The sequence below is a fragment of the Streptomyces javensis genome (genome assembly GCF_039525925.1).
GTDB lineage: Bacteria > Actinomycetota > Actinomycetes > Streptomycetales > Streptomycetaceae > Streptomyces > Streptomyces asiaticus.
On the sequence record NZ_BAAAIF010000002.1, the window covers coordinates 128,027 to 239,627 of the forward strand.

General features: G+C 70.7%; 106 protein-coding genes and 5 pseudogenes (1 of these 111 only partly in view). 45 read left to right on the top strand and 66 right to left on the bottom strand.

All coding sequences use genetic code 11. From position 1 onward, the window contains the following. Positions 1-171: 171 nt before the first annotated feature. Positions 172-813, bottom strand: a complete 642-nt coding sequence (locus ABD329_RS03215; RefSeq protein ID WP_198277498.1) for an MBL fold metallo-hydrolase — start codon at positions 811-813, stop codon at positions 172-174. A 106-nt stretch (positions 814-919) separates the two neighbouring features. On the opposite strand from ABD329_RS03215, the gene ABD329_RS03220 reads away from it, so the two are divergent. Together ABD329_RS03220 and ABD329_RS03225 are read left to right on the top strand one after the other, a co-directional pair. Beyond that, on the top strand, positions 920-1,345 hold the full coding sequence (locus ABD329_RS03220) for a MarR family winged helix-turn-helix transcriptional regulator (RefSeq protein WP_198277497.1): 426 nt from the start codon (positions 920-922) through the stop codon (positions 1,343-1,345). A 174-nt stretch (positions 1,346-1,519) separates the two neighbouring features. Next, positions 1,520-2,905: a 3-phosphoshikimate 1-carboxyvinyltransferase gene (locus tag ABD329_RS03225; RefSeq protein WP_198277496.1), complete on the top strand. Its 1,386-nt coding sequence runs from the start codon at positions 1,520-1,522 to the stop codon at positions 2,903-2,905. On the opposite strand, the gene ABD329_RS03230 is transcribed toward ABD329_RS03225, so the two are convergent. Beyond that, complete coding sequence (locus tag ABD329_RS03230; RefSeq protein ID WP_198277495.1) at positions 2,906-3,877, bottom strand: LysR family transcriptional regulator; 972 nt, start codon at positions 3,875-3,877, stop codon at positions 2,906-2,908. Between the two features lie 198 nt (positions 3,878-4,075). Here ABD329_RS03230 and ABD329_RS03235 point away from each other — a divergent pair, with 198 nt between their 5' ends. Further along, positions 4,076-4,297 (top strand): hypothetical protein, encoded by a 222-nt coding sequence (locus tag ABD329_RS03235; protein WP_344315920.1) that lies wholly within the window; start codon positions 4,076-4,078, stop codon positions 4,295-4,297. 258 nt (positions 4,298-4,555) lie between these two features. On the opposite strand, the gene ABD329_RS03240 is transcribed toward ABD329_RS03235, so the two are convergent. Then, positions 4,556-5,530: an endonuclease/exonuclease/phosphatase family protein gene (locus ABD329_RS03240; protein ID WP_425574279.1), complete on the bottom strand. Its 975-nt coding sequence runs from the start codon at positions 5,528-5,530 to the stop codon at positions 4,556-4,558. A gap of 208 nt (positions 5,531-5,738) precedes the next feature. Between ABD329_RS03240 and ABD329_RS03245 the strand changes: the two genes are divergently transcribed. Continuing rightward, positions 5,739-6,689, top strand: coding sequence for an aminoglycoside phosphotransferase (locus tag ABD329_RS03245; protein ID WP_198277492.1), 951 nt, complete (start codon positions 5,739-5,741; stop codon positions 6,687-6,689). Here ABD329_RS03245 and ABD329_RS03250 read toward each other — a convergent pair. The 5 genes from ABD329_RS03250 to ABD329_RS03270 form a co-directional block, all read right to left on the bottom strand. Then, positions 6,658-7,539, bottom strand: a complete 882-nt coding sequence (locus ABD329_RS03250) for a fructosamine kinase family protein (RefSeq protein WP_198277491.1) — start codon at positions 7,537-7,539, stop codon at positions 6,658-6,660. The genes ABD329_RS03245 and ABD329_RS03250 overlap by 32 nt on opposite strands. Next, positions 7,536-8,000 carry a low molecular weight protein-tyrosine-phosphatase gene (locus ABD329_RS03255; RefSeq protein WP_198277490.1) on the bottom strand — a complete coding sequence of 155 codons (465 nt, stop codon included), beginning with the start codon at positions 7,998-8,000 and terminating at the stop codon, positions 7,536-7,538. Before ABD329_RS03255 ends, ABD329_RS03250 begins: the two co-directional genes overlap by 4 nt. A gap of 66 nt (positions 8,001-8,066) precedes the next feature. Continuing rightward, complete coding sequence (locus tag ABD329_RS03260; protein WP_198277489.1) at positions 8,067-8,408, bottom strand: hypothetical protein; 342 nt, start codon at positions 8,406-8,408, stop codon at positions 8,067-8,069. Between the two features lie 87 nt (positions 8,409-8,495). Further along, the gene (locus ABD329_RS03265; RefSeq protein ID WP_198277488.1) at positions 8,496-9,683 is read right to left on the bottom strand and encodes a GDSL-type esterase/lipase family protein; all 1,188 of its coding nucleotides are present in this window, start codon (positions 9,681-9,683) and stop codon (positions 8,496-8,498) included. Positions 9,684-9,752: 69 nt separating this feature from the next. Continuing rightward, the gene (locus ABD329_RS03270) at positions 9,753-10,322 is read right to left on the bottom strand and encodes a TetR/AcrR family transcriptional regulator (protein ID WP_198277487.1); all 570 of its coding nucleotides are present in this window, start codon (positions 10,320-10,322) and stop codon (positions 9,753-9,755) included. A 71-nt stretch (positions 10,323-10,393) separates the two neighbouring features. Here ABD329_RS03270 and ABD329_RS03275 point away from each other — a divergent pair, with 71 nt between their 5' ends. Beyond that, positions 10,394-10,885: an FBP domain-containing protein gene (locus ABD329_RS03275; protein ID WP_198277486.1), complete on the top strand. Its 492-nt coding sequence runs from the start codon at positions 10,394-10,396 to the stop codon at positions 10,883-10,885. Positions 10,886-10,922: 37 nt separating this feature from the next. On the opposite strand, the pseudogene ABD329_RS03280 reads toward ABD329_RS03275, so the two are convergent. Further along, positions 10,923-11,395 (bottom strand): annotated as a pseudogene (locus tag ABD329_RS03280) (spore-associated protein A); the annotation flags it as partial. 378 nt (positions 11,396-11,773) lie between these two features. On the opposite strand from ABD329_RS03280, the gene ABD329_RS03285 reads away from it, so the two are divergent. The 4 genes from ABD329_RS03285 (at position 11,774) to ABD329_RS03300 (ending at position 15,641) form a co-directional block, all read left to right on the top strand. Beyond that, entirely contained in the window at positions 11,774-12,013 is a 240-nt protein-coding gene (locus tag ABD329_RS03285; protein WP_198277484.1) for a hypothetical protein, read from the top strand. 155 nt (positions 12,014-12,168) lie between these two features. After that, positions 12,169-14,379 (top strand): telomere-associated protein Tap, encoded by a 2,211-nt coding sequence (tap, locus tag ABD329_RS03290; protein ID WP_344315922.1) that lies wholly within the window; start codon positions 12,169-12,171, stop codon positions 14,377-14,379. Positions 14,380-14,387: 8 nt separating this feature from the next. Further along, complete coding sequence (gene tpg / locus ABD329_RS03295; protein ID WP_198275826.1) at positions 14,388-14,942, top strand: telomere-protecting terminal protein Tpg; 555 nt, start codon at positions 14,388-14,390, stop codon at positions 14,940-14,942. 45 nt (positions 14,943-14,987) lie between these two features. Next, on the top strand, positions 14,988-15,641 hold the full coding sequence (locus tag ABD329_RS03300; protein ID WP_198275825.1) for a class I SAM-dependent methyltransferase: 654 nt from the start codon (positions 14,988-14,990) through the stop codon (positions 15,639-15,641). 80 nt (positions 15,642-15,721) lie between these two features. Here the strand turns inward: ABD329_RS03300 and ABD329_RS03305 are convergent, their stop codons facing one another. Beyond that, complete coding sequence (locus ABD329_RS03305) at positions 15,722-16,609, bottom strand: NAD(P)-dependent oxidoreductase (RefSeq protein ID WP_198275824.1); 888 nt, start codon at positions 16,607-16,609, stop codon at positions 15,722-15,724. A gap of 56 nt (positions 16,610-16,665) precedes the next feature. On the opposite strand from ABD329_RS03305, the gene ABD329_RS03310 reads away from it, so the two are divergent. After that, positions 16,666-17,016 (top strand): winged helix-turn-helix transcriptional regulator, encoded by a 351-nt coding sequence (locus tag ABD329_RS03310; protein WP_138913065.1) that lies wholly within the window; start codon positions 16,666-16,668, stop codon positions 17,014-17,016. Positions 17,017-17,170: 154 nt separating this feature from the next. Here ABD329_RS03310 and ABD329_RS03315 read toward each other — a convergent pair whose 3' ends face one another. Next, positions 17,171-17,752 carry a TetR/AcrR family transcriptional regulator gene (locus tag ABD329_RS03315; protein WP_198275823.1) on the bottom strand — a complete coding sequence of 194 codons (582 nt, stop codon included), beginning with the start codon at positions 17,750-17,752 and terminating at the stop codon, positions 17,171-17,173. A gap of 80 nt (positions 17,753-17,832) precedes the next feature. On the opposite strand from ABD329_RS03315, the gene ABD329_RS03320 reads away from it, so the two are divergent. Together ABD329_RS03320 and ABD329_RS03325 are read left to right on the top strand one after the other, a co-directional pair. Then, on the top strand, positions 17,833-18,756 hold the full coding sequence (locus ABD329_RS03320) for an NADP-dependent oxidoreductase (protein WP_344315923.1): 924 nt from the start codon (positions 17,833-17,835) through the stop codon (positions 18,754-18,756). A gap of 150 nt (positions 18,757-18,906) precedes the next feature. Beyond that, complete coding sequence (locus ABD329_RS03325) at positions 18,907-21,255, top strand: MFS transporter (protein WP_309142644.1); 2,349 nt, start codon at positions 18,907-18,909, stop codon at positions 21,253-21,255. Positions 21,256-21,358: 103 nt separating this feature from the next. Here ABD329_RS03325 and ABD329_RS03330 read toward each other — a convergent pair whose 3' ends face one another. Next, positions 21,359-22,102: a class I SAM-dependent methyltransferase gene (locus ABD329_RS03330; protein WP_198275821.1), complete on the bottom strand. Its 744-nt coding sequence runs from the start codon at positions 22,100-22,102 to the stop codon at positions 21,359-21,361. Positions 22,103-22,289: 187 nt separating this feature from the next. Between ABD329_RS03330 and ABD329_RS03335 the strand changes: the two genes are divergently transcribed. After that, a complete protein-coding gene (locus ABD329_RS03335) occupies positions 22,290-22,496 on the top strand; it encodes a hypothetical protein (protein WP_198275820.1) in 207 nt (68 codons plus the stop codon). A 56-nt stretch (positions 22,497-22,552) separates the two neighbouring features. Here ABD329_RS03335 and ABD329_RS03340 read toward each other — a convergent pair whose 3' ends face one another. Further along, positions 22,553-23,557, bottom strand: coding sequence for an alpha/beta hydrolase (locus ABD329_RS03340; protein WP_246618261.1), 1,005 nt, complete (start codon positions 23,555-23,557; stop codon positions 22,553-22,555). A gap of 205 nt (positions 23,558-23,762) precedes the next feature. Between ABD329_RS03340 and ABD329_RS03345 the strand changes: the two genes are divergently transcribed. The 3 genes from ABD329_RS03345 (at position 23,763) to gap (ending at position 30,413) form a co-directional block, all read left to right on the top strand. Next, entirely contained in the window at positions 23,763-28,271 is a 4,509-nt protein-coding gene (locus ABD329_RS03345; RefSeq protein ID WP_309142643.1) for a phosphorylase family protein, read from the top strand. A 62-nt stretch (positions 28,272-28,333) separates the two neighbouring features. Further along, on the top strand, positions 28,334-29,281 hold the full coding sequence (locus ABD329_RS03350; RefSeq protein ID WP_198275818.1) for a GlxA family transcriptional regulator: 948 nt from the start codon (positions 28,334-28,336) through the stop codon (positions 29,279-29,281). 133 nt (positions 29,282-29,414) lie between these two features. Continuing rightward, the gene (gene gap / locus ABD329_RS03355; protein WP_198275817.1) at positions 29,415-30,413 is read left to right on the top strand and encodes a type I glyceraldehyde-3-phosphate dehydrogenase; all 999 of its coding nucleotides are present in this window, start codon (positions 29,415-29,417) and stop codon (positions 30,411-30,413) included. Positions 30,414-30,490: 77 nt separating this feature from the next. Here the strand turns inward: gap and ABD329_RS03360 are convergent, their stop codons facing one another. Then, positions 30,491-31,342 carry a helix-turn-helix transcriptional regulator gene (locus ABD329_RS03360; protein WP_198275816.1) on the bottom strand — a complete coding sequence of 284 codons (852 nt, stop codon included), beginning with the start codon at positions 31,340-31,342 and terminating at the stop codon, positions 30,491-30,493. Between the two features lie 152 nt (positions 31,343-31,494). Between ABD329_RS03360 and ABD329_RS03365 the strand changes: the two genes are divergently transcribed. The 6 genes from ABD329_RS03365 (at position 31,495) to ABD329_RS03390 (ending at position 40,195) form a co-directional block, all read left to right on the top strand. Continuing rightward, the gene (locus ABD329_RS03365; protein ID WP_198275815.1) at positions 31,495-32,262 is read left to right on the top strand and encodes an SDR family NAD(P)-dependent oxidoreductase; all 768 of its coding nucleotides are present in this window, start codon (positions 31,495-31,497) and stop codon (positions 32,260-32,262) included. A 308-nt stretch (positions 32,263-32,570) separates the two neighbouring features. Beyond that, positions 32,571-33,740 (top strand): ATP-grasp domain-containing protein, encoded by a 1,170-nt coding sequence (locus ABD329_RS03370; protein WP_198275814.1) that lies wholly within the window; start codon positions 32,571-32,573, stop codon positions 33,738-33,740. A 257-nt stretch (positions 33,741-33,997) separates the two neighbouring features. Beyond that, positions 33,998-36,736 (top strand): non-ribosomal peptide synthetase, encoded by a 2,739-nt coding sequence (locus ABD329_RS03375; RefSeq protein WP_198275813.1) that lies wholly within the window; start codon positions 33,998-34,000, stop codon positions 36,734-36,736. A gap of 44 nt (positions 36,737-36,780) precedes the next feature. Next, on the top strand, positions 36,781-37,737 hold the full coding sequence (locus tag ABD329_RS03380; protein ID WP_198275812.1) for an NAD-dependent epimerase/dehydratase family protein: 957 nt from the start codon (positions 36,781-36,783) through the stop codon (positions 37,735-37,737). A 22-nt stretch (positions 37,738-37,759) separates the two neighbouring features. Further along, positions 37,760-39,727, top strand: a complete 1,968-nt coding sequence (locus tag ABD329_RS03385; protein ID WP_198275811.1) for a pyridoxal phosphate-dependent aminotransferase — start codon at positions 37,760-37,762, stop codon at positions 39,725-39,727. A gap of 30 nt (positions 39,728-39,757) precedes the next feature. After that, complete coding sequence (locus ABD329_RS03390; protein ID WP_198275810.1) at positions 39,758-40,195, top strand: cupin domain-containing protein; 438 nt, start codon at positions 39,758-39,760, stop codon at positions 40,193-40,195. A gap of 43 nt (positions 40,196-40,238) precedes the next feature. On the opposite strand, the gene ABD329_RS03395 is transcribed toward ABD329_RS03390, so the two are convergent. Further along, positions 40,239-42,020 carry a carbamoyltransferase family protein gene (locus ABD329_RS03395; RefSeq protein WP_198275809.1) on the bottom strand — a complete coding sequence of 594 codons (1,782 nt, stop codon included), beginning with the start codon at positions 42,018-42,020 and terminating at the stop codon, positions 40,239-40,241. Between the two features lie 199 nt (positions 42,021-42,219). Between ABD329_RS03395 and ABD329_RS03400 the strand changes: the two genes are divergently transcribed. Continuing rightward, positions 42,220-42,795 (top strand): GNAT family N-acetyltransferase, encoded by a 576-nt coding sequence (locus tag ABD329_RS03400; RefSeq protein ID WP_198275808.1) that lies wholly within the window; start codon positions 42,220-42,222, stop codon positions 42,793-42,795. 795 nt (positions 42,796-43,590) lie between these two features. On the opposite strand, the gene ABD329_RS03405 is transcribed toward ABD329_RS03400, so the two are convergent. From ABD329_RS03405 to ABD329_RS03425, 5 genes and pseudogenes are all read right to left on the bottom strand, one after another. Then, positions 43,591-44,766, bottom strand: coding sequence for a serine hydrolase domain-containing protein (locus tag ABD329_RS03405; RefSeq protein WP_344315924.1), 1,176 nt, complete (start codon positions 44,764-44,766; stop codon positions 43,591-43,593). Between the two features lie 233 nt (positions 44,767-44,999). Further along, positions 45,000-46,037, bottom strand: a pseudogene (locus ABD329_RS03410) (glycoside hydrolase family 10 protein); the annotation flags it as partial. A gap of 195 nt (positions 46,038-46,232) precedes the next feature. Next, a complete protein-coding gene (locus tag ABD329_RS03415; RefSeq protein WP_198278809.1) occupies positions 46,233-46,712 on the bottom strand; it encodes a hypothetical protein in 480 nt (159 codons plus the stop codon). Continuing rightward, a complete protein-coding gene (locus ABD329_RS03420; RefSeq protein WP_198278808.1) occupies positions 46,709-47,899 on the bottom strand; it encodes an ATP-grasp domain-containing protein in 1,191 nt (396 codons plus the stop codon). The genes ABD329_RS03415 and ABD329_RS03420 overlap by 4 nt, the downstream gene beginning before the upstream one ends. Positions 47,900-48,085: 186 nt before the next feature. Next, positions 48,086-48,409: a hypothetical protein gene (locus tag ABD329_RS03425; protein WP_198278812.1), complete on the bottom strand. Its 324-nt coding sequence runs from the start codon at positions 48,407-48,409 to the stop codon at positions 48,086-48,088. Positions 48,410-48,452: 43 nt separating this feature from the next. Here ABD329_RS03425 and ABD329_RS03430 point away from each other — a divergent pair, with 43 nt between their 5' ends. From ABD329_RS03430 to ABD329_RS03440, 3 genes and pseudogenes are all read left to right on the top strand, one after another. Then, positions 48,453-48,785 (top strand): TetR family transcriptional regulator C-terminal domain-containing protein, encoded by a 333-nt coding sequence (locus ABD329_RS03430; protein WP_246618682.1) that lies wholly within the window; start codon positions 48,453-48,455, stop codon positions 48,783-48,785. Positions 48,786-48,866: 81 nt separating this feature from the next. After that, positions 48,867-49,088: pseudogene (locus tag ABD329_RS03435) on the top strand (PIG-L deacetylase family protein); the annotation flags it as partial. Between the two features lie 282 nt (positions 49,089-49,370). Beyond that, positions 49,371-49,877 (top strand): allene oxide cyclase barrel-like domain-containing protein, encoded by a 507-nt coding sequence (locus ABD329_RS03440; protein WP_198278807.1) that lies wholly within the window; start codon positions 49,371-49,373, stop codon positions 49,875-49,877. A gap of 283 nt (positions 49,878-50,160) precedes the next feature. On the opposite strand, the gene ABD329_RS03445 is transcribed toward ABD329_RS03440, so the two are convergent. Then, the gene (locus ABD329_RS03445; protein WP_198278806.1) at positions 50,161-51,834 is read right to left on the bottom strand and encodes an NAD-dependent malic enzyme; all 1,674 of its coding nucleotides are present in this window, start codon (positions 51,832-51,834) and stop codon (positions 50,161-50,163) included. A gap of 214 nt (positions 51,835-52,048) precedes the next feature. Between ABD329_RS03445 and ABD329_RS03450 the strand changes: the two genes are divergently transcribed. Then, entirely contained in the window at positions 52,049-52,777 is a 729-nt protein-coding gene (locus ABD329_RS03450; protein ID WP_198278805.1) for an SDR family oxidoreductase, read from the top strand. Here the strand turns inward: ABD329_RS03450 and ABD329_RS03455 are convergent. After that, on the bottom strand, positions 52,756-53,259 hold the full coding sequence (locus ABD329_RS03455; protein WP_198278804.1) for a MarR family winged helix-turn-helix transcriptional regulator: 504 nt from the start codon (positions 53,257-53,259) through the stop codon (positions 52,756-52,758). The two genes, ABD329_RS03450 and ABD329_RS03455, sit on opposite strands and share 22 nt — an antisense overlap. Before the next feature lie 103 nt (positions 53,260-53,362). Here ABD329_RS03455 and ABD329_RS03460 point away from each other — a divergent pair, with 103 nt between their 5' ends. The 3 genes from ABD329_RS03460 to ABD329_RS03470 all read left to right on the top strand — a co-directional run bounded on the left by ABD329_RS03460 (position 53,363) and on the right by ABD329_RS03470 (position 54,571). Then, positions 53,363-53,779, top strand: coding sequence for a nuclear transport factor 2 family protein (locus tag ABD329_RS03460; protein WP_198278803.1), 417 nt, complete (start codon positions 53,363-53,365; stop codon positions 53,777-53,779). Between the two features lie 220 nt (positions 53,780-53,999). Next, positions 54,000-54,284 carry a hypothetical protein gene (locus tag ABD329_RS03465; RefSeq protein ID WP_198278802.1) on the top strand — a complete coding sequence of 95 codons (285 nt, stop codon included), beginning with the start codon at positions 54,000-54,002 and terminating at the stop codon, positions 54,282-54,284. Beyond that, positions 54,281-54,571, top strand: coding sequence for a hypothetical protein (locus ABD329_RS03470; protein WP_198278801.1), 291 nt, complete (start codon positions 54,281-54,283; stop codon positions 54,569-54,571). The genes ABD329_RS03465 and ABD329_RS03470 overlap by 4 nt, the downstream gene beginning before the upstream one ends. A 60-nt stretch (positions 54,572-54,631) precedes the next feature. Here ABD329_RS03470 and ABD329_RS03475 read toward each other — a convergent pair whose 3' ends face one another. From ABD329_RS03475 to ABD329_RS03485, 3 genes are all read right to left on the bottom strand, one after another. Continuing rightward, positions 54,632-55,597, bottom strand: a complete 966-nt coding sequence (locus ABD329_RS03475) for an alpha/beta hydrolase family protein (RefSeq protein WP_198278800.1) — start codon at positions 55,595-55,597, stop codon at positions 54,632-54,634. Positions 55,598-55,767: 170 nt separating this feature from the next. Further along, complete coding sequence (locus ABD329_RS03480; protein WP_198278799.1) at positions 55,768-56,124, bottom strand: hypothetical protein; 357 nt, start codon at positions 56,122-56,124, stop codon at positions 55,768-55,770. 109 nt (positions 56,125-56,233) lie between these two features. Next, positions 56,234-56,818, bottom strand: a complete 585-nt coding sequence (locus tag ABD329_RS03485; RefSeq protein WP_198278798.1) for a GntR family transcriptional regulator — start codon at positions 56,816-56,818, stop codon at positions 56,234-56,236. 226 nt (positions 56,819-57,044) lie between these two features. Here ABD329_RS03485 and ABD329_RS03490 point away from each other — a divergent pair, with 226 nt between their 5' ends. Continuing rightward, on the top strand, positions 57,045-58,022 hold the full coding sequence (locus ABD329_RS03490; protein ID WP_198275000.1) for a formylglycine-generating enzyme family protein: 978 nt from the start codon (positions 57,045-57,047) through the stop codon (positions 58,020-58,022). A 114-nt stretch (positions 58,023-58,136) separates the two neighbouring features. Next, a complete protein-coding gene (locus ABD329_RS03495) occupies positions 58,137-60,404 on the top strand; it encodes an arylsulfatase (protein ID WP_198274999.1) in 2,268 nt (755 codons plus the stop codon). Positions 60,405-60,485: 81 nt separating this feature from the next. Here the strand turns inward: ABD329_RS03495 and ABD329_RS03500 are convergent, their stop codons facing one another. Genes ABD329_RS03500 through ABD329_RS03530 form a run of 7 tightly spaced genes read right to left on the bottom strand, consistent with a single transcriptional unit; the run spans position 60,486 to position 68,079 of the window. Next, positions 60,486-61,295, bottom strand: a complete 810-nt coding sequence (locus ABD329_RS03500; protein ID WP_425574277.1) for an SDR family NAD(P)-dependent oxidoreductase — start codon at positions 61,293-61,295, stop codon at positions 60,486-60,488. Next, the gene (locus tag ABD329_RS03505; RefSeq protein WP_198274998.1) at positions 61,292-62,800 is read right to left on the bottom strand and encodes an aldehyde dehydrogenase family protein; all 1,509 of its coding nucleotides are present in this window, start codon (positions 62,798-62,800) and stop codon (positions 61,292-61,294) included. Before ABD329_RS03505 ends, ABD329_RS03500 begins: the two co-directional genes overlap by 4 nt. A 5-nt stretch (positions 62,801-62,805) precedes the next feature. Further along, on the bottom strand, positions 62,806-63,678 hold the full coding sequence (locus ABD329_RS03510) for an ATP-binding cassette domain-containing protein (RefSeq protein ID WP_198274997.1): 873 nt from the start codon (positions 63,676-63,678) through the stop codon (positions 62,806-62,808). Next, on the bottom strand, positions 63,671-64,729 hold the full coding sequence (locus ABD329_RS03515; RefSeq protein ID WP_198274996.1) for an ABC transporter ATP-binding protein: 1,059 nt from the start codon (positions 64,727-64,729) through the stop codon (positions 63,671-63,673). The genes ABD329_RS03510 and ABD329_RS03515 overlap by 8 nt, the downstream gene beginning before the upstream one ends. After that, a complete protein-coding gene (locus ABD329_RS03520) occupies positions 64,726-65,604 on the bottom strand; it encodes an ABC transporter permease (protein ID WP_198274995.1) in 879 nt (292 codons plus the stop codon). Before ABD329_RS03520 ends, ABD329_RS03515 begins: the two co-directional genes overlap by 4 nt. Beyond that, positions 65,601-66,551: an ABC transporter permease gene (locus tag ABD329_RS03525; protein WP_198274994.1), complete on the bottom strand. Its 951-nt coding sequence runs from the start codon at positions 66,549-66,551 to the stop codon at positions 65,601-65,603. The genes ABD329_RS03520 and ABD329_RS03525 overlap by 4 nt, the downstream gene beginning before the upstream one ends. A 16-nt stretch (positions 66,552-66,567) precedes the next feature. Beyond that, complete coding sequence (locus ABD329_RS03530; RefSeq protein ID WP_198274993.1) at positions 66,568-68,079, bottom strand: ABC transporter substrate-binding protein; 1,512 nt, start codon at positions 68,077-68,079, stop codon at positions 66,568-66,570. A gap of 123 nt (positions 68,080-68,202) precedes the next feature. On the opposite strand from ABD329_RS03530, the gene ABD329_RS03535 reads away from it, so the two are divergent. Then, a complete protein-coding gene (locus ABD329_RS03535) occupies positions 68,203-69,663 on the top strand; it encodes an amidase (protein ID WP_198274992.1) in 1,461 nt (486 codons plus the stop codon). Continuing rightward, a complete protein-coding gene (locus tag ABD329_RS03540; RefSeq protein WP_198274991.1) occupies positions 69,660-70,427 on the top strand; it encodes a FadR/GntR family transcriptional regulator in 768 nt (255 codons plus the stop codon). Before ABD329_RS03535 ends, ABD329_RS03540 begins: the two co-directional genes overlap by 4 nt. A 34-nt stretch (positions 70,428-70,461) precedes the next feature. Here ABD329_RS03540 and ABD329_RS03545 read toward each other — a convergent pair whose 3' ends face one another. Beyond that, positions 70,462-71,181: an SDR family NAD(P)-dependent oxidoreductase gene (locus ABD329_RS03545; protein ID WP_198274990.1), complete on the bottom strand. Its 720-nt coding sequence runs from the start codon at positions 71,179-71,181 to the stop codon at positions 70,462-70,464. Continuing rightward, complete coding sequence (locus ABD329_RS03550) at positions 71,178-71,993, bottom strand: polysaccharide deacetylase family protein (protein ID WP_198274989.1); 816 nt, start codon at positions 71,991-71,993, stop codon at positions 71,178-71,180. The genes ABD329_RS03545 and ABD329_RS03550 overlap by 4 nt, the downstream gene beginning before the upstream one ends. Before the next feature lie 126 nt (positions 71,994-72,119). Between ABD329_RS03550 and ABD329_RS03555 the strand changes: the two genes are divergently transcribed. Beyond that, positions 72,120-72,881 (top strand): FadR/GntR family transcriptional regulator, encoded by a 762-nt coding sequence (locus ABD329_RS03555; protein ID WP_198274988.1) that lies wholly within the window; start codon positions 72,120-72,122, stop codon positions 72,879-72,881. A 7-nt stretch (positions 72,882-72,888) separates the two neighbouring features. Here the strand turns inward: ABD329_RS03555 and ABD329_RS03560 are convergent, their stop codons facing one another. From ABD329_RS03560 to ABD329_RS03575, 4 genes are all read right to left on the bottom strand, one after another. Further along, a complete protein-coding gene (locus tag ABD329_RS03560) occupies positions 72,889-74,307 on the bottom strand; it encodes an amidase (RefSeq protein ID WP_198274987.1) in 1,419 nt (472 codons plus the stop codon). Positions 74,308-74,348: 41 nt separating this feature from the next. Continuing rightward, entirely contained in the window at positions 74,349-75,119 is a 771-nt protein-coding gene (locus ABD329_RS03565; RefSeq protein WP_198274986.1) for an SDR family NAD(P)-dependent oxidoreductase, read from the bottom strand. Continuing rightward, entirely contained in the window at positions 75,116-76,438 is a 1,323-nt protein-coding gene (locus ABD329_RS03570; protein ID WP_198274985.1) for an MFS transporter, read from the bottom strand. Before ABD329_RS03570 ends, ABD329_RS03565 begins: the two co-directional genes overlap by 4 nt. 106 nt (positions 76,439-76,544) lie before the next feature. Continuing rightward, positions 76,545-77,006, bottom strand: a complete 462-nt coding sequence (locus ABD329_RS03575) for an Lrp/AsnC family transcriptional regulator (RefSeq protein WP_198274984.1) — start codon at positions 77,004-77,006, stop codon at positions 76,545-76,547. A gap of 179 nt (positions 77,007-77,185) precedes the next feature. Here ABD329_RS03575 and ABD329_RS03580 point away from each other — a divergent pair, with 179 nt between their 5' ends. Beyond that, positions 77,186-77,437, top strand: coding sequence for an ACT domain-containing protein (locus tag ABD329_RS03580; RefSeq protein ID WP_198274983.1), 252 nt, complete (start codon positions 77,186-77,188; stop codon positions 77,435-77,437). Between the two features lie 61 nt (positions 77,438-77,498). Then, positions 77,499-78,287: an ABC transporter permease gene (locus ABD329_RS03585; RefSeq protein WP_198274982.1), complete on the top strand. Its 789-nt coding sequence runs from the start codon at positions 77,499-77,501 to the stop codon at positions 78,285-78,287. Positions 78,288-78,294: 7 nt separating this feature from the next. On the opposite strand, the pseudogene ABD329_RS03590 reads toward ABD329_RS03585, so the two are convergent. Then, a pseudogene (locus ABD329_RS03590) lies at positions 78,295-78,426 on the bottom strand (transcriptional regulator); the annotation flags it as partial. On the opposite strand from ABD329_RS03590, the pseudogene ABD329_RS03595 reads away from it, so the two are divergent. Further along, positions 78,425-78,648: pseudogene (locus tag ABD329_RS03595) on the top strand (alpha/beta hydrolase); the annotation flags it as partial. The pseudogenes ABD329_RS03590 and ABD329_RS03595 overlap by 2 nt on opposite strands. Positions 78,649-78,858: 210 nt before the next feature. On the opposite strand, the gene ABD329_RS03600 reads toward ABD329_RS03595, so the two are convergent. From ABD329_RS03600 to ABD329_RS03640, 10 genes are all read right to left on the bottom strand, one after another. Continuing rightward, positions 78,859-79,761 (bottom strand): aminoglycoside phosphotransferase family protein, encoded by a 903-nt coding sequence (locus ABD329_RS03600; RefSeq protein WP_246618114.1) that lies wholly within the window; start codon positions 79,759-79,761, stop codon positions 78,859-78,861. A 93-nt stretch (positions 79,762-79,854) separates the two neighbouring features. Continuing rightward, positions 79,855-80,232 (bottom strand): cupin domain-containing protein, encoded by a 378-nt coding sequence (locus ABD329_RS03605; RefSeq protein ID WP_198274980.1) that lies wholly within the window; start codon positions 80,230-80,232, stop codon positions 79,855-79,857. 70 nt (positions 80,233-80,302) lie between these two features. Beyond that, positions 80,303-80,782 (bottom strand): S26 family signal peptidase, encoded by a 480-nt coding sequence (locus ABD329_RS03610; protein ID WP_198274979.1) that lies wholly within the window; start codon positions 80,780-80,782, stop codon positions 80,303-80,305. After that, positions 80,782-82,725 carry an ABC transporter ATP-binding protein gene (locus ABD329_RS03615; RefSeq protein WP_198274978.1) on the bottom strand — a complete coding sequence of 648 codons (1,944 nt, stop codon included), beginning with the start codon at positions 82,723-82,725 and terminating at the stop codon, positions 80,782-80,784. The genes ABD329_RS03610 and ABD329_RS03615 overlap by 1 nt, the downstream gene beginning before the upstream one ends. Further along, entirely contained in the window at positions 82,722-83,222 is a 501-nt protein-coding gene (locus ABD329_RS03620; RefSeq protein WP_425574280.1) for a TlpA disulfide reductase family protein, read from the bottom strand. The genes ABD329_RS03615 and ABD329_RS03620 overlap by 4 nt, the downstream gene beginning before the upstream one ends. After that, positions 83,104-83,952 carry a MauE/DoxX family redox-associated membrane protein gene (locus ABD329_RS48145; RefSeq protein WP_425574278.1) on the bottom strand — a complete coding sequence of 283 codons (849 nt, stop codon included), beginning with the start codon at positions 83,950-83,952 and terminating at the stop codon, positions 83,104-83,106. The genes ABD329_RS03620 and ABD329_RS48145 overlap by 119 nt, the downstream gene beginning before the upstream one ends. A 90-nt stretch (positions 83,953-84,042) precedes the next feature. Further along, positions 84,043-84,246 (bottom strand): hypothetical protein, encoded by a 204-nt coding sequence (locus tag ABD329_RS03625; RefSeq protein WP_198274976.1) that lies wholly within the window; start codon positions 84,244-84,246, stop codon positions 84,043-84,045. 164 nt (positions 84,247-84,410) lie between these two features. Continuing rightward, complete coding sequence (locus tag ABD329_RS03630) at positions 84,411-85,304, bottom strand: helix-turn-helix domain-containing protein (protein ID WP_198274975.1); 894 nt, start codon at positions 85,302-85,304, stop codon at positions 84,411-84,413. A 118-nt stretch (positions 85,305-85,422) separates the two neighbouring features. Next, positions 85,423-85,818, bottom strand: a complete 396-nt coding sequence (locus tag ABD329_RS03635; RefSeq protein WP_309142594.1) for a TetR-like C-terminal domain-containing protein — start codon at positions 85,816-85,818, stop codon at positions 85,423-85,425. A gap of 127 nt (positions 85,819-85,945) precedes the next feature. Next, entirely contained in the window at positions 85,946-86,884 is a 939-nt protein-coding gene (locus ABD329_RS03640; RefSeq protein WP_246618111.1) for a LysR family transcriptional regulator, read from the bottom strand. Between the two features lie 95 nt (positions 86,885-86,979). Here ABD329_RS03640 and ABD329_RS03645 point away from each other — a divergent pair, with 95 nt between their 5' ends. Then, complete coding sequence (locus ABD329_RS03645) at positions 86,980-87,807, top strand: oxidoreductase (RefSeq protein ID WP_198274973.1); 828 nt, start codon at positions 86,980-86,982, stop codon at positions 87,805-87,807. 16 nt (positions 87,808-87,823) lie between these two features. Here ABD329_RS03645 and ABD329_RS03650 read toward each other — a convergent pair whose 3' ends face one another. From ABD329_RS03650 to ABD329_RS03660, 3 genes are all read right to left on the bottom strand, one after another. Then, positions 87,824-90,112, bottom strand: coding sequence for a polyprenyl synthetase family protein (locus ABD329_RS03650; RefSeq protein ID WP_198274972.1), 2,289 nt, complete (start codon positions 90,110-90,112; stop codon positions 87,824-87,826). 228 nt (positions 90,113-90,340) lie between these two features. Next, positions 90,341-91,105: an alpha/beta fold hydrolase gene (locus tag ABD329_RS03655; RefSeq protein WP_198274971.1), complete on the bottom strand. Its 765-nt coding sequence runs from the start codon at positions 91,103-91,105 to the stop codon at positions 90,341-90,343. A gap of 206 nt (positions 91,106-91,311) precedes the next feature. Next, on the bottom strand, positions 91,312-93,480 hold the full coding sequence (locus ABD329_RS03660; protein WP_198274970.1) for an alpha-L-rhamnosidase C-terminal domain-containing protein: 2,169 nt from the start codon (positions 93,478-93,480) through the stop codon (positions 91,312-91,314). A 72-nt stretch (positions 93,481-93,552) separates the two neighbouring features. Between ABD329_RS03660 and ABD329_RS03665 the strand changes: the two genes are divergently transcribed. Beyond that, on the top strand, positions 93,553-94,455 hold the full coding sequence (locus tag ABD329_RS03665) for a TetR/AcrR family transcriptional regulator (RefSeq protein WP_198274969.1): 903 nt from the start codon (positions 93,553-93,555) through the stop codon (positions 94,453-94,455). Positions 94,456-94,567: 112 nt separating this feature from the next. Continuing rightward, positions 94,568-95,317, top strand: a complete 750-nt coding sequence (locus ABD329_RS03670; RefSeq protein ID WP_198275002.1) for a CPBP family intramembrane glutamic endopeptidase — start codon at positions 94,568-94,570, stop codon at positions 95,315-95,317. Positions 95,318-95,336: 19 nt separating this feature from the next. On the opposite strand, the gene ABD329_RS03675 is transcribed toward ABD329_RS03670, so the two are convergent. Continuing rightward, positions 95,337-96,506, bottom strand: coding sequence for a glycoside hydrolase family 113 protein (locus ABD329_RS03675; protein WP_198274968.1), 1,170 nt, complete (start codon positions 96,504-96,506; stop codon positions 95,337-95,339). 165 nt (positions 96,507-96,671) lie between these two features. On the opposite strand from ABD329_RS03675, the gene ABD329_RS03680 reads away from it, so the two are divergent. Both ABD329_RS03680 and ABD329_RS03685 read left to right on the top strand, forming a co-directional pair. Continuing rightward, positions 96,672-97,880, top strand: a complete 1,209-nt coding sequence (locus tag ABD329_RS03680) for a sensor histidine kinase (protein ID WP_198274967.1) — start codon at positions 96,672-96,674, stop codon at positions 97,878-97,880. 4 nt (positions 97,881-97,884) lie between these two features. Next, complete coding sequence (locus ABD329_RS03685) at positions 97,885-98,538, top strand: response regulator transcription factor (protein WP_198274966.1); 654 nt, start codon at positions 97,885-97,887, stop codon at positions 98,536-98,538. Positions 98,539-98,586: 48 nt separating this feature from the next. Here ABD329_RS03685 and ABD329_RS03690 read toward each other — a convergent pair whose 3' ends face one another. Beyond that, positions 98,587-99,099, bottom strand: coding sequence for a flavin reductase family protein (locus ABD329_RS03690; RefSeq protein WP_198274965.1), 513 nt, complete (start codon positions 99,097-99,099; stop codon positions 98,587-98,589). A 77-nt stretch (positions 99,100-99,176) separates the two neighbouring features. On the opposite strand from ABD329_RS03690, the gene ABD329_RS03695 reads away from it, so the two are divergent. Continuing rightward, positions 99,177-99,698, top strand: coding sequence for a MarR family winged helix-turn-helix transcriptional regulator (locus ABD329_RS03695; RefSeq protein ID WP_309142593.1), 522 nt, complete (start codon positions 99,177-99,179; stop codon positions 99,696-99,698). 63 nt (positions 99,699-99,761) lie between these two features. Here ABD329_RS03695 and tcuA read toward each other — a convergent pair whose 3' ends face one another. From tcuA to ABD329_RS03735, 8 genes are all read right to left on the bottom strand, one after another. Further along, positions 99,762-101,258: an FAD-dependent tricarballylate dehydrogenase TcuA gene (gene tcuA, locus ABD329_RS03700; RefSeq protein WP_198274964.1), complete on the bottom strand. Its 1,497-nt coding sequence runs from the start codon at positions 101,256-101,258 to the stop codon at positions 99,762-99,764. An 83-nt stretch (positions 101,259-101,341) separates the two neighbouring features. Further along, entirely contained in the window at positions 101,342-102,277 is a 936-nt protein-coding gene (locus ABD329_RS03705) for a beta/alpha barrel domain-containing protein (RefSeq protein ID WP_198274963.1), read from the bottom strand. Between the two features lie 9 nt (positions 102,278-102,286). Beyond that, positions 102,287-103,930 (bottom strand): AMP-binding protein, encoded by a 1,644-nt coding sequence (locus tag ABD329_RS03710; RefSeq protein WP_198274962.1) that lies wholly within the window; start codon positions 103,928-103,930, stop codon positions 102,287-102,289. After that, positions 103,927-104,955, bottom strand: a complete 1,029-nt coding sequence (locus ABD329_RS03715; protein WP_198274961.1) for an LLM class flavin-dependent oxidoreductase — start codon at positions 104,953-104,955, stop codon at positions 103,927-103,929. Before ABD329_RS03715 ends, ABD329_RS03710 begins: the two co-directional genes overlap by 4 nt. Positions 104,956-104,962: 7 nt before the next feature. After that, the gene (locus ABD329_RS03720) at positions 104,963-105,472 is read right to left on the bottom strand and encodes a PaaI family thioesterase (RefSeq protein WP_198274960.1); all 510 of its coding nucleotides are present in this window, start codon (positions 105,470-105,472) and stop codon (positions 104,963-104,965) included. Further along, positions 105,456-106,457, bottom strand: a complete 1,002-nt coding sequence (locus tag ABD329_RS03725; RefSeq protein WP_198274959.1) for an Ldh family oxidoreductase — start codon at positions 106,455-106,457, stop codon at positions 105,456-105,458. Before ABD329_RS03725 ends, ABD329_RS03720 begins: the two co-directional genes overlap by 17 nt. 181 nt (positions 106,458-106,638) lie before the next feature. After that, on the bottom strand, positions 106,639-107,037 hold the full coding sequence (locus ABD329_RS03730) for a nuclear transport factor 2-like protein (RefSeq protein WP_198274958.1): 399 nt from the start codon (positions 107,035-107,037) through the stop codon (positions 106,639-106,641). Positions 107,038-107,073: 36 nt separating this feature from the next. Beyond that, a complete protein-coding gene (locus ABD329_RS03735; protein WP_198274957.1) occupies positions 107,074-107,511 on the bottom strand; it encodes a winged helix-turn-helix transcriptional regulator in 438 nt (145 codons plus the stop codon). A 185-nt stretch (positions 107,512-107,696) separates the two neighbouring features. Between ABD329_RS03735 and ABD329_RS03740 the strand changes: the two genes are divergently transcribed. Next, positions 107,697-108,065: a hypothetical protein gene (locus tag ABD329_RS03740; protein ID WP_198274956.1), complete on the top strand. Its 369-nt coding sequence runs from the start codon at positions 107,697-107,699 to the stop codon at positions 108,063-108,065. Positions 108,066-108,098: 33 nt separating this feature from the next. Here the strand turns inward: ABD329_RS03740 and ABD329_RS03745 are convergent, their stop codons facing one another. The 4 genes in view from ABD329_RS03745 to ABD329_RS03760 are tightly spaced (at most 10 nt apart) and all read right to left on the bottom strand, a layout consistent with a single transcriptional unit that may run on beyond the window. Next, the gene (locus tag ABD329_RS03745) at positions 108,099-108,554 is read right to left on the bottom strand and encodes a MaoC family dehydratase (protein ID WP_198274955.1); all 456 of its coding nucleotides are present in this window, start codon (positions 108,552-108,554) and stop codon (positions 108,099-108,101) included. Then, entirely contained in the window at positions 108,551-110,077 is a 1,527-nt protein-coding gene (locus tag ABD329_RS03750; RefSeq protein ID WP_198274954.1) for an acyl-CoA synthetase, read from the bottom strand. Before ABD329_RS03750 ends, ABD329_RS03745 begins: the two co-directional genes overlap by 4 nt. Positions 110,078-110,087: 10 nt before the next feature. Beyond that, a complete protein-coding gene (locus tag ABD329_RS03755; RefSeq protein ID WP_344315928.1) occupies positions 110,088-110,963 on the bottom strand; it encodes an amidohydrolase family protein in 876 nt (291 codons plus the stop codon). Further along, on the bottom strand, positions 110,963-111,601 hold the 3' portion of the coding sequence (locus tag ABD329_RS03760; protein ID WP_344315929.1) for an SDR family NAD(P)-dependent oxidoreductase. 279 nt of this gene lie beyond the right edge of the window; only the last 639 of its 918 coding nucleotides appear in the window; its start codon lies beyond the right edge, outside the window; it ends in the stop codon at positions 110,963-110,965. The genes ABD329_RS03755 and ABD329_RS03760 overlap by 1 nt, the downstream gene beginning before the upstream one ends.

The following is a 111,601-nucleotide window of genomic DNA, read 5'->3' on the forward strand; positions in this document are numbered from 1 at the left end:
GCCGGCCGTACGGCATGGTGGTCAGGCGTGCTTCACCGTGACGCCGTACAGCGCGACCTCGCCGTAGTTCGAGTCGTCCGAGCCTCAATTCATTCCGATGGAGCTTCGCGTACGACTCACCAGCGCGCCGCCCGCGGGACTGTCGGGCTAGCGGGACCGTCGGGCCGGAGCTCAGCCGATGTCGACTGAGGCGCCCGCGGTCAGCCCGTGGTAGCGGGCGCCCGTGCCGGGGCCGTTGGCGCCAAGGAACCCGCCGACCATCGCGTTGCCGACGTCGTTGAGGGCGCCGTCGTGGATGGCGTAGGCGTCCCGTGGGGCGACCTCCCGCACGTAGTCGATCAGCTGCCCGGTGGTGGACCAGGGGCCGTGCACGGGCAGCAGCAGGGTGTCGACGGCGGCATCCGGGACGGTGAGCGCGTCTCCGGGGTGGAAGAGGGTGTCGTCGATGAGGAAGCCGACGTTGCCGACGGGCGGGACGTCGGGGTGGATGGGCGCGTGCCACGTGCCGTAGACCCTCACCTCGAAACCGGCCGCGGTGAAGGACTCGCCCTCGCCGACGGTGGTGACCCGGGTGCCGAGGCCGGCCAGCTGCCTGGCGACGGAGGTGTTGGTCCAGATGCGCAGGGCCGGGTTGTTCTCGGCGGCCTCGCGGAGTGCCTCCTCGGAGAAGTGGTCGAAGTGTTCGTGGGTCACCAGGACCGCGTCCGCGCCGTCCAGCGCGTGCGGTTCGGTGAGGCCGCCCGGGTCCACGACCAGGCGGCGGTCGTCCTTGTCGATGCGGACGCAGGCATGGCCGAACTTGGTGAGCCGCATGGTGGGTCTCCTTGATCCATGACCGAAACTGTACAACCGGGTTGTGTAAATATACTGTACAGCATGGTTGTACAACCTGCCTTTATGATCTGGATAGGGTGGGGCCATGGAAGACGACGCACTGGCTGAAGACCTGCGGCAGGCGGTCGGCGAACTCGTCCGCGCCGTACGGGCCGCCGACACCATGCCCTCCGGAGCGGCCGCCATCCTCGGTCACCTCGACCGCGGTGGCCCGCAGACCACGGCCGACCTCGCGCATCGGCGCGGGGTGACCCATCAGTCGGCCGCCAAATCCGTCAAGGAACTGCTCGGCGACGGTCTGGTGCGCACCGAGCCCCACCCCAGTGACGGCCGCAAGCTGCTGCTGCACATCACCGATACCGGCCGCGCCCGTCTCCGGCGGGAGCGCGCCCAGCGCGCCGGCTGGCTGGGCGCCGCCATCCGCGACACGCTCAGCGCCGATGAGCAGCGGCAACTGCGGGACTGCGTACCCCTGCTGACCCGTCTGACCGCCCGCATCGCCGAAAGGTGACCGTGGGGGGGATGTGCCGGGGTTCGGCATCTTCTGGGGGCAATGGGTTGTATCCCGGAGGGAGATGCCTGGCATAAGCAATTCGGGATTTTCGAGCGCGCCGTGCGGTGGCTAGCGTGAACCTCGACGCCGCGAATGGTGGATTCGAGTGAACGGGTGGATCGGAGGAGTGGGATGCGACTGCTCGTGAAGCGGTCATCCGAGCGGGTCAAAGGGCAGATAGCCGTTCCGACCTCGAAATACCACGCGCATCGCGCCCTGATCCTGGCGTCGCTCGCCCCCGGGACCAGCCGCATCGTAGGGCTGTCGAACGCGCAGCACATCCGGCACACCATCACCGCGCTGCGCGGCCTCGGTACGCGGATCGAGGTGGACGGGGACGACTTCCTCGTGCACGGGGGTCCGTACCGTCCGCTGCGATCACACGTCTCGGTGGGCGGCGCGGGCACGGCGCTGTATTTCCTCACCGGGCTCGCCTCTCTCGCGAGCGCGCCGGTGACCGTCGTGGGGCAGAAGTCCTTCCCCCGGCGTCTGATAGGCCCGCAGCTACAGGCCCTGTCCGATCTCGGTATCGACCTCGATTCGCCCACCGGCGGCCCGCCGATTTCCGTACGGCCGCGCCGCCCGAAAGGGGGCCACGCGCGTATCGAGGGCATTCTTTCGCAGTGGATTTCCGGATTGCTCATGGTGGCGCCGTTCGCGACCGGACCGAGCGCCATCACCGTGGAGGGCGAGTTCAACGAACGCGCCTATGTGGATCTGACGGTCCGGATGATGCGGCGGTTCGGGCTGCGGGTCGATGTCTCCGCGAACGGGCGGCGGTTCGACATCGAGCCCGGCCAATGCCCCACCCCCGCAACGGTGGTGCTGCCCCCCGACGTCGGCGCCGCCGCCTTCGGCCTGGCCGCGACGGCGCTGCACCCGGCCGATGTGCTGTTCCGGGGGCTGCCCGCGCTCCCCGCGGACCAGCTGGACCATCCCGAGGCGGATCTGCTGGACATCGTCGCCGGGATGGGCCTGCCGATGACGGCCGACCCGGCGACCGGCATGGTGCGCGTCCGCCACGACGGGATCAGGCTGCGCCCCGCCCGGATCGACTGCCGGGCGGTGCCCGACACACTGCCCGCGCTGTCCGTGCTCGGGGCGCTGGCGGACGGCACCACCGTGTTGGACAACGTGGCCCATGTCAGGCTCAAGGAGTCGGACCGGGTGGAGGCGATGCTTCAGCTCACCAGGATGGGTGCCCGGATCGAGCAGCGCGGGCAGCGACTGCTCTGCCACGGTGTCGAGCGGCTGACCGGGGCCGAGTTGTCCTCGTTCAACGACCACCGCGTGCTGATGTCGCTGGCCGTCGCGGGCACGGCGGCCGACGGTGAGACCCGGCTCACCTACCCGAACGCCTACCGCGGCTCCTACCCGCGCTTCCTCGAGGAGATGAACGGCATCGGCCTGAACATGTCGGTGGAACGGGAACGGGAACGGGAACGGGAACCAGAACGGACGCCGGACCGGAGCGGCACCCGGGCCTCCGCCCCCGCCCTCGCCGCGCCCGCGAACTGATCACCCGCCGGGCCGCGCACCCCGCGGAGGACCGGGGCCGTCGTGCGGCCGGTCCGGAAGGTCGGTGGCGCACAGGCGCAGGACCCGCTCCCGCAGCCATCGGTGGGCGGGATCGACGGTGTTCCTGGGATGCCAGTACATCGACTCGACGAGCCGTGGCAGCGGCACATCGAGCGCCACGGTCCGCAGGCCGATACTCGGGCCGAGCTGGTCGAACAGGCGCCGCTGTATCACCGCGACCATGCGGGTGCCGGGGAGCAGACAGGCCGCGTTGGTGAAGTTGTCGGTGGCGGCGACGGCCCGGAGGGGCAGGCCGAGTTGGGTGAGCACCGTGTCGGCGATCGTGGGCTGCGGCCCCCCGATCTGGACGTACGGCAGGGTGCAGAGCTGATCGGAGGTCAGGACATCACCGACCTCGGGGTGGTCCTGGTCCACCACGGCCACGAACTCATCGGTGAACAACGTGGCGCTGGAGAACGTCTCCAGCTCCTTGTCCTGGATCATGGGCGGCCAGATGACCAGATCGCACTGGCCTCTGCGGAGCTGGTCGACCATGCCGTGGTTCAGCGGGGCGACCTTGATCTGCACATGGGGGTAGGCGGTGTCGATCTCCCGCAGCAGCGGCCGCAGCAGCACGATGGCCACATAGTCGCTGGCGGTCACGGTGAACACCCGGCGGTCGGTGGTCGGGTCGAAGGCCGCGTTGGCGCCCACCACCTCCCTGATCGCCTCCAGCATCTCCGTGACCGGCTGGACCAGCGACTCCGCGAAGGGAGTCAGCACCATGCGGCGGCCGTCCCTGACCAGCAGCGGCTCATTGAAGTGACGGCGGAGCTTGGCGAGCGAGGTGCTCATCGAGGGCTGGGTGACCTCGACGCGCTCCGCGGCCTTGGTCACACTCCGTTCCATCAGCAGGGCGTGCAGCGGGACCAGGAGGTCCATGTTGAAGTTGCTGAGGGATGGTGGTGGCATCGCTCTGAGTCCTCGTCATGATCGGGCCGGAATGGGCAGCCGAGGCGAGTCCTGTCCGAGCAGGATTCCGGTTCGCGGCGCGTGACGACGGAACCGTACTACGGATGGCACCCCGGCGCAGACGCATGCGCCGGGTGCCACTCCATGCGGAGTTGACGAGGAGTCAGGACATCAGGACGAAAGGACCAGCTTGGCCTTGTGGCCGCTGACCGACCGCACCCCGTGCTCAGGTTGTTGAGCCTGACGGTGCCGCCCGGGCTGGTGCTGCCGCTCAGGTGCGCGCCGCCCGTAGTGGTGGCCGCCATCTTCACGGACCGGGAGCTGATGTGGGTGATCCGCAGCTTCCCGAACCCGAACCGGTGGCTGTCGACCTTGATGCTCGTGGGCCTCGACACGGTGACCTTGCACCGCCCGTCGTAGCAGGGCCCGTGGGCGGCGGCCTGCGCCACCGGCGACATCAGGCCGAACGCCAGCGTGCCGGCCAGAGTCGTGGTCACCGCGGCCGTCGCGGTCCTCCAGCGCATACCGGTACTCATCAGTGGAACCTCCTGGGTGGGGAATGCGTGCGCGGCATTTCTCACCCCCGGGACCCGGGGCCCGGGACCGCTCCCGAGGAGACGGCGCGATGGAGGAGGCCCCGCGCTGTGATGGCGGGGGCGCCGGACCGGGCTCCGGTCGTCACCCCCATGCGATCCGAGCGGCGACCGGCAGGTGGTCGCTGCCGGTGGCGGGCAGGGCGCGGATATGGCCGACGGTTGCCGAGCGGGCCATGACCTGGTCGATCCGGGCCAGCGGGAAGCCCGCGGGGAAGCTGAAGGCGAACCCCCGCTCCGCCACGTTCATCCGCGAGGTCAGCGGGGCCAGCCCACGGTCGTCGACCGTGCCGTTGAGGTCACCCAGCAGGACCACCCGATCGCGCTTCTCGGCGGCGATGGCCGCACCCAGCAGACCGGCGCTCTCATCGCGCCAGGAGGACGCGAGGCCACTCGCCCGGATGCGCACCGACGGCAGATGTGCGACATACGCCGCGATCTCGCCGTGCGGTGTGTGGACGGTGGTCCGCAGTCCGCGATTCCACCCCTCCGCGATCCCCTGGGGTTTGATGTCCAACGGCCGGGCGCCGGTGAGCGGATGCCTCGACCAGAGTCCGACCGTGCCCCGCACGGCGTGGTACGGATAGTCCGGGGCGAGGGTCTTCTCATAGACCGGCAGCGCCGTGGGCACCAGCTCCTCCAGCGCGATGAGATCCGGCTCGCCCTCGGCCAGGGCGCGGGCCGTACCCGCCGGATCGGCGTTCTCATCGCTGACGTTGTGCTGCACCACCACCAGGTCACCCGGTCCGGGCTCCGCCCCGGGCAGGTACAGTTCGCCGAAGAGACACGTCCACGCCGCCACCGGCAGCACCAGCGCCACCAGCGCGAGGGCCGAACGGCGCAGCAGAGCCAGGCCGAGCAGCACCACGACCACCACGCCGAGCCACGGCAGGAACGCCTCCAGCAAACTGCCCATGTGCCCCACCGAGTTGGGCACCGCCCGGTGGAACGCCAGCAGCCCGGCCATCAGCACCGCCAGTACGGCGAGCACCCGTCCCCGCGTCCAGGGCGATCCGCCGCGTACGTCCCCGCTCGCGTCACCCCACCGGGCCCACCGCATCAGCCGACGCCTGGCCCGCCGGGCCGCTCCCGCCCGCACCGGCGCCGTCGTACCGCCGTCCACCTGCTCCACCATGGCTTCCCATCCGTGTGATCCCGCACCCCAAGACGGGCCACCAGGCGCATCGGTTTCCGTTCGCGGGGTGGCGGCACGGAGTCGATGGAAATTCCGGTGACGGCGGGCCACCCGCTCCCTAGGATCGGGCCCTGTGCTCTCCCGTCCCTCCTTCATCGGCGACGAAGCGATCGCGCGGGCCGTGGCCGCGCATTGGCTGCCGGAAGCCGCCGAGGCCACGTATCTGCCCTGGGGTTTCGGCGCCCACCACTGGCGGGTGGCCGGTGGCGGCACGACCCTGTTCGTGACGCTGGATCAGCTGGAGCCGCGGCACACCGAGGCGACACTGGAGGCCGCCTACGCGGGCGCGGCGGCACTGGCCGCGGCCGGTGTGGACGTGGTGTGCGCGCCGTTGCCCACCCGGTCCTCCGGCCGGTTCACCGTCGGCCTCGAGGCGGGTGCGCTCAGCGTGACGCCGTGGCTGGACGGGCGCAGCCCCACCGAGGAGGAGGCGAGTCGGCCCCCGCATGTCCGCGAGGTCGAGGCCGCGCTTGCCACGCTGCACCGGGCCACCCCGCCACCCGGTCTGCGGCACTGGACTCCCCAGGTCGGCCCCGGGTTCGCGGGCGAGCTGCGGGTCCGGACCGCGCGCCCCTGGACATCCGGCCCGCTGGCGGAGGAGGCGCGGGCCGCCATCGCCGCACACGATGCCGCGATCACCCGATGGACGGACCGCTACCTCGAACTCGCGGACCTCGCCGACTCCCGCCGGGACCAATGGGTGACGACCCACGGCGAGCCGCACAACGACAACCAGGTCGTGGGCGCGTTCGGGCTGAAGCTCGTCGACTGGGAGTCGCTGGCCCTCGCGCCACGCGAGCGGGACTACGCCGATCTGCTCGCGGCCGGTGCGGGCGACCGGCTGCGCCCCGACCCGGCGATGGCCGAGCCGTTCGCGCTCGACTGGCGTCTCTCCGAGATCGCCGAGTACGCGCGCTGGTTCGCCGCCCCGCACACCGGCACGGACGACGACCGCACCGCCCTGGAAGGGCTGCACGAGGAATTGCGGCAGGTCACCGCGCCAGGGCGGCCCGGGCCACGGTGACCGCCTGCCCGGCGTAGCCGCGGCCGAACAGCACGGTGTGCACCAGCAGCGGGAAGAGCTGGTGCAGTCCGACGCGGTCGGCCCAGCCCTCGGCGAGCGGTGCCACCTCCTGGTAGCCGTCCAGCACCTGGTCGAGATGCGGGCAGCCGAACAGGTGGAGCATCGCCAGATCGGTCTCCCGATGGCCACCGTGGGCGGCCGGGTCGATCAGCCACGCCTGCCCGTCGGCGCCCCACAGCACGTTGCCGTTCCACAGGTCGCCGTGCAGCCGCGCGGGTGGCTCGGCGGGTCCGGTCAGCTCGGGCAGCCGCTCACACGCACGCTCGATCACCTCGGCCTCGCCGTGGCGCACCGTGCCGTCGTCGACGGCGCGCCGCAGATAGGGCAGCACCCGGTGGTCGGTGTACCAGCGCGGCCAGTCGGTGCCCGTGACATTGCGCATCGGGGCCATGCCGATGTACGCGTCCGTGGGGCCGTCGGGCGGTGGGGCGCCGAACGCGGGCGCGCCGACGGCGTGCAGGGCGGCGAGGTCACGGCCGAATCGGGCCGCCGCCCGGGCGCTCGGCCGCCCGACCGGCACCTGGTCGGTGACCAGCCAGTGCCGGTCGTGGCCGTGCACCGCCGGAACGCGGACCGTACCGGCGTCGGCCAGCCAGCGCAGCCCCGCCGCCTCGGCCTCCACCGCGCCCGGATCGTCACCCCGTTTGACCATCACCGTCTGCCCGCCGTCGAGGGTGACCTCGGTGAGCATGGCGGACAGCGGCCGCCGCCGGGTCGCCGGACGGCCGGTGAGGCGGGCCGCCGCGGCACCGGGGTCCTCGCCCGTCCCGGCCTCGGCCCCGGCGCTCATGAACCGAGGCGCTCGCGCACCCGGGCCAGCAGGCCGGGCACCGAGGCTTCGATCATGGCCAGCACCTCGTCGAACCCCTCCGGGCCGCCGTAGTACGGGTCGGGTACGTCCAGGTCACCGGTGGCGTCCGGGTCGAAGGACCGCAACATCCTGACCTTGGACGGATCGTCGACCAGCCGGCGCAGCGCCTTCTCGTGGCCGCGGTCCATCGCCAGGAACAGCTCGGCATCCGCGTGCTCCGCACCGATCTGGGCCGCGATGTGTTCGACCGGGTAGCCGTGCCGTGCCAGCAGCTCACCGGCCCGTTCGTCGATGGGCTCACCGGCGTGCCAGGGTCCGATACCGGCGCTGCTGACCCGTACCGCGTTGTCCAGCCCCGCCCGGCGCAGATGCTCGGCGAAGACCAGTGCGGCGGACGGCGACCTACAGATGTTCCCGCTGCAAACGAAGCAGATGTGCACGGCCACCAGGGTAGGGCCTGGCGCCGCGGTGGCGCAGCGGGCGGGCCGCCCGGGGAAGCCCCCGGATCACTCCGCCCATGGCTTGTCCACCAGCGGTGTCCGGAGCCACCCCACACCTCCGGTGCCCTCATCGGGCCTCAGCTCCAGCATGTGGCCACCGGGCCGGTCCGAGGCCCGCGCGATCGCGCCCACCAACCGCTCGGCGAGATCGGGGCCCTCGGCGTCGTCCATGTCGTCGACCGGCGCACCGGCCCGTACGTCCTGGCGGACCTCTTCACCGCTGTGGAGGGTCAGGATCAGGTGCTGGGGTGTCTTCCTGTCCCATCTGACCTGCTCGATGGTGTCGGCGCGCACCATGCGGCCGCCGAACGTCGCGCTGTTGACGCGTACCCACACATCGGGCGTCATCGCGGCCCTCCCTCGCACGGGTGCCGATGCCTCGTTCCTTCCCGTTGTACCGGACGGGGCCCGGCTTGTAGCGGACGGGGCCCGGCGTCAGGCGCTGTGGTCCGCGAACGGGCCATCGGCGGCGAAGGCCAGCGTGGCGAAGCGTTCCCCGATACGGCGGTGGGTGGCCGCGTCCGGGTGGAGCTCGTCGGGCAGCGGCAGTTCGGCGGCGTCGGCCTCGCCGTAGAGGTCGCGGCCGTCCAGGTAGTGGAGGTGGGGGTCGTCGGCCGACCGCTGCTCGACGATCCGGGACAGCTCATCCCGGATGACACCCAGCGTCAGCTTCCCGGCGGCGCGCTCGGCGGGGTCGCCGGTGGCCAGGAACCGCAGCCTTCCGGAGCCGAGCGCATGGAAGTCGAAGGCCGCGGGGCCGGGCGTGTCCTCGTGGATGGGGCACAGGATGGAGGAGACGACCAGCAGGGGCGTGGTGGGATGCCCCTCCCGGATCGTGTCGAGGAAGCCGTGCACCGCCGGGCCGAAGGCGCGCAGCCGCATCAGGTCGGCGTTGACCACATTGATGCCGATCTTGACGCTGATCAGATCGGCGGGGGTGTCGCGCATCGTGCGTGCGGTGAACGGGTCGAGCAGGGCGCTGCCGCCCAGGCCGAGGTTGATCAGTTCCACGCCGCCGAGGGAGGCGGCGAGCGCGGGCCAGATGGCGGTGGGGCTCGCGGCGTCGGAGCCATGGCTGATCGAACTGCCGTGGTGCAGCCAGACCTTGCGGCCCCGGTCCGGTACGGGCTCGACGGGGGCGTCGGTGCGCAGCGCGACGAGCTCGGTGGTCTCGTTGTGCGGCAGCCAGATCTCGATGTCCTTGACGCCGTCGGGCAGGTCGGCGAAGCGGAGGGTGCCGGCCGGGCCGGGGTGGCTCTCGGCGGTTCCGGTAGCCAGGTCGATGGCCAGGGTGTTGCCGCCGGTCACCGTGGACTGGGCGGTCAGACGGCCGTCGACCAGCAGGTCGTAGACGCCGTCCGGGCGGGGCGGGGCGCCCGCGTAGACCCGCTTGGTGGGCAGCGTGTCCAGCTCGACGGCGGTGGCCCGGGTCCGGAAGACCAGCCGTACGCCGGACGGCTGGGCCTCCACCATGGCCAGCTGCCCATCGGCGCACTGGGCGCGGGCCCAGGCGGGCAGCCGGTGCGGCAGCAGCCCGTGCGCGGTGCGCTCCAGATCGAGGGCGCCCCGCAGGATGTCGGCGGTGATGGGCGTGGTGATCCAGTGGTGCTCGGTGGTGTGCATCGTCCCAGCCTGTTGTTCAGGGATGTGTGGATGGATGGCGCGGACCCGCGATGAGGGATACGCGCCGCGTCAGGGCGCGGGCCAGTTCCGCAGCAGGGCGTCGAGGGCGTCCAGGGCCCGCGACCAGCTCTCCTGGCTGTCGGGGGCGCTGTGGCTGAATCCGCCCGCCATCTCGAGGCTGACGTAGCCGTGGAAGACGCTGCCCAGCAGCCGGACCGCATGCGTCTGGTCCGGTTCGGCCAGGTCGTAGCCGCGCAGAATCGCCCGGGTCATCTGGGAGTGTCTGACCCCGGCGCTGGCGGCCGCCGTCTCCGGGTCGAGCCTGAGCCGGGCGGCGGTGTAGCGGCCGGGGTGCTCGCGGGCGTAGTCGCGGTAGACATTGGCGAAGGCGGTCAGGGCGTCCTTCCCGGCCCGTCCCGCCAGGGCGTCGGCGGCCCGGTCGGCGAGCTCCTCCAGGGCGAGCAGGGCGATCCTGGTCTTGAGGTCCTGGGAGTTCTTCAGGTGCGAGTAGAGACTCGCGACCTTGACGTCGAACCGTCTGGCCAGCGCCGACACCGTCACCTGGTCGAAGCCGACCTCGTCGGCCAGCTCCGCCCCCGCCTGGGTCAGGCGTTCCGTGGTGAGTCCTACCCGTGCCATGCCCCTCCTCTCCTCGGCCAGAGCCGATTATGCATTTGCCTAAACCCTTTAGGCAAATTAGCGTGCGCTTTATGAAGCCGATGACTGAGCAAGAGATCCGTGCCGCGTTCGTGAACTGCACCAAGGGCGAGACCAAGCGCCTGTCCGTGCCGCGCGATCTGGCCGACCGGCCCTGGGACGACCTGGACTACCTCGGCTGGCGAGATCCGCAGGCCCCCGACCGGGCCTATCTGGTCACCGTGCTGGACGGCCGCCCCACCGCCCTCGCGCTGCGCTGCCCGGGCCCCGCCTCCTGGCAGGCGCGGCGCAGCATGTGCTCGATGTGCCTGACCGCCCACACGGGCGGCGTGTCCCTGATGGTGGCGCCGAAGGCCGGGAAGGCCAGGAAGCAGGGTAACTCGGTGGGCGCCTACATATGCAGCGACCTCGCCTGTTCGCTGTATGTGCGGGGCAAGAAGGACGCGGGCGCCGGATCGCGCCCGCAGGAGTCGCTCACCCTGGAACAGAAGATCGAGCGGACCGTGGCGAACGTCGCCGCGTTCCTCGCCAAGGTGACCGCGTAGCTCGTATCGCCGGGGGCCCGGCACGGCCCGTTCGACGGCGGTGCCCCGCACGCCACGGCGTGCGGGGCACCGAGTGGGACGCGGACGTCAGCCGCAGTTGGTGTTGGCCTTCTCGAAGCGCACACCGTCGATCCAGCCCCACCAGTCCACGCAGGTGCCCCGCGCGTCGGTGTAGATGGGCCCCGCGTAGGAGCGGTAGTCGCCGCTGTCGTAGATGTTGTGGATCTCCGTGTCGCTCCGCGAGAGGTAGATGGTCATCGGAACCGGCTCACCGGCGACGTTCCGGATCGCGACCAGGCAGTTCTTGCCCGTGGCGGAGCTGTAGGTGAGATACGCCGTGCCCTTGTCCCCGACCTCGGTGGAGTTGACGACCGTGTAGCCGGAGCCGCAGGCGCCGTTGTACGCCGCGTGCGAGGGCGCTGCGGAGGCCGTGGGCGCGGCCACCATGAGGGCGGCGGCGCCGGTGCCGGTCACTGCCGCGACGGCCAGGGCGCGCTTGATGTGCGTCATGGGTGGGTCCCCGTTCGTGTGGTGTCGGTGTTGTCCGTCGAAGTGCCGTGGGTGGATTTCCCGGTCATTACGACCCGTCACCCGGCCCTTGAGTTGTCCCCGTGGCCGTTACGGCTCTGTCCGCACTGTCACCAGCGTGTAACGGGGGGCTCGCGCAAGAAACGCAAACCGAAAAGATCCTGACGCCCATCGAGCCAACAGTGGAAGAGATATCGAATGTTGTGGTGTTCCGGTGGAGGGGATGGGGGTGTTCTCTGGTCCTTCTTCGGCGCTTTCGCCGGATGCGCTGTCGTTGCTGGATGTGGGCGTCCCCGGCGGTGCTGCCCATGACGCGTCTCTCATAGACTGTGCCGGTCCCCAAGTTGATCGGAGCACCGTATGCGTCGCCTTGCCGCCGCCCTTTTGGTAATGACCGCTTTTGCCTCGCTCGCCGGCTGCGCGCAGGATTTCGACCGGGGCCCTGACGGGCAGGTGTCCGACAAGGTCAAGGACGGGAAGAAGTTCTACTTGGTCGTCAAGCCGACCAAGGGGGGCGAGGAGAAGAAGTTCCGCGTCAGTAAGTACGACTATCACGACTGCAATCGGGGCTCGAAGTACCCCAAGTGTGTTGACGATTAATCAATTTCTCTTCACCGGCGACCTCGTCGTCACCACCGATCGCCGGGTCGGCCGTCCCCTTCGGCCGACCCGTTTGCGATAGGAGTGATTGAGCGTGCGATGAAGCGTGCGCCGCGCAGAGCGATTGGGATAGGGTCGGCCCGGAGGTGAGCCCTGTGCCCGCTGAGGACGAGTTGTTCAGCGCTGTCGACGCGCTGCTGGAGCAGGTCGTCCAGGACGATCTGCCGACACCCGCTGAGCGCAAGAGGCTGCGTGAGGCCGCGGGGCTGAGCCAGGGCGAGGTCGCCAGGGCGCTGGACATCCGCCGGGAAGCGGTGGGTAATTGGGAATCCGGCAAGACCGAGCCGCGACAGCCGAAGCGCGCCGCCTACGCCCGGCTCCTGAAGGGCCTGGCCGCCCGCTTCCCCGCCCCGGCCGCGGACGAGCCGGGTCTCCCCGCCCGGGCTGCGGATGAGCCGGGTCTCCACGCCCGGGCTGCGGATGAGCCGGGTCTCCACGCCCGGGTCGTGGAAGCGCCCGGGGCGACCGCCCCACCGGACGCCACCCGGCGCCCCGCCACCGCAGCGGCCCCGCCACCGCAGCGGGTCCGCTCACCGCGCCCGGCCGCGTCGCGGCGCCCGGCCGCGCGGCGACCCGAGACAGCGCCAACCACGGCGGGGACCAAGACCGCCCCCGCCGCGGACCCACGCTTCGCCAACGGCCCGCTGGCGGTCGTGGACTTCGCGGAGGGCCGGCTCGCGGCGTACTGCCCCGGCGGTCTGATCCTGGACCCCCCGGCCAAGTCCCTCCCCGCCCTCGTGGAGTGGACCCTGGCCGAGGCGCGGCTGGGCGCGCCACGGCTGAACCGCAACGGCAGGGACGCCGACCCGGTGCTGGTGCTCACTGACGCCGCCGCCGTGCGCTTCGGCCTCCCGGCCCGGCTGACCGACGAGGAGCGGCGGGCCGGTCGGCTGTCCGAGGGCCACAAGGTCCTCAAGCAGCTGGAGAAGGCCGACTGGCGGCTCACCCGGCGTGGACTCGGCCCCTGGGCGCGCATCTACCGCCCCGCCGAGGGCTCGCGGCGCGCCTGCGTCCAGCTGTGCGTCCTGGGCTGGGACGCCCTCGACACCCGCTCCTGGGGCGAGGCCGCGCAGCTGCCGCCCGCCGATCTGGCGCAGCTGCTGGGCACGTACGCCGACCGCGTCATGACCCCCTGCGGCTCCACCGCCGTCACCGGCCTGGAGCTGATGACCGCCCTGCACCCACCCACCCGCGCCGGTGAGCCGGACAGCGGCGGACGACGGCACAGCGAGCACAACCCGGGCTCGCTGGGCACCCAGCCGGTGCGGTGCGCCCCGCCCGAGGCCCCGGACGGCCACCCGCTCCTGGCCGACCTGCCGCGCTTCCACCAGCGCACCCCCGAAGAGGTCCTGGTGGAGGAGGCGTACGACTGGGCGCGGCCGCTGACCGACGACGAGTGCGCCAAGCGCTACGTGGTGGGCATCGACGTCAACATGGCCTTCGCCGCGGCCGCCAACGGCACCGTCTTCGGCCTCGGCGCGCCCGTGCACGCCGAGCGACCGCCGTTCGATCCGAAGATCCCCGGCTCATGGCTGGTGGACCTCTCCCACATCGAGCTGGATCCGCGCCTGCCGAGCCCCTTCACCCCGACCGGGGAGCGGCCCTCGGGACCCGCCTGGTACGCCACGCCGACCGTCGCCTACGCCGTTGAACTCGGCTACGGCGTCGCCCCCGTCGAGGCGTACCTCCGCCCGGACAACGGCCGCTATCTGGATGCCTGGTACACCCGGCTGCGGGACGCCTATATCGCCACGATGGCCGACCTGGGGGTCACCGCCGGGATGGAGCCGGGGGAGTTCCTGACCGCGATGGAGGACCACCGGCGGGCCGACCCGCGGATGGCGATCGTCCTCTCCGCCATCAAGGCGACCGTCAAGGGCGGCATCGGCAAGCTGCGCGAACGCCCCCGTGGCGGCGGCTGGCGCCCGGGTCAGCCCTGGCCGGCGCTCCAGCGCCCGACGTGGCGGCCCGACATCCGCGCGGCGGTCATCTCCAAGGCGCGGATCAATATGCACCGCAAGATGCTCAAGACGGCGGCGGCCACCGGCCAGTACCCGGTGGCGGTCCTCTCCGACTGCGCCGTCTACCCCTCCGACGGGCCCGGCCCGCTGGACTTCCTGCCCCACAAGGACGGCAAACCACTGCCGGGCGGCTTCCGGATCGGGGTGAGTCCGGGAATGGTCAAGCACGAGGGCACCCAGACGACCCTGTGGGCCGAGGGCGTACGCGAGGAGCACGGCGATGACCTCAACCTCGCCCGGTACATCAAGGACGGCCACGTCACCGCGCCGGACAACGGAGAGTAGGGGCGACGATGGGCAAGCTCGCGGAGAGCCTGGACAAGGCGGTGGAGGGCTCCTTCACGCGTCCCATCCCCAAGTCGGCCGGTGCGCGGATGCGGTATCTCGTCAAACAGCTCAAGGGCACCCGGCCGGTGGCCGACCTGCTCGGCATCTCCCAGCGCACCGTCGAGCGGTACGTCAAGGACCAGCTCAAGCGGCCCCGTAAGTCCCTCGCCACCCGCATGGAGCGCGAGGTGAGGAAGCGGTGGCAGCCGCAGGTGCGCACCAGGGCCAAGAAGCAGGCCGCCACCACCGGCGGCATCGTCCTCGACACCCGCGCCCGCTTCGGCTTCACCGCCGCCCCCGGCACCACCGACGACGCCCGGCTGCGCCACATCACCCAGGCGCTGCCGCCGCGGTACGCCGCGCGCCTCTTCGACGCACGGGAAGAGGGCGCCGCCGAACAGCGGCTCCGCGACATCGCCGCCGAGGGCCTCCAGGAGATCTACTTCAAGGACCGCGGCCGCCGCGCCCAGGGCCTGCTGGTGGAATTCACCGACATCGACTACATCGAGATCGACCTGTAGAAGCGGCCGTCGGACTCTGTCGGTGCTCCCGGCTACATTCGCCACATGACTGAGCCCTCCTATCTCGCCGCCGTCCGGGAGTCCTACGACACCGTCGCCACCAGCTACGCCGAACGCGTCAAGAACCCCACCGAGCTGGACCCGCTGTCGCGCGGGATGCTGGCCGCGTTCGCCGAGCTCGTACGGACGGACCGGCGTGGCCCGGTGGCGGACCTGGGGTGTGGGCCCGGCAAGGTGACGGCACACCTGGCCGGGCTGGGGGTCTCCGCATTCGGCATCGACGTGTCGCCGAGGATGGTCGAGCTGGCCCGAGACGCTCATCCGGACCTGCGGTTCACCGTGGGGTCGATGACCGCGCTCGAGATCGGGAACGACGAGCTCGGTGGCATTCTGGCCTTCTACTCCACCCACCACACCCCGCCGGAGCTGCTGCCCGTGGTGTTCGCCGAGTTCCATCGCACCCTGGCGCCCGGCGGACACCTCTTGCTGGTCGGCTACGTGGGGGACGACGAGCTGCTGCGTCCGACGCGGGCGTATGGCGGCCATCCCGTGTCGTACTCATCCCATCTGCTGCCACCGGACCGGCTCGCCGAACTCCTGGACCGGGCCGGGCTCGCCGTCACCGCACGACTGGTACAAGCACCGCACGAAGGCGTGAAGCGGACGGTCGCCAGCTTCATGGCCCGTAAGCCGGAATGACGCGGTCAACGGTTGGCGACGATGGCCAAGGCGATCCTGAGACGGCGAGCCGCCGGCGTGGCACCTCGGACTGGCGAGCGTCAGTGGCGGCCAAGCACCTCGGCCACGCGGATGAACCCGTCCGTCCCGTGGCCCAGCCCGATGGCGCGGCGCGTCATGCCCTCGGCCGCGCGCATCACCCCCGCGTCGATGCCGTGCCCCTCGGAGGTGTGAACGATATGGGCCATGGACGATGCGCCCGAGGTCATCGGGTTGACCTCACCGGAGAAGGTGCCGCGGTCCATCTCCTCCGCGGTCTCTTCGAATTGCGGCGGAAGGATCGCGCCGATGCCCTTGGCGAAGGGCGCCAGCTCCCGGGCGCTGATCCCCTCCGCCCGCGCCACCGCCAGGGCGTGCGCATAGCCCGCCATCGCCGTCCAGAAGATGTCGAGCAGCGCGATGTCGTACGCCGCCGCCCGGCCGATGTCCTCGCCGAGGTGGGTATGCGTACCGGGCAGCGCCTCCAGCACGGGCCGGTGCTCCTGGTAGAGCTCCGCCGGGCCGCTGTGGATGAACACCGCGGCAGGCGTTCCGATGTCGGTGGTCGGCGTCATGATCGCACCGTCGAGGTATCGGATGCCATGGTCGGCCGCCCAGCCCGCGGTGTCCCGGGCCCGTTCCGGAGTGTCCGCGCTCAGGTTCACCACAGTGCGCCCCTTGAGCGCATCGATGACCGCGTCCCGCCGAAGGATCGCGTCCGACGCGTCGTAATTCACCACACACACCACGGTCAACGCGCTTGCGGCGACCGCCTCTTCCGCCGAGGACGCGCCCACCGCGCCCCGCTCGATCAGCTCCCGGTCCTTGCCCGGCGTCCGGTTCCAGACCGTGATCCGCAGCCCGGCGTCCAGGAACGCATCGGCCAGGGCGCGGCCCATCGGCCCCAGACCGAGCACGGTGACGGCAGACTGTTCGGAGTAGACGGACATGACTCAACCCCCATATGGATATACGCGTACATAGCGCAAAGGAAAAAAGAGCGAAGATGACACGCAGCCGTGCTCAGGACACCAATGTCTGCGGAGTGACCGCCGCGATCTCCGTGATCGACGGCAAGTGGAAGACCGCCCTGCTCTGGGCGCTGGAGTCCGGCCCTTATCGCCCCGGTGAGCTACGCCGGCGATTGCCGGGCCTCAGCGAGAAGGTTCTGACTCAGGCGCTCCGGGAGATGGAGACGGACGGGCTGGTGCACCGGGAAGTCCACGATGTGCTGCCACTGAAGACCGTGTACTCCCTCACCCCGTTCGGCCGCGACCTCTCCCAGGCGTTGGCCCCCCTGTCCGATTGGGGACACCGTCGCCTGGAGAAGCTGGCCGAGGCCCAGTCGGCACCCTGACGCAACGCCACCTCCGTGTCATCCGATCCGGCGGCCCTCCGACCGCCCACCACCAGATTCGCCCGGCCGAGCGTCGGTGCCAAGTACCCACAAATAAGTGGGTACGGCGGATGACACGGGACCGGTAGGCGAAGGTCCCGATGACCCCGAGCGGTCAGGTCGTCTTTCGCGTGGACAGGACGGCGGCCTGTACCTCGCTGAGGGCCTGTCGGGCGACAGCGCTGAACTCATCGGTGTTGTCCAGGTCGCTCCAGCGCTCGTAGGCGATCTTCAGGGCGAGTGTTCCCAGCTCCGCGGTGACTCGGGCCATGAGGGCGGGTGCGCCACGGTGCGCTATGGCCCGGGTGATCGAAGCGGTGAGGTTCATGCCCTTCAGGGCCTCACGCTCCTGGAGGTCGGGATGGGCGTCGATCACCGCTCGTCTGCGGACGGCGAATGTGCGATGGGCGGGCGTGAAGACGTTCCGCCCGAGCGCGTCGAAGCCGGACACCACCGCTTCGAGCGGGTCGGCCCCGGCGGGCGCCGCCGCGATCGCGGTGGTGAGGTGCTCGGTCAGTGGGTCCTCGCCGAAAAGTACCTCCCGCTTGTCCTGGAAGTGCCGGAAGAAGGTGCTCTTCGCGAGTCCGGCGCGCTTCGCGATGTCGAGCACGGTCGTGCTCTCGTAACCGCGCTCCGTGAACAGTTCGAGGGCGGCTTCGGCGAGCCGTCGCGATGCGTTGGGTTCCCAGCGAGCCATGAACACAGCTTACGGGACTTGGTCTCGTCATCCGGTAGGGTGATAGGACCAAGTCCCATCACTGGCCGTGGAGGCACGTTATGAGCCGAGCCGTATCGCACCAGACCTTCGGAGGCCCCGAAGTACTGGAGCTCCGCGAGGTCCCGGAGCCGCACGCGGGAGCGGGTGAGGTCCGCGTGCGTGTGAGCGCCGTCGGCCTCAACCCCATGGACTGGATCCTCACCTCGGTGCCGGACGTGGCGGAACGGTTCGGCATCACGCTTCCGTCCGGCTTCGGCACCGACTTCGCCGGCACCGTGGACGAGGTCGGTGAGGAAGTCTCCGGCTTCGCCGTGGGCGACCGTGTTTACGGAGCCGCGACGGGCCGGGCCGCCGCCGACTTGGTGGTGGTCGACCCCTCCGGTGCGGATACGCTCCGTCGCACTCCGGCGGAGATCGGCGACGAGGTCGCCTGCACGCTCGCGGTGGCGGGAATGACCGCCCCGGCGGGGCTCGCGGCGGCCGACGTGAAGGCCGGCGACACCGTCCTGATCGGGGGCGCCGCCGGCGGTGTCGGCGTGTTCGCCGTCCAGCTGGCCAAGCTCGCCGGTGCCCGAGTGATCGGAACCGCCGCCGAAGGCACCTTCGGCTTCCTGCGGCAGCTCGGCGCCGAACCCGTCACCTACGGCCCCGGCCTGGAGGGCCGAGTGCGCGGGGTGGCTCCCGACGGCGTCAGCGCGGCGACCGACCTGTTCGGCACGGAGACGGCCGAGGCGGCGCTCGCGCTCGGCGTCCCCGCGGAGAGGATCTCCACGGTCGCCGCCGGACCCAACCCGCCCGGAGGTGTGCGCCCGACCGGCGGCACGAACGCGCGCCCCGAGGATCTGAAGCGGATCACCGACGCCATAGTCGCCGGTGAGATCACCGTGCCGATCGCCGCGACCTTCCCCATCGAGCGGATCCGCGAGGCCGTGCGACTGCAAGCCGGACGCCACGTCCACGGAAAGATCGTGGTCAACCTCTGAGCCCGCTATTGGTACGCGGCCCGGGGCCCTCGTGGCCATGTGGTGCCAGGCCATGTGGTGCCAGGCCATCTGGTGCCACTTGGCGACGGGACATTTCGGGATTAGCTTGGTTGATATCAAGCAACCAACTCCCGACGGGAGTGATGCTCGGTGGGTTGGACGACCGAGCGGCGTACGGCCGGAGCCGAAGGGGCCGTACCGCCCTGTGACGACAGTGGCCCGGGGCCGCGGTACAAGTGGATCGCGCTGTCCAACACCACGCTGGGCGTCCTGATCGCGACGATCAACATCTCGATCATGCTGATCGCGCTGCCGGACATCTTCCGCGGCATCGGCGTGGATCCGCTGCGCCCCGGGAACACCAGCCTGCTGCTGTGGCTGATCATGAGCTACATGGTGGTCACCGCCGTGCTCGTGGTGAGCTTCGGGCGGCTGGGGGACATGTTCGGCCGGGTGCGGATGTACAACCTGGGGTTCGCGGTCTTCACCGTGTTCTCCGTACTGCTCTCCGTGACCTGGATGCACGGCACGTCCGGCGCGCTGTGGCTGATCGGGATGCGGGTGTTGCAGGGCGTGGGCGGCGCCATGCTGATGGCCAACTCCAACGCCATCCTCACCGACGCCTTCCCCGCCGACCAGCGCGGTCTCGCCCTGGGGCTGAACCAGGTGGCGGGCATCGCCGGATCCTTCATCGGGCTGATCCTGGGCGGGCTGCTCGGCCCGCTCAACTGGCACCTGGTGTTCCTGGTCTCCGTCCCCATCGGGCTGTTCGGCACGGTCTGGGCGTATCTGAAGCTGCGGGACACCGGTGTGCGCACCCCGGCCCGGCTGGACTGGTGGGGCAATCTCACCTTCGCCATCGGCCTGATCGCCGTGCTGTCCGGCATCACCTACGGCATCCAGCCCTACGGCGGCCACACCATGGGCTGGGGCAACCCCGCGGTGATCGCCGCGATTGCCGGGGGAGTGGCGGTGCTGGGCGTGTTCTGCCTGATCGAGAACCGGGTCGCGCAACCCATGTTCCACCTGGGCCTGTTCCGCATCCGCGCGTTCACCGCCGGGAACGTGGCCAGCCTGCTGGCGGCGCTGGGGCGCGGTGGCCTGATGTTCATCCTGATCATCTGGTTGCAGGGCATCTGGCTGCCCCGTCACGGCTACGGCTTCGAGGAGACCCCGCTCTGGGCGGGCATCTACATGCTGCCGCTGACCATCGGCTTCCTGATCGCGGGCCCCTTCTCCGGCTGGGCCTCCGACCGGTTCGGCGCCCGTACGTTCGCCACCGGCGGGATGCTGCTGGCCGCCGCCACCTTCGTGGCCCTGGAGGAGCTGCCGGTGGACTTCGGCTATCCGGTGTTCGCCGCGATCCTGCTGGTCAACGGAATCGCCATGGGGCTGTTCAGTTCGCCGAACCGGGCGGCCATCATGAACAGCCTGCCGCCGGATCAGCGCGGGGTGGGCGCCGGGATCAGCACCACGTTCCAGAACTCGGCCACCGTCCTGTCCATCGGCATCTTCTTCTCCCTGATGATCGCCGGGCTCGCCGGTTCGCTCCCCGGCGCCCTGACCCACGGCCTGACCTCGGAAGGGGTCCCGGCCGGTGATGCGGCCAGGGTCGCCGCCCTGCCACCGGTCGGGGTGCTGTTCGCCTCCCTGCTCGGCTACAACCCGGTGAAGACCCTGCTGGGGCCGCAGGTGCTCGACCATCTGCCCGCCCACCACGCCGCCTATCTCACCGGGCGCGGCTTCTTCCCGGCGCTGATCTCCCCGCCGTTCTCCCAGGGCCTGTCCGCCGCGTTCGACTTCGCCATCGCGGCGTGTCTGGTGGCCGCGGTGGCGTCGTTGCTGCGGGTATGTGCACGGGGGCGGGCCCTCCGGGCCATCGCCACCATCGCCACCCGGCCGAGGGCCGGGACCACCCACCGAGGAGCCGAGATGACCGCGCTCGACCCCACCACCCCGGGCCCGGCTACTCCAGACCCGGCCACTCCGGGTTCCGCCACTCCGGGTTCCGCCACTCCGGGGCCCGTAACCCCGACGCCCGCCGCGCCGGAATCGGTGGAGCTGGCCGAGCGGCTCCGTACCACCCTCCAGTACCTGCTCCCCGCCCTGCGGGGCGCCCGGGGCGAACACGGCGACCTCACCCCCAGCCGCCAGGCGGCCCTGGCGGCGCTCGCCACCCATGGCTCGATGCGCATCAGCACCCTCGCGACCCGACTGCGCATCGCCCTGCCGACCACCTCCCGGATGGTCGAACTGCTCGACGCCTCCGGCTGGATCGAGCGCACCCCCGACCCCGAGGACCGCCGCGCCAGCCTGATCACTCTCACCGACGCCGGCCGTGAACTCCTCAGCGCCGTGCGCCACGAGGCCGCCGCCCGGCTCGCCACGCGTATCGACAAGCTGAGCATCGAGGAGCGGCGGACGCTGGCCGCCGCGCTGCCCGCCTTGGAATCCCTGGCCGCCGACGACTCCGCCGCGGGTGCTGATCCGGAGCGGTAGGAGACCCCGAACCGATGGCTCGCGGAGCGGGTGGCCGACGACCTGGGACGCGGTACCCGCGGTGTCGGCGAAGCGGAGGCGGCCGAGAACCGCCCGGCGCGGACTACCGGTTCGGCGGGATTCGGTAGACGGAGACGTGGGAGCGCGACTCGGCGGTGAATTCGGCGCCGGACCAGTCCGCGTGCCTGCTCTCCAACTCGAATCCCGCCAACTGGGCCATCAGATCGAGTTCCGCGGGCCAGATGTAACGGTGCGGGCTGCGGGTCAGCCGGGCCTGCCGGGTGTCGTCGAACCGGAAGTGGTGTGACACGACGTGCTGGCGCAGTACGTCGTAGGTGTCCAACCCGATGTAGCCGGGCTCGGTTTGCCAGACGGTGGCCGTCTGGCCCGGCGGGAGCTTGCGCAGCTCGGGCACCCAGAGCTCGATCACGAACCTGCCGCCGGGCGCGAGGTGGCGGGCGGCGTTGCGGAAGCACTCGACCTGCTCGGCCTGGGTGAGCAGGTTGGAGATGGTGTTGTAGACGAGATAGACGAGGGTGAATTCGCCGGGAGCCATGGACGTCGCCATGTCGCCCACGATCACCGGGATCGTCGCTTCGTCGGCCCTGGTGCGCAGTTGCCGCACCATCGGACGCGACAGCTCGATACCGGTGACGGGGACCCCTCGTTCGGCGAGCGGGACGGCCACCCGGCCGGTGCCGATGGCGAACTCGAGCGCCGCTCCGCCGCCCGCGAGCTCGGCGAGGCGATCCACGGTCGGCATCAGGATCTCGGGCGCGAACATGCCCGTGCCGGGCGTGTCATAGCGCTGCGCGGCGTCGGTGTCCCAGATCTCCTCCTGGTTCATCCCGTCACCTTTTACCTCCGGGGCACGCGATGTCCACTGGATTTGCCCCTCGGGGCCCGGGGCCGGGCCCGTCCATGCGGCCACCACCGCGCTTTACCTTCACATCATTCCCACACAACACCGTTGGCGCACTGGGCTGCCGCGGGCACCCGGTTGGGGTCGCCTGCTGAGGAAGGGGCCCTTCGTCGTGATCGTTGTAGCGGTCTCAGTGCTGCCCACGCTGGTTTTGATGCTGCTGGTCATGGACCGTGTCGAGGACTGGCTGTCCGGGGCGCCCCCGGACCCACGACACGCGGGTGAGCGGCGTCATCTCAGCTTGATCCCCGGCGGGGCGCGGGAATCGGACTCCCGGCCGACGGCCACGTCGTCCAGCCAGCGGTCGAAGGCCGCCTGAGGCCGGTGGCTGGGGGCGGTCGGCAGGGCGCTCGGCAGGGCGTTCGGACACCCTGCTCATCCGGCGGGCGTCGTCCCGGTGGTGTCCCTGGACTGCGCGAGAAGGCGCCTGAGCCAGCGGGTGCGGGCGTTGCGGGCGTCCTTGCTGATGGCCGCCTGCGGTGCCATGCCGTCGAAGCCGTGGTACGCGCCGGGCCATACGTGCAGTTCGGCCTGGCCGCCGGCCTGCCAGATCCCGTTCGCGTACGCCACGTCCTCGTCGCGGAACATCTCCGCCGAGCCGACGTCTATGAACGCCGGAGGAAGACCCGAGAGGTCCGTGTCGCGGGCAGGCGCCGCGTAGGGTGGCACGTCCGCCGTGCCGTAGCGGTCACCCAGCAGTGCCTTCCAGGCGGTCTCGTTGGAGATGAGGTCCCACATGCCGAGGCCCGACATCTGGTGGCTGGAGAAGGTGTGTCCGCGGTCGTCGAGCATCGGGCACAGCAGGAGCTGCCCGAGGATGCCGGGGCCGCCGCGGTCACGGATCAGCAGGGCGAGGGCCGCGGCGAGGCCGCCGCCCGCGCTCTTCCCGCCGACGATGACGCGGTCCGCGTCGATGCCCAGTTCGGCCGCGTGCCCGGCGGCCCAGAGGAGCCCCGCGTAGCAGTCCTCAAGCGGTCCGGGGTACCGCGTCCGCGGTGCCAGCCGGTACTCGACCGAGATGACGGCCATGTCCAGCGGGAGGACCCACTCGCGGAGGATCCGTGGCAGCACCGACCACGCGTTGCCCATGATCATCGCGCCGCCGTGCATGTAGTACAGCAGCGGCAGCGGCCCTTCGCGTCCGGCGGGCCGCGCGCTCACCAGCGTGACATCGGGGCCGTCCCGCAGCCCCGGGACGGACAGCTCCGCCACCTCGACACGGCCATCGGCCCGTAGGTCATCGGCCGTCGGCCTGGGCCGGGTCGCGGCGTCCCGCTCCTGCCGGGCCACGAGATTTCCCGGAGTGACCGGCTCTCTCGGCCCGTTGCCCAAGGACTCCAGCGCGACGCTCAGCTCGGGGTCGAACGGAGGCACCGCCATCGGCCTCGGGGCGGAAGCGCTTGTGTGGGGGAGGTTCATACCGCGCATCCAAGCATCCGGCGCCGCTCGGCGATACCGATGGTCACGGCGGCTCGTACGTCCGTCGAGCGTTCCGTACCCCCGCTGGTTCCCAGCCGCGGGAGATCGCGGACGGTAACATTTCGCCCGCGGTCCGCACCAGGGTCGACCGCGGCCGGGGGGAGATGTGGAGAGCACCGGGCATCACAGCGACTCACTCGTCGTGCTGACCGCGCTGGACGTGGAGTACGAGGCGGTCCGGGCGCACCTGGTCGATCCGCGGCCGCGGCTCCACCCGGCGGGCACCCTGTTCGAGGTCGGCCGGCTCGACGGCACGCCGTGGCGGGTGGCGCTCGCCGAGCTCGGTGACGGCAACCAGGGGGCGGCCGTGCTGACCGAGCGGGCGATCACCATGTTCGGCCCGCGCGCCGTGGCATTCGTCGGGGTGGCGGGCGCGCTCAAGGGCGACATCCAGCTCGGGGACGTCGTCATGGCCACGCATGTGTACGCCTACCACGGCGGCAAGGACGAGGACGGCGAGTTCCACTCCCGCCCGAGGGGCTGGCCGGTGCGTCAGGAGCTGGACCAGCTGGCCCGGATGGCCCGCAGGTCCGGTGGGTGGATCGATCTGCTGCGGGACCGCCCGCCCGGCGCCGCCCGCCCGGCCGTCCACCTCAAGCCCGTGGCCGCCGGTGAGGTCGTCCTCAACTCGGCGGACTCGCCCCTGCGACGGCAACTGCGCCGGAACTACCAGGACGCCGCCGCCATCGAGATGGAGGGCGCGGGCGTGGCGCAGGCCGCCCATCTCAACGCCGCGTTACCCGCCCTGATCGTCCGCGGCATCAGCGACCGCGCCGACGGGAAGAAGTACGACGCGGACGCCGAGGGCTGGCAGTCCCGCGCGGCGCGCCACGCTGCCGCCTTCGCCTTCTCCGTCCTCCGCGACCTGCCGCCCGGCGGCGGTCCAGCCGCCACACCCGGGCCGGTGGCGCCCACGGGCCCGGTTCCGGAAGGGCCTCCGGAAGATCCGACGCCCCCGCCCCCAGATGCGGGAACCCCACCGGACACCGGACCGGCCGCGCACCGCCAACTCCTCCGCTGGGCAGGGCGGTTCTCCGACGACCTGGACCTCGTGGACTCCCCGCGGCCGGACCCGGGCACCGGCTCCCCGCCGCAGCTCAGCGGCGGGCTGTATGTGCGGCGCGCCATCCAGGACCGGGTGGTGGAGGCCCTCTACGACGACGATCCGAAGGCGGTCCTGGTCACCGGGGACGCCGGAAACGGCAAGAGCAGCCTGCTGTGGGGCCTCGCCCGGGATCTGACCGTTCTGGAGGGCGCCGAGGTCTTCCTGGTGAACGCCGCCTGGCTGCTGCGCCCCCTGGGCGGCGCCTCCGCGACGCCCATGCTGGCTCCCGCGACCGTCGTGTCCGGGGCCACCCACGCCCGGACGCTGGGGCGTACTCCCGTCGTGCTCCTCGACACCGCCGATCTGCTGCTGCACGACGACCACCACGAGATGACGCTGCTCGACCTGTGCGAGGACCTCGCCGCCGCCGGTGTCCGCCTGGTGCTGACGTCCCGGCCGGAGGAGGCGAACCGACTGCGCACCGGCTTCCTCCGGATGTCGCTGGGCCCCTACGACGACGGCGAGATCCCGCACGCCATCCGTGGCCACGCCGCGCTCTACTGCCCCGACGCCGTCCCCCGGGACGACGGGGCACGGGTGCGGAGGCTGATGGAACCCGTGGCCCGCGGACTGCCGGTGCGCGAGGTGTGCAGAAGCCCCCTCCAGCTGCGGCTGCTGTTCGAACTCGCCCGGGACGACGGGGCGTTCCCCAGCGCCGAGATCGACGCCACCGGCCTCTACCGCCGCTACTGGGACCACCGGGTCGTCACCGACCGGCGCCAGCACGGCAACCAGACCGCCACGGTGCCGGAGGACCTTTCGTCGATCACCGGCGCGATCGCCGTCGTGCTGATGTCGGCCGGCCGTACCGAGCTGTCACGCGAGGACCTGGTCGAGCGGCTCACCTCGCCGCACGGCGGCCCCCGCCCCGCCTGGCCACACGAACCCGCCCGCGTCCGGTCGGCCCTGGACCTGCTGCTCGACCGGGGCGTGCTGGGCAGGGGGGCCTCGGACGGCATCCACTTCTTCCACCAGACCATGTTCGAGTACGCGGCCGCGCGCGGCCTGCTGCGTCTCACCGGGGCGCGGGCGCTGCGGTCGCTGTGCGAGTGGATCGGATCCCATCCCCGTGACTTCTTCGTCGGGGCGATCCTCGAACAGCTCCTCATGCTCGCCGCGGGGTCCGAACGGTATCGCGGCCCGGTGCGGGACACGCTGATCCGCATGGCGGCGCACGAGGACGCCATGATCCTGCACACCGTGGCCGTGGCCGTCGCGGCACGGAACCCGGCCGTGGGTCTGTCCGTCGAGCCGCTGCTCGCGACCGCGCCGCACGGTGTCGCGCGACGGTACGCGGTGCTGGCCCCGACCGTGCGCGACACGGACGTGGACGCCCTGCTGCCACAGCTCCACGGGCTGTGGGAGAGGCGGGAACCCAGCCTGCGGGAGGCCGTGCTCGAGGCGCTGGAACGGCTGGCCGCCCAGAACTCGTTCGCGGTCCACGCCGCCCTGGCCGACTGGGGCTGCGTACGGGAGCTGACCGGGCGCCGTACGGCCGGTGCGGGCCTCGACGTCCTGCCGCGGCTGCTCGTGCTGACGTCACACGTCGATGTGGCGTCGGCGCGGACGGGCCTCATGGAGACGCTCGACTTCGCCCTGACCCGGGGACTGTCGGAGCTGGCGTCCGGCGTGCTGACCCTATGGGCCCGGCACTGGGAAACCCTGGGCTCCGCGGAGTGGGCCGCCGCCGTCCAGGAGCGTCTCCAGCGTGTGCGCCTCGCGCGGAAGTCGTACGACCTCGAGCTCTTCCAAACCGCCCTGGCGAGGGTGCTGGCCGCCTCGTGGACCCATGACCACGGACTCCCGGGTGACGACCCGGCCCCCGCCGACGGCCTCGATGGCGGACCCGTCACCGCGACCCACCCCTGGATGCGCCGCCTCGACACCGCAGTGGCGCTCCTCGAAGCGGATGACCACGACACCGCGGGCAACGCCGGACTCATCGCCGCCACAGCGGTCCTGACCACTCTGCCGCACGGCCACTGGGCCATCGAGGCCACCCTCGACCGCTGTCTGGCGATGACCGGGCCGGGAGCGCCGCACGCGCTGCAACACCGGATGGTCTTCCCCCTGCTGCTCAGCGTCGACTGCGCCGCCGCGGAACGCCTCGTCCACCGGCTCGCCGCCATGCTCAAGGCGCTGCCCTGCCCCGAAAACCAGCCGGTCACGCCCGCGCAACGGCTCGCGCTCGTGGCCCGTCGGATCCTCGCCCACCGGGACGTACCCCCGCACCGCGTCCGGCAGGTCCTGGAACACTCGGGCTGGGAAGCCGACTCCGAGCTGTGGCTGTCCCGGGACGGCCTGGCCACGCTCCTCCTGCCGGCCGCGCTCGGCGGCCACCCCACCGCGGTGAGCAGGATAGAGAAGGCGACGACCGCCCCGGCCGCCGCCCGTAGCCTCGTCCGCCAGTCCCTGCACCGGGCGGTCACGGACGCGGGGCTCCACACCGAGCGCCACATCGGTCTGCTGGTGAACCTGGCGCTCATGGACGCCGACACCGTGCTGCTGGAAGCCATCACCACCGGCCGGGCCAAGAAGGGCACGGGTCCGCTGCCGCCCCTCGCCCATGAGCGGGTGCTGGCCGCGCTACGGGCATCGGCACCGGCCCTCACCGGGCTGATCGCGGACGAGATCGCCGAGGGCAACAGCGGAAAGCGGCAGCGCCAGGCGCTCACCCTCTGGGAATGCTGCGTGTCAGCCGGTGTCCTCCCGGCGCCCGGCCTGACCGAAGTCCTGCCCCGGTACGGCACCTTCTCCGACCAGAAGACCCGGGCGGCCTTCCTCGGGCTGGTGGGAACCGTCGCGGCGCGCGAGCCCGCCGAGTACACCACGGCACACACCTTCCTTTCTGAGCTGGTGTTCGACGCGGCGGGAGGCATCCCCCTTCTCGACGACGCGTCGGCCGCCACCCGGAACGCCGCCCGCAAGGCCCTGCTCCACGCCGCCTGCGAGTCCGGCCCGCTCACCCCCACGGCTCTCACCACGGCCCTCGACCTGGCCTTCGCCCCACCGACCGACGCCGGACTCATCAGCGGGCTCGGCCAGCTGGTACGTCGCCTCAGCGCCGCACACGGCGCGGCACCCGCCGCCGAGCTGCTGATCCGTGTCATCGGCGCGGCCGTGGCCTCGCGACAGGGCCGCGCCGCGGAGAACCACCTCGCGAAGTCCCTCCGCGGCGCGATGGACAGCGTCTTCGACCACGGTTCCCCGGCCGTGTACCGGAGACTGTGGGAGCACCTCAAGGAGCGTGGCCCGGAGGACGACGCCGCTCGCGTGGTCTTTCCGGAGCGGTACGCCCTGGCGCTGGTGAGCTGCGCGACCCGCCGCTCGTACGCGACAACGCGCCAGGACCTGGAAGCACTTGTCGCCCATCCGCGGGTGCCGCGGCCCACCAAGATGTGGATCAGCGACCAGCTCAGCGCCCGGTCGCGGGAACACACCGAACACGACCTCAGCTGGGTGCTGGGTGGCGGGACGGACGGGCGGCCAGTGGCAGGATGCTCGCGGTAGTCGTCGTCGAGGTCACGGGTGCGCGTGGGCCCCGTTCGATCGCGGGAAGCCGAAGGAGCCCGATGAGCCGGAAGAACCACCATGTCGTCGTGCTCGTGCTCGACGGTGCGAAGCCGCTCGACGTCGGCATCCCCGCGCAGGTGTTCTCCAACCGGCCGAGCATGCCCTACGAGCTGCGGGTGTGCGGCGCCGCGCCCGGACCGGTCACCGGTGGCGAAGGACTCTCGTACCACGTGGCCGAGGGGCTCGAGGCGCTCGAGCACGCGGACACCATCTTCATCCCCGGCTACCGGGAGCCGGCGACCACGGAACCACCGGCGGCCGTCGTCGGCGCGCTCATGGCCGCCCACGAGCGTGGCACCCGGCTCGCGGCCATCTCCACCGGGGCGTTCGCGCTGGCGGCCACGGGGCTGCTCGACGGCAAGCGGGCGACGACCCACTGGCACTACACGAAGGCTCTCGCCGAGCGCCATCCGCTGGTGCGGGTGGATGAGAACGTGCTGTTCGTGGACGAGGGCGACGTGCTCACCTCGGCGGGCGCGGCATCCGGTATCGACCTCTGTCTCCACCTGGTGCGGCGCGACCACGGCGTCGGGCTCTCCAACCATGTGGCGAGACGGCTGGTGGCGGCGCCGTATCGCAGCGGGGGACAGGCGCAGTACGTGCCCCGGAGTGTGCCCGAGCCCCTCGGCGACCTGTTCGCGAGCACGCGGGAGTGGGCCCTGGCCCACCTCGCCGAGCCGCTGACCCTCGAAGCGCTCGCCCGCAACGCGCGGGTGTCCGCGCGCACCTTCTCCCGGCGGTTCGTGGAGGACACCGGCTACACACCGATGCAGTGGGTGCTCCGGGCGCGGGTGGACCTGGCGCGCGAGCTGCTCGAACGCAGCGATCTGAGCGTGGAGCAGATCGCCGACCGGGTCGGGCTCGGCACCGGCGCGAATCTGCGGCTGCACTTCCACCGCATTCTCGGCACCTCCCCGACGGAGTACCGCCACACCTTCTCGGCCTGAGATCCCTCTCGAGCGCCGTTGGTGCGAAGGGGGCGATGGCCGTGGCGAGATCCTTGCGTGTGGTGGCGTTCATGCCGCTGTCGGCCGGGGATCCGGATGCCGAACGATGGGGGCGGAAACGAAAGGAACCTCCATGACGCGCATCGCCATCAATGGATTCGGCCGCATCGGACGCAATACCCTCCGCGCCCTGCTCGAGCGCGACAGCGACCTCGAGGTGGTTGCCGTCAACGACCTCACCGCCCCCGAATCCCTCGCCCATCTGCTCAAGTACGACAGCGCGCTCGGCCCCCTCGGCCGTTCCGTCGAGGTCGACGGAACGGACCTGATCGTCGACGGCCGCCGCGTCAAGGTGCTCGCCGAGCGCGAGCCCGCCGACCTGCCGTGGGCCGAGCTCGGCGTCGACATCGTGCTGGAGTCCACCGGCCGCTTCACCGCGGCGGACGCCGCCCGCGCGCACATCCGTGCCGGTGCCCGGCGGGTGCTGGTGAGCGCCCCGTCCGCCGGCGCCGATGTGACGCTGGCCTACGGCGTGAACACCGACGCCTACGACCCCGCCGAGCATGTGATCGTCTCCAACGCCTCGTGCACCACCAACGCGCTGGCCCCGCTGGCAGCCGTACTGGACGACCTGGCCGGTATCGAGCACGGCTTCATGACCACGGTGCACGCCTACACCCAGGAGCAGAACCTCCAGGACGGCCCCCACCGCGACCTGCGCCGCGCCCGCGCCGCCGGGGTGAACATCGTGCCCACCACCACCGGGGCCGCCAAGGCCATCGGCCTGGTGCTGCCGAACCTCGACGGCAAGCTGTCGGGCGACTCGATCCGCGTACCGGTGCCGGTGGGCTCGATCGTGGAGCTGAACACCGCGGTCTCCCGGGAGGTCAGCCGCGACGAGGTACTCGCCGCCTACCGCGCCGCCGCCGACGGCGGGCTCAAGGGCATCCTCGACTACTCCGACGAGCCGCTCGTCTCCAGCGACATCACCCGCCGGCCGGCGTCGTCCATCTTCGACGCCGCCCTCACCCGTGTGGACGGCAAGCACATCAAGGTGGTGGCCTGGTACGACAACGAGTGGGGCTTCTCGAACCGCGTCATCGACACGCTCGAACTGCTCGCGCGCGGCTGAGCTCGCGGGCCGACCGACGGTGAGGGGCCGGAGACCGGCCCCTCACCCCTGTCAGGCGTCGCGCCCCAGCCATGTCCTCAGGTGCGGTCAGCGCCGCGCGGGGAGGGCCGGGTGCGGGTCGCGTGGATCGAGCCGAGCAGATGGAGCGCCTCCGCGCTGCCGCTGCCGGGCTCCGCGTGGTAGATGACGAGTTGCTGGCCCGGGGCCTCCCGCACGTCGAACGCCTGGTAGCTCAGGGTGAGGGGGCCGACGTCGGGGTGGAGGAATCGCTTGCCCTCCTGGGCCTTGCCGCGCACGCTGTGGCTGTTCCACAGGCGGGCGAAGTCCGCGCCGTGTTCGGTGAGGGTGGCCACGAGCCCGCGCAGACGTGGACTGTCCGGCTCGTACCCGGCCGCTTGGCGGAGATGCGCGACGGTGGCCTGGGCCGCTCGGTCCCAGTCCTGGTAGAAGGCGCGGCCCGCGGGGTCCGCGAATGCCATGCGGGCCAGGTTGTCCGCCGGGTGGAACGGTGAGTAGAGGGCATCGGCCAGCGCGTTGGTGGCGAGGATGTCCAGGGTGCGGTTGAGCACGAAGGCGGGGGTGTGCGGATAGCCGTCCATCAGCTGTCGCAACCCGGGGCTGACCTGGTCGGACACGGGGAAGGCGGGGTCGTCGGGCACCGTGCCGCCGAGCCGGAAGAGATGGTCCCGGGCGTCGCCGTCGAGGCGCAGCGCGCGGCTGAGCGCGTCGAGCACCTGCGCGGAGGGGTGGCGTTCCCGGCCCTGCTCGAGGCGGGTGTAGTAGTCGGCGTTGACACCGGCCAGCACCGCCACCTCCTCACGGCGCAGCCCGGGGACCCGGCGGGTGCCGTGGCTCGCCATCCCGACCTCGTCGGGCCGAAGTCCTGACCTGCGGCTCCGCAGGAATTCTCCCAGGTTGTTGTCACCCATGCGGCCAGGCTACGAAACGCCGCGACCGGCTGCCTGGGTGTGTCGCACCCAGCCAGCGGGCACCCTGGCCGGGCCACGGGGCACTACCCAGACTCGGTGGCGCGGGACGACCCCCGCCGCTTTCCGTAGTGGCACCGAAGAAGGACGGCACCATGACGACAACCACTCATTCCGCCGATCGTGAGGAGTTCACGGGCAAGATCGCCCTGGTCACCGGGGCGGCGCGCGGCGTCGGCAAGGAGACCGTCCGGCTGCTGCACCGCCGCGGCGCACGGATCGTTGCCGTCGACCGGCGCCACGAGGTGCAGGAACTGCCCGGGGACTTCCCGGGCGTACGCCCCCTGGTCGGCGACATCACGGATGAGGCCACCGCCCACCGCGCGGTCCGGGAGGCGGTCGAAGCCTTCGGCGGCCTGGACATCCTGGTCAACAACGCCGGGCGCACCCTCAACAAGCCGATCACGGAGACGACCGCGGAGGACTGGGACACCGTGCTGGCGGTCAATGCCCGGGGCTCCTTCCTCTTCGCCCGAGAGGCATTCCGCGTCATGAAGGAAGGCGGCGGTGGAGCCATCGTGAGCACGGGCTCCTACACGTGCACCGTCGCACTGCCGGAGGGCGCCGCGTACAGCGCCTCCAAGGGCGCCCTGGCCCAGTTGACGAAGGTCCTCGCCGTGGAAGGCGGGCCGCTGGGCATCCGGGCGAACATCGTGGCCGCGGGTGTCATCGAGACGGAATTCCTCGATACGTTCCGCCCCGACAGCCGTGCGTACCTGGCGTCCTTCGCCGACGCCCAGCCGCTGGGCCGGGTGGCCCAGCCCGAGGAGATCGCCGAAGTACTCTGCTTCCTCGCCTCGCCGCGCGCCGGCTTCATCACGGGCGCGGTGGTCGCGGCGGACGGCGGTTTCACCGCGGTCTGAGCGGGGCACCCGCGCCATTTCTCCATGTAGTGCTATACGAGGCATGACCGGAATGGCGAATACATTCCATGAGCACGAATGGAATGAGCAATTCCATTCGTGCTCATTGCTTGGCTTGTGACTTGCGTCACAAGCGCATCCTCAATGGATCACATTTTCGTATCCCTGTGAAACGATGCCTCGGTGCTGGCCTCGAAGTAGTTCATCGCGAGACATCACCGATCCACCGGTCCACCCGAATCCGCATCGGGTGGCAGTACGGCAAATGACTTCTTCAAGTTTTGGCTAGCCGTAACGGGGAGGCGAGAATGCCGACGATGATTGTTATCGGGTACAGAGGCGATCTCGATCAGGCACTGCACCGCCGCGGTATTGATCCTCACTATATTGTCCAGGCGCCGGCGAGCCCGCCGAAGAGCCGGAGATTCACCTGGGTCGCCGACATGGAGAACGCCCAGGAAATCTTTCGAGCAGTGCTGTCCGCGGACATTGACGAGGTGGCCGGGGTGCTGAGCGTCCATGAGATGGGCGTATTCGGGGCAACGTACTTACGGCAGCAGCTGAACCTGCCCGGGAACGCCGATTCCAGGACGGCTCTCCACTTCCGGGACAAGTACCTCCAGAAGAGCATGCTGCCGCCCCGGGTCAGGCGAGCGCGCTGCCGCCATGTGCCCGTGGGCACGTCGTTCACGGAGCTCGCCGACGACCTGGGAGAGGTCTTCGTGGTCAAGCCGGCGACCGGGGCCGGTGCTCTCCGTACGAACGTCGTCCGTTCCCCGGAGGAGTACGCACAGGCCCTCACTCCCTTCACCGGCCAGTCGGATGTGGAGATCGTCGCCGAGTCCTTCGTGGACGCCCCGGAGGTCTATCTCGACGGCGTCTGGGAAAAGGGAGACCTTCAATGGTCGTCCATGAGCGGTTACCACACCTCACCGCTCAGCGCCGTACAGGGCGGCGTCCTGTCGGCGTATGTCCTGGATCGCAGCCGGCATTCCGTCCTGTGCGATGAGATGGAGACGCTCGCCGGGCAGGCGCTCACCAGTCTGAACGCGCCTGATTGCGTATTCCATATGGAAGCGTTCACGACAGAAGAAGGGCTGACCTTCGGCGAGTGCGCCATCCGCCTCCCCGGGGCGCTGTCCCCTCAGGTCAATCAGCTGACATACGGTGTCGATCTCTTTGACGTCGAAATCAGTCTGGCGCTGGGGGAGGGGGCGACTCGGGCGCTGGGCGACCAGCGCACGCCGGAACGCTTCCACGGATATATTCTGCTGCGTCGCCCCGACGGGTGCGTTTTGACCCAGAGCGACTTCGAGCGGAACTTCCGTTTCGATGAGATCGTCTACGACTCGTCGCCCGATGCGCCGGTCGGACCGTACGGCCGCGTGGGACAGGCCATCGTCTCCGACCCGGATGAGCTGACACTGCGGAAGACGATCGAGGACATCGTGCGATTCAACGAGGTCGGATCCACCTGATCTGACGGCCGGTCCGACCGGGCCACCGGCCCGGGACGCCCCGGCACCGACACCGTCGCGTCACCTCGTTTCACACGTACCGCGGGCGCCGAACTCCGCCCGCCCCAGCCGCGTTCAGCCGCGCCCCCATCGATTCCGCACCACCGCCGATGGCGATGTCAGCGTCCGGCCCTGGTGCCCTCACCCGAGCGCGGCGTCGCGCCCCCCAGCCCTGCTCGCCATGGTTTTCCGTCCCTTCTGATCGGAGGACTTCCCCCATGCCGGATCAACGTCATGCTTCGACACTCCCGCGGCTGCTCGAGCGCGCTGCCCGCGACACGACTCAAGGCATCGCGTTCATCGGCGGCCCGTTCCTCTCCTACGCCGAGTTGCGGGAGTGCGCCTGCCGCATCGCGCAAGGGCTGCGGGAGCGCGGCACCGCCCCGGGCGACCGAGTGCTCATCGCGGCCAGTGATCCGGAGATCTTCTTCCGCGCCTTCTGGGGATGCGTGCTCACCGGTGCCGTGCCGTGCCCGGTCGCACCGCCGGCCGACCCCTCCCGCTGGCGTGCCCAGCTGGAGCATCTGCGCACGCTCCTGGGCGACCCGTTGGTGATCGTGTCCAAGACGGCTCATGGAGATCTGCCCGAGGTCGGGCTGCGGTCCGTGACGGTCGAGGAGCTGAGCCATGCCGCGGCCGAGCCCGATCAGCTCCATGTGCCCGCGCCGGACGATCTCGCCCTGCTGATGCTCACCTCCGGATCCACCGGATCGAGCAAGGCGGTCAGGCTCACCCACGCCAATCTGCTGGCGGCGCAGGCCGGTAAGGCGGGGGCACTGGAACTCGGGCCCGACGACACCTCGTTGAACTGGATCTCGGTCGATCACATCGCCGCGATAGAGGCGCATCTGCTGCCGATGTTCAACGGCGCCGCCCAGGTCATGACGACACCGGCCACCGTGCTGGCCGACCCCGTGGAGTTCCTCAGGCTGCTCACGGCCCATCGGGTGAGAGTGACGTTCACCCCCAACTTCCTCTTCGGGCAGATCAACCAGGCACTCACCGGGCGGCCCGTATCGCGGCAGGAGGTGGACCTGTCACGGGTGCGGCACATCATCTCCGGCGGTGAGGCCACCGTGACCGCCACCGTACGGGCCTTCCTGGACGCGCTCGCGCCCTACGGGTTGCGCGGGGACGTGATCGTGCCCGCGTTCGGGATGACCGAGACCTGCGCGGGCAGCGTGTTCAACCGCGACTTCGCCACCCGCGACCTGGGTACGGAGTTCCCCCCGCTGGGCTGCCCGGTGGGTGGCCTGCGGATTCGCGTCACCGACGAGGACGGCACGGTACTGGCCTCCACCGACCGGCCCGTGGCGGCCGAGCCGGGAGAGGTGCAGCTGCACGGCCCGATGGTCACGGACGGCTACTTCGGCGATGAGCGGGCCACCGCGCGGGCGTTCACCGCCGACGGCTGGTTCCGCACCGGAGACCTGGGTCACCTCGGCTCCGACGGCCGGTTGACGCTGGTCGGCCGCACCAAGGACTCCATCATCGTCAGCGGTGTCAACTACCACAGCCACGACCTGGAGGCGGTCCTGGACGAGCTGGACGGGGTGAGGCGCGGCCATGTCGCCGCGTTCTTGATACGGCCCGAGGGCGCCGACACCGAACAGCTCGCCATCGCGTTCGTCCCGGCGGGCGACCCCGCCGACGAGATCGCGGTGTACCGGGCCATCGTGGCGATCCGCAGCTCCACGGTGATGCACTGGGGCTTCCGCCCTCAGCTGATCCTCCCCGTCGCCGAGGACGAGATCCCCCGTGGCAACCTCGGCAAGATCCAGCGGTCGCGGCTGCGCGCGGCCGCCGAGAGCGGAGGCATGGACGCGGCCGCCCGCCGGTCGGACGAGATCAGCACCCGGTTCCTCGGCGGCCATGTGGCGCCGGAGGGCGAGGTGGAGACCGCACTGGCCGAGATCTACGCCCGCGTCCTGGACACCAGGGCGGTGTCGGCCACTGCCGGCTTCTTCGACCTGGGCGGTACCTCGCTCGACGTGCTGCGGCTCAAGCTGGAGATCCAGGCCGCGTTCGGCATCGAGGACGTGCCGATGTCCACGCTCCTTCAGGCCCCGACCGTACGAGCCCTGGGCGGCCGCCTGACCGCAGGGCAGGGCACCGGCGGGGACGCCACCTACGATCCGCTGGTGCCGCTTCAGGTCACCGGTGACGGGACGCCGCTCTTCTGCGTCCACCCCGGTCTGGGGGAGGTGCTGGTGTTCGTCAATCTCGCCAAGTACTTCACCGGCGAGCGGCCGTTCTACGCGCTGCGGGCCCGTGGGTTCGGGCAGGGGGAGACCCACTTCGGATCGTTCGACGAGATGGTGTCCACCTATGTCGAGGCCATCCGGCGGGCGCAGCCCAGCGGCCCCTACGCCGTCGCGGGGTACTCCTACGGCGGGGCGGTGGCATTCGAGATCGCCAAGCGGCTGGAAGCCGACGGCGACAAGGTCGACTTCGTGGGCGTCTTCAATCTGCCACCGCGGATCTCCGACCGCATGAACGAGATCACCTTCAGCGACGGCGCGATCAACCTGGCGCTGTTCCTCGAACTCATCGACCCCACCGACATCGAGCGGCTGACCGCCACCCTCCGGCCACTGCCCGAGGCCGATCAGCTGGCCCATCTGATCGACCACGCCCCGAAGCGGCGGCTGACCGAACTCGACCTCACCCTCGAGCGGTTCGCCGACTGGGTGCACCTCGCGCAGAGCATGGTGCACCTGGGCCGTACCTACGAGCCGTCGGGTTCGGTCGGGCGGGTGAAGGTCTTCTACTGCACTCCGCTGCGCGGCACCAAGGAGGAGTGGCTGGACCACCAGCTCAGCCACTGGGACGAGTTCACCCGCGACCCCAACACCTATATCGAGGTCGACGGTGAGCACTACACCCTGATGAGCCCGCGGCATGTGCACACCTTCCAGGCGACCCTGCGGCACGAACTGGCCCGGGCGCTCGGCTGAGGACCGGCGAAGGCAACCGCTGACACCACCAGGAGCCGCCGATCATGCAAGGCAGGAAGATTCTCATCACCGGGGGGACCGGGCAGGTCGCGAGGCCCGTCGCCGAAGCGCTCGCCGCCGACAACGAGGTGTGGTGCCTGGGCCGGTTCGGCGACCCACACGCCCGTAAGGCGCTGGAGGAAGCGGGCGCCCGCACCGCCGTCTGGGACATGGCTACCGACGACCTGGAGGGCCTGCCGCGCGACTTCACCCATGTGCTGCACTCCGCGGTGCACCGGGGCGACGGCAAGGACTTCGAGGACACCGCGCGCGTCAACGCGGTCGGCACCGCACGGCTGATGACCCACTGCTCCGCCGCCGAGTCGTTCCTGTACGTCTCGTCCGGGGTGGTCTACAACCGCGCCGATCGGACACATCGCTACCGGGAGAGCGATCCGCTGGGCGGGGCCGCGCCATGGCTGCCGACGTACCCCGTCGCCAAGATCACCGCTGAAGGGGTGGCACGCGGTCTGGCCGAGACACTCGGGCTGCCGACGGTGATCGCCCGCCTCAACATCGCCTACGGCCCGTACGGTCACGGCGGCGTGCCCATGATCCTGTTCAACCAGATGCGCGCGGGGCAGCCCTGCGCGGTGCCCCGCGAGGGCCAGAACTACTGCAATCTGCTGCACACCGACGACGTCGTGCGCCAGGTGCCGCTGCTGTGGGACGTGGCACGGGCGCCCGCGCGGGTCGTGAACTGGGGCGGGGACGAGGAGGTCGGCATCACCGATCTGCTGGAGTACCTGTCCGCGCTCACCGGAGTGCCGGTGCGGCTGGACCGCGGCGACTACAGCAGGGAAACGGCCATCTTCGACCACGACGTCCGCCGTGGCCTGATCGGCGACTGCACCATCGGCTGGCGGGCCGGTATCGCCCGCACCGTGGCCGACCTGTTCGAGGAGTACCGCGACAGCGTCGGCGCGTACCGGGACGCGCACGGAGCCGGGACACCCCAGTGACCACGAGGAGTGGAGAACGAACATGCGCAGGTCCGCAGATGTCGACGCGCTCCAGCAGGTGCTGTCCGCCGCCCTCGGGTCCCCGGACCCGGTATGCCCCTTGGCCCGGCTGAACCAGGGCATGGGCGCGTTCGCCGCCCTCGACCCCGCGGTGCTCGAACGCCCCACCCTGGTGGGCGGCGGGTCCCCGTACCACCCGACCAGCCCCGCCCCGACCCGCCACGCCCTCGATGAACTGGTCCGCCGCGCCGAGGCACTGGGCGTGCCCCAGATCCTGGTGCCCCATGTGCGCCGCAGCGACGACACCAGCGCACTGCGGGCGGCAGGGCTCGTTCCGATCGCCACCGAGAGCGAATGTGTGGTCCGGCTGACCGGGGAGGTGGACGAGGTCCTGCGGACCCGCATCGGCGCCGAACGCCTCAACGACCTCCGCCGCCGCGACCGCGCGGGCTCCCTCGAGGTGACCTGGGAGCGGATCCGGCTGAGCGGGCTCGACCGGAGCCCCTGGGCGCGAGACGCCTTCGTCACGCTCCACCGACGTCAGGCCGAACGCCACGGCGGCCACGACAACCTGTACAACGCCGAAGCCCTCGACGCCCTGGCCCACGGCCCGTTGGCGAAACGCACCGAGATGCTCGTACGCCGCGAGCAGAACGCCGTGGTCCAGGCCGGGCTCATCGCCACATCCCACAACGGCCGGGGGATCTACTCCCTCACACAGGCCATCGACCACGACGACCCCGCCGCACGGGACGACCTCTTCGCCGCGTCCGTGTACCGGCTGTACCTCCACGCCCGGCGCTCCGGTCTGGAGTGGGTACACCTCGGCCGGGGAGACATCCCCCGCATGCGCCGCCTCGGAGCCGATCTGTTCGTGCCCCTCGACCACTGGCTGCGCGCTCCCGGCCTCGCGTCCCCGGAGGAAGCGGGAGCGGAACACCCGCTGTCGGAGTACGCGGCTCCCCCCGTCACGGGGGTGCCGGTCCCGGGCCCGGCCCGCTTCCGCCAGGTGCCCCGGTTCGACACGATCGACCTGTCCAGCAACACCAACCCGTTCCTGGGCGCCGCGGGCGAATACCCCCACCTCGACACGACGGAACTCGCCGACACCTACCTGGCCACGATCGCGACATTGCCCGGCCATGAGGGCGTGGACGAGCTGAGCGCGGACCACCTGCTGTTCAGCAGTGGCTCGGTGGACGGCGTGATGCTGCTCCTGGCGGCGCTGGCATCACCCGGCGAGCGCGTCTGCGTCACGCCACCCACCTTCCCGCTCTACGGCCACTTCGCCCACCTCCTGCGCCTGCCCGTCGTCGAGGTGCCGCTGCTCGGCGACGACCTGTCCCGGCTCGACACCGAGCGCGTCCTGGCGGCCGATCCACGGGTGACCATCCTGTGCGACCCCAACAACCCCGTCGGGACCAGGCTCGACCCGGAGCAGGTCCATGAGCTGGTGGTTCGCGGCCGCGGGCTGGTGGTGATCGACGAAGCCTACGTCGAGTTCAGCGAGAAGCCCTCGTACGCCCGGCTGATCGCCCGGCACGACAACCTCATCGTGCTCAGAACACTCTCCAAGGCATGGGGACTCGCCGGCGCGCGCTGCGGAATCGCCCTGGCCCAGCCCGGCATCATCGACGCGCTGCGCCGGGTGCAGGTGCCCTTCGGGTTCACCAACGCCTCCCAGCACGCCGTGCGGGACCGGCTGACCGATGTGCGGCGGGTGGTCGCGGGCATCCAGCGCATCCGTGCCGAGCGTGACCGGATGGCCTCGGTGCTGACCGAACATCCCGCGGTGGCCCGGGTGTTCCCCTCGGAGACCAACTTCCTCTTCGTCCGACTGCACAAGCACGAGCGGGTGATGGACCAGCTTCGGGGCGCGGGCATCGTCGTCGCCGACACCGGGCGGGTGATCCCGGATACCTGCCGTATCACCATCGGCGACCGGCGCGCGAACACCGCCCTGCTCGAAGCGCTCTCCGCCGCTCTGTGAGCCGTATCGTTCAGCGAAAGGATCCCGCTCGTGGGTAAAGGTTCGCGCTCCGATATCCCTCTGTCCAGCATTGTCGTCGCCGAGGGTTATGACCGGTGGAGTCCGCAGCTGCACAAGGAATTCGACACCAACGCCCATCATGGGTGGATCGGCCAGACGCTGGTGAAAGAGACCGATTCACTGCGTATCTGGGAGACCCACCTTCAGCCGGGAGAGCGAATTCCCGTCCATCGGCATGTGCTGGACTACTTCTGGATAGCTCTCACAAACGGCCAGGCCCGCCAGCACTCGAGCGATGGCACCACACACGAGATCTCTTATGCCCGCGGACGGTCTCAGCATTTCCGCTGCCCCGCGGGGCGATATCACCTGCATGACCTGAAGAACATCGGCGATGACGTTCTCTCGTTTCTGACCATCGAGACGAAGGACGGGCCGAACGAGCCCATTCGGCTTCCCAAGGATTGAGGACTGCCGGCCCGCGGGGGCATACGCCCCGCGGGCCGGCGGCTCAGCTCCCCTTCTTGGTGATCACGAACCGGTCGATGACCAGATGGTCGATCTCGGTGGCCAGGAAGCACTCCAACGCGTCCCGCGGCGAGCAGACGATGGGCTCACCGGCCACGTTGAAGGACGTGTTGAGCAGGCAGGGCACATCCGTCCGTGCCGTGAAGGCGCGCAACAGCCGGGCGAGCGCGGGGTTCTGCCGCTCGTTCACCGTCTGGACCCGCGCGGTGCCGTCCACGTGGCAGGCGCCGGGGATCCGCTCCTGGTACTCCTTCCGCACCGGGAAGACGAAGGTCATATACGGGGAAGAGGTCTTCTTGCCCATCGAGAAGACGCGCGGGGCCTCCGACTCGAGGATGACGGGCGCGAACGGCCGGAAGGGCTCCCGATGTTTGACCCGGAGGTTGATGATGTCCTTGATGTCGGGGAAGGCCGGGTTGGCCAGGATGCTGCGGTTGCCCAGGGCCCGCGGCCCGAACTCGGTCCGGCCCTGGAACCAGCCCACGACGTTCTTCCCGGCCAGCAGCTCCGCCGTCCGGCCGGCGATCGAGGCGGCGTCGGGCTCCTCCTGCCACTCGACGCGGTCGGCGTACTCCGCCAGCGCGTCCTGGATCTGCCGCTCGTCGTACGAAGGCCCCAGATAGGGAGTGGTGACCGCGTCGGCGGGCCGATTCCTGAGACCGGCGGCGTACACGGCCGCGCCAATGGCGACTCCGGGATCGCTGGCCCCGAAACTGACCTCCATGCCGGTGAACGGCGACCTCTCCAGCATCTTGGTGTTGGCCACGCAGTTCAGCGCCAGCCCGCCCTCGAAGAGCAGGGTGTCCAGGCCGGAGGCCGCGGTCAGAGCGCGCACCTGATGCCCGGTGACGGCCTCGACCATGTGCTGTGCCAGCCCGGCGACCTTGACGCGGAAGTCGAACTGCTCGCGCTTCTCGCTGTCGCCGCCGAACAGCTCGTCGAACAGTGCGTAGTAGGCCGATATGTCCCGGGGGACGGAGATGGTGTACGAGCCGTTCTCATGCAGCCGTACGACGCGCTCGAGCAGCGGATTGTGCTGCGGCGACGGGCCGTACGCGGCCAGGCCCATCACCTTGTACTCGTCGTTGTTCGGCACGAACCCCAGATAGCGGGTGATCCGCCCGAACGCCACCCCGAGCGAGCTGGTCATGGGAACCGCGCTCTCGTCGAACTGTCGGACCACACCGTTCCGCAGCTCACCCATGACGGAGGACAGCGTCTCCGCCCGGCCGTCGCTCACCAGGAAGGCGGCGTCACCCCCGCCGGCCAGGTAGGCGCCGCACATGAGATGGGCCAGATGATGGGGCACCAGGGCGAGCTTGTTGGGATCCAGCTCGTAGCCGGTGCGCTCGACGAAGTCGTGGTACACCGCGTCGGGGCTGAGCATGCCGGTGTAGAGCTCACCCGTGCTGCGCAGGGCGTCGAACTTGGCCGCGACCGGCATGTCGGAGTCGCATATCCCCGAAATCATCTCCTCGGCCACGGTCGACGAAAACCGCCAGGGGAAAGCGAAAACGTCCACCTGATCGAGGTCGACACCGGCGGAGTTCAGACACCAGGTGATTGCCTGCGCCGGGAAATCAGAGGTCTTCTTGACCCGGCTCAGCCGCTCCTCCTCGACCGCCGCCACCACCTCGCCGTCGATCACCAGAGCCGCCGCGGCGTCATGACCCACCAAGAGATTACGGCCGACACCAGTCGCCCCGTAGAGACGCCCGAAAAGCTCCGCACCTCTGCTGAATCCGTTGTAACCGAGTACGATCACTGGCTCTCAGCCTCCCAAGCACGACAGTATCGGCGGAAGAACAGGCTACTCGGGCCGGATACTTGAGGGATAGGCATGATGCACAAGCAGATCGCGGATTACCTTTCGGGGATAGGGCGGACCGGGGAGAATTCCACACCGAATGCCTGGCGGGCCCGGACCGCGGACGGGCGCGGCCTTCGTTACGTATACTTTGGGCATGTTGAGGTTGGAACGGCTCCGCGCAGACCACGCGCCCGCCCTGCTTGCCTTCGAGCGCGAGAACCGGGAGTACTTCGCCCGGTCGATCTCGGACCGGGGAGACGCCTACTTCGAGGAGTTCGCATCCCTGCTCCGTGCCCGGCTCGACGAGCAGGACGCCGGTGTGTGCCACTTCCATGTCGTCGTGGACGACCAGGGGGAGTTGGTCGGCCGCGTCAACCTCGTGGACGTCGAGGAAGGTGACGCCGAACTCGGCTACCGGATCGGCGAGCGCGCCGCGGGCCGCGGGATGGCGACCGCCGCGGTGGAAGAGGTGTGCCGCCTGGCCGCCACGGCGTACCGGCTCTCCACCCTCACCGCCTACACCACCCTCGACAATGTGGCCTCCAGGACCGTGCTCGGCCGCAACGGATTCACCGTCGTGGCGGACGCCACCGTCGGCGGACGGCCCGGCCTGCGCTACAGCCGCCGGCTCGGCGCGGAGCCCGGGTGGCGTTCGGAGCCGTCCCGCGTGACGCTGGAGCGCGACTCGCGCGGGGGCCGCATGTCGGAAGGCGGGCGATGTGGGCCGTAACGGCGCCCCATGAGCGGGCCCTTCTCAGTCGTCGACCGGGCCCATCGGGACAGCGGTTGTCCGGGGACCAGGCCGTGCACTGGATCGGGTCCCACTCACCGGGGTGGGAGACGCGGCGGTAGGGCTCGCGCTCGTCGCCGTGCAGGTCGAAGCCGCCCTCGCTCGCGCGGTTCGGGGTGATGCGGTGTGCGCCGTCGCGTGAGCGCAGATGCCCGAGCTGGAAGGGAGCCTCGCCCTCCACCCGTCGGTCGACGTCGTAGGCCCACTGCTTCCGCTCCTCCGGTTCGTCGCCGGTGCTGTAGCCCAGAAGTCCATCCCGTTGACATGGTCGTACTCGACGCTGCCGGTCGTGGTGTCGAACGGCCGCAGGGTGACGACCGATCGGGCCAGATCGGGTATGTGCCGCCGCGCTCGTAGTAGAAGTCATGCATGCGGAGATGAACCGGCGGGCGTTGGTATCGGCCCATTCGTAGTGCGCGCCCGAGTGGGCCCGTGCGGTCGTCGCTGTCGCCGAGGTAGCCGGACGCCGCCTCCCAGAGGAAGTGCAGGAAGGTGTTGGGCTCCTCGTCCGGGAGCGGGATGTGGGTGCGCGAGCCGACGTCGTAGTAGACGACGAACACCTGCAACCTGGCGCGGAGCTCATCCGGATCCACGGCAAGGACCCGTACGCCGTACATGTCGGTCGACATTCGTCGTCCCCCTCTGGACGTGGTGGTGCGGCCCACCGGCACCGGCCTGATGGCCCATCGCCCGGTGCCGGAGCGCCCCTGATACTTCCAGAGGGGTCTGACAGCGCTACGTCGAGGAACACAGAGCGTGGTCGACGAGGTCGGCGACATGCCCGAGCTGTCGCCCTTCGGATTCCTCGTCGCCCGGCCGGCTGTGCAGGGAAACGGTGATGGCGTTTCGTCCGTCGGAGGCGGGCCACGCCGTATAGCCGAATCCATTGCCACTGTGTCCCCAGTACCCACCGCCGCAGGACAGCGGGGTCCACTCGAGGCCGAGGCCATAGCGCGTGCCGGGCGGGGCACCGTGCTCGGGCGGCACTTCGACCGTGCGTCGCATCTCGGCCAGCTGCGCGGGGGCCAGCAGCTCACCTCCCACCAGCGCTGTGAAGAACGTGTTGGTGTCCTCCGCCGTGCTGATCAACGAACCGTCGGCGTCACCGTCGAAGGGCAAGTAGGCGATGGTGGTGTCGGTCATGGCGCCACCCGGCTCGAACTGCTGGTAGTCGCGGGCGTGGGGGCCGGGCAGGAGGGGCCAGTTGCCGGGGGCGAGCGTGTGTGTGAGCCGCAAAGGACGCACGATTCTGTCCTGAACCTCCTGTTCCCAGGCATGGCCGGTGACCGCTTCGATCACCATGCCCACGAGGAGGTAATTGGTGTTGGAGTACTTCCAGCCGGTGCCGGGTTCGAAGGACGGCGGGTGCCGCATGGCGAGGGCCACGCGTTCCCCGGAGGTATGGGTGGTCCAGCGATGCCGGCGATATCCGGCGGCGCTGGGGCCCGGGACGACGTCACCGATGTAGTCCGGCAGCCCGCTGGTGTGCTGAAGCAGCTGACGCAGAGTGATCCGACGCCCGTCGTTGCCGTGGCCGTTTACGACGCCCGGCAGCCACCTGTCCACCGTGTCGTCCAGCGACAGCCGCCCCTCGCCGACGAGTTGGAGCAGCACGGTCGCCACAAACGACTTCGTGGTGCTGCCGATCCGTACATAGCCGTTCCGGGGCACCGGCCGACCGGTGCCGAGGTCACCGACCCCGCTGCGGGCTGTTCGCACTCCCTCGGGCGTTTCCAGGGTCACCGACACGCCCGTGACGCCGTCGTCATGAAGCGCGTCGGTGTCCCGCTGGAGTTGGGAAGGGCGGGCGGTGGCCGCGGCTCCGGGGCCTGCCGGGATGAGTGCGAGGAGGGACGCGGCAGCGACGATGGTTACGGTCCGGCAGGTGGTCCTGCGGCGGGTCATCGACATGCGTCGAGCCTAGGAACGGGCGTGTCGGGCCGGCCATCCGGCCAACCCGAGGTCTCGGCGTCGGGTTTTCCTCAGTGCCCTTCCCGGATCAGTGCCACGGGCCGTTCCCGCCCATCGGGAGGAACGGCCCGGTCGACCTCCACCCTTCACCGGTGGTGTCAGCAGGGGGAGTTGGTCTGGGTGAGCAGGCCGAGGCGCTACGGCAGGACCAGTCGTGGAGTCCGGCTTGGGGCCAGCGCGGTCAGTACGGATTGATAGGCCGGCTTCTTGTTGCCGCCGCGGTCGAACAGCAGCGGGTTCTCCCCGGCGCGCCAGGAGTCGCTGTCCCGGATGCCCCAGACGGTGATGCCGGTGCAGCGCGAGACGTTCATACATGCCTTGACCGTGTTCGCGTACGCGGTCGTCGGCGCCTGCGCGATGTCCAGTTCGGTGATCTGCACATCCACACCGAGGGCGGCGAAGTTGGCCAGGGTGGTCTGGAAACTCGCCGGTGGGCCGCTGGTGCCGAAGTGGGCCTGGAAGCCGACGCAGTCGATGGGCACGCCGCGCGCCTTGAAGTCGCGGACCATCCGGTAGACGCCCTGGGTCTTGGCGTCGCTCCAGTTCTCGATGTTGTAGTCGTTGTAGCAGAGCTTGGCCGACTGGTCAGCCGCCCGAGCGGTGCGGAACGCCTCCTCGATGAAGCCGTTGCCCAGCACGTTCTGGAACACCGAGGGACGGTGCTGGCCACTGCCGCCGTCGGCGAACGCCTCGTTCACCACGTCCCAGGCGAAGACCTTGCCCTTGTAGTGGTTCACCGTGGTGGTGATGTGGTTGTTCATCACGCCGCGCAGGGTGTTCGCGTCGGTGATGGAACTGACCCAGCTGGGCAGCTGGGAGTGCCAGACCAGGGTGTGGCCACGTACACGCTGTCCGTGTGAGGTGGCCTGGCCCACGATCTGGTCGGCGGGGCCGAAGTTGAACGAGCCGCGGGACCGCTCGATGGTGTCCCACTTCATCTCGTTCTCCGGGGTGACCGCGTTGAACTCGCGGTTCAGGATCGTCGAGTACGTGGCGTCGCCGAGCTTGCCGGCCGCCACGGCGGTGCCGAAGTACCGGCCGGACTGGGCGGCTTGGGCGCCCAGGGTGGTGGCCCGGGTGGTGTCGGACATGGCGTTCGCCGTTCCGGGCACCGCCACCGCGACGGCGGCCAACAGCCCGAGCGCCCAGGCGCGGGGTCGGCCGCGCGGGCCGCCACGTCGGCCGTGGCCACGTCGGTTCGGAAGATTCATGTCTCTCCTCGGGGGTCAGGGCTCCTATGGGAGCGCTCCCAAATGTGGGCGCATGATTGCCAGACGGTGCGGGTGCGTTCAGTGGTGTCCGGTTCGCGGCACGTACAAGCCGCCTCTGCCAAGCCCTTGTTCGGTTAGCCGAACGTCAATCGACCTGTCGGATGCCATGGAATGATAGACGCCTCACGCGAAGCGTCAACGCTTTTGGCGGTAACGCGTGTGCTTCCTGGCGAGTAGTTCGGTCATGTAGCCCGCGCCGATGGCGAGCGACGCACCGGACAGCGCGAGGAGCAGGGCCATCCAGTTCATCCATGCGTAACGGGGATCGCTGGAGTAGAACGTGCCGTCGTCGAGGACGCAGTCGAAACGGAGCGGCAGGTAGGAGTAGCGGTGATGGGAGAGGTGCTGGACCACGCCCGGGTCGAAGCCCTCGCGGCATGCCGGTGCCGGCACTGAGTCGGCGCCGTTGTTGAACTCCTGCTCGGACGTGAGAACGGCGAAGAGCCCCAGGGCGTAGATGGACGCCGCGGCAGCGGCGGCCAGCGATGCGCCGCGCCGCATCAGATGTACCGGCCAGGGCTGGGGCCGCCCCGGGAGCGCCATCGCGACGACGCCGACCGCGGCGATCAGCGCGCCGAAGGCGCATAACGCGGAGATGCCGAGACCCACGATCATGACCTTTGTCCTCCGCCTGCCAATCCGCCGCCGGTCTCATTGAACCGCACGATTTCCTCGATTGTCTGCTGGAGTTTCAGCTCATCCCGGTCGGATACGATGGCCTGCCCCACGCGGCCGTACGGACCGAGCGGCGTGTCGGGTGACGAGGAATAGTGAATCTCGTCGAAGCGGAAGTTGCGCTCGAAATCCTGTTGAGTGAGACTTCCGTTCTTCGGGCGGCGCAGCAGGATGTATCCGTAGAAGCGATCCGGGTGGCCGCTGTTGAGTGGCTCAGTGAGCTCTTCGCCGAGCGCGAGGCTGATCTCGATGTCAAAGAGGTCGACGCCGAATGTCAGCTTGTTGACCTGAGGGGAGAGCGCGCCCGGGAGGCGGATGGCGCACTCGCCGAACGTCAGCCCCGCGTCTTCCGTGAATGCTTCCAGATGGAATACGCAATCAGGTGCGTCGAGATTGGCGAGCGCCTGCCTGGCGAGCGTCTCCGCTTGCTGGAAAAGCGTCGAATAGCGCCTTCTGTCCAGGATGTGGGCGGCCAGTACACCGCCTTGAACGGCACTCAGCGGTGAGGTGTGGTTGCGGCTCATCGACGACCACCGCAGATCGCCGTTCCGCCAGACGCCGTCTATGTAGACTTCCGGGGCGTCGACGAAGGACTCGGCGACGACCTCGACGTCCGACCGCCCGGTGAACAGGGTCAAGGCTCGTTCGTACCCTTCCGGGGACCGGACGATGGCCGTGCGAAGGGCCCCGGCTCCGGTGGCCGGTTTGACCACGAAGTCCTCTCCCAGATCGTCCACGAGATCCTTGAACGACGTACCGACGGAGACATATCGGCAGCGCGCTCGCCTGATGTGAGGCGGCAGCTTGCTCTTCTGAAGGTACTTGTCCCGGAAACGCAGGGTGGTCCTCGAATCCGTATTGCCGGGAAGGTTCAGCTGCTGTCGCAGATAGGCCGCTCCGAACACGCCCATCTCATGGACGGTCAGTACTCCGGCTATATCGTCCAATTGCGCTGCGAGCACCGCTCGCAAGATTTCCTGGGCATTCTCCATGTTGGCGACATACGTGAAGCCCCGGCCCTCCGGAGGGCTCACCGGCGCCTGGACGATATAGAAGGGTTCCAAGCCTCGGCGGCGTACTGCCTCGTCCAGGCCGTCCCGGAACCCGATGACAACCATCGTCGGCATTCTCGTCTCCCCCGATTACGACCAGCCAAAACGGTGAACATCATTCCATGGGAATGCTGAAGCGGAACCTGTGATGTAGGTCACGGGTCAATCTCCGGGCTAGGAATCCGCGTCCCGTCTTCCGGTCTCCTCGGGACCTGCCGGGCGGGGTTCGTTGGAACCCGCCAGGCGGGGCGTGACTCAGCCTCATGCGTGATGTCCGGCCCCCGCCCGGTGTCCGACGGGGTCCGGGTCGAGCCCGGCGTCGGCGGACGTGACGACGGCGCGCTCGGCGTCGACGTCGAGCGAGCGGCACAGCACCAAGTAGAGCAGGGACGATATGGCGAGTCCGACCAGCATGGTGACATCGGCGCCCTTGACCCAGTGCGCGAGCGGCCCCTCCACATCGCCGATCACGGCGAAGGGCAGCATCGAGACGAAGCCGACGCCGTAGGCGGTCAGCCCGCGCCAGTTCCAACGGCCGTAGATGCCACGGGGGGTTGAAGATCTCGCGGATGGAGTAACGGCCACGCCGCACCACATAGAAGTCGAGCGGCTGCTGAAGCTGATCGACATGCAGCTGCCGCGGGTAGGCCAGGTCCGGGACGAGTGGGCCATCTGGCTCCAGTGCTGGGCCGAGGCCACCATCCGCCCCGAGTTCCGCCCGGCCCACAACGAGTACTACGCGCGCTGGCAGGAAACCGTCCGCCGGATCGTCCAGCGCGGCCAGCGGCAGGGTATCTTCCGCGCGGACGCCGACCCGCACGTCGTCGCGCTGCGCCTGACCGCCCTCACCGACGGCGCGGCCATCCAGGTGCTGACCGGAGTCCCCGGCATGACCATCGGGACCATGCGCGAGCTCCTGGTGGATTTCGTCCACCGGGAGTTCGTGGCCGACGCCTCCTGAGCCGGTCCGCGCGGCGCGCGGTGTCGGCGGCTGTCCGTCTGTTGGCGTGTGATCCGGCTTCCCACTGGAGGTGACCCGGCGATGGCGGCTCCGAGCCTCCTCGCGGTTTCCGCGCACCCGGACGACGAGTCACTGTCGGCGGGTGGCGTGCTCGCCCAGCACGCGGCGGCGGGAGCGCGGACCGCGGTCGTCACGGCGACCTGGGCAGCGGACAGCCAGCGTGCCGCGGAGCTGGCCGACGCGCTCCGTATTCTCGGCACCGGCGAACCGCGGCTGCTCGGCTGTGCCGACGCTCGGGCTCCTGACGTAAGTGGCCCTCACCGACGGGGGATGCGGTGAGGGCCACCCACAGTGTGGCACGACATAGGTGCGGAAGCGTACGTTCCGAGCGAGACGGATGCATATATCTACAACCGGAACTCGACGGCCCGCACGACGGCGAAGGCCCCGGCCACCCTCACGGTGATCACCTGGATGCCCAACTGAAGTAGCTGTTGCGCGCCGTTCGCCGCATGCTGACGTGGGAAACGGCGCCTCATGTGACGCGAAGTCACTGGCCGCCCGAGGCTCTCGGAGGAGAGGACCATGCACCACGTCAAACGTTCGGCCCTGAGCGCGGTCACCGGCCTGGCGGCCGCCCTGTGCTGCGCCCCTCTGGCGGTGGCCGCCGCACCGGCCGACGCCGTCTCCTCTCCTCCTCATGAGAGGAGCGAGGTCTTCCAGCTGACGGCGAGGCCGACGCAGACCAACTTCGTCGATGTGGCACCTCCGGGGAACAGCCAGGGGGACGAGCTCATCGTCACGGGGGACCTCTCCCGTTCCAACGTCACGGTGGGCCGATTCGACGAGGTCTGCACCGTGACCCGCACCGCCCCCATGGACACGAGCGATCTTCAGTGTCAGATCACTCTGTCGCTGCCCGAGGGCCGGATCACCGTGCAGGGGGTGTTCACCATCACCAGCGCCGGCCCCGGTGACATCACCCTGGCCATCACCGGAGGCACGGGGCGCTATCGCACGGCCCACGGCTACATCCACGCCGTCAACACCAGCGACACCGAGACACAGCTCACCGTCTATCTCATCCGTTGAGGGCCCCCGGTTCGGTCGCCGGGAGGTGCGGTTCACCGAGGCCGCAGCGCGGCCCCGAGGCCAGCTACCGGATGTCGTTGGCGATTTCAGCCCCGTGCCGACCGCCGTACCGCCCGCGGCGAGTTCGTGCAGTCCTTCCGCGGACCGGGTGGCCCGGTCCGCGGCCTGGTCCAGTTGGCGGGCATAGCCGGACCACTGCCGTCCGACCGTGAGCGGCACCGCGTCCGTAGGTCGAGGATCTCCGGGGCGCCGTCGCCCCCGGCCGAGGCGTCGTGCCGCGCGGTCATGACGCCGCTCCGCCGCCGTAGACCGGCTCCCACATGGCCTGGTGGACGGCCTGTCCGGGTTCGGCCGGCGTGCTGGCGGCGACGCCCTCGCCGACCGCCGCCCTGACCACCGCCGTGGCGGTGGTCGCCGAGGACTCCCGCAGGTTCTCCACCGGCGGCAGCAGGGAAGCGCCCGGTTGCCCGAGGTCGACCTGGCCGGCCACCGCCTGAGCGGCCGCGAGCAGCATCTCCGCGGTCACCGTGGACGCCCCGGAGACGATCGTGCCCAGGCCCAGCCCGGGGTACAGCAGCGCGTTGTTGGCCTGCGCGATCCGGTAGGTCACACCGCCGTGTTCCACGGGTGGGACCGGGATGCCGGTCGCTATCAGGGCCTTGCCGTTCGACCAGGCGATGATGTCGTCCGGCATGGCCTCGATCCGCGAGGTCGGGTTGGAGAGCGGAAAGACGATCGGGCGTTCGGTACCCGCCGCCATGGCCTCGACGACCTCGCGGGTGAAGGCCCCGTGCACGGTGGAGGTGCCCAGCAGGATCGTCGGCTCGACCCGGCGCACGGTCTCCAGCAGCGAGATCGTGCCGCCGTCGGCCGCCCAGTCGGCGACCTCCGACCGATCGCGCGCGTAGGGCCGCTGGAAGTCGCGCAGGTCGGTCATGTCGCGGGTGAGCAGGCCCGGCTTGTCGATCAGCCAGACCTGGGCGGTGGCCCGCTCGGGGCCCGCGCCGTCGCGGATCATGGCATCACGGAGCTGATCGGCGATGCCCACCCCGGCCGTGCCCGCACCGAAGACCACGAGCTTCTGGTCGCGCATCCGCACCCCGCCGACCTCGACCGCCGACAGGGCCGCCGCCAGCGTGATCGCACCGGTGCCCTGCATGTCGTCGTTGAAGATCCGGTAGCTGCCGCCGTACGTCTCCAGGATCCGCCGCGCGTTGCTCGGGCCGAAGTCCTCGAAGTGCAGCAGCGCGCCCGGGAACATCGACGAGGCCGTCCGCAGATACCTCTCGATGAACGCGTCGTAGTCGGCGCCGCGGACCCTGGGATGCCGATTGCCCAGGTACAGCGGGTCCTTGAGCAGCGACTCACGGTCGGTGCCCACGTCCAGTGACACGGCGATGACACGGCGCGGATCGATACCGGCCGCCGCGGTGTAGACCGCCAGCTTGCCGACCGAGATCTGGATCCCGCCCACGCCCCAGTCGCCGATGCCCAGGATCTCCTCGGCGTCGGTGCAGACGATCAGGTCCACGTCCTCGGACTCGAGCCCGAGCGTGCCGAAAGCCTTCTCCATGCCCTCCGGGTCGTCGATGGAGAGGAAGACGCCCCGGGGGCGGCGGTACTCATGGGAGTACTTCTCGATCGCCTCGCCCACGGTGGGGTCGTAGACGATCGGCAACAGCTCCACGAGGTGGTCGGTGAGCACCTTGAAGTACAGCGTCTCATTGCGGTCGTGCAACTGCTCCAGGTAGACGTTCTTGGCCAGGTCGCTGCCCTGGGCCCGCAACTGCTGGTGGGCGCGGAGCGCCTGCTGCTCCAGCGTCAGCACGGCGGACGGCAGGCGCCCGGTCAGGCCCATCTCGTCCCGCTCCGGCCGCGTGAACGCCACGCCGCGGTTGAGGAGCGGATCCATCAGGGCGTCCGGAATGGCAGGAGTCCGCACGGTGCTCTTGGCCATGATGCCTCTCCCCAATGCGCGTCTGCATGCGGGTGTGAGTGCGCCGCACGGCGAACCCGGACCGGGGGAGTCCCGCGGGGGGAGTCCCGCGACGCCATCTCTACCGTGCGCATAGAGCTCTCACCCCCGCTCGTCGATCTTTGAGCTCGCTGCATGCAATGCCTGGATAGGGTTACACATCTCATTACGGACATACGCCTACGAAAGGCCTGTTATGAAGTTCGCGGTCATCGGCGGCACCGGACTCATCGGGTCGCAGGTCGTCAAGAATCTGAACGCCACCGGGCATGAGGCGGTACCGCATTCGCCGTCCACGGGCGTCGACATCATCAGCGGCAAGGGGCTGGACGAGGCCGTGGCGGGGGCCGGCGTCGTCGTCAACTTGGCGAACTCCCCGACGTTCGACGAAGCCTCCCTGGCCTTCTTCCAGACGTCGATGGACAACCTTCTGGCCGCGTCCCAGAAGGCCGGCGTCGGCCACTTCGTGATTCTCTCGATCGTCGGTGTGGACCAGGTGCCGGAGCTGGTCTACTACCGTGCGAAGGCGCTCCAGGAGGAGCTCCTCACGGCCGGGCCGATCCCGTACTCGATCGTCCGGGCGACGCAGTTCATGGAGTTCATGGACGCCACCCTGTCCTGGACCGCCGACAGCGAGACCGTCCGGCTGCCCACCACGCCGATCCAGCCGATCGCCGCCAAGGACGTGGCCGCCGCGGTGACGGATGTGGCCCAGGGTCCCCCGCTGCGCGGCATTCGCGACATCGCGGGCCCCGAGGTCTTCCCCCTGGACGAGCTGGGCCGGATCACCCTGGCCGCCAAGGGTGACAACCGCACCGTCGTCACCGACCCGACCGCCGGCATGTTCGCAGAGGTCAAGGGTGACGTTCTCGCCGACCCGGGCGCCGACCTCGCCCCCACCCGCTACGCCGACTGGCTCTCCTGACCCGCGTGCGGCCCGGACCAGCCTTCGCGGCCGACCTGTGCGGTGAAGGGGCCGTGGTCGACGAAGCGGTGCAGCTGGCGGGCGAAGGTCCGCGCTTCGCCGGGCGGCCAGGAGGCGAGGGAGTCCTCGATGTGCGCGGCGAGGCGCTGCCGGGTCGTTTCGACCGCCGCTCGCCCGGCCTCGGTGAGGGCGAGCAGAGTGGCGCGCCGGTCGGCGGGGTCGGGCTCGCGGCGTAGCAGACCGGCCTCCTCCAGGCGGGTCGCGCGGCGGGTGACGCCGGAGCGGTCCAGGCCGATCTCGTCGGCGAGACCGGCGGCGCTGCGCGGGCCGGTGCGGGCGAGTCCGCTGAGCACGGGGTAGGTGACCTCGTCCACGGCCTCGCCCAGGCTCTCGGTCAGGCGTCGGTAGATCTGTTCACGGGTGCTGCGCTTGAGCAGCGTTCCCAGGGCGTCGGCGATCTCGTGTCCCACATCGTTCGGCATGACCCAAGACTAGCGTGCGCGGCGCACGCAATATGCGATACGGTGCGGATGCGTGCTCGACGCACGCAGTCTTCGAACTCCTCCGAAACCGAAGGGCACCGTCATGGCCACTGCCACCTCCACCCCCACCTCCCGTACCGACATCGCCACCGCCCTCACCGACCTGCTCTTCACGCCCGGTCTCGAACTGGCCGAGGCCGTCGACCGGCACTTCGCCCCCGACTACCGCCAGCGCACCGACGGCCGCTGGGACGACCGCGGTGAGTTCATGGCCCACATCGCCCATCTGCGCACGATCGTGTCCCGTGGATCGGTCCAGGTCCTCGACGAACTCACCCAGGGCGACCGCTACGCGGACCGTCATGTCATCGACGTGGTCAAGGCCGACGGCTCCACCGTGCGCACGGAGGTCTATCTCTTCGCCGAGTTCGCCCCTGACGGACGGTTCCGCCGCATCGAGGAGACCACCCTCATGCTCGAGGGCGCCGACGCCGACCGAAACCTGGGCAGCGCTCGCTGACGCCGCGGGGCCCCGTACCGCCGCGGTGGCCCGCGGTGGTACGGGGCCCCTTGGGGCGGGCCACCGGTCGTACCTACCGGCGGTGGCGCGGCCCACCGGCTACCCTGATCTCCGACTGCGCCCCATAGGGCACGCGTCCTGCGAGAGAATGACCTGAGCGAAGGCGTCCCGACCGGGGGCCGCCGACCGTCGTACCCGATGCGGGAAAGGGAACTCGGAGATGAGCGCACAGCCCGAACACCCCACCGACCGCAGGATCCCGGCGATCCCGAACACGATCAACGGCATCGGCGACGCGCTGACCGGATCGGACCGGGCCCAGTTCTACGCCGAGGTGCTGGCCGCCGAGGAGGAAACCGTTCCGGGCGTGATGCGCAAGTGGTGGAAGGCGGCCATGCTCGACCGCGCCCCCGGCGCCGCGGAGAGCCGCTCCCACGCCGCCGCCGGCACCCGGCTGGTCTCCGTGGACGACCTCGCCGACCGGCTGGAGGGAATCACCCGATGAACCCCCGGCCGCGCGGCGGCTGGACGGCGTGGACCGAGGAGATCCCCGCCCAGACGCTGCTCGACATGCCACCGGACCTCTCCAAGAAGGTGGTGAACTTCCTGGGCGCGCTCGCTCTCGAAGTCGGCGGCGCGATCGACCGCGACCGACGGCCCCCCGGCGACCCCATGGACGACCTGGGCGCCCGGTACAGCCTCCAGATCGGTGGAGAGCCGGTGGTCTTCGAATACGTCGTTCTCCCCGAACTCCGCGAGATCCGCGTCCCCGTATTGGTCTGGTTCCGCTGACCTTCCGCGCCGGGAGGGCGGGGCGCCCGGGCCGTCACGGGGATGGTGCCGCCTTCCGGCCTACTTCGATTCGACCCGTCCGAGCGGGCTGGGATCGGCCGCCAGCGCGGCGCACGCCGTCTGCCACGCGGAATCCCCAGGGGTGAGCTGTGTGTGGAGGTAGGCCGAGGTGAGCCGCTGGACCGCGGACACGCGCTCGGTGCTTTCGTCGGTGGTCTCGGCGACGTCATAGCCGGAGACCCCGCCGAGTCCGTGTTCCGCGTCGAACAGCGTGAGCAGGGACTTGGGGCCGGGGGAGAGGAAGTACGGATCGGTGTGCCACTCCGGGCCCCGGACCGTCAGGTGCGGAGAGGCGTCCTTGTCGCCGGCGACCACGAGCGCGGGTGTGGTCATCTTGGAGAAGTCCGTGGTCAGGAAGAAGGGGAAGTTCCCGGCCGTGGACTCGGTGAGGGAATCGCCGCCCCGGCCGGGCGCGGCGAGCAGCACACCCGCCCTGATCCGGGGCTCGGTCAGATCCACTTCCGTTCCGTCGTCCGGATCGGTGAGCCGCGCGCCGAGCAGCAGGCTCGCGGTGTGCCCGCCCATCGAATGCCCGGCCACGGCCACCTTGCTCCGGTCGACGCGCCCGAGGAGCTGTGGAACGGCCGCCTCGATCACATCGAGTTGGTCGAGGACGCGCATCATGTCCTCGGCCCGCGATCGCCAGAACAGCGGCGCGCCGGGGGTGTTGGGGTCCAGGGTCAGTGTCCGCGAGCTCAGATGGGTGGGCTGGATCACGACGAAGCCGTGTGCGGCCCAGAAGTTGGCGAGAGGGGCGTATCCGTTCAGGGAGGAGAGGTGGTTCGAGTAGCCCTGACCGTGTGAGAGGAGGATGACCGGCAGACCGCTCCCGGTCACGGGCGCGGAGACGCGCACTTCCAGGTCCACGGCTCGGCCGGGAGCCGGCAGCACCACCGGGCCGACCGAGAGGACGGGAGCGGGTGAGCCGAAGCCGAAGGCGTCGGCCGTGTGTGTCGATTCACTCATGAGGTGCGCATATCCCTTCAATGGCCTCTGCCGCCGGTCTCGTTCGGCCGGGGCGGGTGAGGAGGCGACCAGGGACGTCCGGTTTCCGGCGGCGCCGAAAACGGATCGTCGTTCCGATTAATGTACGGAGCGGCGTTCCGTTTTGTCAAAGCGGTGGACCGTGGGGCAGTTCAGGCGGCCATCCACGGAACGCGGCAGACGTGGGGTGCCGTGCCCTCCGGGCACAGAGTCCTGATCACTGTCTTGCGGATCGCCCGCCATGTCCGCAGGGAACACACCAGGTGGACGCGCAACTCGACCGCTTCTCGCCCCCCGCTGCTCTGACCAGGGTGTTCCACGGCCCACTGCTCCGCCAGCAGGTCGTACACGTCGGCGGTCGTCAGCTCGCTCCCGGGAAAGGTGTGGGCGACGGACTCCCGGACGATCCGGGCGCTGCGGGGGCCCACGGCCGCAGCGACGAGTTCCCTGACCCATGCCAGCCCCTGCTCGTCCGCGTACAAGCCGAACCTCAGGGTGCGCGTCCTCATCGATCGTTGGGACGCGGCCTTCCTGCCGTTGTGAGCCATCCGCAGATGCTAGCCGCATGGCCCGGGGGGACAGGCCGCTCGGCCTGTCCCCCCGGGGCCGCGATCACCGTCAGGCCCGCCGCGCCGACACGCAGCGGGCGTGGGCCGCCAGGAGCGTCGGCATCGCGAGCCGCAGGCCGTTCGGGTCCTTGGCCGCGTCGCGGAGCACCTGGTCGACGGAGTCGACGGCGTGCAGGGCCAGGTCCAGATGGGGCACCTCGGCCACCGGGATCCACTCATGGACCCAGGAGGCGAGCAGGTCGTCGATGTAGAACTCGCGCACCACCTCGTGCACCGGCGAGCCGGCCGGCCGCTCGAACCTGTCCGCCAGGTCGGCGGGCAGGGGGATCGTGCGCACCGACTTGACCAGGGCACGGGGCGTGGCGCCCGCCGCGGCGATCGTGGCGGACCACGACGGCGGGACGCTGCGCGAGATGACGTAGTCGATCCGCCGGTTGACGAAGGTGCCCGACCCCTGGGTCCGGCGGACGACGAACCGGCGCTCCAGTTCCTGCACGGCCGCCCGTGCGGCGGCCCGGCCCACGCCGAACCGCCGGGCGATCTCGGCCTCGCTGGCCACCCGTGTGCCATGGGCACACTCGGCCAGCTCGGCGGACAACCGCTCCGCGATCTCCAGATACCTGGTCGCACTCACACCGGGAACTGTGATCGGCCCACTCGTCCGGACAACCCGCCGACACCCAACGAGTCCGAACCGGGAACGTGAACAACCGGAACAGTTGTTTCGCGATCCGCTCCGGCCGTACCGGCGCCCACCCCGGCCGCCGGTCGGGGCGGGCCTGGGGGGGGCCGTACCCTCGAGCCGACGGAGAATGTGTGGTCAGCCGGGCCAGGAACAGCGGCCCGCGGTCGGAGGAGCGATGTCAGGCGCGTGTTGTGCCCCCACGTCCGGGGGCGGCGAGGAGATTCCCGAAGCGTCCGCCGTGCGGGTCCGGGCCCCGGAGCGGGACCGGGCGCAGGGGCTGCGCGCGATGCTGCGCATTCCCGGAGGGACGTTTCGGATGGGGGGTGACGACGCCGACGCCTTTCCCGAGGACGGTGAGGGCCCGGTCCGGGAGGTGCGGCTGTCACCGTTCCTCATCGACGCGACCACCGTCACCAACAGGCAGTTCGCGGCGTTCACGCGCAGCAGCGGCTACCGGACCGACGCCGAGCGCCACGGCTGGTCCTTCGTGTTCTACGCACTCGTCCACCCCGAAGCCCGGCGCATGGTGCGCGACGGCACGGTGGCACAGGCGCCCTGGTGGCTCGCGGTGGACGGGGCGTGCTGGCGCGCCCCCTACGGGCCGGGGTCGTCATGGACCGAGCTGTCGAACCACCCCGTCGTCCATGTCTCCTGGCGCGACGCGGCCGCCTACGCGGAGTGGGCGGGGAAGCGGCTGCCCACGGAGGCGGAGTGGGAGATGGCGGCGCGTGGCGGTCTGGAGCGCGCCCGTTACCCCTGGGGGGATGAGCTCCTGCCTCGGGGACAGCACCGCTGCAATATTTGGCAGGGGCGGTTCCCGCAGGTCAACACCGGTGAGGACGGGTATCTGGGAACCGCGCCGGTCAAGGCCTACCGAGCCAACAACTTCGGCCTGTACAACACATCCGGCAATGTGTGGGAATGGTGTTCCGACTGGTGGAGCGCCACCTGGCAGGTGGCCGACCGCCCGGAGACCCGCCGGGACCCGGCCGGACCTCCCACCGGGGAGGCGAAGGTGATCCGCGGCGGCTCCTATCTCTGCCACGAGTCGTACTGCAACCGCTACCGCGTCGCCGCGCGCACATCCAACACACCGGACAGCTCCACCGGCCACATGGGGTTTCGCTGCGCGGCGGATCTGCCGACCCGCTGATCGCGCCTTGGTTGACACAACTTCGGGAGCAGGTGAGACTTACACCGCCTACTGGTAAGACCAGTTAACTGGAGCGTCCTCGGATCGAGCTGTCCACGCCAAGGAGCGTCCTGGATGACCAATGCCTCTCCTCATTCGCCGTCCGTGAGCGGTACTTTCCAAGGCAGGATCGGCACCACCTACGAGGAGTCGACTCCCTGGTGGCCCGAGCAGCGGACGCTTCCCGAGGACACGCCCAACGTCGTGGTCATCGTGCTCGACGACGTCGGATTCTCCGATCTCGGCTGCTTCGGTTCGGACATCGACACCCCCGCCATGGACGCCCTCGCCACCGGTGGCCTTCGCTACGCCAACTTCCACACCACCACGCTGTGTTCGCCGACCCGTGCCTCCCTGCTGACCGGCCGGAACCACCACTCCGTCGGCATGCGCATGCTGTCCAACTTCGACACCGGCTTCCCCAGCGGCCGGGGCCGGATCACCACGGCCGCCGCGACCCTGCCCGAGGTGCTGCGCGACAACGGCTTCAACACCATGGCCGTCGGCAAGTGGCATCTGGCGCCGATGGAGCAGACCACCCCGTCCGGGCCGTACACCCAGTGGCCGCTGTCGCGCGGGTTCGAGCGCTACTACGGCTTCCTGGAAGCCGAGACGGACAGCTTCCATCCGGAGCTCTTCTACGACAACCACGCCGTGGACCCGCCGAAGACCCCTGAGGAGGGCTACCACCTCAGCGAGGACCTGGTCGACCGGTCGATCGAATTCGTCCGCGACCAGACGTCGGTCACTCCGGAGAAGCCCTTCTTCCTCTACCTGGCATTCGGCGCGGCGCACGCCCCGCACCAGGCTCCCCAGGAGTACCTGGACAAGTACCGTGGCCGGTTCGACCACGGCTGGGACGCCGAGCGCGCCACTCGCCACGCCCGCCAGATCGAACGGGGCATCCTGCCACCCGGCACCGAACTGGCGCCGCGCAACCCCGGGGTCGTTCCGTTCGACGAGCTGTCGGACGACGAGCGGAAGCTGTCCGTACGCCTCCAGGAGGCGTACGCGGCGATGCTCGACCACACCGACCACCACATCGGCCGGCTCATGGAGTTCCTGGAGCGGATAGGCCAGCTGGAGAACACCATCACCATCCTGCTCTCGGACAACGGGGCCAGCCAGGAGGGCGGGCAGAAGGGTTCGCTCAACCCCACCGCCTTCCAGAACGGCATCGCCGAGGACCTCGGGGAGATGGTCGCGCGGATCGATGACATCGGTACCGAACGCGCTCACGCCAACTACCCCTGGGGCTGGGCGCAGGCGGGAAACACACCGTTCAAGCGCTACAAGCAGAACACCCACGAAGGCGGCGTCCGCTGCCCGCTCATCGTGAACTGGCCCCGGGGGCTGCCGCGCACCGGCGAGGTCAGGCAGCAGTTCCACCATGTCAACGACATCATGCCGACCCTCTTCGACGTGCTCGGTGTGCGGGCTCCCGAGGTGTACAACGGCATCCCGCAACTGCCGGTCCACGGTGTCAGCATGGCCTACACCTTCGGCTCTCCGACCGCCCCCACGCGCAAGGAAGCCCAGTACTTCGAGATGTTCGGACACCGCGCGATCTGGTACGACGGCTGGAAGGCCGTCGCCTTCCACCAGCGCGGCACATCGTTCGACGACGACCAGTGGGAGCTGTACCACCACGACACCGACTTCTCGGAGTGCGACGACCTGGCGCGGGAGCGGCCCGAGCAACTCCAGAAGATGATCGCCCGGTTCTGGGTGGAGGCGGGGAAGTACGACGTACTGCCGCTGGACGACAACGGATTCGCCTACCGGGCGAAGATCCCGCGCCCCGGCTCCCCGCGCAGGCGCACCACCTTCACGTACTACCCCGGCATGGCCCACCTGCCCATCGCCGCGGTGCCACCGGTGATGAACCGCGCACACCGCATCACCGCGCACGTCGACCGGGCCACCGCGGCGGACGAGGGTGTCCTGGTGTCCCTGGGCAACATCAGCAGCGGATACGTCCTGTACGTCAAGGACAACCGGCTGGTCTACGAGTACAACTTCCTCGGCACCCGGTACACGGTGACCTCGGACGATGAACTTCCCACCGGCCCGGCGGAGCTGACCTTCGAATTCGTCAAGACCGGCGACATGCGGGGCGTCGGACACCTCTACGTGTCCGGCAGGCCGGTCGGCACCGGAGACATTCCGCGGGTCCTCCCGCACTTCCTGGGATGGCAGGGGCTCGACGTCGGCCGGGACACCCTGTCGCCCTCCTCGCCCAGCTACGACGGCGAGTTCGCGTTCACCGGAGGGTTCGAGAAGGTCGTGTTCACGGTCGCCCCGGACGAAGAGGGCGCCGTGCCCTTCGAGCGCGTCGACTGACCCGCGCTCCTGACGGCTTCAGGCCCCTCTTCCGGGTGTTCACCCCGGAAGAGGGGCCTGACAACATGTGCGGCGGCGCGGTCAGCTGGGCGGTGTGAAGCGTCCGTCGATCGCCGTCCAGCCCCCGTCCACGAAGAGCTGGCTCCCCGTGACGAAGGACGACGCGTCCGAGGCGAGGTAGACGACGGCTCCGGCCAGCTCGTCGGCCCGGGACCAGCGGCCCAGGGCGCTCTTGCTGGCGTAGGCCTCCGACCACTCCGGCACCGCCCGGATCTGCGCGGTCAGCGGGGTGTCCACGACGCCCGGGGCGATGGTGTTCACCCGCACGCCCGACGGGCCCAGCTCGGCCGCCGCGGTCCGCAGCAGCTGGACGAGCCCGGCCTTGGTGGCCGCGTACACCCCCTGGCCCGGCTCGACGGCCACCGCGCGGATCGAGCTGAAGCCGATGATGCTTCCCCCGCCGCGCTCGGCCATGCCGCGGCCGAACGCCCGCACCAGGTCGAAGGACGCGCGCAGATTGAGCGCCACCACCCGCTCGAATTCCTCCGCCGTGTACTCGAGCAGGGGCTTGCGCACGTTCGTGGCGGCGGTGAAGACCAGCACGTCGACTGGTCCGAGCTCCTCGGCGGCACGCGCCACCGCCTCGCCGTCGAGCACATCGAGGGCGTACGCGACCAGGCCGGGCCCCATCGACGCCGACTCCTCGGCCGCCGTCAGATCGCGGTCGGCGCACACCACCGTGGCGCCGTGCGCCGCGAGCGCCAGGGCGCTCTCGCGGCCGATTCCGCTGCCCGCGCCCACCACGACGGCCCTGCGGCCGTCGAGCCGGAACAGACGGGAGTAAGCGTCCACCGGATCGGTGTCGTCCGTTGCTCGCACTGTGGTCCTCACGGCTTCTGTGTCGTCGGCTTCTGTGTCGTCGGGCGGATCACTGCCATACGGGTGACGGTGAGTTCCTCGATGGCGAACCTCGGGCCCTCCCGTCCGGCCCCGGAGTCCTTCACACCGCCGTACGGCATGACATCGGACCGGAAGCCGGGAACCTCGTTGACGACCACTCCGCCCACCTCCAAGCGGTCGAGGGCGGTGAACGCCGTGTCGAGGGCGCTGGTGTAGACGCTCGCGTGCAGCCCGTAGCGCGAGTCGTTGACCAGGTCGAGGGCCGTGTCCAGATCGGGGACGGACCGTACCGCGACCACGGGGGCGAAGACCTCCTCGTTCCAGAGGGGGAGGGCGCGGTCCACATCGAGCAGCACGGTGGGCTCGAGCACCCCGCCGTTGACGTTGCCTCCGGCGACGAGCGAGGCCCCCGCCGCCACCGCCTCGTCCAGCCAGGCGCGCACCCGCTCGGTCGACCCCTCGTCGATGAGTGCCGAGACGCGCGTCTCCGGATCGCGGGGGTCGCCCACGGCCACCCGGGGCACGCGCTCCGCCAGCCGGGCCATGAACTCCTCGCGCACGGCGTCCACCACGATGACCCGCTGCACGCTGATGCACGCCTGGCCCGACGCGTAGTACCCGCCGCGCACCACCGCGTCGGCGGCGGCGTCGAGGTCGGCGTCGGCGGCCACCACCAGGGCGGCGTTGGAGCCGAGTTCGAGCAGCACCTTGGTGGGTGCCGCGTCCCGGGCGATCCGGTGGCCCACGGCGGCGGAACCGGTGAAGGACACCGCACCGATCCGGCGGTCGGTGGTCAGCGCGACACCCACCTCGGGGCCCCCGGTCACCAGCTGCACCGCGGCTTGTGGCGCGTCGGCGGCGGCGAGGGCCTCCCGGAGGAGGTGCACCAGCCACAGGGTGGCCAGCGGCGTCGGCGGGGCGGGCTTGACGACGACCGGGCAGCCGGCGGCCAGGGAGGGCGCGACCTTGTGCGCGGCGAGCAGCAGCGGGTAGTTGAAGCCCGCGATGCCCACCACCACGCCGATCGGCTTGCGGGTCCAGAAGCCGAGCAAGCCCTCGCCCGACGGCAGCAGGTCCAGCGGTACCGTCTCGCCGTGCAGCCGGGCCACCTCCTCGGCCGCCGTCAGCAGGGTCAGCAGGGTGCGATCCACCTCGACACGGCAGTCGACCAGCGGCTTTCCGGTCTCCAGGACCAACAGCCGCTCGAAGTCCGCGCGTCGGGAGGCGATTGCCTCATGCGTGGCGAGCAGCGCGGCCCTGCGGGTGTGCGAGGGGAGCCCGCCGACCCGCCCGCGGACCGCGATGGCCGCGTCCACCGCCTGGTGTGCGAGCGCGGTGTCCCCGACGGGGGCGCGGGCGACGAGCGTCCCGTCGTAGGGAAAGCGGACATCCTCGGTGGCGGGTGCCTCGACCCAGCGGTCGCCGATGGGCAGCCCCTGGGGAAACTCCTTCCCCACGGGGGATGCGCCGTCGGCGGATGGGACATGGGTGGTCACGGTCGCTACTCCCGGTTGAGGTCGGCCGCCGACACTCCGGACAGTGCCTTGCCCAGGGTCGGTACGGCGGCGATCAGCCTGCGTGTGTAGGAATGCTGCGGGTCCTCGTACACCTGCTCCGTGGACCCGGTCTCCACGATCTGCCCGGCGTGCATGACCGCGACCCGGTCGCACACATGGCGGACCACGGACAGGTCGTGGGAGACGAAGACCAGCGTCAGGGACAACTCCTCGACGAGGTCGGCGATGAGGTTGAGCACCTGGGCCCGTACGGACACGTCCAGGGCGCTCACCGGCTCGTCGGCCACGATGATCTTCGGGCGGGGGGCGAGGGCACGCGCGATCGAGATGCGCTGCCGCTGGCCACCGGAGAACTGGTGCGGATACCGGTCCGCCGCGTCGGCCCGCAGGCCGACGGCCTCGAGCAACTCGGCCACCCGCGCCCGGCGGTCGCCATGCCCCTGTGCCACCAGCGGCTCGGCCACGATGTCGCCCACGCGCATGCGCGGGTCGAGCGAACTCATCGGGTCCTGGAACACGAGCTGGAGCCGCTCGCGGACGAACTTCAGCTGTCTCTCCCGGAGCCCGGTGATGTCCCGGCCGTCGATCGCGACGCTGCCGCTGGTGGGGCGGTCGAGCCCGGCCAGGATCCGCAGCAGGGTCGACTTCCCGCACCCCGACTCGCCCACGATGCCGAACCGCTGCCCCTGGGGGATGGCGAAACTGACCCCGCGCAGGGCGTGCACCGGCGGGCTGGAGTGCCGCAGTGAGGTACGCGGCCGTTGGTAGACGCGGGTGATGTCGCGGACGCCGATGGCGTCCACGGGGCCGGTACGCGGCTCGGGCGCGAGGGGAGTACTGGTCGGCTGCTCAGCCACGGCCGGCCTCCTGGTCCATGGGGGTGCCGGTCCCGGGTGCGCCGCTCCCGGGCACCGGGTGGAAGCAGGCGTAGCCGGAGTCCGGCCCGGTCGGGATCCATTCCGGCCGGGTGGCGCACTCGTCGGTCGCGTGATCGCATCTGTTCCTGAACACACATCCGGCGGGGAACCGGCCCGCCGGCGGAACGGATCCGCGGATCGTGGCCAGCCGGCCGCGGTCGTCCACCACGGTCAGGTCCGACGCGCCGATCAGGCCCTGGGTGTAGCGGTGCCGGGGGCGGGTGAACACCTCCCGGACCGGGCCGGACTCGACCAGCCGCCCGCCGTACATGACCATGACCCGCTCGCAGGCGGTGGCCACCACGGCCAGATCGTGGGTGATGAAGAGCATGGCCGACCTGCGGTCCTGGACGCCTCGCACGATCAGGTCGAGCACCCGCGCCTGCACCGTGACGTCGAGCGCGGTGGTGGGTTCGTCGCAGACCAGGAGCGCGGGGTCGTTGGCGAGGGCGATGGCCAGCACCACCCGCTGCCGCTGGCCCCCGGAGAACTGGTGCGGGTAGGCCTGTGCGGCGGCCTCCGGATCGGGAAGCCCCACCTGGGCGAGGAGTTCCACGGCGGCGGCCCGGGCGGACGCCCGGTCGGGCCTGGTCCGGTGGATCAGCAGCACCTCGGCGATCTGCCGCCCGACCCTCATCGTGGGGTTCAGAGCGGTCATGGGCTCCTGGAAGACCATGGCGAGCTCCTTGCCCCGCACCCGGGACATCCGCGCCTCGTCGGCGCCCACCAGATCATGGCCGACTCCGGCCAGCCGTACCGAACCCGAGGCCCGCAGCCCCTCGGGGAGCAGCCCCATGACGCTCAGCGCGGTCAGCGACTTGCCCGACCCCGACTCACCGATCAGACCGACCCGTTCGCCCGCCCGGATGGTGAAGCCGACGTCGTCGACGAGCTTGCGGCCGCCCACCGTGACGTCGAGGTTCCGCACGGTCAGCACGTCGTCGGGGGAGTCCTGTGCGGCGGCCGCTCCCGTCTCGGATACCGGGGTCATCGGCGGTCCTCCAGCTTGGGGTCGAAACGGTCGCGCAGGCCGTCACCGAGCAGATTGAATCCGAGCACCGCCACCGCGATCGCGACGCCCGGGAACACGGCGAGCCGGGGCGCGATCGACAGCAGCTCCTGGCTCTCCTGGAGCATCCGGCCCCAGGACGGCGTGGGCGGCGGGGTGCCGAAGCCCAGGAACGACAGCGCGGCCTCGGCGAGTACGGCGATGGCGAAACCGACCGACGCCTGCACGATGACGAGACTGCTGACGTTGGGCAGAACATGCCGCACGGCGATCGCGAACGGCCCACGGCCCGCCGCACGCGCGGCGATGACGTACTCGGTCCGCATGACCTGCAATGTGCCGCCGCGGATCAGCCGGGCGAAGTGGGGGATGGACGCGATGCCGATGGCGACCATCGCGACCAGCGTGCCGGCGCCGTACACGGCCGCGAACATGATGGCCAGCAGGAGTGCCGGGAAGGCGAGCAGCAGGTCGTTGCCGCGCATCAGCAACTCGCCGAACCAGCGGGGCGCCATTCCGGCGACGATGCCGAGGGGCACGCCGATCAGGGCGGCGACCCCCACCGCCACGAAGCCGACGAACAGCGTGGTGCGCGAGCCCACCAGGATCTGGCTGAACACATCGCGGCCGAACTTGTCCGTGCCGAACCAGTAGTCGGGCGACGGCTCCTGCAACCGCACCGAGGGGTCCACCAGGGTCGGGTCGTGCGGGGTCCATACGAAGGACAGCAGCGCCATGCCGATCACGACCGCGACGATCAGACCGCCCACCAGGAGGCTGCCCGTGACCGGGCGGCGACGGCGGCGCTCCGCGGGCACCGCGGACGCGACGGTGGCTTCGATGTCCGGAGCGCTCATGACGCACCTCCCCTGAGCCGTGGGTCGATCAGCAGATAGACCATGTCCACCAGGAAGTTCACGATCAGCACCGCCATTGCGATGATCATGACCACGTCCTGCACCACGATGAGATCCCGATTGGCGACGCTGTCCAGCAGCAGGCTGCCGAGCCCGGGGATGACGAAGACCCGTTCGATGACGACGGAGCCAACCAACAGCGTGGCGAGCTGGAGGGCCAGGACGGTGACCACGGGCACCGCCGCGTTCCGCAGCCCGTGCCGCAGCAGGGCCCGCGTCGGGCGGAGTCCCTTGGCGCGCGCGGTGCGCAGATAGTCCTCCCGGAGGACATCGAGCACGGCGCTGCGGACATAGCGGGTGACCACCGCCGCCTGCACGATGCCGAGGGACAGCGCGGGCATCACCAGTTGTTTGAGGAACAGGACCGGATCCTGCACCGGAGGTGTCCAGCCGTTCGCCGGCAGCCATCCGAGCCCCACCGCGAACACGGTGATCAGGAGAATTCCGGCGAGGAAGGCCGGGATGGCCACGCCGACCTGGGACAGGGCCGAGAGAATCAGCCCGGACGGCTTGCGGTGCCGCACGGCCATGAGCGTGCCCATGGGGAGGGCCAGGAGGCAGGCGATCACCATTCCGGCGCCGACGAGCCACAGGGTGACCTGGAGGCGGTCGGCCAGCTGCGGGCCGATCGGCGCGTGGGAGATGTAGGAGTTCCCCGGGTCGAAGGTCACCAGCCCGTGGACCCAGCTGAGGTACTGGGCCACCAGCGGCCGGTCGAGCCCGAACTCCTGGCGCAGCTGCGCCACCGCCGAGTCCGACGCGCTGGTACCGAGGGCGACCCGGGCCGGATCTCCCGGCAGCACCGCCATGAACGCGAACACCAGCACGGAGCTCACGGCAAGGCCGGCCAGAAGGATCGCGATCCGCTGAACCAGACGGACGATCATCGGTTGAGGCCGCCTTTCATGACCGGCCCAGGCCGGTGAGATCCAGTGACTCGGAGACGGAGTTCACCGGCAGGCCGGTGATGTCCTCGTCCGCCACCATCAGATTCGGCAGCAGGAACAGCCAGTCGGCCGCGGCGTCCTGGGACAGCAGCCGGGCGGCCGCCCGCATGGAGGTGATCTGCTGCTCCCGGCTGCCCTGGTCCGCCTTCTTCAGCAACGCGCTGAATTCGGGGTTGCCGTAGTGGGTGTAGTAGCTCTTGTCCCCGAACACCGTCTGCATGTCGCGGGGTTCCACATGGCCGATGATGGACAGGTCGTAGTCGGAGTTCTTGAACACGGTGGTCAGCCAGGCCGCGGGGAACTCCAGCTGGTCGAGCTTGACCTTGAACCCGGCCTGTTCGAGCTGGCTCTTGACCACGGTCCCGCACGCGGTGGCATAGGGCAGCGTCGGAATCCGCAGCCGCAGCGTACGGCCCGATTCGCCGGACTCCTTCAGGAGCTTCCTGGCCTTGTCGCGGTCGTACGGATACAGGTCGGTGAGGTTCTGGTACCACGGGTCGGTCGGCGGGACCATGCTGCCGATGAGCTTGCCGCGGCCCGCCCAGCAGGTGTCCATCAGGGCCTTGTGGTCGATGGCGTAGCGGACCGCCTGGCGGGCCTTCCGATTCTTCATCGGGCCCGAGCCGTTGTTGAGCGAGAGGACCACCTCGCCATTGGTCGTGCCCTCGATGACCTTGTACTTCGAGTTGTTCTGGAACCGGTACAGGGACTCCGGGGACTGCATCTGGCCGATCACATTGATGGTGCCCGTGAGCAGCGCGTTGTTCATGGCCGTCGGGTCCTTGAAGTACTTCAGGGTGACCGACGCGAAGTGTGGGGTGCGTCCCCAGTAGCCCTTACGACGGGCCAGCGTGATCGAGTCGCCGCGGTTCCAGTTCTTCACCACGTACGGACCGGTGCCCACCGGCTCGGTGGCCAGCTCGCGCACCCCGGTCCGGCTGAACATCGCGCCGACGCGGGTGGTCATCCGGTACAGCCAGTCGTTGCTCGGCTTCTTCAGGGTGACCTCGAGTTCGGTGGGCGACACCGCCCGCACCCGGTCCACGACGCTCATCTGCGCCTTCTGCGCCACCGTCCAGGCGGAGGTGACGCGTTCGATGGAGAACTTGGCGTCCTCGGCCGTGAACCGCGCGCCATTGCTGAACGTGGCGTCCTTCACCAGGTGGAACGTATACGTCCTGCGGTCCTTGGACAGGCTCCACGACGTGGCCAGATCGGGCCGTATCTTCCCGGACTGATCCAGTTTCACCAGCGTCTCGTAGACGTTGTCGAGCAGCGCCTGTGGAATGGCGGCCCCTTCGGTCTTGGTGAAGTCGAAATTGGCCGGCTCGGCGGTGAGGCCGATGTTCAGGCTGTTGCCGGTGGGCTTCCCGACCGATGTGGACCCGGCCGAGCAGGCTGCCAGCGGCAGGCACGCGAGCACGGCTGCGACCCTCCCGGGGCGCCGCGCAGGCCGCTTGTGGGTCATGGACGCCACCTTCCGTTATGACTGGCCTGACCAGTAAGCTCGCTTGGCAGGTACCGTGGCGACTGAACTTGTGCTTGTCAAGGGTTCGATCGCTCCGGGGAGCGCGAGGCAAGGAGAGTGCGGGTGCTCACGGAACAGGGCCTGGCCGCCATGTCGGCCGTCGAGATGGTGGCCGGATTCGCCGATCGCACGTTGTCGCCGGTCCAGGTCCACGACGCCGTCCAGTCGGTGATCGAGGCGCGCGAGAGTGTGCTCAACGCGTTCTGGGTGCGGGATCCGGACGAGTCCCGCAAGGCGGCACTGGCCAGCGAGGCCCGATGGGCGGCGGGGGAACCGCTCGGACCCATCGACGGCGTGCCCGTGACGCTCAAGGAGAACGTCGCCCGTCGGGGTGTCCCGATGCCCTCGGGCAACGCGGGGACCGAACCGGTCGTCCCCGACGCGGACGCGCCCATCACCGCGCGCGTCCTCGAATGCGGCGGGGTGATACTCGGGTCGACCGTGATGCCGGACTGGGGCATGCTCTCCTCGGGCGTCTCCAGCCGGCACGGCATCACGCGCAGCCCCTGGAACCCCGGCTGGACCACGGGCGGTTCCAGTTCCGGCGCGGGTGCCGCGGCCGCCGGGGGATACGGCCCGCTCCACGTCGGCACCGACATCGGGGGATCGATCCGGCTGCCGGGCACCTGGCTGGGCCTCGCCACGCTCAAGCCCAGTTACGGGAGGATCCCGCTGGACACCCCGTACCTGGGGCGTGCCGCCGGTCCCATGACCCGCACCGCGGCGGACGCGGCCCTGTTCATGGGTGTCCTGAGCCGGCCCGATCCCCGGGACTGGACCAGCCTGCCGCCGGAGGACATCGACTGGTCGGCACTGGACGGCGAGGTGCGCGGACTGCGGGTGGGAGTGCACCTGGACGCCGGCTGCGGGGAGCCGAGCGACGCCGGGATCCTCGACGCGGTGAACCGCGCCGCCGCGGTCTTCGAGGCGGCCGGAGCCATTGTGGAGCCGGTCGGGCCGTTCATGACCCAGGAGCTCCTGGACGACCTGGATCTGTTCTGGCGGGTACGGTCCTGGAACGACTTCCGCGCCCTGGAGCCCGAGGCCGGACTGCGCGTCCACCCCCACATCATCCGGTGGTGCCAGGGAGGCGCCGATGTGCCGGGCGCGAGGGTCCTCCAGTGCTACCAGCAGATCATGCGCATCCAGGCGCGCACCGTGGCGGCGACGCTCCCGTACGATCTGGTGCTCTCACCGGTGGCGCCGGTGGCGGCGTTTCCCGCCGAGCGGCCGATGCCCTTCCCGGGGGACGAGAAGACCATGGCCCATATCGGCTTCACCGCGCCGTACAACATGTCGGGCCAGCCCGCCGCTACCGTCAACTGCGGCTTTACGGCGGACCGCCGGCCCATCGGGGTGCAGATCGCGGGCCGCCGTTTCGACGATCTCGGCGTCCTGAGGGCGGCGGCGTGGTACGAACGGAACCGGCCCGCCGAGGCGGCCCCGCGCTGGCCGGACGACGTCGATGGGGCGCCCACGGGGGAGCAGACGACACCGACCATGCCCGGAGGGGAGAAGCCTTGAGCGACGGGGCACAGTTCCGGCAGGTCTCGCCGGTACGGCTCTACCAGCGCATCGTCGAGCAGATCGAGCAGGCGATCGTACGCGGTGACCTCAAGCCCGGTCAACGGCTGCCGAGCGAGCGGGAGTTGGTGACGCAGTTCGGGGCCAGCCGTCCCACCGTGCGCGAGGCGCTGCGCGTGCTGGAGAGCGACGGCCTCGTCCGATCGCGCCCGGGCGACCCGAACGGCCCGGAGATCCTGCCCTTCTCATCGGCCGGCCTGACCAAGCAGATGACCCGGCTCGTCCAGTTCGACAATGTGTCGATGGCCGAGCTGATCTCGTTCCGCATGATCCTCGACGGGTCGGCGAGCTCGCTGGCGGCCCGGCTGCGGTCCGAGGAGGAACTGTCCGCCATGGAACGGACGATCGCCGTCATGTCGGACGCGATCGAGGCGGGGTACGAGGAGTTCGGCAAGGCCGACGTCGCGTTCCACGAGGCGGTGGCCGTGGCCAGCCGCAACTCCCTGATCGAGGTCTGCAACCAGGTGGTCAGGGGCGCGGTCCTCGCGCTGATCTCGGACAAGGTCGCCCATGCCCACAACAGCGCGGCGCTGATGCGGGAGTCCCTCCGCCACCATCAGGAGGTGCTCGAGGCGATCCGGGCCGGGGACGGCCAGGCGGCGGCACGCATCTCGCGGCGCAAGCTCTACGAGTACTACGCCGGCTACGTCCCCGAGGACGAGCGGGGGCCGCTGCTCGCGCTCGTGGACGAGGAGGAGAGCTGACCCCCGCCGCCGCCCGCCCGGCGCGGGAGCTCCCTCAGTGCAGCGACCGGCCGCCGTCGACGGCGAGGGTGGCTCCGGTGAGATAGCCGTTGGTCCCGGCCAGCACCACCGCCTCGGCGATCTCCTCGGCCGTGCCCGCCCTGCCGATCAGGTAGCCGCGCCGCTGGTCGACGTGTTCGCGCTCACTCGGCGAGCGCTGTTCCTGAGCCGCCCTGGCCAGGGGGGTGTCGACCAGACCTGGGCACACACAGTTCACCCGGATGCCCCGGGGAGCGAGGTCCAGGGCCATCGAGCGGCTCAGCCCCACGGCCGCTGACTTCGACGCGACATAGGCGGCCATCTCGGGGATCGGCCGCACCCCGGCGGCCGACGAGACGACCACGATCGCCCCGCCTTCGCCCATGAGGGGCAGCAGCGCCCGGCTGACCGTCCACACCCCGGTCACGTTCACGGCGAAGGCCCGGTGCCAGTCCTCATCCGCCGTCCCGGACGCGGTGTCCACACTTCCGACGGCGACCGCTCCCGCGCAGTGCACCAGCAGGTCGAGGCGGCCGTGGGCATGGGTGACCCGTTCGGCGAGCGCGTGGACGGACGCGCCGTCGGTGACGTCCACCGGCTCTTCCCCCGCGGCCGGAGCCCGGTCCGCCACCACCACGGCGGTGCCTCCCGCCCGCAGCCGCGCGACCACGGCGGCACCGATTCCACTGGCGCCCCCGGTGACCACCGCGACGCCCGGAGCGATCCCGGCGCTCATGTGGCGTCCCGCTCCGCGAGGAGCCCCGGACGAACGCGCTCGGCGTAATCGGCGCAGGCCAGGAACTCCGCGCGCCCGGAGGCGAGCACATGCCGGATCGTCTGCTCCAGGACCCACATCCGGGACGGCCGTCCGATGATCTGTGGGTGCGTGGCGAGCATGAAGTGTGTCCCCGGCTCCTCGACCAGGCCGTCGAACTCCCGGGTCCAGGTCTCCAGCACCGCCGAGGGCGCCGACATCACCCGCCCCGCCACGCGGTTGGTGTACATGAAGACCGGGGTGTCGACGAGGGCCCAGGCGAACGGGAGCTCGACGATGCCGGTGGTGCGGTCGTGCGTGTCCAGCAGATGGGCCGAGTCGGAGTCGAAGAGGTTGGAGGAGAACCGCATGCCGTGCTTCTCCATCAGCTTCACCGAGTGCGGGGTGAGCTCCGCGGCGGGTGAGCGCCAGCCCTGGGGCGCGCGGCCCGTCGCCCGGGTGATGGCGTCCGCGGCGAGCTGGAACTCCTCGGCCTCCTGCTCCTCACTGAGCTTCTCCGACCAGGCGTGGGTGTGGCTGTGGTGCTCGATGGTCAGCCCGGCCTCCAGGATCGCCTCGATCTGGGCGGGGTAGCGCTCCACGACCTGGCCGGGGACGAAGAAGGTGGCCGTGATGTCGTAGCGGCGCAGCAGAGCGAGGATCCGGGGCAGCCCCACCTTCGGGCCGTAGTGGCCCTGGGACACCCAGACCGGCTTGTTCGCCCCGGCGGGGTCGCGGGCCGTCCAGAGGAGTTCGGCGTCCATGTCGAAGGTCAGCAGAACGGGCGTGGTCATCGATGTGCTCCTGGCTGGATCCGCGCGGGACGTCCGTCCCTGGCGGGGATTGTGGTCTGAACAGCTGCTAGGTTGAGTATGCGGCCGTGTGGGGCGCGGCCCGGGGGACGACGGGACTGGGGAGCTATGTTCACGCCGGTAGACAAGAAGCGGGCCTTCGAGGCGGTCGTCCAGCAGATCGAGTCGGCGATCTACGCCGGCGAGTACGCTCCCGGTGACTTCCTGCCGCCCGAGCGGACGCTGGTCGAGGACTTCGGGGTGGGCCGGTCCACGGTCCGCGAGGCGCTGCGGATCCTGGAGAGCATGGGGCTGGTGCGGACCAGTCCGGGCAGTCGGAGCGGGCCCGAGGTGTGCGGCTCGGTGACCCCGGGGCTGACCCGGATGCTGCGGGGCGCGGTGCGGATGGAGGAGATCCCGGTGGTGGACCTCGTCCAATACCGGATCATCGCCGGAGCCGCGGCCAACCGGCTCGCGGCGCATCTGCGGACGGATGAGCACCTGGCGCGGATGGAGACGGCGATCGAGGCGATGGAGGCCGCCACCGACGCCGCCACCTTCGCCGCGGCGGACGACGGCTTCCATGTGGTCGTCCGGGAGGCGGCCGGGAACCGGGTACTCGGCATGGTGGGCGGCGTGATCCAGGACGCCACCCTCGATCTGGTGGCCGGGGCCGTCGGCCCGACGGCCGGTGCGTCGCGGATGCGGCGGGAGTTCATCGCGGACCACCGCCGCATCCTCGCCGCGATCGCCGGGCGCGACGGCGACACCGCGGCCCGGCTGGCCAGCCAGACCCTGTACGACGCCTACTCCGGCGCCCTCGACGAAGAGCAGCGGCACCGGCTCGCGGTGCTGCTCGAGCCGGACGCACGGAACTCGCACGACCACTGAGCCCGCCTCACCCGGCCGTGGCCGGACGCGGCGGCCACGGCGCGGGGCGAGGCGGGAAGACGTGGCTCTGCACCGCGTCGGCCACGTCCAGGAGCCGGTCCTCGGCCCCCGGGCGGCCCAGCACCTGTAGCCCCACCGGCATCCCCGCCACCGTCCCGCACGGCACCGTGATCGCCGGATAGCCGGTGTAATTGGCCAGGAAGGTGTACGCGACCAGTTCGCGGCGGGCGACCTCGGGCAGGACGTCGGGCGGACCGCCCGCGCCTTCCGGCGCGATCACTCCCGTGGTGGGCGTCACCAGGAAGTCGACGCCGTCGAGCAGCGTGTCGAGGTGGTCCGCGGCGGCGTCCGCGCGGCCCAGCGATTCCGAGTACCGCGCGCCGCTGACCTCGGCCGCCCGCTCGAAGTGGTGGCGTGCGTAGCCGGAGAGGAGTCGGCGCGAGGCCGCGTCGGCCATCATCCGGTCCCCTCCGGTGGCCAGCCGGTCGGCCATCATCGCGTCATAGAAGGGTTCGGCGAACCGGGGGGTGTCCAGGCCGAGCCGGCTGTCGGCCACCTCGACGCCGTCGAGGAGGGCGAGCCGTCCCACCGCGGAGCGGACCGCCTCGACCACCTCGGGGGTGGCGTCACGGCCGCTGTCGGCCACCCAGCGCAGCCGCCACCCGGTGGACGCGGACCGGATCGCGGCGTCGCGGTCGACGAAGGTGCGCGTGCTCCGCTCGGCGTCCCACGGCCCCCGCATGGCCTGCCACATCGCACGGGCGTCCGCGACCCGCAACGCCAGCGGGCCGGGGACGGAGAACCTTCGGGTGCCGATGAACCCGCCACCGGCCGGTGTGGCCCCACGGGACGGTTTGAGCCCGACCACACCGCACAGGGCCGCCGGAATGCGCACCGACCCTCCCCCGTCACTGCCCAGGGCGACCGGGGTCAGACCGGCGGCGACGGAGGCCGCGGCGCCCCCGCTGGACCCGCCGCAGATGCGGGCCGGGTCCCACGGGTTGAGCGTCTCCGGCTGGAGTTCGTTGACCGTGCGGATGTAGATCGCGAATTCGGAGGTGTTGGTCTTGCCGACGAGGATTCCCCCCGCGCGCCGGATGCGAGCGACCACGGGGGCGTCCCGGTCCGGCAGGTGCTCGGCGAAGACCGCGGAACCGAACGTCGTACGGATCCGGCCGGTCGGATAGGTGTCCTTGACCGAGAACGGGATCCCGCGCATCGGCCCCGGGCGATCCGGTGCCGCGTCGGCCGCCTCGGCATCGGCCAGCGCCCGCTCGCCGCAGACCGTGAGGAAGGCACGCAGCCCGGGATCGCGGTCGCGGATCCGGTCCAGGCTCTCCCGGGTGGCGGTCACGGCGGACCGGGCCCGCTCCATCCGCCGGGCGTCCTGCCGTGCGTCGTGCCGTGTGTCAGGGGCACTCGCCAAGGTGTTCACTCCGATCGTGGTTCGGGAATGACCCGGGGCGGTCATGACCAGCCGCCGAAGATCGACCAGCCGCCGTCGACGGCGAGGCTCTGACCCGTGACATAGGACGCCTCGGCCGAGAGCAGGAAGCGCACCACGGAGGCGACCTCGCCGGGCGACCCGAGGCGGCCCAGCGGAGTACGTCCGAGGACGCCCCGCTCGTCGAGCAGGCCGCGGGCGAAATTGCGCTCGACCAGCGGGGTGCGGATCGTGCCCGGGGCGACCGCGTTCACCCGGATCCCGGCGGCGGCCCACTCGGCGGCAAGCTGGCGGACCAGTCCCTCGAGCCCCGCCTTCACCGCGCCGTACCCGGTCCGGCCGTCCAGCGCCCGGCCCGCGGCCAGGCTCGACATCGCCACCACCGCGCCCCCGCGGACGGCGAGCAGCGGGTGGGCGGCGCGCAGCAGCCGGGCGGCGGCCTCGACGTGCACCGCCCACAGCTCGTGCCAGCCCGTGTCGTCGATGTCGAGGAACGAGCGGGTCATGCCGGTGCCCGCGTTGCTGACCACTCCGTCGACGCGTCCGAAGGCCGACTCCGCGGCCTCGATGAGCGCCCGGGTGGTCGCCGGGTCGGCGACATCGCCCGCCACCGCGACACAGCCACGGCCCTCGGCCCGTACCTCCGACTCGGCCCGGGCCAGCTCGCCGCCCGTGTCGCGGCCGTGCACGACCACGTCCCAGCCGGTGCGTGCGAGTGCGAGGGCGCACGCCCGGCCGATCCCCGACGACGAGCCGGTCACCACCGCGGCGGGCCGTCCCGTACCGGCGCTCATCGGTCCCGCAGCGGTTCGAAGGCCGTCTCGCGCATCCGCAGATAGACGATCAGCGTTGGGATCGCGGCGGCCATCGCCCAGAACGCCGGCGCGAGCGGGGTGCCGAGCCATGCGATCAGAGCCGTCGCGATGAACGGGGCGGTCCCACCGAAGATCGCCGAGCTCAGGTTGTACGGCAGGGCCATGCCGGAGTAGCGCAGCCGGGTCGGAAACAATTCGGTCAGGCCCGCCGTGCCCGGACCCGAGTAGCACGCCATGATGAGCATCGCCGGGAGCTGGGCGACCAGCGCGGCCCAGAACGAGCCATGCGACATCAAGAGGTAGATCGGGATCGCCGATACGAAGAACACGGCGGCGTGGGCGATCAGGATCGGCCGCCTGCCCACCCTGTCCGACACCCGTCCCATGACCAGCGTCAGCACCGCGTAGGCGATCATCCCGATGACATTGGCCAGATAGGCGTCGCCGAGGCTCAGACCGGCCTCGTTGTGCAGGAACGTCGGGGTGTAGGTCAGGAACGTGTAGAAACCGATGTTCGGCAGAGCGGTGTAGAAGAAGGCGGTGAACATCGCGCCGGCTTGCGTCCGCACCGCCTCGGCGGCCGGTCGCTCCGCCACCTCACCGGCCTCCCGCAGGGCCTGGAAGTGGGGCGTGTCCGCCATCCGGAACCGGATGTAGAAGCCGATCGCGCCCAGCGGAAGCGACAACAGGAACGGGATGCGCCAGCCGCCGTTCTCCAGGGAGTCGGCCGAGCCGAGGTTGGTGATCGCAGTGACGACCAGAACGCCGGCCAGTGTCCCGGTGATGACACTGAACTGCTGCCAGCTCGACACCCGGCCGCGCCGGCCGACCGGGGCGTTCTCGGTCATCACCGTGGCCGAGCCGGTGAACTCCCCACCGGCCGAGAATCCCTGGAGCAGCCGCAGCAGCACCAGGAGGGAGGGTGCCGCGACCCCGGCGGCCGCGTACGTGGGCAGCAGCCCCATGCCGAGGGTGCTCGCCGACACCAGGATCAGGGCCCACGCCAGTGCGGTACGCCGGCCGCGCCGGTCGCCGAGCTGACCGAAGAACAGCCCGCCCAGGGGCCGGACCACGAAGCCGACGCCGAACACCGCGAACGTCGACAGCGTCGAGGCCACGGTGGACTCGCTCGGAAAGAACAGTGACGAGATCACCGGGCTGAGCGCGGCGTAGACGCCGTAGTCGTACCACTCGATGAAGTTGCCGATGCCACCGGCGACGACCGCACGGCGCGAGTTGTGGCCGGACGGCAATGTATCGGTCTGCGCCACGTTCGGGGGTCTGGCGGTCGCGGGCATGGGAGCCTCCCTGAGACGTGGTTTGTGCGACCTAGCTACTGGTCGGACCAGTAGCAAAGTAGGTCACCGTGCCGGGCGTGTCCAGGGCCGTGGCCCCCCGAATGCCTCAGGGCACTGGAGCTCCGCGTTGCCAGGAGTCGATGACGATCAGCGTCTTCGTCTGGAGCACGCCAACCCCCTTACGGCGTAGACGATTGACCACTTTTTGCAGGTCATCGACGCTGTCGACATGCAATCTGACGAGTGCGTCCACATCGCCGGTGAGCGTCAGCACCTCGTCGACCTCCGGCAGGGTCGACGCGAACTCCACGATGTCGTGGATATCGGTGTCGCCCGTGAAGCGCAGCTCGGTGACCGCCTGAAGACCCTGACCCAGCTTGGCCTGATCCGTGGTGATCGTGTAGCCGGTGATGATCCCCGACTCCTCCAGACGTGCGATGCGCCGGCGGACCGGCGCCGGGGAGAGGTTCACCAGACGTGCGATGTCGCGAACGGTGCGCCGCCCGTCGGCTCGCAGCAACTCCAGGATTCGCAGATCGACCGAGTCGAGATGTACGGGTGCCGACATGCCGGAAGTGTAAGCGGCGCTTCCCGCAACGCTCACTCCGGACCCGGACGGACTGCTCGAAGGGAGCGTGTTCCGCATCGCTGTGCACGCTTTCGTTGTGGACGGATCGGGCCCCTGAAACGGTGTCCCGCATGTCAACGTCGACACAACCAGCAACCCACGTCGTCCCCTCCGAAAGCGTGCGGCCAGGCGGTCACCGGGCCGGTGCCGTACTGCGACTCGATGCCCTCGCCACACCCCTGGCGGTCGCCCGGATCGCCTCGATCCTGGCCCATCGCCAGTTCGATGTGGTCACGATGGACATCGCCGCACCCATCGACGGGGTGCGGCGGATCACCATCGAGGTGGACACGACGGACGACATCAGATTGCGGCAACTCAGCAAGTTCCTGAACCGCTCATCCGACGTCGTCGAGGTCCTCCGCCTCTGAGGGCGCTCGAGCCTCAGCGGCCTGTCGCGAGCTGTGAGCGACATTTACGGTGACGTACGTGATGCTGAGCGCAAGATCCCTGCTGCCGGTCAACCTCACCCTCGGCGTGTTGCTGGCAGTGCTGCTGGCCGTGGCAGCGGGGGTCGCCCACTGGGCCGGTCTGTCCCCCAGCCCCTCCGCCAACCGTCCGCGGGAGATCGTGGTCGCGGGCGTGCGCGCGGCGGCGCAGCTCACCGCTGTGTCCCTGGTCATCACCTGGGCCGTCACCAACGTGGCCGGGTTGGCCGCGTTCCTGGTCGTGATGTTCGGCGTCGCCGTGCGCACGGCGGGCCGACGGCTGACGAGCAATCGCACCTGGTGGCTGACCGCCGCACCGATCGCCGCCGGCGTCGTCCCCACGGTGGCCGCGCTGCTGTTGACGGGACTCGTGCCCGCGAAGGGCCTTGTCCTCATCCCCATCAGCGGCATCCTCATCGGCGGAGCCCTGACGGTAACGGTGCTCGCCGGCCGACGCGCCCTCGATGAGCTGGAACTCCGGCGTGGCGAGGTCGAAGCCGCGATGGCTCTGGGTCTGCTCGACCGGGACGCGCGGATGGAGATCGCCCGGCCGGCCGCGTCCGACGCGTTGCTGCCGGGGCTGGACCAGACGCGCACGGTCGGACTGGTGACGCTTCCCGGGGCGTTCGTGGGCATGCTCCTGGGCGGGGCGAGCCCGCTCATGGCCGGGGCCGTTCAGCTGTTCGTCCTGATCGCCCTGATGGCGGTCCAGGCCATCGCCGTCGCGGTCACCGTCGAGCTCATCGCTCGGCACCGTCTGTTCCGCCCTTCTCCATCGAGCGGCCGGACCTGAGGGCTCTTCACCGCTGATCGGCCGTCCAGGACGTGAGGATGCGCAAGGCGTCGTGCGAAGCGCTGCCTGGCTCGGCGGTGAGGACCATGAGGCGCTGCCCCGAGCCGTCGGGGCTGCTCCAGATGTCGCAGTCCAGGATCCCGCTGATCGGGCAACGGCCTCTGCTCATGATCGTCGGCATCCGGGCCGTCACCTCCTGGATGAGCGTCGAAGCGTTCCAGCGGGCCATCGGTCCCAGGAGATCCACTGGATCGACGGCGCAAGCCATGTCGACCTGTACGACGGGAAGCAGTACGTGGGCCCCGCCGTCGAGCAGCTCGCGGGCTTCTTCGGCGAGCACCTGGACCAAGCGCGGGGCTGACTCCCGGGTCGGTGTGGCACGCCGCCCTGCGCACCCGTCACCTGAGCACGGACCGGCCCCCGCGCGCATCCCGCCAGGACCCCGTCCCGCCCGTCGTCTTCGCAGCTCAGACGGTGGGACCTCCCATGCGACGGCAACTCCGTGTACGCCCAGTACCAGCGCGCCGGGGCGAGCCGACGGCGGGCCCGCCCCGCCCGGTCGCCGGTATGGCTACAGCTGAGCACTGCGCAGCCAGCGCAGCGAGGCAAGACCCAACGCGGTCATCATGGCCACGATGTTGGGATCGGCGGCCGGCCCGGCCGCGGCGGCGGTCCGCAGGAGGAATCCGGCGTGCAGGGCGAGCACCTCGTTGATCCGGGCGGGGTCGAGATCGCGGGTCAGCGGGTGGTTCGCGGCGATCGGCCCCGGGTCCACGCCGCTGAGGGAGGCGCTCGACACCAGGGTGACCACGTCACAGTGGCGGGGGCCGATCCAGGCGTGCGGCCAGTCGACGACGAAGACACGGTCCGCGGTCAGCATGATGTTGAACGGGTACAGGTCTCCGTGCAGGAGAGTGGCGCCGTCCAGCGAAGCGTTCTCCTCCAGGGCGGCGAGTTGGCCGAAATGGTGGGCCGCCCACGGTGACAGCTCCTCGACCTTGCCCCTGACTGCGGCATCGTCCGCCATCGCCAGCCATCCTCCAAGGCGCGGTTTGCCCAAGATCGCCTCGTTCACCGGCGATGGCGTCAGGACCTCCGCCATATCGGTGACGGCCGCGAGCACTCTGTCGAGTTCCTCCCGCTGCCACGGCTGGGCGGGCAGATGTCCCACGATCTCCTCGAAGGCCAGCACGACCCAGGTGCCGTCGTCGTACGCGTCGAGCAACCGTGGTGCCGGCACGTCCCTGGGAAGCCGCTCGGAAACGGCGATCTCCCGGCGGTGGAAGTCCGCCACCGCCGGTGCCATCAGCGAGTCGGCCGCCTTGATGAAGGCACGCCTGCCGTTCTCCAGACGCACTCGGGCGGCGAGCCCTTCGGAGAACCCGCCCCGCTGGCTGCTCGCATGGGTCACCGGGCTGCCGAGCAGCTGCCCGATCCGGGCCGTCACCTCGCGCGGCATCTCCGCCCAGTCCATCCTTCGGCTGCCTGTGGCCTCGGGCAGGCCCGGGCTCGCCGAAAGAGGTCTGTCATCGGGTTCACGTGTCATGGCCGGCTCCGAGGTCGCGCTTCACCGTTCTCCGCTCTCCGCCACCGCGTAGCCGGGCACGGACGGCCATCGGACGGTCAGCACCACCGACTCCTCCTCCGCGAACCACGAATGGTCGACTCCGTGCCCCCACACGACGTAATCACCCTGCTCTTCCAGCAGAACGTCGCGGCCGGGGAGCTCCACGCGGAAACGGCCGCTGATGAGAACCAGGAGAGCCGTGCGTTCCTCGCCCCGCACCCACTCCGCTCGTTCGTCGCCACGGGGGTGGACGCCCCATTTGATCTCCACGGCCTCGCTGTGGCGCGGATCGCCGGCGTCCTTGAAGTGTCCGAGGAGCCACCCCCGGTCCAGTGCCGCGTCCTTGCCCGCATTGCCCACGTACACGCTGTCGCTCACGGTGCGGGACGCTAGCAGCTTCTCGTATGCGTCTCGTGCGCGCGTCCCGGCCCCCGTCGCTGTCGCGGCCTCAAGCGTACGTCGGCCGGGGGCGGGGCCGGAGGACGGTGCCCAGGACGTGTGTCGTGGGGAAGTAGCCCGCCTCGCGGGAGTCGTAGCTGTTGTGGGTGTTGTCGCCCAGGAGGACCAGTGCCCCGGGCGGGACGGAGCCATCGGTGGTGGCGTACGGCTCCGGGAGGGCTCCCGGGGGTGGTCGGTCGCCCGCCACCGCCGCCACGCGCTTGATCATCCACTCTTGTGCGGTATCGGTGGCCGCTACCGCTTGGTTCGGGGCGGGTGACGGGGGTCCGGCGTGCCTCTGCCGTACGACGACCACCTGCCCGACCGCGTACCGTCCGCCGCGCCGCATCAGCACTCGCTCCCCGTCGCGGTAGGTGGGTTCCATGCTTCCGCCCCGTACGGTCACGACCACGAGTGTCCGCCGCAGTACCGTTCCGGTGATGAGGGCCGCCCCCAGGGCCGTCCCCGGCCCCAGCACCGTCAGATCCATCACACGGCCTCTTCCGGTGTCACCGGAGACTCGTCGGCGGAGAGCTGATAGCCACCGGCCTGGAGGGTGAAGAGCCGCGCGTACTCGCCGCCCGCCGCCATCAGCAGGGTGTGGTCTCCCCGCTCCGCGACCCGCCCGTCCTTGAGCACGACGATGATGTCCGCGTCCCGCAGCGCGCTGAGCCGGTGCGAGATCAGCAGGCTGGTGCGGGCGCTCCGCTCGCTCCGCAGGGACGCGTGGATCTCGTGCTCCGCCTCCGCGTCGAGTCCGGCCGATGGCTCGTCGAGGATCATCAGCTCGCGGCGCGCACACGCATCGCGCAGGAACGCCCTCGCCAGTGCTAGCCGTTGCCACTGGCCGCCGGAGAGGACCACGCCCGTCTCCGGGTTGCCCTTGTCCTCCTCAGTGAAGAACATCCGGGTGAGCAACGTGTCGTAGCCCCGGGGGAGTGCGGCCAACTGGCGGTCGATCCCGGCGCGTTGGGCGGCCTGGCGCATCCGCTCACGCGATCGGTCCCGATCCGTCAGCACGGTGAGGTCGCCGAGCGCGATGTTCTCCGCCGCGGTCATGTCGTACTGCATATAGTCCTGGAACACCGCGCCCACGCGTTCCCGCAACCGCGCCGGATCGACGTCACGGATGTCCACGCCGTCCCACAGGATCGCGCCGCGCGTGGGGTCGTAGAACCGGCAGAGCAGCTTCACCAGAGTGGACTTGCCCGCCCCGTTGAGCCCGACGAGGGCCAGCGCACGGCCCCGCGGGAGGTGCAGGTCGACGCCGCGCAGCACCCAGGGAAGATCGGGCGAATAGCGGAACCAGACGTCCCGGAGCTCGATCCCGTGGCGCAGTGTCGGCAGCGGGCGGGGCCGGTCCGCGACCGGGAGGTCCGAGGTGGCCTGTGTCACCGCCGTGTAGTGGTCGAACATCAGCAGCGTCTGCTGGCCCTGCGCGGCGTCGCCCGCCAAAGAGGCCAGCGCCCCCTGCACACCGGCGATCGCGGCCACGAACATGGTCACATCGCCCACCGACAGTGCCCCGCCACGCGCCGCGAGGACCGCCCAGAGCAGTCCACCGCCGGAGACCAGCGCCGCCAGTCCGCCCAGCCCCGTCTGCACGGCGATCTCGCGCCGGTCCATGGCCCGCTTCGCGGCGTTGGCCGTACGCCGTTCCATCAGCATCCGCGCGCGCAGAAACGGGCCGATGCCGAAGAGCCTGACCTCCTTGGCCGCCTCCACACTCGACAGCAGATCGACGTAGAAGAACTCCCGCCGCTCGACCGGCCCGACCTCCCACAGCATCCGCGCCCGCCGCCGTGCCAGTGCCACTTCCGACCACAGCACGGGCACCCCCGCCACCAGCAGAATCCCGGCCATCGCGGGGCTGACCAGGAGGAGCGAGCCGAGGAAGCCACCGATGGTCGCGGCGGCGCGCACGACACCCAGGATGCTCTCCGCGACATGGGTGGCCGTCTCGTGGCCCGCCTGCTGGGCCAGCCGCAGCCGGTCCAGGAAGTGCGGGTTCTCGAACTTGCCCAGTCCGACGAAACCATCGACGGCGGCGAACAGCCGGTCCTGCATCTCCAGCCCCACCCGGCGGTCCAGCTCCGCTCGCGCGTACCGCATGGCCTGCGAGGCCACCACCGCCGTCACACCGAGGCAGGCCATCGCCGTGCCGGGCAACAGCAGCGTGCCCGGGGCACCGCTCGCCAGGTCGTCCATGACCAGCTTCATCAGCCAGGCCGTCACCACCGGCACCGCGCTCACCAGCAGCGACAGTCCTACGTGGAGCAGCAGGGTGCCAGGGGCGGCGCGGGCGGTGACCGCGCAGACGGCGGCGAGCCGCCGCAGCGCGATCACGGCGCGCGCGCCCGGGGCACCCGAAGGAGCGCGGGCGGTGTCCGCCGCCGACTCCTCGTGGCCACCTCGCCCGCGCACGGTACTCACACCGGAAGCGCCGGCCGGGACAGGTCCACCGCGTCGTCGGTGACCACGACATCGCCCTCGGCATCCGGCGCGACCATGAGCACCGTGGGGAACGCCATGATCTCGAATGCCGCGCCCATGGGCTCCTCGTTGCGGGTCTGGGTCACGACCTTCGCCACCGACCGCAGTTCGGCGACCATGGGCGCGGCCAGGTCCTCGTCGCCCACCACGGCGGCCAGCACCCGATCGCGTCCGCCGGGCATCGTACGGGCGTACTCCATGAACTTCGGCAGCTGCTCCTTGCACGGTCCGCAGGTCGGCGTGAAGAAGCCCACCAAGGTGGTTCCGGTCATCGTGGCGCGGTTCAACGGCTCGCCGTCCACGGTGTGGGTGGTGAACTCACCCACCGGCTCGCCGAGTTCGATCGCCGAGCGTGGCCGGTCGACGGCCCTCGCCGCCAGCAGCTCGCCGTGTTCCCGCAGGCGTTTGATCACGCCCAGGGTGAGGATCAGGTCCAGCGAACACAGTGCCCCCACGAGCACCACGGCGCTGATCAGGACTGGCATGGTTGTTCCTCCCGGATGTCCCGGATATTCCGGATGGCCTTCGGTTGGTGTGCGCGCGCGGCGCGTCGGGGGGCCGCCGGGCCCTGGACGGGCCGAAGAGCTCGGCCAGGTCGTCGAGTACGGTCACCAGGACACCCACGACGAGCCCGGCCGCCGCCGCCACGAGGGCGCCCGTCGCCGTCGCCGGGGCCTGGCCCCCCAGTGTCATCGGGCCGGCCGCCGCCGCGACGGCGGTCAGCAGCACATTGCGCACGAGATGGCGGCGGCCGAGCGGGACCGCCGAGGCCCCGAAGCAGCGGCAGGCGGCGCCCGTTGCCCGCCGTATCGTGTGGGCTATCGCCGCCGCGAAAACGCTCAACAGCCCCGCCGCGAGGGCCAGTCCGGCCACGGTGGCGACGTCCGACGGCGCGATGAGCAGGGCGCAGACCGCGCCCTCCGCGGTGACCACGGCCGCCGCCGCGGGTCCGACCAGCCGCGGTGGCACCACTCCCATGGCGGGCAGCGACTCCACGAAGGCCGCGAACCTGCCCCGGCCCGCCGACTTGCTCAGGAAGGCGATCAGGAAGACCACGCCGATCATGGCCCGGACCGCGATCACCAGATACTGCACGGCAACCCTTTCAATCGAGGTAGGGATGCGGGTTGAGCGTGAAGGCGGCCCCCGGATGCCCCCGTTGGCCACTCGGGGGCCGCCTGCCCGCCGTCGTTCAGCGGTGCGCCGCGTACGCCGTCGTCCAGGAGCGGACGGCGGCCGGCGCGGCCCTGCGTGGTGTCAGCAGCCCACGCAACCGGCGCAGTCGAAGCCGCCGGCCGAGTTCTTGCAGCAGCGGGCGTTGCAGCTGCACGAACCGCCGTACTGCCGGTTGCACTGCCAGCACTGCGGCCAGCACTGCTTCACCTGCACGGCAGAGGCCTCCACCTGGGGAACGAACAGGCCGAGCAGCCTGCTGCCCATCGTGGTGAGCGTCCTGTACATGTCCACCCTCCTTCCGTCGAGTCCGGCCCGGCCCCGTGGACTGGGCGCGGGCCGATGTTGGGTCGAGCCGGCAGACGGCGCCTGCCGACTCCGCCACCATCGCGACCGGGCGGGAGGGATGTCTTGTACGAATGCGACGCCGATGCCAGGCCGACGCGCCGCCCTCACTCGGCGAGCAGCACGCTGGTGACCTGATCGGGCAGGAAGTCCAGCGGGTCGCCGGGCTTGGAGGACGCCCGGCGGGTTCCGAACCGGCCCGGCGTACAGCCGACCCGGTCCTTGAAGGCCCGGGTGAAATGGGCCTGGTCGTAGTAGCCCGCGAGGGCCGCCGCCTCCGCCCACGGCAGACCGCCGTCCTGGAGGCGCAGCGCCTCCTGGAGCCGCAGCACCTGGGCGAACTGCTTGGGTGGCAGGCCGACTTGCTCGCGGAAACGCCGCTCCAGCCGTCGCCGGCTCCATCCGGTCTCGGTGACCAGCTCCCCCACGCGCATCCGGCCGTGGGTGCGTCCCAGCCGCCGCCATGTCCAGACCACCTCGGGCGCGCACTCCGGCCCGGCCTGGGCCCGGGCCGCGAACACCCCGTCGAGCAGGGCGAACCGCGCTGTCCAGTCGCGGCACTCGGACAGGCGGCAGAGGAGACGGCCCGCCTCCCGGCCGAGGAGATCGGCCGGGTCCAGGTTGCGCTCCGCCAGCTCGGCCATCGGCATGCCGAAGAAGCGGAAGGCCGCGATCGGCGTCAGCATGACCGTCACGCCGGACAACTGGCCGGTGTGCTCGCCCAGCGTGGCGGTGGCCCGTAAGCCGTTGATCATCGAGGTTCCGGTGACGGACTGGCGCGGATCCACCGCGTCGGCGATCCGTACCGGCTCGCCGAATCCGAGCATCACCTTCACCACACCGTCCGGCACCAGCAGCCGACATCGGGGCTGCCGCGCCCCGAACCGGAAACCCCGGTATCCCAGCACATGCTCGCGCACGGCGGCGCCGGGTTTCCTGGTGATCAGCTCTCGCGAATCCGCCGCACTCGATAAGGACCTCGGCGAGTGCTTCTCGTGCATTGTGCTTCCCCCTCGTGTCCGTGGATCGGTCACATAAGGCCCATCGTGTCCGGCGCGGGGAGACGGGGGCCACAGGGATCAGGCCAATGCCGACGGCGGGGCCGAGCCGGTGCACCGACTACCCGTCGCCGCCCCGCTCCGCGAACCGGTCCACCAGTACGCCGAGCCGCCGTGACGCCTCCTGCCGGGGAAGGCGGCCCGAGCGCGTGAGGCTGACCAGGCCGTGCAGGGCCGACCAGAAGATCTCGAACAGAGCCGGATCGGCCGGCCCCGCGATGTCGCCGAGCGTGTCGACCAGCGTCTCGAACGCCTCGCGCAGTGGCGCCGGCGTCGCCTCGTCGGCGAACGGCAGACCGGTGTCGAGGAGGAACATCGCGTCGTAGAGGGCGGGGTTGCGCTCGGCGAAGTCGACATACGCGTCGGTGAGCGCGGCCACCGCGGCGCGCCCCCGCGGCCCGTTGGCCACCGCCTCCCGCATCGTGGCGGCCAGTTCGGCGACCAGTGGACCCAGCACACTGTCCCGGTGGACCGGCGGGAGCAGCTCGGCCGCTGGGACCGGTTCCACTCCCTGCGCGTCGGCGTCATCATCGCGGTATTCGTCCTGCTGGTCGTCGGCGTGGCGTGACGCCTCGCGCCCCACGTCAGGCTCCCGCCGGGGACTGCCCGGTCCGCCAGGCCCCCGCCGCGGACCGCCCGGTCGCCTGCCGGCAGGCGCGTACGTAGTCCAGCACCAGCGGACGGTGGTCGTCGGCGCGCCGGGCGAGTGCGTACTGGCTCGGCGAGATGCCGCGCACCGGCCGGGTCACGACGCCGCCCAGGGTGATGAGCGGTGCGTTCCCGCTGGCCAGCAGGCAGACCCCGCGCCCGTCCACCAGCGCCTCGTACGTCTCCTCGGTACTGGCGATCTCGGCGCCGACGATCGGGGGCCTGCCGCCCCGGGCGTCCGTGGCGAGCCAGTACTCCCGGAGCGCCCCGGCGCTCGGCGGTAGCGCGAGGAACGGCTCGTCCAGCAGGTCGGCGAAGTCGACCGCCTCCCGGGCGGCCAGGGGATGCTCCTCGGGCAGCGCGACCAGACGGGGCTCCTGGGCCACCACCACCCAGGCGTAGCGGTCCGGATCGGGCATCGGGAGCCAGACGAAGGCAAGGTCGCTGGATCCGTCCGCGAGCCCCGCGGTCGGATCCTCCCAGCTCACCTGGCGCAGTTTCATCAGGGCGTCGGGGTGTGCTTCGGTGAACCGGGACCTGATCCCCGGCAGCAGGCCGCCGCGGCCCGGGCTGGTGCTCATCCCCACGACGAGGGTCGCCCGTTGCCCGGCCTTGGCCTGTTCGACCGCCTCCCGGGCGGCGTCCCACGCGGCGAGCACCTGCTGGGCGTGCGGCAGCAGCGCGGCGCCCACCGGTGTGAGCCGGACGCTCCTGCCGTCCCGTACGAACAGCGGCGCGCCGAGCTGGCGCTCCAGCATCCGGATCTGCTTGCTCAGCGCCGGCTGTGAGATGAACAGCCGCTCGGCCGCCCGGGTGAAGTGCAACTCCTCGGCCACGGCGGTGAAGTACCGGAGATCCCTCCCATGCACATCCATAACCATCGGCTATCACACCGGGTCTTGGACGGGCAAAGGACTGTGCCACGAGAGTCGACCCCGAAGAGCACAACACTTCCGTGAAGGGATGTCCGATGGGCAAGGTCTGGCTGGTGACCGGGGCGAACAGTGGCTTCGGCCGGGCGATCACCGAGGCCGCGGTGGCCGCCGGGGACGTGGTCGTGGCCACCGCACGCCGTGTGGAGACGCTGAGCGACCTCGTGGCCGCGCACCCCGACCAGGTGGAGGCGCTGACGCTGGACGTCACCGATGGCGCCGGAATCGAGGCCACCGTACGGGATGTGGTGAGCCGTCACGGCAGGGTCGACGTCCTGGTCAACAACGCGGGGCGCGGCCACGTCGGCGCGGCCGAGGAGACCACCGACGCCGAACTGCGTTCGCTGTTCGACCTGCATGTATTCGGGCCCGCCGCCCTGGTCAGGGCCGTGCTTCCCGCCATGCGGGCCCGGCGCTCCGGCGCGATCGTCCAGCTGAGCAGCATGGGCGGCCAGATGTCCTTCGCCGGATTCTCCGCCTACAGCGCCACCAAATTCGCCCTGGAGGGATTCTCGGAGGCGCTGGTGGAGGAGGTGCGCCCGCTCGGCATCAAGGTGCTCATCGTGGAGCCCGGCGCCTTCCGCACCAGCCTGATGGACAACACCGGCGCCAGCGAGGAGATCGCCGACTACGCCGGGACGGTCGGGCCCACCCGGCGGATGACCCGGACCGCCGGGGGCGCGGAGCCGGGCGACCCGGCCAGGGCCGCGGCGGCGATCCTGGCCGCCCTGGACGCCGAGCCGACACCGCTGCGGCTGCCCCTGGGCGGCGACGCGGTCGACGCGGTCCTCAGCCACCTCGACGCCATCCGCTCCGACGTCACCACCTGGGAGAAGACCGCTCGCGACACCGCCTACCCGCGGTAGACGCCACCCCGAACGTTCAGCGCCGGGGGATGTGGTCCGTTTCCCGCTGGGCGGCGTACCAGCCCAGCGCGCGGACCATGGGCTTGTGCGGAGTCGGCGGAAGCAGGGGCGCGAGGGCGTCCCAGGTCTCGTCGACGAGGGTGCGGGCCTCGGCCATGCACGCGTCGAGGGCTCCGCTGCGCATCAGCAGGTCGGACGCCTGGAGCGCACCGGCGTCGGAACGCTCGCGGAGGGCGTCGCGCAGGCGTTGCCGGTCGGTTGCGCCGAGGAGGCCGGTGGCGTGGGCCACGGGGTAGGTGACCTCGCCGTTGCGGAGGTCTTCGGCGGGGGAGCGGGTGGTGATGCCCCGCTGGTGTTCGTCGCGGGTGCACTGCCCGTACAGGTCCGCGACGTCGTCGGTGATCTGGTAGGCGATGCCGACGGCCTCGAAGTACTCGCAGATCGCGGCGAGTTGGGCCTCGTCGGCCCCGCCGAGGATCGCCGAGACCTCCGCGGTGCTGCGGACGAGCATGCCCGTCTTGAGCCGGTGGGCGGTGCGGATCTGGTCGAGCAGGGCGCGGGCGTCACCGGTTGCCACGGCTTCGTCGAACGCGGTGTGGTGCCCGGCGATGTCGAGGGCCTGACCGGCGTGGGCGGCGCGCAGGTCCCGTAGGTAGAGCCGGTAGATGCGCAGCATGGTGCCGGGATCGGCCTGCGGCACGCGCTGGATGAGGGCGTCGAAGGTGTAGTAGCCGAGGGTGCCGGCGGTGATCGCCGGAGCGGTGCCGAAGACCTCGTGGACGCTCGGGCGGCCGCGCCGGATGGGGGAGTCGTCCTGGATGTCATCGATGACCAGCGCCGAGACATGGAGGAGCTCGGTGACCGCGGTCAGCGGCCGGTAGGGCTCGGGGTCGGCGCCGAGGAGGCAGAGCACGGCCGCGGCCACATAGGGGCGCCATGAGCGCCCGGGGTTGTCCAGCAGGTGCAGGAGGGGAGCGGCGACCCCCTGGTGGAGGCGGATACGGGCGGCGGTGTCCAGGCCCGTTCCGTCGCCGATGCCGGTGAGCAGCCCCAGTGCGGTGTCATCGGTGGCATCGCCGGAGTAGAGCGCGGCGGCCTCCGCGCGGGCGATGTCGTGGGTGCGGCGCATGTAGTGCTCGATGTCGCCGATGGTGTTGGTCGGGAGGGTTTGCAGGAATGCCGTGCCGACCACGGACGTGGTCCCCATGACACCGCGCACGGCGGCGGGGCTCTCCCACAGGGCGCGTCCGACGAGCAGCGTACGGACCTCGCCCTCCGCCGCCGGAGCGGTCACCTCGACATCCAGGCCGAGGTCGGGGACGCTCACGCGCACGGCGGTCGGGTAGGTGTTGAGGGTGGCCAGCGAGGTCCAGTGGCGCACGGGCCGCCAGTCCACGTCGTGGTAGCTGACGCCGCCGTCCGGTGCGACCGCCGTGGCGCGGGTGAACTCCAGCGTGGTGGCACCGGTGGCGGGGTCGGTGTTGCGCGCGTGGACACAGCTGATCTCCCAGCCGTTGCCGAGCTGGATGCCCGCCCACTCCCAGGTGTGGTCCGGCGTTCCCGGGGCCCGCCGGACGTCGTAGTAGGTGCTGCCCCAGTCCTGCTCGAACCAGGCGTGTCCCTCCAGCCGCCGCTGAGTGCCGTCCGCGCGGCGCAGGGTGCCGTGGGCGTGCAGCCGGGGCACGAAGTACGACGTCATCGTGTCCGCGCCGGTCGGGAGCCGCCCCGGGTAGCGCCCGTGGGCGTCGAACTGCGGGACCGCCGCCTTGCCGGGGGTCAGGACGAGCTCGAAGCGCCCCTCGTCCTGGAAGGCCAGACGGTAGCCGCCGTCCTCCGCGCGGCGCAGCGCGGCCGGCTCGCCGAAGGAGATGTCCAGCGTCTCGGCCGACTCCACCACCGGCTCGGCCAGCATCCGGTCGGGCAGCAGCGGGCCCTCGGCGAGGGCCTCCGTCAGCGCCTCGCGGACCCGGTGATCCAGCGCGGTGTCGCCGTGGAGCGCGTCATGGACCGCGCGATGCATGGTGGGCGACATCCAGGCGCGGTGCGAGACCCCCGCCGGGCCCGAGCACGTGGACACCAGGCCGTACCCGGGACGGGCGGCGCGGTCCCGCACATCGTGGTGTCTCAGGAAGCTGACCATCCAGGTGTACGTCTCGCCGCTCTCGTCGCGCAGATGCCCGTTGAGATACCACGCTTCGGCGCCGACCGAAGGGTGCGGCGCGCCGAAGGGCGCCGAGGCGGTGGTGTGCTGTGGTGCCGGCCGCGAAGGGTCCCGCGCGACGGAGCGGGACGGGGAGGTGGTCATGGCCGAAACCTAGACGTCCAGCGCCCGCTCACCTGGTTCCCGCGCACCTGCCCCACCTCATCGGATGAACGCACAGCCCGGCCATCGGGCCGTCACCGTGCCCTCGACGTCCCCGGCTCGTTTTGCAGCGAGTACGCCCACGAACGGGCCGGAGCCCTCTTCCGCACCCGGAACACCCTCGGGACGCATCGGCGCCCGGCTGGTGGCCGGACGCCGATGCCGGCCGTATCAGGCCGGTGAGGTGACGGCCCGGCCGAGGTGCCGGGCGAAGAACCGGACCGCGCTGTCGGCCTCGAACCTCGGCACCTCCTTGTGCCTGCCCGCGTTGGCGTGCAATGTCTTCTCCTCCGAGGCGAAGGCGTCGAACAACGCCAGACCGGACCGGCGCGGGATGTGCTCGTCGTCCCACTGGAGCACGAACTCGATCGGAATGGTGATCCGCTGCGCCGTCTCGGCCAGGGACTCGTGCCAGAAGATGCCGAAGACCGCGGCGGTGATCCTGGGATCGGCCGCCACCAGCGGTACCCCGATCGCGGTGCCCATGTTCAGACCGAAGTAGCCGACCGGCCCGTCCGCGCCGATCTCCGGCAGCTTCTGGAGGGCGTCCAGCGTCGCCCGCCACTCCGGTACGGCACGCTCGGCCAGATGCGCGTTGTAGCGGACGACGATCGGGCCGACCGGCTCGCCCGCCGCCCTCGCCCGCCGCATCGCGGCGATCTCCCGCTCATCGACCGCCGTGCGTGGGCGGCCGCCGTGACCGGGCGCGTCGATCACGGCGACGTGGAAACCACAGCCGGCGATGAGGCGTTCCGCACGGCCCGACATCGCCGGAGCCTTCTTGTGGGTGCCGCCGCCGTGCCCCATGAGCACCAGCGGCGCGCGCTCGGGGCCGGACGCGGGTGACCAGAGCACACCGGTGACCTCACCGATGGTGAAGTCGCGTTCCATCACACCGCCGGACGACGTTTCCGCGGTGAACCGCAAAGGATGCATAGCGTGTTGCCTTTCGGGAGTGCCTGTTGTGTCCAGGCGCTCCCGGCGACACCTACGTCAATCGCCCGACCGTGTTGAAGAGGGGAGCACCCACATGAATACAGCGTTCACGGGTCTCACCTCCTGGCTCGATGTCACGGGCTCGCCCGCACGCTACCAACCCGGGCGGCACCCCGCCCAACCCTTTTTCTCCTCGGCTTCGGGCTCTACCCCGCCCAGGCGAAGGTGGCGGTTCCACGCACCCCCTCGAAGACGACCGTGTCGCCCACGCGGTGGGCGCCCCGGCCCGCGTCCCCCGCCGGGCGGCCGTTGCGCCAGGCGATCCGGCCGTCCACGGCGATGGTGCGGTCCTTGTGCAGGAGGGGGACCGCGACCCGGCCGGTCGTGCCTTCCGGTGCCCGGACGGTGAGGACGAACGAGTCATCGCCCGCCCCGCGCCGCCACCGCACGGACAACGTGCCCGCCGGCACCGGGACGTCGCCCTGCGCCCAGCGCAGATCGACCGGCTCGGGCTCCACCGCCCACCCGCGGTAGCCGTCGGCGAGCGGTCGTACGCCGAGCACGTTCATCGACAGCGCGGGCACCGCGGTGCTCCAGGCGTGGGCCATGCCGACGTGTCCGCCCCAGGCCAGTGAGGTGCCGGGCCGGGGCACGGCCGGTTTCCCGTCGGCACCGGCCTCCTCCCACGGTGTTCCGGGGCCCTTGCGGATCATGTGGTCCCACGCGGTGCGGATCAGCCCGAGCGCCCCGGCGCCGTCCCCGTGGCGGAACCGGCCCAGGCTCTCCTGGGCCATCACATACGGGGAGATGTACCGCGTCATATAGGGGTTGTCGGTGTGCCGGGTGGTGAGCGTGCCGTACGGACCGCTGAGGTGTGTGTTCAGGTAGGCGATGGCGCGCCGGGCCCGCGGACGGTCGAGCACCCCGAAGGCGAGGGCGGCGGCGTTGGCGTCGGCGGTGTGGTCGCGGCGCGGGTCGTCGGTGTTGAGCGTCATGGCCCCGGCCGCCGGATCCCACAGCCGGGTGAGGAGCGCGGCCCGGACCCGGTACGCGCGGCGGTCGAGCGCCGCCGCGGCCCCCCGGTCGCCCGCCACGGACCGCTCGAGCCGGGCCAGTGAGCGCAGCGCCGCGTAGTAGGCGGCGTTGGTGGTGGCGTCGACACCGGCGGCCCGGTCCGGGGTGTGCCAGTTCTGGGCGGGCAGCCCGTCGTAGTCGGCGGTACGGAACAGCCCGCCGTCGGCGTTCGGGGCGTGTTCGCCGAAGAACCGCAGGGCGCGGCGCGCGACGGGCAGGAGCGGCCTCACAAAGGCCCTGTCCCCGGTGAAGCGCACGTAGTCGGCCACGCTGACGACCCACAGGAGGGTGAAGCTGTCGAGCCTGACCTTCCCGGCCGCGCCCGGCGGTTCGAACCCGGCCGGCGATCCGTCCGGCGGGCCGGGTTCGCCGGGCTCGCACGGCACATCGATCAGGCTGGTGGCCGGAAGCGTGCCGTCGGGCCGCTGCTGACAGGCGAACAGGTTGATGGTGTCGCGCAGTACGCGACGGTACGCGCCGCCCTGCTGGTACGCGGCCAGGGCCACGAGCTGGACATCGCCCGCGTACACGGTGCGGTCCCGCTTGGGGCCGTCCATGACGACCCATGGCCGCCCCACGGCGGTACGACGTCCACGCGCCGTCGACAGATCCAGTCCGTAGGCGCTGGCGTACCAGGCACGATTGAGCACCGGGTCGCTGGAGAGGAAGTGCCCGTCGTACGCGCCGGGGAAGGTCGTCTGCCGCACCCGTACGAAGTCCAGGGCGAGCGAGCCGGGTCCGTCCAGCGTGATCGCGACATACCGCTGGGAGCCGCGCGGACCGGGGCTGCGCAGCACGGTGGATCCGCGCGGCGGGGCGTAGACGTCCGCGCGTCCGTCGGGGTCGTCGTCGGTGCCCAGGGACCGGCCCCCGTGGAAGAAGCCGTCGGGGTCGGGATCGGCGTCCCCATCCGGCCCGAGGTACTGGCGCGCCTCCGCGTACGACGCTCTGATCGGCGCGCCCGACGCCCGCCGGACCCCCAACTCGACGTAGCCGCCGGCCAGTACGCCGAGGTCGATCACCAGTCGCGCGCCCCGCGGCGCGGTCGTGGTGAGGATCGCGGCCCCGCCGCCCTCCCGTAACGCCCCGTCGGCGCCGGTGACGGTGCCTCCGTCTCCCTCGACGGTCACCGACGCGGGCCGCACGAACGTGCCGGGGACGCGCAGCACCTGCTGCCGCCAGGCCGGGTCCGCGCCGACCGGCTCCCGGGACAGGGCCACCGCCCGGTCCCGGGGCCCGGCGGCGAGGGTCCCGGAGAGGGTGGCGGCGAGACAGACGAGGACCATGGTTGAACGAGTCATTCGGTGCGTTTTCATTGTTTATGCTGTACGCATACGCTGAGTGGCGGTCAACGTTTGACGGGGTGACGGCGGATGGAATCCGGCCACAGCGAGGAAGCGAGCGCCGTGCGCGGCCTGGAACTGCTCTGGGGCCTGGGCGAGCGCCCGAACCGAGGCCGGCGCCCGGCCCTCACCCTCGATCAGATCGTGCGCACCGCCGTCGGGATCGCCGACGCACAAGGACTCGCCGCCGTGTCGATGCGCCGGGTCGCCGAACGGCTCGGCTGCACCACGATGTCGCTCTACCGGTATGTGCCCGGCAAGGCCGAACTGCTCGACCTCATGACGGATGCCGTGATGGGGGAGGTTCCGCCGGCCGATGCCGCGCCGGGCGACTGGCGGACCCGGCTGGAGCTGTCCGCCCGTGCCGACTGGGGCCTCTACCAGCGTCACCCCTGGATCCTGCGCCTTCCCACCGGGCGTCCCGCCCTCGGCCCGCACGGCTTCGCCTGGTACGAATCCGTGCTGCGGGTGCTCACCGCGACCGGTCTGCCCCCGGCGGCGCTGGTCAATGTGTTCGACCTGGTGGACGCCTATGTGCGGGGCGCCGCCAGGGACGCCCTCGACGCGGCGGCCGTCGAGCGCCATTCCGGCCTGACCGACGAGCAGTGGTGGGCCGCCCGCGCCCACTTCTGGGACACCGTCTTCGTCCCGGCGCGCTATCCGGTGGTGGCGAGCCTCCGTGCCGCGGGTGCCCTGCGCCACCCCCGCGACCGCGGCTTCGAGTTCGGCCTCCGGCTCGTGCTGGACAGCGTCGAGACGTTCGTCCGGAACCAGCCCCATCGCCGCGACGAAACATCAATGCGTTACGGAACTCCCTGTCCGCAGTGCGGCGACCCCGTCTCCCGCCCCGCTTCCACCGGCCGCCCACGTACCTACTGCTCCGACGCCTGCCGCCAACGTGCCTACCGCGCCCGCCGGTCCCGCCCGGCGTAGGAGGCCCGGTGCCGAAAGTCCAGCCAGGGGTAGCAAAGCAGGACCGGATCATCTGGATCACCAAAGGCTCCGTGTTCCCTTTGCAGCGCCCGCGGCTACGCTCGTCCCCGTGATGCAGTCGTGGAAAGACCACGTCATCCGTCATCCACTGTGGGGCGCGGTGGAGTTGACGTTCGCATGGCACACCGTGCTGCTGCTCTTCGCCAAGGTGATCCTGCCGCCACTGGCGCCCTCCTGGTACCCGGACCTCGGCGCCACCGTGGTCAACGCCATCTGCGCCGCGGGGGTGTGGTTCGTGCTGTGGCGGTGGGGCTGGCTGCGCGCCTCCGGGGTGGCCACGCTCGGCCGCCCACGCCGCTGGTGGCTCGCCGCGCCGATGCTGCTGGTCGCCTGCTCGTACTCCGCGGCCGGCCTCGACGGCAGCGCGACCGTTGTCGTCAGCGGCCTGGTGTCGCTGCTGTGGGTCGGCGTCAACGAGGAGATGTACAGCCGGGGACTCGTCCAGGAGACCCTCGGCGCCCTCGGCCCGGTGCGCGCGGCCGTCGGCGTCGCCGTCCTCTTCGGAGCGGGCCACATCCAGAACTTCCTGTTCTTCGGCGACCCGCTCGACGACACCCTGTGGCAGATGCTGTCCGCTGGATTCTTCGGCTTCACCTGTGCCGCACTGCGCTGCGCGATCGGCTCCATCTGGCCGATGGTGGTCGTCCACGGACTCGACGACTTCTTCCAGATCCGCTCTCCCGGCTCGGCCCCGGACTGGTGGCAGGCGAGCGTGTACGCCTTCCACTTGGCGTACGGCCTGTGGCTGCTGCGCCGGTACGGTGCGGGCGGGTCGTACGAGCGCACATCGATCACCACGTGAGTGGCTCCGGCGACCGCGGTCATGAGGGACGCCGTCGGTGGCGGCCGTACTCGCCGGCCAGGGCCCGGAAGGATTCCTTGGGCTCCCAGTGCCAGGGGGAATCCGGCTCCGCCGGACGGTCCCGGACGACTTTCACCAGGCTGTAGGCGGCCATGTCCAGGTCGAGTCGTGGTTCGCGGCGGTGTGGGGCGTCGGGCGTGACGAAGGTGTAGGCCATGGCCGCGTACAGGTTCAACGACTCGAACACATCGAGCACATCGGTCAGATAGGCCGCCTGGGTGTGCTCGCTGCGCACCAGCCCCTCCTTGACCCGCGGCGGCGTCTTGTCGTAGTCGACGACGTCCCAGGCCATACCGCCCAGGCGGGGCGCGTCCTCGAAGGTGCAGCAGCCGAACTCGGTGATCGCGAGCGGCTTGCCATGACGCCGGTACTTGCGCAGCTCCTTGATGTGCCCGGCGCGGTTCGGGAACCAGCCGTAGTAGTCGATGCACACCAGGTCGAACAGGTCCCAGTCCACGTCCTCGTCCTGCGCGGCGCCGTACGACAGCGGCCCGTGGAAGACCGAGCGGCCGACGGCGGCGGCCCGTGCGGTGAAGCGGCGCAGTAGCCGGGCGGTCTTCACCGGGTCGTAGTTGCCCTTGACCAGGTTCTCGATCCGCTCGGTCGCGGTGGCGCCGGGCACGATCCCGGGGACGAACAGCAGGAACTCACACCCCACGTTCAGATGCACCCCTACGCCCTGCCGGCGCAGTCGTTCGGCGGACCGTCCGGTCTCCGCGAGGTGGTCGAGGATGTCCGGGGCGGGCATATCGCCGAGGGTCGGCTCCAGCCAGACTCGCAGACCGTTCTCGGCCGCCTCGGCCGCCGTGCGGGTGAGGCGTTCGACGCCATCGCCGGTGACCTTCACCGTGTCGGCGTGCAGTTGGTGGCGGATCGCCCGCAGGTCGGCGCGGGTGCGAGCCGCGCTCCACGCCGTCGCAGGCGTCTCGCCTTCCGCTACCTCGTAGACGACCCCGCGATAGCGCACCCCGCCCGCTCGCGCGTCCTCCACCCGTTTTCGACCGGCCGGGGCGCGTGTGCTGTCGTGCCACTCCGTCGCGGCGGCGTACCCGGCGGGCAGTGCCGCGCCGACGGCGACCGCCCCCGCCAGCCGCAGCAACCGCGCCCTGCTGATCTGGGCTGCACCCATCTCGTTCTCTCCCGTCTTCCGGATGGCAGCAGCCTGCGGGGACCACCCGGGTCGGCACCATTCGCCGATGGTCCACAAGGAGATGGCGGGAGTTGGACGGATGGCCGAGGGCCTCTGGCCGGTTGGCCGATGTGTGGCCCCTCGCGGCCCGCATACCCTCATCTCATGACCAACGGGCTCGACCTCGCCCTCCCGGCCGGGCACACCTGGCGCGACCGGGCGGTGGACGCGGGACTCTTCTGCGCGGCCGTCTTCCTCGGCATGGTCGTGCTCGGCGTGGTGAAGGAGCAGGGCGATCTGCCGGGGTGGGCGGCGGAACTGGACCCGCTGCTGGGGCTCGTGGCCTGCTGTGCGCTGTGGTGGCGGCGCGGATTTCCGCTGGCCGTCGCGCTGATCGGGCTGCCCGCGGTGGCACTCGCGACCAGCGCGCTGCCTGCCTGTGCGATGATCGTGGCCAATTTCGCGTTCCGTCTCCGCTGGCGGCAGGCGCTGCTGATGCTCGGTGCGTACGTGGTGTGCATGGTGCCCTCCGGTCCGCTGCTGCTGGGAGCGGCTGACGACCTCTGGCTCGACGCCGCGTTCTCGCTGGCCTACCTGCTGGCCGCCTTCGCCTCGGGCAACGCCCTGCGGTCCCGGCGGCTGCTCGTCGAGCGGCTGCGCGCGGACGCCGAGCGGGCCCGGGCCGAGGACGAGCGCCGGCTCGCCGACGCCCGCCGCGGCGAACGCCAGGCCATCGCCCGCGAGATGCACGACGTGCTGGCGCACCGGATCTCCCTGCTCTCCGTGCACGCGGGCGCGCTGGCCTACCGCACCCGACAGGCGGAGGCGGGCGCCGGTCCCGCGCTGAGCGGCGCCGAGGTCGCCGAGAGCGCCGAGGTGATCCGGGGGAACGCGCACCAGGCCGTGGAGGAGTTGCAGGAGGTGCTGCACCTGCTGCGGGCGGAGGGCGGCGGAGAGCCGGTGTCGCTGCTGCCACGGATCGCGGACATCGACGGTCTGGTCGCGGACGCCCGTGCCACGGGTCAGCCGGTGGACTTCCGTACCGAGCTGGCCGCCGACGCCGTCCGCGGCCTGCGGGGGCAGATGCACCGGACCGTCTACCGCGTGGCGCAGGAGGGCCTGACCAACGCCCGCAAGCACGCGCCCGGCACGCCCGTCAGCGTACGTCTGACCGGAGGGCCCGGAGGCGGGCTCACGGTGGAGGTGCGCAACGGGCTGCCCGCCGCGCCGTGCGCCGAAGGGGCGGTCCCGGGCACCGGCGGCGGCCTGACCGGGCTCGCCGAACGGGTCCGTCTCGACGGCGGCACCCTCGACCACACCGCCACCGACGGCGCCTTCACACTGCGCGCCCGGCTACCGTGGCCCGCGAGGTGACGCCGTGATCCGAGTGCTGCTGGCCGACGACGACCCCCTGGTGCGGACCGGGCTGAAGATGATGCTGCGCGGGGCGGACGGTATCGAGGTCGTGGGGGAGGCGTCGGACGGCGCCGAGGTGGCCGCCGCCGTCCGTGAACACGCCCCCGACGTGGTCCTGATGGACATCCGGATGCCGGTCATGGACGGCCTCGCGGCCACCCGCGAGCTCACCGGGCGCGGTGCCCAGGCACCCCAGGTGATCGTGCTGACCACCTTCGACGAGCACGGCCTGGTGCTGGAGGCGATGCGCTCCGGCGCCGCCGGATATCTCGTCAAGCACGCCGTGCCCGAGGAGATCGTCGAGGCGGTGCGGCGGGCCGCCCGCGACGAGCCCGCGCTGTCGCCGTCCGCCGCGCGCGCCCTCATCCGGCACGCGGCGGTCGGACCGGACGACCGCGCCGAACTCGCCCGGCAGCGGCTGGCGTTGCTCACCGAACGCGAGCGCGAGGTGGCCGAGGCGGTTGCCGAGGGCCTGTCCAACACCGAGATCGGCGCCCGCCTGCACCTCTCCCTCGGCACGGTCAAGGCCCACCTCTCCAGCGCCCTGGCCAAACTGGACCTGGAGAACCGTGTCCAGCTCGCCCTCCTCACCCACGATGCGCATCCGCAGCCCTGACCGGAGGCGCTCATGGGCCGTTTCTCCGCTGTCGCGGTCACTTGCCGGTCACGCGGATACCAGGTGGTTGTAGCGGCTTCGGAAGAACAGCAGGGGTGACGCCGTGCTGTCGGCGTCGAGGTCGTTGACCCGCCCGATGACGATGTAGTGGTCACCGGCGTCGTGCACGGCCTCGATCCCGCAGTCGATCCAGGCGACCACGCCGTCGATTACCGGGTCTCCGTTCGGCCCCGGCCGCCAGGGCACCTCGGCGAACTTGTCCCCTCCCGACACCGACAGGGCGCGGCAGAGCCGCTCCTGGTCGCCGGCGAGGACGTTCACGCAGAAGGTGCCGCGTTCGGCGATGACCGGGAACGTCGATGACGTCTTTCCGGGCAGGAACGCCACGAGCGGAGGGGTGAGTGAGACGGAGGTGAACGACGCGACGGTCATGCCCACCGGCCTGCCCTGCGCGTCGCGCGACGTGATGGCGGTGATGCCGCTGGGGAAATGGCCGAGGACGGTCCGGAAGCGCGCGGTGTCGTCGGGGCCCGGCTGCTGTGAGCTCGCAGATGTAAGCATGCTTATAAAATAAAAGCATGCTTAGCATTAATGCAAGCATGCTGATGCTCCGGTCCCGCGGGCCGTATGCTGTACGGGTGTCCAGCGCTCTCCCCTACATCAACCCGTTCGACGACGGTCGCTCGCCGACCGGGGCCGCCGCAGGCATGGACGAGGCATCCTCGCTGATCGATGCGGTCTTCCGGTTCGAGCGGGCGGTCACCAGGATCGGGAACACGCGACTGCGTCCGTGGAAGATGACGCTGTCCAGCTATACCGCCCTGCGCATCCTGGCCAATCAGCCCCATCTCAGCCTCGCTCAGCTGTCACGCCGTTGCTATGCGCGGCCGCAGACCATGACGCGGATGGTCACACAACTGGAGAATCGCGGATTCGTGGCCCGCGCCGCGCATCCGGAGAGCGAACGGGCGCTTTCGCTCCAGGTCACCGAGGCAGGCTTGGCCGCCTTGGAGGAGATGAGCGACGAGGTCCTCAAGATCAGTGACACACTGAACGCCACACTGGGGCGGGATGACATCGTCGCCACCGACGGCCGCCTGCGGCAGGCAGCGCTCGTGGTGGAGAACGAACTCCGGGACATGGGCCGCCCGGAGGAGTAGACGCGCGGATGACCTTCCCGCGGGGGAACCCCTCGGGAAGGTCTCCGGTCCGCGCCGAGGCCGTCAGGCCGGGTGAGGCGCCGACGTGGCTTCGGTCGCGGCGGTGTGTCCGGCCGCACGGCCGAACACCGCGGCTCGCATGAGGGCGGCGCCACCGGGATAGTCGCCGTAGAAGAGACCGCCGATGGCTTCGCCCGCCGCGTACAGGCCGGGAACCGGCGCCCCGTCGGCCCCGAGCGCCCGGCCCTCCGGGTCGATCCGGATGCCGCCGAAGGTGAAGGTGAGCCCCGCGACCGCGTGGTAGGCGACATACGGTGGCCGGTCGAGGGGCGCCGCCCAGCGGGACTTTGGCGGGGTGATGCCGGACGTGCCGCGATCCTCACCGATGGTGTCGCCGGGCGCGCAGGCGCTGTTGAACGTCTCGAGCGTGTGCCTCAGCCGGTCCGCGGGCACCCCGATCCGCTCGGCGAGCTCGACGACCGTGTCCGCGACGATGGGCACCGCCGCGCCGGCGAACTCATCGGCCACCCGGGCCGCGGTGCGCTGGTCGAAGATCTCGAATGCCTCGCATCCGGGCTGGCGCATGATCGCCCTGCCCATCTTCGAGTAGTTCCTGACCCACGGGCCGGGGCCTTCGTCGACGAACCGCTCGCCGTCGCGGTTGACGAGCACACCGAGCCAGAAGCCGTGCAGCGGGAACGGCGGCGAGTCCGCGCTGTGCTCCGGCGCGGGCATGGTCGGGTCGACCGCGGCCGAATGGCAGCTCGACCACGTACCGGCCTTCTCCGCCCCGGCGCCCAGCGCGGCCTGGATCCCGTCGCCCGTGGACAGCCTGGTGCCACGCAGGCGCACCGCCTCCCACTCCGGCCCCAGATGCTCGCGGCGCAGTTCATGGCTCGCCTGGAAGCCACCGGTGGCGATCACCACGGCGTCGGCGGGCACGGTCCGGCCGCCGTCGCCGACCGCGGCGCCCGTGACCCGGCCGTCGTCGCGCCGCACCTTGGCCAGCGGTGTGGACCAGTGGATTTCCACGCCGATCCGCTCGGCGTGCGCGAGCAGGGGCCGGATCACCTCGAACCCGCGTGACATTCCCTCGCCGACGCAGGTCAGCACCTGGCCGGGCGGGATGTGCAGGACACCGTCGCGGACCTCGGCACCCAGGGTGCGGTTGAACGTGAAGCGGACGCCCTTCGCGGCCAGCCAGCGGACCGTGTCCAACGACCGTTCGGCGAGCGCGCCGACCAGCCGCGGCTCGGCCCGGCCGCCGCTCATCGCCGACAGCTCGGCCGCGTAGGCATGGCGGGTGTAGGGCGGTGCCTCGATCCGGTCGGCCCTCATGCCCGGCTCGAAGTCCTCGGTGATCGACGTCAGATCGTCCGGCCCGTCATAGCAGAACAGAAACAGACCCCCGGAGAAGGCCGCGTTCCCGCCGACGTCCTCGCGGCCGCCCTTCTCCAGCAGCATCACGCGGGCACCGGCCTCCCGGGCGGAGATCGCCGCGGAGAGGCCGGTCAGCCCGGCGCCGGCGACAACGATCGTGGGCGTACGGGTATGCGTCACTGGTCCTCCTTGATTCGTGCCGCTGAACGATGTGCGTGGATCGGCGTGGCGGTGGCCCACCGGGCGCGCGCTTCCGCCCGGCGTCACCAGGTGAAGGCGAGCGGATCACCGGGGCGGGCCGTGCTGGGCACGCGGCCGGTGCGCCGGACGAACCCCTTGCCTGGCACGCCGATCTCGCCGGTGAGCCAGTTCGCCGTCTCGATGAGACGGGGCAGGTCGATACCGGTGTCCACACCGCACAGTTCGAGCAGCTGCACGGCGTCCTCGGTGCACAGACCGCCGCCCTGGGCGCCGGGCATCGCCGGGTGGCCGCCGCTGCCGGCGAGGGAGGTGTCGATGGCGCGGACGCCGAGTTCGAGGAGCGGGAGCAGGGCGGCGAGGCCCATGCCGCGGCCGTCGTGGATCTGCACGGTCAGGTTCCCGGCCGGTACGTGCGTGAGCGCGGCGGTGACCAGTTCGCGGATCTGGGGCGGTGCCGCGTAGCCGGAGGAATCCGCGAGGATCCAGTGCTCCACCCCGATGTCGAGGAGCCGCCGGGCCAGCGGCCGGAGATCCTCGCCGGTGCGCGCGGGGCCGGTCGGTCCACCCCAGGCGAAGATGACGTAGGTGCCGAGCAGGATGTCCTCGCTCGCGGCGTACGCGGCCATGCGCTCCAGCTCGCGCAACGAGTCCGCCGTGGACCGTCCGGTGTTGGCGCGGGCGAACTCCTCATCCGCGGAGAGCAGGAAGTGTGCCGTGTCGGCCCCCGCGTCGACCGCGCGGGCGAGTCCGCGTACGTTGCCGACACAGCAGCCGAGGTTGAGCCCGGGCACCCGCGGCACGCGGGCGAACACCTCCGCGGCGTCGGCGAGACCCGGTACGAGATCGGGGCGGACGAAGGAGGACAGCTCGAAATCGCGGACGCCGGCATCGATCAGGCGCCGCACGAATTCGATCTTGACATCGGTCGGGACCGCATGGTCCTGGAAGGTCAATCGGGGCGCGATCTCGCGGACGCGCACTCCGTCGGGCAGGGGCATGGTGGTTCCTCAGGCGTGGCGGGTGGGTGCGAGCCCGGCGGCGAGTGCGTCCCAGGCCCCGTCACGGCCCTGGTCACGCAGCTGGTGTTTGCGCACCTTGCCGTTCGGGGTCACGGGGAGCCGGTTCACGACGCGGTAGTAGCGGGGGACCATGAAGTGCGGCATCGAGCGGTCGCAGTGGGCGAACAGCTTGGCGAAATCCAGCTCGTGGCCGGGTTCGGGCTGCACGACCACGAGGACCTCGTCCTCGCCCAGCTCCGACGGTGTGCCGATGGCGGCCGCGGCCAGGACGCCGGGGCAGGCGAGCAGAACCGATTCGATCTCGTGGGAGGAGATGTTCTCACCGCGGCGGCGCAGTGCGTCCTTCTTGCGGTCGACGAAGTAGAAGTAGCCGTCCTTGTCCGTGTAGCCCAGGTCGCCGGTGTGCCACCAGAGATCCCTCATCGTCGCGAGCGTCGCTTCGGGATCGTGGTGGTAGCCGGAGAACATGACGTCTGGCAGGCGGGGCCGGTACACGATCTCCCCGACCCGGCCGGGCGCGGCACGGTGCCCCGACTCGTCGTGGATCTCCAGCACGGACGATGCGGTGGGCAGGCCCAGCGAGCCGACCTTCCGGGCGTCAAGAGGGTTGTAGAGCACGTTCTTGATCTCGGTGAGTCCGTAGCCCTCGACGACGTGGACGCCGAAGCGCTCCTCGAACGGATGGAGCACCTGTGGCGGGGCGGGCGCTGCGAACACCTTTGTCGCCCGGTGGTCGCGATCGCGGTCGGACGGAGGCCGCGCCAGGAGCATCGGCAGGACGGAACCGAGCGCGTTGAACTGGGTGACCCGGTGGGTGCGCAGCTCGTCCCAGAACCTGCTGGCGCTGAACCGGCGAGCTAGGACCACGGTCGCCCCCGCGTAGAAGGCGTGCAGGGTGATGTTGATCTGCGCGGCGCCGTGGAACAGCGGCAGGCAGGTGTAGAGCCGCTCATCGGCGGTCGTGGCCATCTGCGCCGCGCATTCGCGCGCGGCCACCAGGGGCATCAGATGCGGATGAACAACTCCCTTGCTGCGTCCGGTCGTGCCGGATGTGAGCATGATCGCGACCGGATCCCGGGGTGCGACGCGGGGGAGCTCCACCGCCCGGTCACCGGCCGCGAGCAGGTCGCTCCAGGTCCGTACCGTCACCCCGGGCGGGATGCGGCCGTGGCGGTCGCCGTCGAGCAGGACGACGGTCTCGAGGGTGTGCGGTACGTCCGGCAGGTCGGCGACGAGTTCCAGCAGGGTCGCGTCGGTGACCAGCACCCGCACGCCGGTGCTGCGGAGCGCGTGGTCCAGGAAGGAGCCCTTGTAGGCAATGTTGATCGGGACCTCGACGGCCCCGGCGCGGGCCGCTCCCAGCCAGGCGAGCAGGTATTCGGGCCGGTTGGGCAGGAAGATCCCGACCGAGCCGCCCGGGGCGGCGCCCGCCGATATCAGACCGCGTGCCACGTGGGTGACCGCGGTGTCGAGCGCGTCGTAGGTCAGTTCGCTGTCTTCGAAGACGAGCGCGGGCTTGTCGGGGTGCAGGGCGGCCCGGGCGGCGATGAGTCCGCCGACCGTTCCGTCTGCGAGATCGGAGAATCCCTCCAGGCCCGGGGCGCCATTGCCCCGGGCGATGGGCACCGTCATGCCAGCTCCTTCTTCGCCCGGGCCAGGAAGCCCTCCAACGACGGATCCCAGGCGGCTTCGGCGCCGGTCGTCACCAGAAACGCGTCGACTCCGAGCTCCCGGTACCTGCCGAGGGTGTCCAGGACGCGCTCCTCGGTGCCGACGAGCGCCTGGGAGTTGGCGAAGCCGCCCAGGAGCTTGGTCAGCCCGGTCCAGAAGCAGTCGTCGTGCAGCTCGTGGTCGGTGAGCGCGAGCGCCCGTTGCCGTCCGACGGAGGTGTCGGTCGACGACGAGCGCAGGAAGGCCGGCGTTCCGGCGGCCTCGGCGATCTGCCGCTCCACGGCCCGGGCCCGGGCCCAGGCGTCGTCGTCGGTGTCACCGATGAACAGGCGCAGGCTCAGCGAGAACCGCATGGCGCGGCCGTGGCGCTCGGCCGCCGCGCTGACCCGGTCGATGCGTTCCTTCGTGCCGGCGAGCGGCTCCCCCCACAGCATGTACAGGTCGGCGTGACGGGCGCCGAAGTCCACGGCGTCGGCGCTCTCGCCGCCCATGAAGATGGGCACCTGGCCCCGCACCGGCTTGGTCGGCAGCTTCACCGCCTCGGCCGTGTAGTACTCGCCGTGGTGGTCGAAGGGCTCGGTTTCGGCCCAGGCGCGGCGGATGATGTCGAGGTACTCGACCGCCCGCCGGTAGCGGTCGGCCTTGGGCAGGTCGTCCGATTCGCGGCGCAGGTCCTTGTCGGAGCCGCCCACGACCACGTTGATGGCGAGCCTGCCCCGGGCGAGTACGTCGAGGGTGGCGAAGTAGCGCGCGGCGGCCACCGGCGCCATCACGCCCGGACGGTGCGCGACGATGGGCGAGAACCTCTCCGACATCGCCAGCGCGAAGGGAGCGGTGGCGTGGTTGTGCGGCCAGGTGGAGGAGTACCCGAGCAGGACCCGGTCGATGACCTGCGAGCGGTCCAGTTCCTTGATCCTGGAGATCATGAGGTCGGGGTCGGTTTCGCTGGTCTGAAGGGGCTGTAGCCCGGTGAGGAATTCGACCATGGCGTTCTCAGCTTTCTGCGTGGGGTCCGTTGGGGGATGGTGATCGGCGGGCGAGCCAGGCCTCGTGGCGGGCGAAGTGGTGCGGCCGTCGTGTCCGCAGCTCGGCCCGGGCGGTGGCCAGCGCCGTGCCGGCGAGCGTCATCTCGGCGGACACGTCCCACCGCCTGCCGGTGTGCCGCTCGATCCGCGCCAGGACGTCGACGGGCCGTCCGACCGGGACCGGGCGGAGGTAGCGGACCGTCAGCGACTTCGTCACCAGCCGCGGTTCGATCCGCAGCGCGACGACGTTGAGCGCGTCGTCGAACACCGCGGCGGTCCAGCCGCCGTGCGCGACGCCGGGTCCGCCGTGCCAGAACGGTGGGCAGACGACCTCGAACCGCACCGTGTCGTCCCGCGCCTCGGCGATCTCGACGCCCAGGCGGCAGGCGTCTCGCGGAGCGCAGCCACCGCACAGGAGCCGGCCTGACGGGGAGGGCTCGACCGCGAAGGCGTCGGGGTCCTCAGACACCTCCGGCACCTGCGGCCTCCTTGCGCAGGGCCGCCACCACCGCTTCGGGTACGTCGATGGCGCCCCGCCGGAGCGTCTCGTTCCGGCGGGCCGCCGAGCGGTCGAACGGCATCCGCACCGCGCGGCCGTCCTCGACGGGACGGGTGGCGCGGACCGATTCCGCGAAGGCCGCGACCCGCCGTCGGTAGTCGTCCGGGTCGGTGAGCACGCCGGGATCGACCAGCACGACGAAGAAGCCGCAGTCCGAAATGGACGGCGGGTCGGCGGCCGCGCCGGTCATCATGCCGAGCAACTGGACGACCAGGGCGAGCCCGGAGCCCTTGTGCGCGCCCCACACACCGAACGCGCCCTCGAGCGCGGCGGCCGGGTCGAGCGTCGGGGCCCCGTCCGCGTCGTAGGCCTGGCCGGGCGCGAGCTTCTCGCCGAGCCGCGCCTTCAGCCGTACCTCCCCGTACATCACTGCGGAGGTGCCGATGTCCCAGATGACCGGAGTCGGGGTGGCCGGGAAACCGAACGCGATCGGATTGGTGCCGAACCGGGCTTCGGTGCCGCCGTGCGGGGCCACCACCGCGGGTCCGCTGCCCGCGATCAGTCCGGCGAGCCCGGCGGCGGCGGCCTTCTCCAGGTAGTACGAGAACATCCCGGTGTACCAGGTGTTGTGCGCGCCGACGACCGCGACTCCCTGGGCGCGGGCCTTCGCCATGGCCAGCCGCAGCGCGTGCATCCCTACGAGGTAGCCCACCTGGTCGCCGCCGTCCACGGTGGCGGACACCGGCGTCTCGGCGACGACCCGGATGGGCCTCGGTGGCGCCTCGGTCGTGCGGATGCGCTCCGCTATGGACAGCGCGCGGGCGAGTCCGCCGAAGGACAGCCCGCGCAGTTCGCAGTCGAGCAGATGATCGGCGATGGTCTCGGCGGCCTCGGCGGAATGCCCGCATTCGGTCATCGCCGCCGCGACGAGCGCGCGTGCGTCGGGGAGGTGCATCGCCGTCATGAGCCGACCTCCACGGTGAGGAAGCTGGGGATGTGGCCGTCCATAAGCATGCTGGGACAATATAAGCATGCGTATTAGATGGCAAGCATGCTGATACTCCGGAGGGCTGTCGATGGGGGGCCGCGCAGGGGTGGTGATCGGTGCGTCTCCGGGGATCGTCGGCCGATCCCCGGAGGCGAGGTCACATCACCGCGTCGGTCTGGAGCGGGCCCGCGGTGATGCGGAGTGTCCGGACGCGGACCGGCTCTTCCTGGTCGAGGTAGAAGATGTGCATGAACGGGGCGCGCACCACCTGGTCCGGTGCGCTCTTCTTGGCCATGGTCGCCTCGCCGCGCAGCAGGCGGACGCCATCGCCCGCGGTCCAGAACTCCAGGACCTCGTGGGTGATGTTCAGCGGCTCGTCGATCTTGACGAAGAACGCCTTGATGGCTTCGACGCCGTGGATGTGCGCGGTGCCGAAGTGCATCTCGGTGTCCTCGGTCAGCGGTGCGAAGCCCTCGTCGAACTCCAGGGTGTCGATGGCGTTCATGAACTTCAGGACCCAGTCGGGCACGGATGTCGCGTGTGCGGTGTCAGTCATACCTAGTAGCGTAATGCTACTAGTTTCAGATCGCTACTAGACGGGTCGCAGGGTCGATGCCTCGACCGGCTGATGGCAGCTGCTGCACGCGAGGTAGGGATTGGTCGGGTTGCCGCACACCGTGTGCATCAGTGGGTGGTGGCTGATGTCGGTGTCGGTCGCGTGGCTCTCGGCCCAGCGTGTGATGGCCGCGATGGCGGGGACGACGAGTTCACGGGCGCTGTCGGTGAGCTCGTACTCGTACCACGGCTTGTCCGGGCGGTAGGCGCGCTTGGTGAGCAGGCCCAGTTCGGTCAGGCTGTTCAGCCGCGCGGTGAGGATGTTCGCCGAGATGCCCAGGGCCCGCTTGAGCTCGCCGAACCGGCCGACGCCGAAGAACACCTCCCGCAGGATCTGGTAGTTCCAGCGCTCGGAGATCGCGGCCAGGAATTCCTGGCCGTGCTGGAAGGTGACACGGTTCCCGTGGTCGGGCACGGACTTCTCCCTTTGGGTGATCCCGGTAGTAGTCTTGAATCGAAAGTAGTACTGCAATGCTACCGGTGTCCGTGCCGATGTCCCCAAACCCCGGCTCTCGAACGGGAGTTGTGCCATCGAGATCAAATAGCTGCTTTAATTGGGTAGCTGATCTTGAGCCCCGGCCCCTCGGAAAGGCAGCCTTGATGTCCGCCCTTCTCTACCCGTCCCGCTCCCGTTCCGAGGTCCCGTTCGAGGCTGCCGCCGGGGTGCTGCGCGTCATGGCCGACTCCCGCACCCCGGTGTTCTGCACCGTGCACGCGAGTGGACGGCGCCGGTACGGCTACTGGCAGCCGTACGACTCCGTCACCAACAGGGGCGGCTGCTATGTCGCGCTGCCCACCCCGGTATGCGACAGGCTGTACTCCCAGGGGCGGATCACTCTCGGTGAGCCCCTGGTGGATCCGGCCAAGACCACGTACCGCGTATGGCCCGCGCATGGCCCGGTCGCGCCGGTGCGCATCCCGGCGGCGCGGCTGCCCGCGACGGCGGTGGCACAGGTGCTCGCCGCCTGAGCCGGGGTTCCGGGAAGCCGGTTCGGCGACGTATCAGACGTAGAAGCGGGACAGGCTCCGCACCACGGCCGCGGGCTTCGTGCCGCCGTCCACCTCGACCGTGCCGTCGACGGTGATCTGGACGCCGCCGGGTACGTCCTCGACCGAGCTGAGCCGGGCCACGAGCCGTATGCGGGATCCGGCCTTCACCGGTGCGGGGAAGCGCACCTTGTCCAGGCCGTAGTTGACCTTGGTGGTCACGCCCCGTACGTCCAGCAGTTGAGTGAAGAGGGGGATGAACAGGGACAACGTGAGGTAGCCATGCGCGATCGGCGCGCCGAAGGGGCCCTGGGCCGCCCGCTCCGGGTCGGTGTGGATCCACTGGTGATCGCCGGTGGCATTGGCGAAGGTGTCGATGCGGTCCTGGGTGACCTCGATCCAGTCGCTGGTGCCGAGGTCGCTCCCGGCGAGCTTCTTCAGTTCGTCCAGGCCGTTGACGGTGATGCTCATGAATCGGCTTCCTGTTCAGGGGCGGGGGTGCCGTATCGGTCGCGCACCCGGGATTTGAGGAGCTTTCCGGAGGCGGTGCGCGGAAGCTCGTCCGCGACCACCACCGACTTGGGGATCTTGTACTTGGCGAGCCGCCCGGACAGCGATGCCAGCACCTGCTCCGGGTCGAGTTCGGCGCCCGCCGCCGGGACGACGACCGCGCGGGGCACCTCGCCCCATGTGCCGTCCGGGACACCGATCACCGCGCATTCGGCGATGCCCGGGAGGGCGAGCAGAAGGTCCTCGATCTCGGCGGGGTAGACGTTCTCGCCACCGGAGATGATCATGTCCTTGATCCGGTCGACGATGTACACATAACCGTCGTCGTCGACCCGGGCCGCGTCCCCGCTGCGGAACCAGCCGTCCGCGAAGGCGGCCTCCGTCTCCTCGGGCAGCCCCCAGTAGCCGGACATCACATGTGGTCCGCGCACCACCACTTCGCCAGTCTCGCCGCTGCCGACCGGGGTGAGGCCGGGCCGTACGACCCGTACGTCGCTGAAGAAGTGCGGTACGCCCGCCGAGCCCGCCTTGGCGGCGGCGTGCTCGGCGTCCAGGAAGAGGGTGCCGGGCGCGGCCTCGGTCATGCCGTAGCCCTGGAGGAAGGTGAGCCCGCGCTCCTGGTAGGCGGCTATGAGCGGGGTCGGCACAGGCGATCCGCCGCAGGTGAGGATGCGGAGCGAGGACAGATCGGCGTTCGCCCAGCGGGGATGCCGGGCCACCTGGCCGAACATCGTCGGCACTCCGAACATGAAGGTGATGCGGTGCCGTTCGATCAGATCGAGGGTCGTCCCCGGGTCGAAGGACTCCACCAGGACGCAGGTGCCGCCCTTGAGCAGTACCGGCAAGGTGATCATGTTCAGGCCGGCGGTGTGGAACAGCGGGGCGGACACCAGGGCACGCTCGTCGGCGAACAGATCGTGGTCGACCAGCACATTGACGGCGTTCCAGATGATGTTGGCGTGGCTGAGCATCGCGCCTTTGGGGCGGCCGGTCGTCCCCGAGGTGTACATGATGAGGCAGGTGTCGTCGGGGGAGACCGGTTCGTCGATCGGCTCGGCCGGCGCGGCCGCCAGGATCTGCTCGTATGCGTCGCCGATCTGGACGCGGATCCGTACATCGGTGCCGGCCGGCAGCCCATCGACGAGCCCGGCGTGTGCGGCGCCGTGGATGAGGGCCTTGGCGCCGGAGTCGGCGAGCTGGTAGGCGATCTCGGGGCCGGTGAGCCGGGTGTTGAGGGGGACGAAGACGGCGCCGAGGAGCCCGGCGGCGAACAGGGTCTCCAGATAGGCGGGGTGGTTGGGGCCGAGATGGGCGATGCGGTCGCCACGCCGGATGCCCCGGGCGCGCAGGGCGTGGGCGAGGCGGGTGGTGCGGATGTGCAGGGTGCCGTAGTCGGTCGACTGCTCGCCGTGGATCAGGGCCGTGCGGTGCGGGGTCTTACGGGCCCGGCGTGCGGGCCATGACCCCAGTCCCTCGTTGCGCATCTGGCACCCCTTACGGTGTGGTCAACCCGAGCAGCCGGGCCGCGTTCTCCTTGAGGATCTTCGGCTTGACCGCGTCCTTGATGGAGAGCTTGTCGAAGTCGGCCAGCCATCGGTCCGGGGTGAGCACCGGGAAGTCCGAACCGAACAGGACCTTGTCCTTCAGCAGGGTGTTGGCGTACTGCACCAGCTGCGGGGGGAAGTACTTCGGCGACCAGCCGGACAGGTCGATGTGCACCCCGGGCTTGTGGGTCGCCACCGCCAGCGCCTCGTCCTGCCAGGGGAACGACGGATGCGCCAGGATGATCTTCAGATGCGGGAAGTCGGCGGCCACGTCGTCCACATGGAGCGGGTTGGAGTACTTCAGGCGGATCCCGCCCCCGCCGGGCACACCCGCCCCGATGCCGGTCTGGCCGGTGTGGAAGAGGGCGATGGTGCCGGTCTCCTCGATCACCTCGTACAGGCCGTACGCCACCGACCGGTCGTTGGGGAAGAAGCCCTGGATGCTGGGGTGGAACTTGAAGCCCTTGACGCCGTACTCCTCGACCAGCCGCCGGGCCCGCCGGACACCCGCCTTCCCCCGGAAGGGGTCGATGGAGGCGAAGGGGATGAGGACGTCCGCGTTGGCGGCGGCGGCCTCGGCGACCTCCTCGTTCGGGACGGGCTCGGTGCCGGTGGCGGACTCGGCGTCCACCGTGAAGATGACGGCGGCCATCCTCCGCTCGCGGTAGTAGGCGGCCGTCTCCTCGAGGGTGGGCTTCCGCTTGCCCTCGACCCCGAAGTAGGCGGCGGAGGCGTCGTGCAGCTCGTCGTCCAGGGAGGAGTGGCCCTTGGAGGACACCTCCGCGTGGGTGTGGACGTCGATGGCGACCAGATTCCGGAGGTCCATCACGCCTCCGGGGTCTTCGGCGCGGGGATGCCCACCGTCTGCGGCTCGGCGCCGACCGATGTGGGCCAGGCGTCGGCGAGGGCCTCGGGGGTCCAGCCGCCGTCGGCGTAGGCGGTCCGGACCTCCTGCGGATGCGACCAGAGCGCCACCTTGTCGCCGCCGATGCCGACGCACTGGCCGGTGATGCCGCGGGCGGCGTCGGAGGCCAGGAACGGGACGAGTGCGGCGCAGTCCTCCGGGGTGCCGAATCCCTCGCCCTTGCGGAGGAAGTCCGGCAGCGGTTCGCCGTTCCTCAGGGCCTCCACATACGGGGCGAAGGCGGGAATGGTCTCGGTCATCGCGGTGGCGGCGACCGGCACGATCGCGTTGACGGTGATGTTCGCGCGGGACAGCTCCATGGACCAGGTGCGGGCCATGGCGGCGATTCCGGCCTTGGCGGCCGAGTAGTTGGTCTGGCCGAAGTTGCCGCGCTGCCCGGCCGGGGAGCCGACGAGGACGAGCGTGCCGCCTTCGCCCTGCTCGCGCATGCGCAACGAGGCGGCGCGGGCGCAGGTGAAGGTGGCGCGCAGATGGGTGGTGATGACCGTGTCGAAGTCCTCGTCGGTCATCTTCCACAGCACCCTGTCGCGCAGGATGCC

Bases quoted from the DNA above. Each gene is read 5' to 3' on its own strand.
- ABD329_RS03215 (WP_198277498.1), bottom strand. From the start codon at position 813: ATGCGGCTCACCAAGTTCGGCCATGCCTGCGTCCGCATCGACAAGGAC.
- ABD329_RS03220 (WP_198277497.1), top strand. From the start codon at position 920: ATGGAAGACGACGCACTGGCTGAAGACCTGCGGCAGGCGGTCGGCGAA.
- ABD329_RS03225 (WP_198277496.1), top strand. From the start codon at position 1,520: ATGCGACTGCTCGTGAAGCGGTCATCCGAGCGGGTCAAAGGGCAGATA.
- ABD329_RS03230 (WP_198277495.1), bottom strand. From the start codon at position 3,877: ATGCCACCACCATCCCTCAGCAACTTCAACATGGACCTCCTGGTCCCG.
- ABD329_RS03240 (WP_425574279.1), bottom strand. From the start codon at position 5,530: ATGCGGTGGGCCCGGTGGGGTGACGCGAGCGGGGACGTACGCGGCGGA.
- ABD329_RS03250 (WP_198277491.1), bottom strand. From the start codon at position 7,539: ATGAGCGCCGGGGCCGAGGCCGGGACGGGCGAGGACCCCGGTGCCGCG.
- ABD329_RS03260 (WP_198277489.1), bottom strand. From the start codon at position 8,408: ATGACGCCCGATGTGTGGGTACGCGTCAACAGCGCGACGTTCGGCGGC.
- ABD329_RS03265 (WP_198277488.1), bottom strand. From the start codon at position 9,683: ATGCACACCACCGAGCACCACTGGATCACCACGCCCATCACCGCCGAC.
- ABD329_RS03270 (WP_198277487.1), bottom strand. From the start codon at position 10,322: ATGGCACGGGTAGGACTCACCACGGAACGCCTGACCCAGGCGGGGGCG.
- ABD329_RS03275 (WP_198277486.1), top strand. From the start codon at position 10,394: ATGAAGCCGATGACTGAGCAAGAGATCCGTGCCGCGTTCGTGAACTGC.
- ABD329_RS03285 (WP_198277484.1), top strand. From the start codon at position 11,774: ATGCGTCGCCTTGCCGCCGCCCTTTTGGTAATGACCGCTTTTGCCTCG.
- tpg (WP_198275826.1), top strand. From the start codon at position 14,388: ATGGGCAAGCTCGCGGAGAGCCTGGACAAGGCGGTGGAGGGCTCCTTC.
- ABD329_RS03300 (WP_198275825.1), top strand. From the start codon at position 14,988: ATGACTGAGCCCTCCTATCTCGCCGCCGTCCGGGAGTCCTACGACACC.
- ABD329_RS03305 (WP_198275824.1), bottom strand. From the start codon at position 16,609: ATGTCCGTCTACTCCGAACAGTCTGCCGTCACCGTGCTCGGTCTGGGG.
- ABD329_RS03310 (WP_138913065.1), top strand. From the start codon at position 16,666: ATGACACGCAGCCGTGCTCAGGACACCAATGTCTGCGGAGTGACCGCC.
- ABD329_RS03315 (WP_198275823.1), bottom strand. From the start codon at position 17,752: ATGGCTCGCTGGGAACCCAACGCATCGCGACGGCTCGCCGAAGCCGCC.
- ABD329_RS03320 (WP_344315923.1), top strand. From the start codon at position 17,833: ATGAGCCGAGCCGTATCGCACCAGACCTTCGGAGGCCCCGAAGTACTG.
- ABD329_RS03330 (WP_198275821.1), bottom strand. From the start codon at position 22,102: ATGAACCAGGAGGAGATCTGGGACACCGACGCCGCGCAGCGCTATGAC.
- ABD329_RS03340 (WP_246618261.1), bottom strand. From the start codon at position 23,557: ATGGCGGTGCCTCCGTTCGACCCCGAGCTGAGCGTCGCGCTGGAGTCC.
- ABD329_RS03350 (WP_198275818.1), top strand. From the start codon at position 28,334: ATGAGCCGGAAGAACCACCATGTCGTCGTGCTCGTGCTCGACGGTGCG.
- gap (WP_198275817.1), top strand. From the start codon at position 29,415: ATGACGCGCATCGCCATCAATGGATTCGGCCGCATCGGACGCAATACC.
- ABD329_RS03360 (WP_198275816.1), bottom strand. From the start codon at position 31,342: ATGGGTGACAACAACCTGGGAGAATTCCTGCGGAGCCGCAGGTCAGGA.
- ABD329_RS03365 (WP_198275815.1), top strand. From the start codon at position 31,495: ATGACGACAACCACTCATTCCGCCGATCGTGAGGAGTTCACGGGCAAG.
- ABD329_RS03370 (WP_198275814.1), top strand. From the start codon at position 32,571: ATGCCGACGATGATTGTTATCGGGTACAGAGGCGATCTCGATCAGGCA.
- ABD329_RS03375 (WP_198275813.1), top strand. From the start codon at position 33,998: ATGCCGGATCAACGTCATGCTTCGACACTCCCGCGGCTGCTCGAGCGC.
- ABD329_RS03380 (WP_198275812.1), top strand. From the start codon at position 36,781: ATGCAAGGCAGGAAGATTCTCATCACCGGGGGGACCGGGCAGGTCGCG.
- ABD329_RS03385 (WP_198275811.1), top strand. From the start codon at position 37,760: ATGCGCAGGTCCGCAGATGTCGACGCGCTCCAGCAGGTGCTGTCCGCC.
- ABD329_RS03400 (WP_198275808.1), top strand. From the start codon at position 42,220: ATGTTGAGGTTGGAACGGCTCCGCGCAGACCACGCGCCCGCCCTGCTT.
- ABD329_RS03405 (WP_344315924.1), bottom strand. From the start codon at position 44,766: ATGTCGATGACCCGCCGCAGGACCACCTGCCGGACCGTAACCATCGTC.
- ABD329_RS03415 (WP_198278809.1), bottom strand. From the start codon at position 46,712: ATGATCGTGGGTCTCGGCATCTCCGCGTTATGCGCCTTCGGCGCGCTG.
- ABD329_RS03420 (WP_198278808.1), bottom strand. From the start codon at position 47,899: ATGCCGACGATGGTTGTCATCGGGTTCCGGGACGGCCTGGACGAGGCA.
- ABD329_RS03430 (WP_246618682.1), top strand. From the start codon at position 48,453: ATGCAGCTGCCGCGGGTAGGCCAGGTCCGGGACGAGTGGGCCATCTGG.
- ABD329_RS03440 (WP_198278807.1), top strand. From the start codon at position 49,371: ATGCACCACGTCAAACGTTCGGCCCTGAGCGCGGTCACCGGCCTGGCG.
- ABD329_RS03445 (WP_198278806.1), bottom strand. From the start codon at position 51,834: ATGGCCAAGAGCACCGTGCGGACTCCTGCCATTCCGGACGCCCTGATG.
- ABD329_RS03450 (WP_198278805.1), top strand. From the start codon at position 52,049: ATGAAGTTCGCGGTCATCGGCGGCACCGGACTCATCGGGTCGCAGGTC.
- ABD329_RS03455 (WP_198278804.1), bottom strand. From the start codon at position 53,259: ATGCCGAACGATGTGGGACACGAGATCGCCGACGCCCTGGGAACGCTG.
- ABD329_RS03460 (WP_198278803.1), top strand. From the start codon at position 53,363: ATGGCCACTGCCACCTCCACCCCCACCTCCCGTACCGACATCGCCACC.
- ABD329_RS03465 (WP_198278802.1), top strand. From the start codon at position 54,000: ATGAGCGCACAGCCCGAACACCCCACCGACCGCAGGATCCCGGCGATC.
- ABD329_RS03470 (WP_198278801.1), top strand. From the start codon at position 54,281: ATGAACCCCCGGCCGCGCGGCGGCTGGACGGCGTGGACCGAGGAGATC.
- ABD329_RS03475 (WP_198278800.1), bottom strand. From the start codon at position 55,597: ATGAGTGAATCGACACACACGGCCGACGCCTTCGGCTTCGGCTCACCC.
- ABD329_RS03480 (WP_198278799.1), bottom strand. From the start codon at position 56,124: ATGAGGACGCGCACCCTGAGGTTCGGCTTGTACGCGGACGAGCAGGGG.
- ABD329_RS03490 (WP_198275000.1), top strand. From the start codon at position 57,045: ATGTCAGGCGCGTGTTGTGCCCCCACGTCCGGGGGCGGCGAGGAGATT.
- ABD329_RS03495 (WP_198274999.1), top strand. From the start codon at position 58,137: ATGACCAATGCCTCTCCTCATTCGCCGTCCGTGAGCGGTACTTTCCAA.
- ABD329_RS03515 (WP_198274996.1), bottom strand. From the start codon at position 64,729: ATGACCCCGGTATCCGAGACGGGAGCGGCCGCCGCACAGGACTCCCCC.
- ABD329_RS03520 (WP_198274995.1), bottom strand. From the start codon at position 65,604: ATGAGCGCTCCGGACATCGAAGCCACCGTCGCGTCCGCGGTGCCCGCG.
- ABD329_RS03525 (WP_198274994.1), bottom strand. From the start codon at position 66,551: ATGATCGTCCGTCTGGTTCAGCGGATCGCGATCCTTCTGGCCGGCCTT.
- ABD329_RS03530 (WP_198274993.1), bottom strand. From the start codon at position 68,079: ATGACCCACAAGCGGCCTGCGCGGCGCCCCGGGAGGGTCGCAGCCGTG.
- ABD329_RS03545 (WP_198274990.1), bottom strand. From the start codon at position 71,181: ATGAGCGCCGGGATCGCTCCGGGCGTCGCGGTGGTCACCGGGGGCGCC.
- ABD329_RS03550 (WP_198274989.1), bottom strand. From the start codon at position 71,993: ATGACCACGCCCGTTCTGCTGACCTTCGACATGGACGCCGAACTCCTC.
- ABD329_RS03555 (WP_198274988.1), top strand. From the start codon at position 72,120: ATGTTCACGCCGGTAGACAAGAAGCGGGCCTTCGAGGCGGTCGTCCAG.
- ABD329_RS03565 (WP_198274986.1), bottom strand. From the start codon at position 75,119: ATGAGCGCCGGTACGGGACGGCCCGCCGCGGTGGTGACCGGCTCGTCG.
- ABD329_RS03570 (WP_198274985.1), bottom strand. From the start codon at position 76,438: ATGCCCGCGACCGCCAGACCCCCGAACGTGGCGCAGACCGATACATTG.
- ABD329_RS03575 (WP_198274984.1), bottom strand. From the start codon at position 77,006: ATGTCGGCACCCGTACATCTCGACTCGGTCGATCTGCGAATCCTGGAG.
- ABD329_RS03585 (WP_198274982.1), top strand. From the start codon at position 77,499: ATGCTGAGCGCAAGATCCCTGCTGCCGGTCAACCTCACCCTCGGCGTG.
- ABD329_RS03600 (WP_246618114.1), bottom strand. From the start codon at position 79,761: ATGGACTGGGCGGAGATGCCGCGCGAGGTGACGGCCCGGATCGGGCAG.
- ABD329_RS03610 (WP_198274979.1), bottom strand. From the start codon at position 80,782: ATGGATCTGACGGTGCTGGGGCCGGGGACGGCCCTGGGGGCGGCCCTC.
- ABD329_RS03625 (WP_198274976.1), bottom strand. From the start codon at position 84,246: ATGTACAGGACGCTCACCACGATGGGCAGCAGGCTGCTCGGCCTGTTC.
- ABD329_RS03630 (WP_198274975.1), bottom strand. From the start codon at position 85,304: ATGCACGAGAAGCACTCGCCGAGGTCCTTATCGAGTGCGGCGGATTCG.
- ABD329_RS03640 (WP_246618111.1), bottom strand. From the start codon at position 86,884: ATGGATGTGCATGGGAGGGATCTCCGGTACTTCACCGCCGTGGCCGAG.
- ABD329_RS03645 (WP_198274973.1), top strand. From the start codon at position 86,980: ATGGGCAAGGTCTGGCTGGTGACCGGGGCGAACAGTGGCTTCGGCCGG.
- ABD329_RS03650 (WP_198274972.1), bottom strand. From the start codon at position 90,112: ATGACCACCTCCCCGTCCCGCTCCGTCGCGCGGGACCCTTCGCGGCCG.
- ABD329_RS03655 (WP_198274971.1), bottom strand. From the start codon at position 91,105: ATGCATCCTTTGCGGTTCACCGCGGAAACGTCGTCCGGCGGTGTGATG.
- ABD329_RS03660 (WP_198274970.1), bottom strand. From the start codon at position 93,480: ATGACTCGTTCAACCATGGTCCTCGTCTGTCTCGCCGCCACCCTCTCC.
- ABD329_RS03665 (WP_198274969.1), top strand. From the start codon at position 93,553: ATGGAATCCGGCCACAGCGAGGAAGCGAGCGCCGTGCGCGGCCTGGAA.
- ABD329_RS03670 (WP_198275002.1), top strand. From the start codon at position 94,568: ATGCAGTCGTGGAAAGACCACGTCATCCGTCATCCACTGTGGGGCGCG.
- ABD329_RS03675 (WP_198274968.1), bottom strand. From the start codon at position 96,506: ATGGGTGCAGCCCAGATCAGCAGGGCGCGGTTGCTGCGGCTGGCGGGG.
- ABD329_RS03680 (WP_198274967.1), top strand. From the start codon at position 96,672: ATGACCAACGGGCTCGACCTCGCCCTCCCGGCCGGGCACACCTGGCGC.
- ABD329_RS03690 (WP_198274965.1), bottom strand. From the start codon at position 99,099: ATGCTTACATCTGCGAGCTCACAGCAGCCGGGCCCCGACGACACCGCG.
- ABD329_RS03705 (WP_198274963.1), bottom strand. From the start codon at position 102,277: ATGCCCCTGCCCGACGGAGTGCGCGTCCGCGAGATCGCGCCCCGATTG.
- ABD329_RS03710 (WP_198274962.1), bottom strand. From the start codon at position 103,930: ATGACGGTGCCCATCGCCCGGGGCAATGGCGCCCCGGGCCTGGAGGGA.
- ABD329_RS03715 (WP_198274961.1), bottom strand. From the start codon at position 104,955: ATGGTCGAATTCCTCACCGGGCTACAGCCCCTTCAGACCAGCGAAACC.
- ABD329_RS03725 (WP_198274959.1), bottom strand. From the start codon at position 106,457: ATGACGGCGATGCACCTCCCCGACGCACGCGCGCTCGTCGCGGCGGCG.
- ABD329_RS03730 (WP_198274958.1), bottom strand. From the start codon at position 107,037: ATGACTGACACCGCACACGCGACATCCGTGCCCGACTGGGTCCTGAAG.
- ABD329_RS03740 (WP_198274956.1), top strand. From the start codon at position 107,697: ATGTCCGCCCTTCTCTACCCGTCCCGCTCCCGTTCCGAGGTCCCGTTC.
- ABD329_RS03745 (WP_198274955.1), bottom strand. From the start codon at position 108,554: ATGAGCATCACCGTCAACGGCCTGGACGAACTGAAGAAGCTCGCCGGG.
- ABD329_RS03750 (WP_198274954.1), bottom strand. From the start codon at position 110,077: ATGCGCAACGAGGGACTGGGGTCATGGCCCGCACGCCGGGCCCGTAAG.
- ABD329_RS03755 (WP_344315928.1), bottom strand. From the start codon at position 110,963: ATGGACCTCCGGAATCTGGTCGCCATCGACGTCCACACCCACGCGGAG.